The sequence below is a fragment of the Streptomyces sp. NPDC050287 genome (assembly GCF_044459385.1).
In the GTDB taxonomy this organism is placed as follows: domain Bacteria; phylum Actinomycetota; class Actinomycetes; order Streptomycetales; family Streptomycetaceae; genus Streptomyces.
Genome location: NZ_JBITIY010000006.1, coordinates 533,973 through 646,421, shown reverse-complemented (window position 1 = coordinate 646,421; position 112,449 = coordinate 533,973). Strand labels below are relative to the sequence as shown.

Below are 112,449 nucleotides of genomic sequence, written 5' to 3'. Positions count from 1 at the left end.
GCCGCGAGCAGGGTCGCGGGTACGGCGATCCGGGCCTGTCCGTACCGGTCGACGAGCCGCGCGGTCCACGGGGCGACCAGCGCGGTGGCCGCGAGCCCGGTCGCGGTGACGGCGCCGGCGAGGGCGTACGACCCCCGGGTACCGGCGATCATGACGACCGCGCTCACGCTGAACATGCCCATGGGGAGGCGGGCCAGCAGGTTCCCGGCGGTGAAGGCGCGGGTGCCGGGGGTGCTGAAGAGGCGGCGGTAGGGGCCGGGAGGGCGGTTTCCGGTGCGCGGGTTGAAGTCGACGGCCACCAGGGCGTCGGCGGTGACGGTGTACAACGTCGGATTTCGCGGGGTGGGTTGCGGCATGAGGTAACCGTGGCCCGTGCCCGATCAAGAGGTCCAACACCTCCGCGGGACCAATTGACGCACCTCTGTTGTAAGTTCCCCCGATGCCCACCACCGGTCATCACGTCGATCCCCGTCTCCTGCGTGCCTTCCTCGCCGTCGCCGAGGAGCTGCACTTCACCCGCGCCGCCGCCCGCCTCTACGTCGCCCAGCAGGCGCTCAGCCGGGACATACGGCGGCTGGAGCGGGAGTTGGGGGCCGAGCTGTTCGTGCGGACCACCCGGCAGGTGACGCTGACCGCCGACGGTGAGCGGCTGGTGCCGTACGCGCGTCGTGTGCTGGACGCCCAGGAGGCACTGCTCGCCGCGTTCGGGCAGGCCCGGCCCCTGCTGGTGGACCTGAACTCGCCGGGCCTGGCCACCGGCCGCCGGGTGCTGCTCCGGGCCCGGGAACTCGCACCCGACCACGAGCTGATGGCCCGCTACGAGAGCGGCCTGACCGGCGCGGCGAGCGAGGTGCTCGCGGGCCGCCTCGACGCGTCCTTCGGCCGGTTCGCCGGCCTTTCCCCGGCGCTGCGGGCAGGCCTCGACCACCAGCCCGTCCGTCTGGAGCCCATGGCGGTCGTGCTGCCCGAGGACCACCGGCTGGCAGCGCTGGACGCGGTGCCCCTGGACGAGCTGGCGGGTGAGGCCGTGTACGCGGGGGCCGGAAATCCCCGTACGCCGGAGTGGACCGACCTCGCGCGTCAGCTGTTCGAGGGGCGGGGGATCGAGGTCGCCTCGCCCGGGCCGCTGGCCGTCGGCGAGGAGGAGTTCCAGCGGGTCATGGCCAAGTGGCGGAACCCGATCCTGGTCGTGGTGGGCTTTCCCGGCATGCCGAACACGGTGCTGCGCCCGCTGGTCGACCCGGTCCCCCTGTCGCCCGTGTCACTGGTGTGGCGGAAGGGACTGGTGCACCCCGGAATCGACGCGCTGCGACGGGCGGCGGCCGAACTCTCGGCGGCGCGGGGATGGCTGCGCAGGCCCGCGAGGGCATGGGTTCCGGACTCGGACGTCGCGATGATGAATGCCCACGTTTGATGTGGGGGCGCCACATAACGCACGGAAGCATTGCATTCATGGTCTGAACCGCGACGACAAATGTCCGTGTTTGATATACGGACACCACCTGCCCCACGGACGCACTACGTTCGCGGCCCGAGCACAGTGTGGCAAGAGGGGGCGCTCGGACCGGGTGGGGGCCCGGTCCGGTCGACGATTGCTCGGAGTCGTGCGCGCACCCGGAACGTTCCCGTGGGGGGATATCGCGTGCGCGTGAAGAAGTGGCGAGAAGCCACCCAGCCGGAATGGCCCGAGGTCGCCTCGGGTCAGGGGCCTTCGGGTACGGAGGGCCGTACCCAGGCGTTTCCCGAGACCGGTGTAACCGAAATGCCCGTCGGAGGCTCAGGCCGAATCCCGAGCCAGAGCGCTCGCTCCGCCGCCGTGACGGGTGGGGCGGAGAGAGCCGGCGGGGGCCGGCGGGGTCTGCCGGACCCGGGCCGGACCGACCGGGCCGACCGGACCGGCATCCTCGCCTCGGGCGGCGGGTCCCGGCGGCGCACCGAGGCCGCCGCGCGGACCGCCGTCGTACGGGATCCGTGGGAGGAGTCCGCCGCGCCGGGATCCGGCCAGGACGCGTCGGGCCCGAGCGGGCCCTCAGAGGGTGATCCCGCCCATGATCCGCACGAGGTGACGGTCCAACTGGACGGCTTGGGCCGGCAGTTGGAGGAACCGCAGGCAGGGCGGTCGCCGGTGCGGCAGGCCGAGGGTGCGGCCGTACCGGACGGTGGCCAGGAGGGCTCCGACGGGCCGGTGTTCGTGGACGAGTCGGGCCGCCGCAGCCGCCGCTTCCGCCGGATGGGTATCGCGGTCGGGCTGGCCTGCGGGGTCTACGCCGTCGTCATCGTCGTCACCCTGCTGTCCGGCAACTCCAACGCGCCCTGGCTGCCGGTGCCGGGCCAGCAGCAGGACAAGCCCGCCGACAAGGTCGACAGCCCGCCGCTGCCCGCCGCCTCGGCGCTGCCGTCCGGCACCGGCGGTGTCCCGCTCGCCCCCGGCCGGACGGCCGGCCGGGGCAGCGCGACCGCCCCGACGCCCGGTGTCACCGCGCCGGGTGCCACCGCCGGTCCCGGCAAGAAGGGCAAAAAGGGTGAGCCGGTCGTCCCGGCCGGCCCGAAGCCGAGCCCGACCGGCACCGTCACGGAGCCGGGCACCGGTCCCACCGAGCCCGCTCCGACACCGACGCCGACGGTCCCTGACCCGGTGGTCACCCCGACGCCGACCGCCCCCGGCCCGTCGGCCGCTCCGCCGACCCAGACCACGGGCACCGGCGACAGTCCGGGCCCCGGCACCACCCCGGTGGCCGACGGCCCGAACGACCCGCCGCCCATCGCCACGGAGTCGCCCACCACCGACCCCGCGGCGTCGGCACCGGCACCGGACTCGGCCCCGTCGACGGCCCCCGTCACCTGATGACCCCACCGCCGCGGACGCCCCTGACCCAAGGGCGTCCCGCTTCCCTGCCGGCTTCCGGTGCCCCGAGCCGCGGTGTTCCGCGTCCTGGTGTCCGCCGTCCGCCGGCGCCCCGTCCGGGAAGCCCGCCGGGCCACGGAGTCCCGCGCCCCGGTGCCCGCCGGCCGACGGCCTCCCGTGCACGCCGTCCGCCCGAGGGCACCCCGCTCGCCCACGACCACCCCGTGCCACCCGTCGGCAGGGTGCCGCGGTCGTCCCGAACCCGGTGTTCATCGGCCGATGGCACCCCCGTACCCGGTGTCCGTCGTCCGATGGCATCCCCGTCCCCGGAGCACAACCACTGATGGCATCCCGCACCCGCCGTCCCGGGGCCGCGACCGGAGTCCCCGAGGGCTCTCCGCGGCGCCGCCTGCCCATGCGTCTGCTGTTGCCGCTGCTCGTCCTCGTCGCGCTGACGGCGATGCTGATGCTGCGCGGCTACGTCCACAGCGAGATCCTCGCCGACCACCGTGTCCGCTCCGAGGCCGCCGCCGACAAGGTGCCCGAGAAGATCCTCGACGGCGGCCCGGTCATCGACACCCGCAACGGCCGCGTCACCAGCCTCAGGGTGCCCGCCCACCGCATGGTCCTCACCTTCGACGACGGCCCCGACCCGACCTGGACCCCCAAGGTCCTGGACACGCTGAAGAAGCACCACGCGCACGCCGTCTTCTTCGTCACCGGCACCATGACCTCGCGCTACCCGGACCTGGTCAGGCGCATGGTCGACGAGGGCCACGAGGTCGGCCTGCACACCTTCAATCACCCCGACCTCTCCTACCAGTCGGACAAGCGGATCGACTGGGAACTGTCCCAGACCCAGCTCGCGATCACCGGCGCCGCCGGCATCCGCACCTCGCTCTTCCGGCCGCCGTACTCCTCGTCCGCCGACGCCATGGACAACAGGTCCTGGCCGGTCACCGAGCGCATCGGCACCCGTGGCTACATCACCGTCGTCAACGACACCGACAGCGAGGACTGGCGCAAGCCGGGCGTCGCGCGGATCATCCGCAACGCCACGCCCAAGGCCGGCAAGGGCGCCGTCGTCCTGATGCACGACTCCGGCGGCGACCGCCACCAGACGGTTCGGGCCCTCGACCGCTTCCTGCCCGAGATGCAGGCCAAGGGCTACACGTTCGACAACCTCACCGAGGCCCTCGACGCGCCCAGCGCCCACACCAGGGTCACCGGCGCCGACCTGTGGAAGGCCAGGGCCTGGGTCTTCCTCGTGCAGGCCGCGGACAACATCACCGCCGTCCTGGTGGTCGGCCTGGCGATCATCGGCTGCCTGGTCCTCGCCCGCTTCGGCCTGATGCTCCTGCTGTCCGGCATCCACGTCCGCCGGGTCCGCCGCCGCCGCTTCCGCTGGGGAGAGCCGGTCACCGAACCGGTGTCGGTGCTGGTCCCGGCGTACAACGAGGCCAAGTGCATCGAGAGCACCGTGCGTTCCCTGATGGCCAGTGACCATCCGATCGAGGTCATCGTCATCGACGACGGCTCCAGCGACGGAACCGCCCGGATCGTGGAGAACCTGGCCCTGCCGGGCGTCCGTGTGGTCCGTCAGCTCAACGCGGGCAAGCCCGCCGCCCTCAACCGGGGCGTGGCGAACGCCCGCCACGACCTGGTCGTGATGATGGACGGCGACACCGTCTTCGAGCCGTCCACGGTCCGCGAACTGGTCCAGCCGTTCGGCGACCCCCGCGTCGGCGCGGTCGCCGGCAACGCGAAGGTCGGCAACAAGGACACCCTCATCGGCGCCTGGCAGCACATCGAGTACGTGATGGGCTTCAACCTGGACCGCCGGATGTACGACGTCCTGCGGTGCATGCCCACCATCCCCGGCGCGGTCGGCGCGTTCCGGCGCCGCGCCCTGGAACGGGTCGGCGGCATGAGCGACGACACGCTCGCCGAGGACACCGACATCACCATGGCCATCCACCGCGACGGCTGGCGGGTCGTGTACGCCGAGAAGGCCCGCGCCTGGACCGAGGCCCCGGAGTCCGTTCAGCAGCTGTGGTCCCAGCGCTACCGGTGGTCGTACGGCACCATGCAGGCGATCTGGAAGCACCGCCGCGCCCTCTTCGACCGGGGCCCCTCGGGCCGCTTCGGCCGGGTCGGGCTGCCGCTGGTGTCCCTCTTCATGGTCCTGGCGCCGCTGCTGGCCCCGCTGATCGACGTGTTCCTCGTCTACGGGCTGGTGTTCGGCCCCACCGAGAAGACGATCGCGGCCTGGTTCGGCGTCCTGGCCGTCCAGGCGGCCTGCGCCACGTACGCCTTCATCCTCGACCGGGAGCCGCTCACCCCCCTCATCTCACTGCCCCTGCAACAGATCCTCTACCGCCAGCTGATGTACGTCGTGCTGCTCCAGTCCTGGATCACCGCCCTCACCGGCGGCCGGCTGCGCTGGCAGAAGCTGCGGCGCAAGGGCGGGGTGTCGGCACCGCCGACCACCCCCGCGCCTAACCGGCCGGTCGTGGACGAAAGGCCCGTCGCATGAGCACCACACCCGTCCAGCCGGTCACCCAGGACCAGCCCGAGCCGCCGCGGCAGCCCGGGGTGCCCGCGCAGAGCACCGGGACGAAGGCACCGTCCGGCCGTGACCGGTACTTCGACCTGCTGCGGGCCATCGCCCTGTTCCGGGTCGTCTTCTACCACCTGTTCGGCTGGGCCTGGCTGCCGGTGATCTTCCCGTCCATGGGCGTGATGTTCGCCCTCGCCGGCAACCTCATGGCCCGCTCCCTCGGCAGACGCCCCGCGGTGGAGGTCGTCCGCGGCCGGATGCGCCGGCTGCTGCCGCCGCTGTGGCTGCTGGGCGCCGTCGGGGTGACGGGCATGCTGCTCGGAGGCTGGAGCCCCGACTCCGAAGGGCATCCGGGCTGGTGGTGGATCCACCTCGGCTACTGGATCCTGCCGCTGAGCGACCCGCCCTACGGGGAGGCGGTGCACGGCATCCACGGGCTGATCGGCGACGAGTGGGCCGAGCAGCTGGCCGTGCCCCTCTGGTACGTCCGCGCCTACCTCTGGTTCGTCCTGCTGTCGCCGTTCCTGCTGAAGGCCCTGCGCGCGCTGCCCTGGCCGACGATCCTCGCGCCGATCGCCCTGTCCGCGGCCCTGGAGTCCGGCTGGATCACCGTGCCCAGCTGGCGGATCGACTCCAACCTCACCGACTTCGGCGCGTTCGGCGCCTGCTGGCTCCTCGGCATGGCCCACCAGGAAGGCATCCTGCAGCGCCTGCCCCGCTACGTCGTGCCCTCGCTCGCCCCCGCAGTCGCCTGCCTGGGCCTGTGGTACATGCTCACGCACGGCTTCGAACCCGACCACGACCTCGACGACATCCCCTTCGCCCAGTCCCTGTGGTCCTTCGCGACCGTGCTGCTGCTCCTGCACTTCAAGCCCTCGTGGTCGAAGTGGCCGCGCCCGCTGCGCCGCTGGGACCGGCTGGTGACCCTGTTCAACTCCCGCGCGGTGACCATCTACCTGTGGCACAACGTGTGCATCGTGGCCGCCCAGTCCCTGTGGGACCACCTGTGGGACGTACCGCTGCTGGAGGAGCACACCCCCTGGCTGCTGGAGAGCCCCTGGCCCCTGCTGGTCGTCGTCTGGGCCCTGACCGCCTGCTGCGTCCTGTGCTTCGGCTGGATGGAGGACGTGGCCGCCAAGCGCAGGCCGCAGCTGTGGCCGGACGGTTCGCGGGGCGCACGCGCCCGCTCCGGGCCGAGGTCCGCACCCGGGCCCAGGTCCGGGGCACACCGGGTGTGAGGGAGACCGGTCGCTCCAGCCGGCGTGGACCCCTCTTTTATAACGTCCGCCGTCGCAACCTCTCATCCGCCCTCCACGCCGGGTGAGAGCAACGTTCCCTTCCGGTCACTCACAGCCACAGGCCGGAAACGCGCCCTCCCTACCTTCGGGACTTATCACCGCTCAGCACCCCGCAAAGAACCACCGAGCCCCGTAGCCCCGTGGAGGCGTCATGACAGCCCCTAGCACAGCCCCCGCACCCCCGAGCAGGGGCGGCCGCTGGATCCAGCAGTGGGATCCGGAGGACGAGACCTTCTGGAAGGAGACCGGCGAGAAGATCGCCAAGCGGAACCTGCTCTTCTCCGTCCTCTCCGAGCACATCGGGTTCTCCGTCTGGACCCTGTGGTCCGTGCTCGTGCTCTTCATGGGCCCGGAGTACGGCCTCACCCCGGCCGACAAGTTCATGCTGACCTCCATGGTCACCCTGGTCGGAGCCGTCGTCCGGGTGCCCTACACCTTCGCCGTCGCGATCTTCGGCGGGCGGAACTGGACGATCATCTCGGCCAGCCTGCTCCTCGTCCCCACCGTCGCCGCGTTCACCGTGATGAAGCCGGGGACCTCGTTCAACACCTTCCTGCTGGTCGGCCTGCTCGCCGGTATCGGCGGCGGCAACTTCGCCTCCTCCATGACCAACATCAACGCGTTCTTCCCCCTCCGTAAGAAGGGGTGGGCCCTCGGGCTCAACGCCGGCGGCGGAAACATCGGCGTCCCGGTCATCCAGCTGGTCGCCCTCGCGATCATCGGCGCCAGCGGCGGACCCCGGGTGCTGCTCGGGATCTACATCCCGCTCGTCGTCGTCGCCGCCGTCCTCGCCGCGCTCTTCATGGACAACATCGAGAACGTGAAGAACGACACCGGCGCCGCCAAGGACGCCGCGAAGGACGCGCACACCTGGATCATGTCCTTCCTCTACATCGGCACGTTCGGCTCGTTCATCGGCTACAGCTTCGCCTTCGGGCAGGTGCTGACGAACCAGTTCGGCCGGACCCCGCTGGAGGCCGCGTACGTCACCTTCATCGGCCCGCTGCTCGGCTCGCTGATCCGTCCGGTGGGCGGCTGGATGGCCGACAAGTACGGCGGCGCGAAGATCACGCTGTGGAACTACGTCGGGATGGGCGCCGCGACCGCGGTCCTCATCGCCGCCAGCATGGAGAAGTCGCTCGCCCTGTTCACCGCCGCCTTCGTGGTGCTGTTCGTGCTCACCGGCATCGGCAACGGCTCGACGTTCAAGATGATCCCCGGCATCTTCCACACGAAGGCCCTCGCCAAGGGGCTTGCGGGTGAGGAGGCCGCCGCCTACGGGCGTCGCCTCTCCGGTGCCTCCATGGGCCTGATCGGCGCGGTCGGCGCGCTCGGCGGTGTCGGCATCAACCTCGCCTTCCGCCAGTCCTTCCTCTCCTACGGCTCCGGAACCGGCGCGTTCGTCGCCTTCCTCGCCTTCTACGCGGCCTGCTTCGCGGTCACTTGGGCCGTATACCTTCGCCGCTCGGCCGCCAAGGGCATGGCCACGGCAGCCACAGAGGCGAAGCCGCAGCTCAACTACGCCGAGGTGTGACGTAACACTGACGACATGAAGCCGAACCGAGCCTGTCACGCGCCGTTGACAGGCTCGTTCGGCATGCAGGTGCCATCACCTGGTGGGTAGGTGCAAACGACTCCGGGACGAGAAGTTATGTACGACGAACAGCAGCGACCGGACAACGGTCCCCTCGCGGGATTCACCGTGGGAGTGACCGCCGCGCGCCGGGCCGACGAGCTGGGGGCACTTCTCCAGCGGCGTGGAGCCGCCGTTGTGCACGCCCCCGCACTGCGCATCGTGCAGCTCGCCGACGACAGCGAATTGCTCGCGGCGACCAAGGAGGTCATCGACAAGGCGCCGGACGTCGTGGTCGCGACCACCGCGATCGGTTTCCGGGGCTGGGTCGAGGCCGCCGACGGCTGGGGCCTGGGCGAGGACCTGCTGGCCCGCCTGCGCGGGGTGGAGCTGCTCGCCCGTGGCCCCAAGGTCAAGGGCGCGGTGCGCGCGGCGGGCCTGACCGAGGAGTGGTCGCCGTCCTCCGAGTCCATGGCCGAGGTGCTCGACCGGCTGCTGGAGGAGGGCGTCGACGGCCGCCGGATCGCCGTGCAGCTGCACGGCGAGCCGCTGCCCGGGTTCGTGGAGGCACTGCGGGCCGGGGGAGCGGAGGTGCTCGGGGTGCCGGTGTACCGGTGGATGCCGCCGGAGGACATCGGGCCGGTGGACCGGCTGCTGGACGCGACCGTCTCGCGCGGCCTGGACGCGCTCACCTTCACCAGTGCGCCCGCGGCCGCCTCCCTGCTGTCCCGCGCCGAGGACCGCGGACTGCTGCCCGAGCTGCTCGCCGCCCTCCACCACGACGTGCTACCGGCGTGTGTCGGTCCGGTGACGGCGCTGCCGCTCCAGGCCCGGGGCGTCGACACGGTCTCGCCGGAGCGCTTCCGGCTCGGCCCCCTCGTCCAGTTGCTGTGCCAGGAGCTGCCGGGGCGGGCGCGGACCCTGCCGATCGCCGGGCACCGGGTGGAGATCCGGGGGCACGCGGTGCTGGTGGACGGGGAACTGAAGCCCGTACCCCCGGCCGGGATGTCCCTGCTGCGGACCCTGGCCCGGCGGCCCGGGTGGGTGGTGGCCCGCTCGGACCTGCTGCGGGCCCTGCCGGGAGCGGGCCGCGACGAGCACGCCGTGGAGACGGCGATGGCTCGGCTGCGTACGGCCCTCGGGGCGCCGAAGCTGATCCAGACGGTGGTGAAGCGGGGGTACCGGCTGGCGCTGGACCCGGCGGCGTCGGACGCGAAGTACTCCGACGAGTAGGCAGGCCTCCGGCACCGGCGCGGGCGGTCCGGGGGTCGCCGCCCAGGCGGGCGTCCAGGCCGGCTTCGTCCCGCCCCGGTACGAGGGGTTACGGCCGGAGGATCGGGCAGGCACTGTGTGAGGGGAACAGTTCCTCACCGGGGTGACCCAAGGCGGTGACAGGCACATGGCACTGGGTACGGCCACGGACACGTACGAGCTGCGGTTCGACGCCGGACGGATCTGTCTGGATCTCCTCGCGACCACCCACCCCGTCGAACGCCTCGACTCCGTCGCGGTGCTGCGCGCCTGGATCGCCGGTTCGGGACTGGTCCCGCCGGGCACCTCGCTGGCGCACGCCGACACCACCTGGCTCGTCGCGTTCCGCGAACTTCGCGGTCGGATCGGACAGTTGGTGCCCGGAGGGCTGGTCCCGGAGGGACGGCCGTACGATCTCGCGCTCGCCCGCGTCAACGAACTCGCCCGCGCCGCGCCCCCGGCCCCGCGTGCCGTACTCGGTCAGGACGGCGCACTGGTGCGGGAGCTGGACGGACCTCCGGCGTGCGCGGCGCTGGTCGGGGCGGTCGCGCGTGATGTCGTGGAGCTGCTCACCGATCCGGTCGCGTGGGCGGGCGTGCGGCAGTGTGAGGGGGACAGCTGTCCCATCGTCTACCTCGACACCTCGCGGGGGCGCAGGAGGCGCTGGTGCTCCAGCGAGGTCTGCGGGAACCGCGAAAGGGTGGCCCGGCATCGTCGTCGGGCGGCACTCACCCGCGCCTGAGGGGGCGTTAAGTCCCCTTTGCGGAGCGGGAGTCGACGTGATTTCGATTACACATCGTTTACCTTCTCAACCTTCCGGGCAGCTGGCTCGATCTTGTCGTTGTGGCGGAAATGTAAAGATCACGCGGTGGGAATGTGCGCCCATGTCCGGTCTCGTCACGACACCCACAAGAAAACTGTCGCCCCACTTTGAACACCCCGCTCCTCGCCCGCGTACCTGTGATCGAGCGACCGACTGGGGGAACCCCGGGACATCGGAGGTGGGCGTGCGCAAGGATTCCGTCGTGGCCAATGAACGTGGATCGAGGGCCCGACATCGCATGTCCCAGCCCTCGGAACCTGATGAGGAGCTGATGCGTGCCCTGTACAGGGAGCACGCCGGACCTCTCCTTGCGTACGTCCTCCGTCTTGTCGCCGGCGACCGGCAGAGAGCCGAGGACGTCGTGCAGGAGACACTCATCCGTGCCTGGAAGAACGCCGGTCAGCTCAATCGAGCGACCGGTTCGGTACGCCCCTGGCTGGTGACGGTCGCCCGGCGCATCGTCATCGACGGCCACCGCAGCCGGCAGGCCCGGCCGCAGGAGGTCGATCCGTCGCCGCTGGAGGTCATCCCCGCGGAGGACGAGATCGACAAGGCGCTGTGGCTGATGACGTTGTCCGACGCGCTCGACGACCTGACCCCGGCCCACCGGGAGGTGCTCGTCGAGACGTACTTCAAGGGACGTACGGTGAATGAGGCGGCCGAGACCCTGGGCATACCCAGCGGCACGGTCCGCTCGAGGGTTTTCTACGCCCTGCGGTCGATGAAGCTGGCACTGGAGGAGCGGGGGGTGACGGCATGATGGGTGGATACGGGGGATCACAGGGATTCGGTATGGGTGGTACGGGTATGTCTGGCCCCATGATGGGATCTCCGGGTCCGAACGAGCACGAGACCGTCGGCGCCTACGCCCTCGGCATCCTCGACGACGCCGAGGCGACCGCTTTCGAGGCCCATCTCGCCACCTGCGAATGGTGCGCCCAGCAGCTCGACGAGCTCGCCGGGATGGAACCGATGCTGGCCGCCCTCGCGGACCTGCCGGGCTCCGGCACCCCCGCGATCGGCGAGTCGTTGTCCGCGAAGCCCAGCCCGCGGCTGGCGAACAAGCTCGTCGACGAGGTCGCCGAGCGCCGGGCACAGAAGCGCCGTCGCAGCTTCTACATGGTGGCGGCAGCGGCCGCGCTGATCATCGGCGGCCCGTTCGTGGCCATGGCGGCGTCCGGCGGCGACTCCGGCGGCGGTGGCGGCACCACCGGCCAGGTCCTCTCGGCGAACCCGGCCAAGGACCTCTTCGACAAGACGCCCTCCAAGGACAAGGTCTCGGCGACCGACCCCACGACGAAAGTCAGTGCGACCGTCGCCCTGCAGGAGAAGCTCTGGGGCATCGGCTCGGTCGTCGAGCTCAAGGGCCTCAAGGGTCCGCTCAAGTGCTCCATGATCTTCGTCGGCAAGAACGGCGAGCGCGAAACGGCCGCCTCCTGGTCCGTCCCGCCCGCGGGCTACGGCATCCCGGACGCCACCACCGAGCAGGCGAGGAACCCGCTCTACATCAACGGCGGGGTGGCCATGGACAAGAGCGATCTCGATCACATCGAGGTCATGACGTTCGACGGAAAGAAGATCGTCAACATCGACGTGTGAATACCCCGAGAGCGGACACATAGCTTCCCGGGCCCCCCTTCGCGTACGGTTGACGGCTGCCCAGCACGTCAGAAGGGGGCCCGGTGGCCGCTCAGGCTCAGCAGGAGACCGCGGTTCACGACTCCGCACGGAATTCCGTCCAGGATTCCGTGCGGGAGCGCGAGATCAGCGTCGAACAGGAACACCTGAACCGGGTGTACCAGCGCCTTGAGGAGAAGATCCACGAGGCCGAGTTCCTCATGAACGACGCGGCCAAGCGGGGCCAGGTCGGCACGCCCGGCGCGCTCGCGGAGCGGGACGCCCAGGTCTTCCGGGCGGGTATCCACCTGAACAGGTTGAACAACGAGTTCGAGGACTTCCTCTTCGGCCGGATCGACCTGCTCCCGGGCAAGGACGGCAAGAAGGGACCCGACGGCGCCTACACCGCCGTGGAGCCCGCCGAGGGCGCGATCCGCGCGGACAACACCGCCGACATCGCCGAGACCCTGCACATCGGCCGCATCGGGGTCCTCGACTCCGACTACACACCGCTGGTCATCGACTGGCGTGCCCCCGCGGCCGCCCCGTTCTACCGCTCCACCCCGGTCGACCCGGGCCGCGTCGTACGCCGCCGCGTGATCCGCTCCAAGGGCCGCAAGGTCCTCGGCGTCGAGGACGACCTGATGCGTCCCGAGCTCAAGGCCCGCCTCGACGGCCACGACCTCCCGGTCATCGGCGACGGCGCCCTGATGGCCGCCCTCGGCCAGGCCCGCACCCACACCATGCGGGACATCGTCGCCTCCATCCAGGCCGAGCAGGACATGGTCATCCGCGCTCCCGCCGCCTCCGTGACGTACGTCGAGGGCGGCCCCGGCACCGGCAAGACGGCCGTCGCCCTGCACCGGGCCGCCTATCTGCTCTACCAGGACCGGCGCCGGTACGCGGGCGGCATCCTGATCGTGTCCCCGACCCCGCTGCTCGTGGCGTACACGGAAGGCGTGCTGCCCTCCCTCGGCGAGGAGGGCCAGGTCGCCGTCCGGGCCATCGGCTCCCTGGTCGACGGCGCCGAGGCCACGCTGTACGACTCCCCGGCCACCGCCCGGGCCAAGGGCTCGTACCGCATGCTGAGGGTGCTGCGGAAGGCGGCCCGCGGAGCCCTGGAGACGGGCACCGGCCCGCGCCCGGGTCCCTCCGGCCGGCCCGCCCCCGGCCGGACCTCGTCCGGCGGCCGGCTCGCCCTCGGTCAACTCGCCTTCGGCGACGACAGCGACGAGAGCCAAGAGAGCGGCGAGGTCAGCGTGCGGGGCGACGACGCCCGTACGGCGCCGCAGGCCCCCGCCGGCCCCCCGACGCGCCTCAGGGTCGTCGCCTTCGGGCGGCGGCTGGAGCTGGAGGCCGCCGAGCTGGACCGCATCCGGCACAGCGCCCTCGGCGGCACCGCCCCCGTGAACCTCCTGCGCCCGCGCGCCCGCAAGCTGCTCCTGGACGCCTTGTGGGCGCACTCCGGCGCGGCCGGCCGGCACACCGACCCGGAGCTGGCCGCCGAGCTGCGCTCCTCCTTCGACGAGGACGTCAGCTCCGAGGACAGCTTCATCGAGTTCCTCGACGCCTGGTGGCCGGAGCTGACCCCGAGGGCGGTCCTGGACGCCATGGCCGACGAGCGGCGCCTGGGCCGCTGGGCCCGGCGGATCCTCAACCCGGGCGAGGTCCGCAAGGTCGCCCGTTCGCTGCGCCGCGAGGGCCTGTCCGTGCACGACGTCGCGCTGCTCGACGAGCTCCAGGCGATCCTCGGCGCCCCGGCCCGTCCCCGCCGCAAGCGTGAGGCGGACCCGCTCGACCAGCTCACCGGCCTGGAGGAGCTGATGCCGGTGCGCGAGGAGACCCAGCGCGAGCGGGCCGAGCGGCTCGCCCAGGAGCGCACCGAGTACGCCCACGTCATCGTCGACGAGGCCCAGGACGTCACCCCGATGCAGTGGCGCATGATCGGCCGCCGGGGCCGGCACGCCACCTGGACGGTCGTCGGCGACCCGGCCCAGTCCTCCTGGTCCGACCCCGACGAGGCCGCCGAGGCCCGCGACGAGGCCCTCGGCACCCGCCCCCGCCGCCGCTTCCAGCTCACCGTCAACTACCGCAACCCGGCCGAGATCGCCGAGCTCGCGGCGAAGGTACTGGCGCTCGCCATGCCGGGCTCCCCGTCCCCGTCGGCGGTGCGCTCCACCGGCGTACAGCCGCGCTTTGTGGCAACGAACAGGGGACACGGCGCCGTCGTACGGGAACCCCTCGCCGAGACGGTCCGCGCCGAGGCCGCCCTCCTGCTCGACCGCGTCGACGGCACGGTCGGTGTCGTCGTCGCCATGAACCGCCGGGAGGAGGCCAGGCGCTGGCTGACCGGGCTCGGAGACCGGGTGGTGGCCCTCGGCAGCCTGGAGGCGAAGGGACTGGAGTACGACGCGACGGTGGTCGTCTCCCCCGCGGAGATCGCGGACGAGTCACCGGCCGGCCTGCGGGTGCTGTACGTGGCCCTCACCCGGGCGACGCAGCAGCTCACGGTGGTGTCGGGGGAGCGGGACGCACCGGACGCGAACGGGGTGCCGGACCTGCTGCGGGACTGATTCCCGCGAACTCCGCGGACGGGAATGGCCTTCGGGCATCCGTTTGTTAGCCTGGATGTGGCACCGGCCCGATCCAAGCCCCCGGGCCCAACCTTCGTCGCTACGAGCGACCACTTGCCGCGAGGCGAGCATGGCGGGTCGGTGTCACTGACGTTCGAGAGGCCCACGTCACCCCGTGACGTGGGCCTCTCTTCTTGTTGTGCTGCGAACAAAACGTTCGCAATCCCACCCGGCTAACGCCTACTCGGCGGTAGGTGCGACGATCGGACCGCATCCAGCGTCACCCGGTGAAAGCAGAGGAAGTCGGCCATGGCAACGGCGCCCAGCGTCTCCTACTCGATGACGGTCCGGCTGGAGGTGCCCGCGAGCGGAACCGCCGTCTCGCAGCTCACCACCGCCGTGGAGTCCTCCGGAGGCTCGGTGACCGGCCTCGACGTCACCGCCTCCGGACACGAGAAGCTCCGGATCGACGTCACCATCGCGGCCACCTCGACCGGCCACGCCGACGAGATCGTCGAGAAGCTGCGCGGCATCGAGGGCGTCACGCTCGGCAAGGTCTCCGACCGTACGTTCCTCATGCACCTCGGCGGCAAGATCGAGATGCAGTCCAAGCACCCCATCCGCAACCGTGACGATCTCTCGATGATCTACACGCCGGGTGTCGCCCGGGTCTGCATGGCCATCGCCGAGAACCCCGAGGACGCCCGCCGCCTCACCATCAAGCGCAACTCCGTTGCGGTCGTGACGGACGGCTCCGCCGTGCTGGGCCTCGGCAACATCGGCCCGAAGGCCGCGCTGCCGGTCATGGAGGGCAAGGCGGCCCTCTTCAAGCGGTTCGCCGGCATCGACGCCTGGCCGCTGTGCCTGGACACCCAGGACACCGACGCGATCGTCGAGATCGTCAAGGCGATCGCCCCCGGGTTCGCCGGCATCAACCTCGAGGACATCTCCGCCCCGCGCTGCTTCGAGATCGAGGCGCGGCTGCGGGAGGCCCTCGACATCCCCGTCTTCCACGACGACCAGCACGGCACGGCGATCGTCGTCCTGGCCGCGCTCACCAACGCACTTCGCGTGGCGGGCAAGGCGATTGAGAACATCCGGGTCGTCATGTCCGGCGCCGGCGCGGCCGGTACGGCCATCCTCAAGCTGCTGATCGCGGCGGGTGTGAAGAACGCCGTCGTCGCCGACATCCACGGCGTCGTGCACGCCGGCCGCGACGACCTCGTCGACGCCGCCCCCGGCTCGGCGCTGCGCTGGATCGCCGACAACACCAACCCCGAGAGCCTCACCGGCACCCTGAAGGAGGCCGTGCGCGGCGCGGACGTCTTCATCGGCGTCTCGGCCCCGAACGTGCTCGACGGCGACGACGTGGCCGCGATGGCCGACGACGCCATCGTCTTCGCGCTCGCGAATCCGGACCCCGAGGTGGACCCGGCAATCGCCCGCCAGACGGCGGCGGTTGTGGCCACCGGCCGCTCCGACTTCCCGAACCAGATCAACAACGTGCTGGTCTTCCCGGGCGTCTTCCGCGGTCTGCTGGACGCGCAGTCCCGCACGGTCAACACCGAGATGATGATCGCCGCCGCGAAGGCGCTGGCGGACGTGGTGACCGAGGACGAGCTGAACGCCAACTACATCGTCCCGAGCGTCTTCAACGAGAAGGTCGCGGGAGCGGTCGCCGGGGCCGTGCGGGAAGCCGCGAAAGCGGCAGGCGTAGCCTCGTAGGAGGCTGTGAGGATTACCACGGCGGGCTTTGAACCGGCGCGTCGTGGAACCCGGGGTCCTTGGCCGCCGTTTATCGTGGCGGCCAAGCTCGGGCCCTCTTTTCGTGTGACTCCCTCGGGTGTTCTCACGACTTCCACGGGTGCCGGATTGGCTTTCCCGCCGCAGGTAGGGGCAGGATGCGTCCCTGGGCGCGAGGGCATCGGCTTCACAGCGCCCAACATGCGGCTCCGCCGCGTGGCACGCCTCAATGGCAAGAAGAACACGGGAGTAACAACATGAACCGCAGTGAGCTGGTGGCCGCGCTGGCCGACCGCGCCGAGGTGACCCGCAAGGACGCCGACGCCGTTCTGGCCGCGTTCGCCGAGACCGTCGGCGAGATCGTCGCCAAGGGCGACGAGAAGGTCACCATCCCCGGCTTCCTGACCTTCGAGCGCACCCACCGTGCCGCTCGTACCGCGCGCAACCCGCAGACCGGTGACCCGATCCAGATCCCGGCCGGCTACAGCGTCAAGGTCTCCGCGGGCAGCAAGCTCAAGGAAGCCGCCAAGGGCAAGTAAGCCTTCACGTACGCGACGGGACCTGCGTACGAGGCTCAGCAACGCGAATGGGGCGGCCACCCGGTGAGGGTGGCCGCCCCATCGTCGTACGCGAAGAGCCTGTTACCGAAGGGCTGTGTCTGTCCGGGGGACGACCCCCGGGCCCCCAGCCGGGAGCGGCGTGTCCCGGGCCGGAGGGAGGTGGCTCTGTCAGCCGAGCGCTTTCCCGGGCAGCTCGACCTTCGCGCCCAGCTCGACCAGCTTCTCCATGAAGTTCTCGTAGCCGCGGTTGATCAGTTCGATGCCGTGGACGCGGGAGGTGCCCTGGGCCGCGAGGGCGGCGATCAGGTAGGAGAAGCCGCCGCGGAGGTCGGGGATGACCAGGTCGGCGCCCTGGAGCTTGGTGGGGCCCGACACGACCGCGGAGTGCAGGAAGTTGCGCTGGCCGAAGCGGCAGTCCGAGCCACCCAGGCACTCGCGGTAGAGCTGGATGTGGGCGCCCATCTGGTTGAGCGCGGAGGTGAAGCCGAGGCGGGACTCGTACACCGTCTCGTGGATGATGGACAGCCCTGTCGCCTGGGTGAGGGCGACGACGAGCGGCTGCTGCCAGTCCGTCTGGAAGCCGGGGTGCACGTCCGTTTCGAGGGCGATGGACTTCAACTGGCCGCCGGGGTGCCAGAAGCGGATGCCCTCGTCGTCGATGCGGAAGGCACCGCCCACCTTCCGGTAGGTGTTGAGGAACGTCATCATCGAGCGCTGCTGGGCGCCCTTGACGTAGATGTTGCCCTCGGTCGCCAGCGCGGCGGACGCCCAGGAGGCGGCCTCCAGGCGGTCCGGCAGGGCGCGGTGGTCGTAGCCGCCGAGATGGTCCACACCGGTGACGCGGATGGTGCGGTCGGTGTCCATCGCGATGATGGCGCCCATCTTCTGCAGGACGCAGATGAGGTCCTCGATCTCCGGTTCCACGGCCGCGTTCGAGAGTTCGGTGACGCCCTCGGCGAGGACGGCCGTCAGCAGTACCTGCTCGGTCGCGCCGACGGACGGGTACGGCAGCCGGATCTTCGTGCCCCGCAGTCGCTGCGGGGCCTCCAGGTACTGGCCGTCCGCCCGCTTCTCGATCCGCGCGCCGAACTGCCGCAGCACCTCGAAGTGGAAGTCGATCGGCCGGCCGCCGATGTCGCAGCCGCCGAGACCGGGGATGAACGCGTGCCCCAGGCGGTGCAGCAGCGGGCCGCAGAAGAGGATCGGGATGCGCGACGAGCCCGCGTGGGCATCGATGTCGGCGACGTTCGCGCTCTCCACGTGGGAGGGATCCATCACCAGCTCGCCCGGTTCCTCACCGGGGCGGACCGTCACGCCGTGCAGTTGCAGCAGACCGCGTACGACCCGCACGTCACGGATGTCCGGAACGTTGCGCAGTCGACTCGGCTCACTGCCGAGCAGGGCGGCGACCATGGCCTTCGGTACGAGGTTCTTCGCACCGCGGACACGGATCTCGCCCTCCAGCGGGGTTCCGCCGTGGACAAGCAGTACGTCGTCATTGCCGTTGACGGTCATGTATCTCGCGTTCCGATGAGTGGGGCAGGGGCACAGGAGGGAAAGGGTAATCGCCGCCCACCCCCCTTCTGTAAGCCCGAGGCCCCTCCATCTCCGTCATAGCTCTGTCACAACACGAACCGTTTCACGCCGGGCACACGGGGTCACCGGCGTGCTCCGTTCGCCCCTGACGCACCATCGCGCCCTGAGCTGCGGGCACTGCGGTACCTGAGCCGCAGACCCCGCGGTAGTGGCATTGGCTCCCCGCGCGCGGGGAAGATGCGGGATCATGTCTGGCATGACCGAGGTGTCCTCGCTCACAGGGCGGCTGCTCGTGGCAACGCCCGCCCTGGCGGACCCGAACTTCGACCGTGCGGTGGTGCTCCTTCTCGACCACGACGAGGAGGGCTCCCTCGGTGTCGTCCTCAACCGTCCCACCCCGGTGGACGTCGGCGACATCCTGGAGGGCTGGGCGGACCTCACCGGTGAACCCGGTGTCGTCTTCCAGGGCGGCCCGGTCTCCCTGGACTCGGCCCTCGGCGTCGCCGTCATCCCGGGCGGAGGCGTTGCCGACCGGACCCCGCTGGGCTGGCGCCGGGTGCACGGCGCGATCGGTCTGGTCGACCTGGAGGCCCCGCCGGAGCTCCTCGCCTCGGCCCTCGGCTCCCTGCGCATCTTCGCCGGCTACGCCGGCTGGGGCCCCGGCCAGCTGGAGGACGAGCTGGTGGAGGGGGCGTGGTACGTCGTCGAGTCGGAACCCGGTGACGTCTCCTCCCCGTCCCCCGAGAGACTCTGGCGCGAGGTCCTGCGCCGCCAGCGCAGCGAGCTGGCGATGGTGGCCACGTATCCGGACGACCCTTCGCTCAACTGATGGCTGTGAGCTTCAGTACGCTTGGTCCCATGAGCACTCTTGAGCCTGAGACCCAGCCGCAGCGAGGTACTGGGACGGGGACCCTCGTAGAGCCGACGCCGCAGGTGTCCCACGGCGACGGTGACCACGAGCGCTTCGCCCACTACGTCCAGAAGGACAAGATCATGGCGAGCGCCCTCGACGGCACTCCCGTCGTGGCGCTGTGCGGCAAGGTCTGGGTGCCGGGCCGTGACCCGAAGAAGTACCCGGTGTGTCCCATGTGCAAGGAGATCTACGAGTCCATGGGCTCGGGCGGCGACGACAAGGACAAGGGCGGCGACAAGTAGCCCTCCTGTCGAGCTGAGCCGCCGACTGGTTTCGGGCTGAGTTCCGGCTGAGGTTGCCAAGGCCTCCGGGTCGCGCTATGGCGCGTTCTCGGGGGCCTTTCGTGCGTCCTCCGTGTGTCGGCATCCGTCCTCACATGTCCTCTCACGTCCTCCCGGGCCCTCTTGACCGTCGCGGGTCACGAAGTGGTAGAGACCTCTTGCGGACATGTTCATGTAGTCCATAGCCTCCGTGGCGTTGTGCAGAGCGAAACCGTCATTGCATATGTTGCAACGCATGCCCGGAGGAACGCTCCCCATGAAGCTCGCTCCCCGACTGGCCGTCCTGCTCACGGCCGTCGTCGTCACCGCCTGCGCCCCCCAGACCTCCGACAACAGCTCCTCCGACAAGGACGACCAGAGCGGCACCCTCCGCGTCTGGCTCTTCCAGGAGGTCGGCAACAAGCCGAAGGAGAAGGTCGTCGACTCCGTCGTCGCCGCCTTCGAGAAGGCACACAAGGACACCAAGGTCGACGTCGAGTACATCCCGGTCGAGACGCGCGCCCAGCGCGTCAAGGCCGCCTTCAACGACCCGAAGTCCGCCCCCGACCTCATGGAGTTCGGCAACACCGACACGGCCGGCTATGTGAAGGACGGCGGACTCCTCGACGTCACCAAGGAGTTCGGCGACTGGAGCGAGTCCAAGGACACCGACCCCACCGCGAAGCAGTCCGTCACCGTGGACGGCAAGATCTACGGCACGCCCTTCTACGTCGGCGTCCGCGCCCTGTACTACCGAACCGACGTCTTCAAGGCCCTCGGCCTCCAAGTCCCGAAGAACATGGCCGAGTTGGCCGACACCGCCCGCGCGATCCGTGCCGCCAGACCCGACCTGTACGGCCTGGTCGTCGGCGGCGCCTACATGTACGGCGCGATGCCGTTCGTGTGGGCCAACGGCGGTGAACTCGCCACCGGCAAGGGAGGCTCGTACGCCTCCGCGATCGACAGCGCGGCCGCCCAGAAGGGCATCAAGGCGTACACGTCCCTCTTCGGCGACGACAACTGTCCCGCCGCCAAGTGCGCGAGCATGGGCGGAAACGACACGATCACCGCGTTCGCGGCCGGCAAGGCGGGCATGGCGATCGGCGGCGACTTCAGCCACACCGCCGTCGAGGCCGGGAAGGTGAAGGGCGAGTACGCGGTCGTCTCGCTGCCCGGTGTGAAATCCGGCTCGATCGCGCCCGCGTTCGCCGGCGGCAACAACATCGGCGTCCTCAAGAGCACCTCGCACCGCACGCTGGCGGTCGACCTCATGGAACAGCTCGCCTCGAAGAAGACCCAGGCCTCGTTGTTCGACGCGATGGGCTTCCTGCCGACCTTCGCGGACGTACGGCAGCAGGCGGCGGCGAAGGAGCCGTACGTGAAGCCCTTCGCGCAGACCCTCGCCGCCGGCACCAAGTTCGTCCCCGCCTCGCCCGCGTGGTCCCAGATCGACTCCTCGCTGGTCCTGCCGACCATGTTCCAGGAGATCATCAGCGGCAAGAAGGACGTGGCGGCGGCCTCCAAGGACGCGGCGAAGAAGATGGACCAGGCGTTCGGCTCCGCCGGATGACTGCGCCTGCCAGGTCGCAAGGCGCGGGACGTCCGGGGGTGCGGGCCGATCGTGGCTCGCGCCCACGCGGCGGCAGCCGCACGGGCAACACAGCCCCGCGCCCCCAGCGGTACCGCGGCAGCCGGCAGGGGAAGGCCCCCTGGCTCTATCTCGCCCCCGCTCTCGTCGTCCTCGGCGGGCTGCTGGTCTACCCCATCTACCAGCTCGGGCTGATCTCGTTCTTCCAGTACACCCAGGCCCAGGTCAGCGGTGGGGAACCGACCGCCTTCAAGGGGTTCGGGAACTACACCGAGCTGTTCTCCGACAGCCAGTTCTGGCAGGTGCTGCTGGCGACGGTGGTCTTCGCGGCGGCCTGTGTCGTCTCGACGCTCGCCGTCGGCTGTGCGCTCGCCGTGCTGCTCACCCGTATACGGGCCGTGCCCAGGCTCGCCCTGATGCTGGCCGCGCTCGGCGCCTGGGCGACCCCGGCCATCACCGGATCCACGGTCTGGCTGTTCCTCTTCGACCCGGACTTCGGCCCGGTCGACCGGGTGCTGGGCCTGGGTGACCACTCGTGGACGTACGGGCGCTACAGCGCCTTCTTCCTCGTCCTGCTCGAAGTGGTGTGGTGCTCCTTCCCGTTCGTGATGGTGACGGTGTACGCCGGCATCCGCGCCGTCCCGGGCGAGGTGCTGGAGGCCGCGGCCCTGGACGGCGCCTCCCAGTGGCGCATCTGGCGGTCGGTGCTGGCGCCGATGCTGCGGCCGATCCTGACCGTCGTCACCATCCAGTCGGTCATCTGGGACTTCAAGGTCTTCACCCAGATCTACGTCATGACCAACGGCGGCGGCATCGCCGGGCAGAACCTCGTGCTGAACGTGTACGCCTACCAGCAGGCCTTCGGCTCCTCGCAGTACGGCCTCGGCTCCGCGATCGGCGTGGTGATGCTGCTGATCCTGCTCGCGGTCACCCTCGTGTACCTGCGGCTGCTGCGCCGCCAGGGGGAGGAACTGTGAATCTTCTCCGAGTGCGACCGCGGCGTCCGTGGCGGCTGGCCGCCGAGGCCTCCGCGCTGCTGATCGCGGTGGTCGTCGCCTTTCCCCTGTACTGGATGGTGCTCAGCGCCTTCAAACCGGCCGGGGAAATCGAGTCGTCCGAACCGAGGCCCTGGACTCTGTCGCCCTCGCTGGATTCGTTCCGGCGCGTGTTCGAACAGCAGGAATTCGGCCGTTACTTCCTCAACAGCCTTGTCGTGGCGTGCAGTGTGGTGATCGTCTCGGCACTGATCGCGTTTCTCGCGGCGACCGCCGTGACCCGATTCCGCTTCCGCTTCCGGACCACCCTGCTGATCATGTTTCTGGTGGCCCAGATGGTGCCCGTGGAAGCCCTGACGATCCCCTTGTTCTTCCTCATGCGGGACTTCGGGCAGCTGAACACCCTGGGCTCGCTGATCCTGCCGCACATCGCCTTCTCGCTGCCCTTCGCGATCTGGATGCTGCGCGGTTTCGTGAAGGCCGTACCGGAGGCGCTGGAGGAGGCCGCGTACATCGACGGGGCGAGCCGGGCGCGGTTTCTGTGGCAGATCCTTTTCCCGCTGGTCTTCCCCGGTCTGGTGGCCACCAGCGTGTTTTCCTTCATCTCGGCCTGGAACGACTTCCTGTTCGCCAAGTCGTTCATCATCAGCGACACCTCCCAGTCGACGCTGCCGATGGCCCTGCTGGTCTTCTACAAGCCGGACGACCCGGACTGGGGCGGTGTGATGGCGGCCTCCACGGTGATGACGGTTCCGGTGCTGATCTTCTTCGTACTCGTGCAGCGACGGCTGGTCTCCGGGCTGGGCGGAGCGGTCAAGGACTGAGGTGACTTCGATGACGGGATTGATTCCGGCGCCCGCGACGTGGCGGGACGCCGACTCGGCAGGCGGTTTCGTGATCGACGAGACCACCGTGATCGACGCCGGTCCCGGGACCGAGGCGACCGCCCGCTGGCTGCGCGGCGCGCTCGGGGCCGCGACGGGGCTCGCGCTGCCGCCCGGCGCGGGAGGCGACGGCGAGACGGTCCGGCTGCGCGTCCGGGCCGAGGTGGCCGGCGACCTCGGCCCGGAGGGCTACAGGCTGTACGTCGACCCGGACGGCGTCACCATCCACGGCGGAGGGCCGGCCGGGGTGTTCTGGGGCGCGCAGACGCTCCGTCAACTGCTCGGTCCCGACGCCTTCCGGCGGGCTCCCGTCGCCCCCGGCCGGCAGTGGCTCGTACCCGGCGCCTTCGTCGAGGACACTCCCCGCTTCCGCTGGCGCGGCCTGATGCTCGACGTGGCACGGCACTTCATGCCGAAGGAAGGCGTGCTGCGCTACCTCGATCTGATGGCCGCGCACAAACTCAACGTCTTCCACTTCCACTTGACGGACGACCAGGGCTGGCGCGTAGAGATCAAGCGGTACCCGAAGCTGACCGAGATCGGCTCCTGGCGGGCGCGCACGAAATTCGGCCACCGGGCCTCGCCGCTGTGGGAGGAGAAGCCGCACGGTGGCTTCTACACCCAGGACGACATCCGCGAGATCGTCGCCTACGCCGCCGAGCGGCATATCACCGTCGTCCCCGAAATCGACGTACCGGGACACTCGCAGGCCGCCATCGCCGCGTACCCGGAACTCGGCAACACCGACGTCATCGACACGACCTCCCTCACGGTCTGGGACAGCTGGGGCATCTCCGAAAACGTACTCGCCCCCACTGACAACACCCTGCGCTTCTACGAGGGAGTGTTCGAGGAACTCCTGGAACTCTTCCCGGGAGAGTTCCTTCACGTCGGGGGTGACGAATGCCTCAAGGACCAGTGGAGGCGCTCGCCCACCGCGCAGGCCCGCATGAAGGAACTCTCTCTGGCGGACGAGGACGCGCTGCAGTCCTGGTTCATCCGGCACTTCGACACCTGGCTCTCCGCGCGCGGGCGCAGGCTCATCGGCTGGGACGAGATCCTGGAGGGCGGCCTCGCCGACGGGGCGGCCGTGTCCTCCTGGCGCGGCTACCAGGGCGGGATCGCGGCCGCGCGGGCCGGTCACGACGTCGTCATGTGCCCCGAGCAGCAGGTGTACCTGGACCACCGGCAGCACGACGGCGCCGACGAGCCGGTCCCCATCGGCTACGTCCGCACCCTGGAGGACGTCTACCGGTTCGAACCCGTTCCACCGGAGTTGACGCCGGTTCAGGCCCGGCACGTCCTCGGCGCGCAGGCCAACGTGTGGACCGAGGTGATGGAGAACCAGGCGCGCGTGGACTACCAGACCTTCCCGAGGCTCGCCGCGTTCGCCGAGGTGGCCTGGAGCGCGCTGCCCGCACCCGCGGAACGGGACTTCGCCGGCTTCCAGCGGCGGATGACCGCCCACTACCGTCTCCTCGACGCCCTGGGGGTCGGTTACCGGCCGCCGACGGGCCCGCTGCCGTGGCAGCGGCGGCCCGGTGTGCTCGGCCGGCCGATCGAGGGGGCACCACCGAACAGGTGACCGGGCCCACCGAACAGATAGCTGAAAACTGTCGCAAGCATCACCGAAGAGTGGCAATCAGTGCGCACCGGCAACGCCGTACGAAAACGGACCATCTCGCTGGTGAGGCGGGCGAATGCCTCCTAGCGGACCCCCGTCTTCGGCCCCTGCGAAGATGTGCCAGAGTTGCCACGTCCGCCCTGTCAGCACGTACCGTACGGCAGCAACAGGTGGGACCAGGTGGGGCAGCGGGAAGGGGCAGCCGGTTTGACCACGCACGCACCGCAGGCGGCGCAGGCCGTCACCCTGCCCACGACGCTGGACGAGGCAGTGGCGGCGCTCACCGCCATGCCCGCCGCCGTACCCGTCGCGGGCGGCACCGACCTGATGGCCGCGGTCAACTCCGGGCAGCTCAGGCCCGCCGCGCTGGTCGGCCTCGGCAAGATCAGCGAGATCCGCGGCTGGCAGTACCTGGACGGCCACGCCCTGCTGGGCGCGGGCCTCACCCACGCGCGGATGGGCCGACCCGACTTCGCCGCCCTGATCCCGGCGCTCGCGGCCTCCGCGCGCGCGGCCGGCCCGCCGCACATCCGCAACGCGGGCACCCTCGGCGGCAACATCGCCTCGGCCGCCCCCACGGGGGACGCGCTGCCGGTACTCGCCGCCCTGGAGGCGACACTGATCATCGCGGGCCCGGGCGGAGCCCGCCGGGAGATCCCGGTGTCGCACCTGCTGGCCGGCATGGAGATGCTGCGTGCCGGCGAACTCATCGGCTACGTGCGCGTGCCGCTGCTGCACGCGCCGCAGGTCTTCCTCAAGGCCACCGGCCGTACCGGCCCCGGCCGCTCGGTCGCCTCCGTCGCCCTCGTCCTCGACCCCGCCCGGCGCGGAGTCCGGTGCGCCGTCGGCGCCATAGCGCCGATGCCGCTCAGGCCCCTGGACGCCGAGCAGTGGGTCGCCCGGCTGATCGACTGGGACAACGGCCGCGCGATCGTCCCGGAGGCCCTCAGCGCCTTCGGCGAGTACGTCGCCGCGGCCTGCATCCCCGACCCGGCCCCGGCCGAGGACGGCTCCGTACAGCAGCTTCCGCCCGCCGTACTGCACCTGCGGCGCACCGTCGCCGCACTGGCCCGACGAGCACTGGGGAGGGCGCTGAAGTGACCGACGACCAGCACGGAGAGGGCACGTCCCGCAGCGCGGGCCGCTGGGACCCGCTGCCCCAGGGCGACTACGACGACGGCGCCACCGCCTTCGTCAAGCTCCCGGAAGGGGGTGTCGACGCCCTCCTGGCCTCCGCCGACAGTCCGCTCGCCGCGCCCGGTCACGGCTACGTGCCGCCGCAGATAACGGTCACCCCGGCCGGCGGCTCGGACCCGGCCGACCCGGCCGCCACGCCCGCTACGGGGTCCTGGGCGATGCCCTCCGCGCCCGCCGACGGAACGCAGTGGCCCGACCCGAACGCGGTACCGCACGGCGGCGGGGACGACCGGTTCACGTACAACCCCGGCGCCACCGGGCAGTGGCACTTCGAGGAGACCGGACAGGCGCAGGGCGCCCATTCCGCTCCGGCGCCGGGCCACGACGTCACCGGGCAGTGGTCGATCCCGGTCGCCGGCGGCGAGCTCCCGGACGAATCGGGCGAGTTCACCACGTCCTCCCTGGTCGAGCAGTGGGGCGGCACCCCGCCGGCCACCCTGCCCGGCGGCGCCCCCGCCCCCTGGGCGACGGAAGCGGCCGGGCAGCCCTGGGGACAGCCGTCCACACCGGCGGACCAGGACACGCGCTACGAGGACGGGCAGCCTTCGGGGCCCGGGCACGAGTACGGGCGGCCTACGGGGTCCGAGTACACGCACGGTCAGCCCGCGGGCCCCGGCTCCGCGTACGGCCGGCCGCCGACGGACGGCGGTCATGGGCAAGGCCACGAGCAGCCGGCGCAGTCCTGGTCCGGGCAGGAGCGGTCGGCTGCCGCCGGGGACGCCACGGCGTATGAGCAGTCCGAGGCGTACGGCGCGGGCGAAACGGACGCGCACGAACGGGAACACTTCGCGGCCGAAGCGCGGGCGGCCGAAGCACGGGCGGCCGAAGCGCGAGCAGCGGAGGCGTTCGAGGCGGAACGGCGCGCTTCGGAGGCCCACGCCGCCGAGCGGCACGCCTTTGAGGCACGCGCCCCCGAGCACCACGCCCCCGAGCACCAAGGGCCGCAGCACCACGCCCCGGACTCTTACGAGCCGAGGGCCTACGAGCAGCCGGATGCCTACGCCCAGGAGCAGCCCGCTCCAGAGGGCCACGCGCCGATGGAGCCGGGTCCGGCCGGGCGTGAGTCCGAGCAGCCCCGCGTCCCCGCGTCCGCGCGGCCCCAGCCGCTCCCGCCCGAGCAACGGCCCGGCGAGGCACACGCGGAGACGTCCGACGAAGCCGTCGTGGACGCCTCACAGCCCGCTCACGGGGCCGGTGAGGCCGACGAGGCGGCAGAGCGCGCCAAGGACGCCGCAGAGGCCGTAGAAGCCGCTGAGAGGGCCGCAGAGGCCGCCGCGGAGTCCACTGAGCCTGAGTCCGCGCACGCGTCTGGTGCCGCCGCGGACGCCGAGTCCGCGGCCGACCCGGCTCAGACGGGTGACGGAGCGCCGCGGCTCCCCGGTGAGGAACACCCCCTCGCCGACTACGTCCTGCGCGTCAACGGCGTCGAACGTCCCGTCACCGACGCGTGGATCGGTGAGTCGCTGCTCTACGTGCTGCGTGAGCGGCTCGGACTCGCGGGTGCCAAGGACGGCTGCTCGCAGGGCGAGTGCGGGGCCTGCAACGTCCAGGTCGACGGACGGCTCGTCGCGTCCTGCCTGGTCCCGGCGGTGACCGCGGCCGGCAGCGAGGTCCGTACCGTCGAGGGACTGGCCGTCGACGGGCAGCCGTCGGACGTCCAGCGGGCGCTCGCGAAGTGCGGCGCGGTGCAGTGCGGTTTCTGCGTGCCGGGCATGGCGATGACCGTGCACGACCTGCTGGAGGGCAACCCGGCGCCGAGCGAGATGGAGACCCGCCAGGCACTGTGCGGAAACCTCTGCCGCTGCTCCGGCTACCGGGGTGTCGTGGACGCGGTCAAGGAGGTCGTCGCGGAACGCGAGGCACACTCCGCGGCCGACGCTGAGACGGGCGCGGACGAGGCACGTATCCCGCATCAGGCGGGTCCGGGCGCCGGCCGGGTCAACCCGTCGGCGTTCGAACCGGCCTCGCACCACCAGGCGTACGGATCCGGACACGCACCCGGACAGGGACACGGACCCGGACACGCACCCGGACAGGGACAGGACGGAGGCCAGGCGTGAGCAACGAAGCCGCCACCGCGACCGCGACCACCGCCGCGGAGGCAGCACCCGCTCCCGAGCCGGTCCCGCACGGCCTCGGCGTGCCCCTGCCGGCCGCCGAGGCCCGGGCCAAGACAGAGGGCACCTTCCCGTACGCGGCCGACCTGTGGGCCGAGGGCCTGCTGTGGGCGGCCGTACTGCGCTCCCCGCACCCGCACGCGCGCATTGTGTCCATCGACACGTCCCACGCGCGCGAGATGCCCGGCGTCCGGGCCGTCGTCACGCACGAGGACGTGCCCGGCAGCGCGCTGCACGGACGCGGCAAGGCCGACCGTCCGGTGTTCGCCTCCGAGGTCGTACGCCATCACGGCGAGCCGATCGCGGCCGTCGCCGCCGACCACCCCGACACCGCGCGGATGGCTGCGGCCGCCGTCATCGTCGAGTACGAGGTACTCGACCCGGTCACCGACCCCGAACAGGCCTTCGAGGCCGAGCCGCTGCACCCCGACGGCAACCTGATCCGGCACATCCCGCTGCGCCACGGCGATCCGGACGCGGTCGGCGAGATCGTCGTCGAGGGCCAGTACCGCATCGGCCGCCAGGACCCGGCCCCCATCGGTGCCGAGGCCGGCCTGGCCGTGCCGCGCCCCGACGGCGGCGTCGAGCTGTACGTGGCCTCCACGGACCCGCACACCGACCGCGACACCGCCGCCGCCTGCTACGGCCTGGAGCCGGAGCGCGTGAAGGTCGTCGTCACCGGCGTCCCCGGCGCCACCGCGGACCGCGAGGACCACGGCTTCCAGCTCCCGCTCGGACTGCTGGCCCTGAAGACCGGCTGCCCGGTCAAGCTCACCGCGACGCGCGAAGAGTCCTTCCTCGGCCACACCCACCGGCACCCCACCCTGCTGAGATACCGCCATCACGCCGACGCCGAGGGCCGGTTGGTGAAGGTCGAGGCGCAGATCCTGCTCGACGCGGGCGCGTACGCGGACACCTCGTCGGAGGCGCTGGCCGCCGCGGTCTCCTTCGCCTGCGGCCCGTACGTCGTCCCGAACGCCTTCATCGAGGGCTGGGCCGTGCGCACCAACAACCCGCCCTCCGGGCATGTCCGCGGCGAGGGCGCGATGCAGGTGTGCGCCGCGTACGAGGCCCAGATGGACAAGCTGGCCAAGAAGCTGGGTGTCGACCCGGCGGAGCTGCGCCTGCGCAACGTGATGGCCACCGGGGACGTACTCCCGACGGGCCAGACGGTGACCTGCCCGGCGCCCGTCGCCGAACTCCTGCAGGCGGTACGGGACGTCCCGCTCCCCGCGCTCCCCAAGGACACGCCCGAGGACGAGTGGCTGCTGCCCGGCGGCCCCGAGGGCGCGGGCGAACCGGGCGCGGTGCGCCGGGGCGTCGGCTACGGCCTGGGCATGGTGCACATGCTCGGCGCGGAGGGCACGGACGAGGTCTCCACGGCGACCGTCCGGGTCCAGGACGGTGTGGCGACGGTGCTGTGCGCGGCGGTGGAGACCGGCCAGGGCTTCACCACGCTGGCCCGGCAGATCGTCCAGGACACCCTCGGCATCGACGAGGTCCATGTGGCGCCGGTCGACACCGACCAGCCACCGGCCGGCCCGAGCTGCCGCGGCCGCCACACCTGGGTGTCGGGCGGCGCGGTGGAACGCGCGGCCAAGATGGTCCGCACCCAGCTGCTGCAGCCCCTGGCGCACAAGTTCGGCATGTCCACCGAGCTGCTGCAGATCACCGACGGCAAGATCACCTCGTACGACGGCGTCCTGTCGACGACCGTCACCGAGGCCATGGACGGCAAGGAACTGTGGGCGACCGCCCAGTGCCGCCCCCACCCGACCGAGCCCCTGGACGAGACCGGCCAGGGCGACGCCTTCGTGGGCCTCGCTTTCTGCGCCATCCGCGCGGTGGTCGACGTCGACATCGAACTCGGCTCGGTACGCGTGGTCGAGCTGGCCCTCGCCCAGGACGTCGGCCGCGTCCTGAACCCGGCCCAGCTGGCGGCCCGAATCGAGGCGGGCGTCACCCAGGGCGTCGGCATCGCCCTCACCGAGAACCTGCGCAGCGCACGCGGCGTGATCCGCCACCCCGACCTCACCGGCTACGCCCTTCCGACGGCCCTGGACGCGCCCGACATCCGCATCGTGAAACTGGTCGAGGAACGCGACGTGGTCGCCCCCTTCGGCGCGAAGGCGGTCAGCGCGGTCCCGGTGGTGACCTCCCCCGCCGCCATCGCCTCCGCGGTCCGCGCCGCGACGGGCCGCCCGGTCAACCGCCTCCCGATCCGCCCCCAGGCGGCCGTGGTGACCACCCAGTGAGCACGACCCCGGAGCCCGAGGAGCAGCCTCGCTACGAACCGCCACCGGGTCTGGGGAAGCTGGCGCTGTGGATCGTGCTGTTCGTGGTGGCGGCGGTGGTCGTCGTGGTGGGTGGCGTGTACTTCGCGTGAGGCGTGCGTTTTGCGTGAGGCGCGCGTTTCGCGTGAGCGTGCAGTTCGCGTGAGGCATGCGTTTCGGGTGAGGCGGGGATGTCCGTGGCGCGGGGGGCTGTGATCCGCGGGGTGGTCGTCGTCACGGGGGTCATGGCGGCCGGGAAGTCGACGGTGGCGCAGGAGCCGGCCGCGCTTCTGCCGAGGTCGGCGCACATACGCGGCGATGTCTTCCGGCGGATGATCGTGTCCGGGCGCGAGGAGCTCGTGCCCGGAGCCGCACCCGGTGGTGAGGCCGAGGCCCAACTCCGGCTCCGCCACCGGCTCTCGGCGGTGACGGCGGACGCGTACGCGGAGGCCGGCTTCACCGCGGTCGTGCAGGACCTGCTGCTGGGCGAGGAGCTGTCGGCCTACGTCGACCTGGTCCGCACCCGCCCGCTGTACGTCGTCGTCCTGGCGCCGAGCCCCGAGACGGTCGCCGACCGGGAGGCCGGGCGGGCGAAGAACGGCTACGGTGCCTGGACGGTCGAGGCTCTGGACCGGGCGTTGCGGGCGTCGACCCCGCGGATCGGGCTGTGGCTGGACACCTCAGCGCTGACGGTCGCGGAGACCGTGGACGCGATCCTGGCGGGGCGGGGCGGGAACGGGCGAGGGTCGTCTGACGTCTCATGAGCCGGGGGGCGTTGTCAGTGGTGGCGCGTAGTGTTCTGAGCAGTGGGGACGGCCGCCGGACCTGAGCGGCTGTGCGTGCCCCGCACGGGGACTGTGAGTGAAGCACACGCGGGGGATCACATGAGCACGACGACCGACGCCGGCCCGGCGACGATCACACTGACCGAGGCCCAACTGGATCCGTACGTCACGCACGCGCCGACGCGCCGCTGGCTGACCGGCCACGGGCTGCCGGGTGACAGCTGCCTGTTCACCTTCGCGGGCCTGCACGGGGACGGCCTGCGGACGGTGGCCGACTCGACGGGCGACCCCGGCCGGCCGCTCGACCGGGCCCTGCGGGACCAGCTCGTGATAGGCGGGCTGGTGGGCCCCCGTGGACTGGCGACGGAGTCGGTCCTGCTGGACGGCTCGACCGGCGAGATCTCGACGACGTACGTCCTGCACGACCGCCACGACCTGATGCACCGCCGCCCGCTCGCTCCCTCGCTGGCGACACTGGCGCGGTTCGCCGCGGCGACGGACGAACTGGCCTGCCTGCGCGGTCAGTTCGCCTCCTACGCGGGCCGCTTCGGGCCGAAGGCGGTGGCGGAGGCGTCCCGGCAACTGCTCGCGGTCTTCGAGGAGGGCACGGGCGGCGAGCCGGCGCCGTTCTGGAAGATGGCCGCCCTGATCCGCCCCCTGTCCCTGGTGGCGGGACCGGGCACGGGCTCGGGACTGGCGCTGGACCTGCCGGCCCGCCTGCTGGACCAGGAGTTCGGCCACGGCAGGATGGCGCGCTTCGAGGACGTCGACTTCCCCATGAGCCTCACCCACGAGCCGACCCGCCGCTTCCTGAGAGAGGTCGGTCTGCCGGAGGACGGTGTGCTCCTCAGCCTGGACACGGACGTACCGCTGCCGACCCTGGCCGAGCACTGTGCCGACGCGGACGGCCCGGTCGAACTCCCCGCCGGGGCGGGCCGTCTGCTGCGGATCGCCGGTCTCGCCGGCCGCGACCACAGCCTGGTCCTCGACGGCGAGACGGGCGCGGTCCTCGACTGGCACGAGCCCGAGGCCGCCCTCTACCCCCTGAACACCGACGTCTCCACGCTGGCCTTCACCCTCTGGCTACTCCACCGCGAGAGAGCGATCGACAAGGACCTGGCCCACGAGCTGACGACCCACGCCTACGACCAGCTGGCGACGACGATGATCCAGGTCCTGGCGAGCGTCGACCCCACGGGAGCGACACCCGCCGCCGGCGCCGACTGGCACTACTGGACGGCCCTGTTCCAGGACGAGACGGAAGGAATCCTGTAACCGGCACGCCGAGCGGCAACCTCCTCGTCCGCCCGGCCGGCCCCGTAGAACCGACCGTCGTGACCGGCCCGCCGAGACCTGGAACACTCCCACGCGCTGACTGACCTGTCATTCGTGAGGTGGGCTTCGCCGGGCAGAGTTCGCGAGCCGTTCGGCGAGAGCTTCGACGAGGCCGCGGAGCTCGTCGGGGCGCTCGATGACGAAGGGCCGATCCAGCGAGGCGAGTGCAGCAGGCAGCCAGTCGAGCCGGTCCACACGCATTTCGACGCGGGACCAGCGCTCGGTCTCCGGGTCTGCGCTGCTCGAGGCAGGGAGTTCCGCCACGATCGCGACGCCGGCGGGGAGTCGGGTGTGAATCTGCTCGGCCGTCCCCTTCACCAGCAGGGTTACCTCGTGCTGGTACGGGGCTGTGGCGAGCCCCGTCAGAACGCGGTTCGCCGGGTCGAGTCCGGCTGGGGGTTCGAACGAGCCGGGCAGGGTCTTCACGCCCTCGACGCGGTCCAGCCGGAACGTCCGGTCCTCGCCGGCCGTGAGATCCGCAGCCGTGACGTACCACCTGCCCGAGTGGGCGACGACCCCGTACGGGTGCAGAGTGCGTTCACTGCTCCGGCCGTCGGCCGCGGTGTAGCGGATCCAGATCGGCCGGTGATGGCTCACCGCGTCGGTGATCGAGAGCAGGACCGTGGAGTCCGGAGCGACCGCCTCGCCGGGCGGGGCCGTGACGGCAGCGGTGAACGAAAGGGAGCCGAGCACGGCGTCGAGTCTGCGGCCCAGCCGCTCGGGCAGCACCCGCCGGATCTTGGCCGCCGCTGTCTCTACCGCCGTGCCGGTTGCCGTCGTCAAGCCGGTTCGCCGCCCCGCGACCAGGCCGAGCAGCACAGCGAGCGCTTCCTCGTCGTTCAGCATGAGCGGAGGCATGCGGTAACCGGGAGTGAGCCGGTAGCCGCCGTAGCGGCCGCGGACCGACTCGACCGGCACGTCGAGGTCGTGGAGGTGGCCTACGTAGCGCCGGACGGTGCGCTCGTCGACGTCGAGCCGACCGGCGAGTTCGGTCACGGTGCGGATGCCGCCCGACTGCAGGAGTTCCAGCAGGGTGAGCACACGGGCGACGGGGCGGGGCATGTGCAGAAGTCTCCCGCATATACCGGGCAGGTTCTGCCCGGTATTCGTCGTAGCGTGCGGTCAGAAGCTCAGAGCACCGAACGACCAGGAGAAACACCGATGGACTTTGTCTCTGTCCGCATCATCACGGGCGACGTGGCTCGCCTCGTCGACTTCTACGAGCGCGCCACCGGAATCTCTGCCACCTGGTCCAACGAGGACTTCGCTGAGCTCAGGACCACCTCGGCCGTCCTCGCGATCGGCAGCACCCGCACGGTCCCTCTGTTCGCGCCCGGCTCCGCCCGGCCGGCCGACAACCACAGCGTCATCCTCGAATTCCTCGTCGACGACGTGGACAGCGTGCACAAGAAGCTGACCGGCTTCGTAGAGGACTTCGTCAACGAACCCACCACGATGCCCTGGGGCAACCGGGCGCTCCTGTTCCGCGACCCCGACGGCAACCTCGTCAACTTTTTCACCCCCCTCACGCCGGCCGCCATCGACAAGTTCGCCCGCTGAGTCAGGGATCCACGTCGTGACCACATACATGTCGTGACCACATACATGGGGCGGTCTCACGCATCAACCGAGACGGCAACCGAGACGGACAACCAAATGGGCAGCACCCTTTCGAGGTGCCACCCATTTGTTCCGCCTGTTCAGGCGACAGAGGCCGTGGCGGGAATCGAACCCGCGTAACTCGCTTTGCAGGCGAGTCCCTCAACCACTCGGGCACACGGCCGTGTGCTGGTGAGACGACCGTAGGGCGGGGCGGGGAGCGGCTCAAGGGAATCGGTGGGGCTGCAATGGGACTGCCACACGCCGTTCATGAAGGGACTTCGCGCGGTCCTGGCCGTACGGCACCCGGCCCTGCTCTCCGCGCCCCACTCTCCGCGCCCTGGTCGTACGACCAAGGTCTCAGAGGTCGGCCTTCCTTTGACAGGGGTCAAGCCTGGGCTTGGGCCTTACGCTGGCGGTCATGAGTGCCCTGGAACCCCGTGACACCGGCCTGACGGTCGAAACGGACAAATCCGAGTCGTCCTTTCGAGTCGAGGGCGACGAGAGCGTGTTGGGGCGGGCGTATCGGGCGCTCAGTGTCGGGATCGTCTCCGTCGTACTGCTGATCGCGTTCGAGGCGACGGCCGTGGGGACGGCGATGCCCGTCGCGGCGCAGGAGTTGGACGGGGTGGCGTTGTACGCCTTCGCGTTCTCGGGGTACTTCACGACCAGTCTGTTCGGGATGGTGCTCGCCGGTCAGTGGTCTGACCGGCGCGGGCCGCTCGGGGCGCTGACCACGGGGATCGGTTGCTTTGCGGCCGGGTTGGCGCTCTCCGGGACGGCCGGTGCGATGTGGTTGTTCATCGTCGGCCGGGCCGTGCAGGGGCTCGGCGGGGGACTGGTGATCGTCGCGTTGTACGTCGTCGTGGGGCGGGCGTATCCGGAGCGGTTGCGGCCGGCCATCATGGCGGCGTTCGCCGCGAGCTGGGTCGTGCCGTCGATCGTCGGGCCGCTCGCCTCAGGCGCGGTGACCGAGCATCTCGGGTGGCGGTGGGTGTTCCTCGGGATTCCGCCGCTGGTCGTGTTCCCGCTGGCGCTCGCGCTGCCGCAGATACGACGGCGGGCGGCCGGCCCCGTGAGCGCAGGAGGGGCAGAGGGAGCGGAGGGTCCGCCGGCGGCGTCCTTCGACCGGCGTCGGATCCGGCTCGCCCTCGGCATATCGCTCGGCGCCGGACTGCTCCAGTACGCCGCCCAGGACCTGCGGTGGGTCTCGCTCCTCCCCGGGGTCGTGGGAGCCGTTCTGCTCGTGCCGGCGGCGCTGGGGCTGCTGCCCCGCGGCACGTACCGGGCGGCGCGCGGGCTGCCCTCCGTGGTGCTGCTGCGCGGGGTCGCCGCGGGGTCCTTCATCGCGGCCGAGTCCTTCGTGCCGCTGATGCTGGTCACCCAGCGCGGGCTGTCCCCGACGCTGGCCGGGTTCTCGCTCGCGGCGGGCGGCGGGACGTGGGCGCTCGGGTCGTGGGTGCAGTCGCGACCGCGTGTGGAGCCGTACCGGTACCGGTTGATGACGGTGGGGATGGCGCTGGTCGCCGCCGCGATCGCCACCGCGCCCAGTGTGCTGATCCAGTCGGTGCCGGCCTGGACCGTCGCCGTCGCCTGGGGGTACGGGTGCTTCGGGATGGGGCTGGTGTTCTCCTCCACCAGCGTGCTCCTGCTCCAGCTCTCCGCCCCGGAGGAGGCCGGCAGCAATTCCGCCGCGCTCCAGATCTCCGACGGCCTGTCCAACGTGGTCCTGCTGTCCGTGGGCGGCGCGGCCTTCGCGGCGCTGGGCGGCGGCGCGGTGAGCCATGCGGCGACGGATGCGTCCGGGGCGCATCCGGGCGCCTTCGTGGCGGTGTTCCTGCCGATGGCGGGGGTGGCGTTGGCGGGGGCTTGGGTGACGACGCGTATACGGCCCGCCTAGGGTTGCGAGGTACCAGACTGACCCCACTTTTGGTACCGTCATGGTATGGCTATGAATCTTCGTCTGCGCGACGACCAGCAGGAGGCGCTCAAGCTGCGTGCCGAGGAGGAGGGGCGCAGCATGCACGCCATAGTGCTTCAGGCGATCGATCGGTATCTGGAGCAGGAGGCGGACCGGACCACGGTGCGTCGCCTCGGGGCGAAGTACGCGGCGGCACATGCCGACCTGTTGCGGCGGCTGGGGGAGTAGATGAAGTACCTCACGGTCCAGGAGGTCCTGGACCTGGCCGAGTTGGCCTGCGGGGGGCAGGCGGTCGCCGTGCGCGATCTCGGCCTGCTCAGCTCGGCCGTGCATCGCCCCCAGTCCCAGATGTTCGGCGTCGAGGCCTACACGAACTTGTTCGAGAAGGCCGCCGCACTGCTCCAGTCGCTCGCCGTCAACTACCCTCTGGTGGACGGCAACAAGCGCATGGCGTGGATGTCCACGGTCGTGTTCCTCGACTTCAACGGCACCGACATGGTCGGCGTCGACCAGGACGAGGCGTACAAGCTCGTCATCGACGTGGCGTCAGGCGGCTTGGACGATCTGGGACTGATCGCCCGGCGACTGAGAGCTCTTCACGAGTCCATGTGACCTGAGTCCCACCCAGGACCGACCCGCCTCGTCCGCGCGTCGGCACCACCGGGCCGCCGGTAGGGTGGCCCGGTTGTCATACCCAGCCGAGCTGCCCGCCCGTCACCCACCACCGCCCCATCTGACGCGCTGCGCGCGGCCCCTCCCATTCGACCCCCAACGGAGACCGTGACTACCACCGCCGCCTCCACGTCCCACCACCTCTCTCCCGCGTTCCCCGGCCGCGCCCCCTGGGGTACCGCCAGCAAGCTGCGTGCCTGGCAGCAAGGGGCGATGGAGAAGTACATCCAGGAGCAGCCGCGTGACTTCCTCGCCGTCGCGACGCCCGGCGCCGGAAAGACCACGTTCGCGCTGACGCTGGCGTCCTGGATGCTGCACCACCATGTCGTGCAGCAGGTCACCGTGGTCGCGCCGACCGAGCACCTGAAGAAGCAGTGGGCGGAGGCGGCGGCGCGGGTGGGGATCAAGCTGGACCCGGAGTACAGCGCGGGGCCGCTAGGCAAGGACTACCAGGGCGTCGCGGTCACGTACGCCGGTGTCGGCGTACGGCCCATGCTGCACCGCAACCGCGTCGAGCAGCGCAAGACCCTCGTCATCCTCGACGAGATCCACCACGCCGGGGACTCGAAGTCCTGGGGCGAGGCGTGCCTGGAGGCCTTCGAGCCGGCCACGCGGCGGCTCGCGCTCACCGGTACGCCCTTCCGGTCCGACACCAACCCCATCCCCTTCGTGACGTACGAGGAGGGGAACGACGGGATCCGGCGGTCCGCCGCCGACTACACCTACGGGTACGGGTCCGCGCTGTCCGACGGGGTCGTCCGCCCCGTCATATTCCTTTCCTACAGCGGCCAGATGCGGTGGCGGACCAAGGCGGGCGACGAGATCGCCGCCCGGCTCGGCGAGCCGATGACCAAGGACGCGATCAGCCAGGCGTGGCGTACGGCGCTGGATCCGCGCGGTGAGTGGATGCCCAGCGTGCTGCGCGCCGCCGACCAGCGGCTGACCGAGGTCAGGAAGGCCATCCCGGACGCGGGGGCGCTGGTCATCGCCTCCGATCAGGACTCCGCCCGCGCGTACGCCAAGCTCATCCGCGAGATCACCGGCAACAAGGCGACCCTCGTACTGTCCGACGACGCCGGCGCGTCCGCCAGGATCGACGAGTTCAGCGGCAGCAACGACAGGTGGATGGTCGCGGTCCGGATGGTGTCCGAGGGCGTCGACGTGCCGCGGCTCGCCGTCGGGGTGTACGCCACCACCATCTCCACCCCCCTCTTCTTCGCGCAGGCCGTCGGCCGTTTCGTACGGTCCCGGCGGCGCGGCGAGACCGCCTCCGTCTTCCTGCCGACCGTGCCCGACCTGCTCACCTTCGCCAACGAGATGGAGGTGGAACGGGACCACGCCCTCGACAAGCCGAAGAAGGAGGGCGAGGAGGACCCGTACGCCGAGTCCGAGAAGGAGATGGAGGAGGCGAACAAGGAGCAGGACGAGGACACCGGCGAGCAGGAGCAGTTCGCCTTCGAGGCGCTGGAGTCCGAGGCCGTCTTCGACCGCGTGCTCTACGACGGTGCCGAGTTCGGCATGCAGGCCCACCCGGGAAGCGAGGAGGAGCAGGACTACCTCGGGATCCCGGGGCTCCTCGAACCCGACCAGGTTCAGCTGCTGCTGCAGAAGCGGCAGGCCCGGCAGATCGCGCACAGCCGCAAGAAGCCGGACGAGGAGGCCGACCTGCTGGAGCTGCCCGCCGAGCGGCGGCCCGTCGTCTCGCACAAGGAGATGATGGAGCTGCGCAAGCAGCTCAACACGATGGTCGGCGCGTACGTCCATCAGAGCGGCAAGCCGCACGGCGTCATCCACACCGAGCTGCGTCGGGTGTGCGGCGGCCCGCCGAGCGCCGAGGCCACGGCCGGGCAGCTGCGACAGCGGATCGCCAAGGTGCAGGAGTGGGCCACCCGGATGCGGTGACGCCCGCCTGTGAACTGGGGTGTGTGCACTCTGTGCGGGTGAGATGTACGCCCCGTGCGCACGCGGCGCATATCCGGGCAAACAGGGGTACTCCGTCTCGGCCGCTGCCCGGATTCTGGACGGAGCCTTCCGCTCAGCGAACCCGCTTCGCTACTGTCCCGCTACGCATACGCCCCGTGGCAGCGCCGCCGCGGAGCGCAGCCGTGAAGCGACGCGGCCCGGACAGGCCGGGCCGCCGGCCGATCGGCGGCCCCTGAAGCGCGTCGCTGACGGGACTCGGCGACGCATCCGCCGCGAGGGGGCTGCCGACCTCACCACTTAAGGAGTGGGCGTCGTGACCGCGGAGACTTCTCAGACGCTCGATCGGGGCCTCAAGGTCCTCAAGCTGCTGGCCGACACGGACCACGGGCTGACCGTCACCGAGCTTTCCCACAAACTGGGCGTGAACCGGACCGTCGTATACCGGTTGCTCGCCACGCTGGAGCAGCACGCGCTCATACGCCGTGACCTGGGCGGCCGAGCCCGGGTCGGGCTCGGCGTGCTGCGGCTGGGACGCCAGGTGCATCCCCTGGTACGGGAGGCCGCGCTGCCGGCGTTGCGGTCACTGGCCGAGGACATCGGAGCGACGGCCCACCTGACCCTGGTCGACGGGGCGGAGGCGCTGGCCGTGGCGGTCGTCGAGCCCACCTGGACGGAGTATCACGTCGCCTACCGGGCCGGCTTCCGGCACCCGTTGGACCGGGGTGCCGCGGGGCGGGCGATCCTCGCCGCGCGCCAGCAGATGTTGGCGGAGCCGGGATACACCTTGACGCACGGGGAGTTGGAGGCCGGGGCGTGCGGGGCGGCGGCTCCGCTGGTCGGCGTCACGGGGGTCGAGGGCAGCGTGGGAGTCGTGATGCTGGCGGACGCGGTGCCGGAGCGGGTGGGGCCGCGGGTGCTGGACGCGGCGCGGGAGGTCGCGGAGGCGCTGCGCTGACGTGCGGGGACACAGACCCCTCGCCGCAGCCGCCCACGCCGTCATCCCCGTGCGACCTGCCCCTGGCCGGAACCCGCCCCCGCGTTAGATTGATCTCGTGCTCTCTCGTCTCTCGCGCCCCTGGGCCGTCGCCGTCTGTGCTCTGCCCGTCGTGGCGTTGATCGCCACGGCGGTCTTCGCGCCGCTGCCGTTCTCGCTCACGCAGCCCGGTCTGACGGCGAACGTGCTCGGCGAGAACAAGGGCACACCGGTGATCACGATCTCCGGCGTGCCGACCCGTGACACCCGGGGGCAGCTGCGGATGACGACCATCGAGGCGACCAACCCGGACACCCGCGTCTCGCTGGGCGACATGATCGACAGCTGGTTCCGCACCGACCGGGCGGTCATGCCCCGCGACGCGGTCTACCCGAGCGGGCAGAGCGTCAAGGAGATCGAGCAGCACAACACCGAGGCGATGACGCAGTCCCAGGACGCCGCGACCCGGGCCGCGCTGAAGTACCTGGACCTCAGCGACAAGAAGGTCAAGGTCACGCTGAAGCTCGCCGACGTGGGCGGCCCCAGCGCCGGCCTCCTCTTCACCCTCGGCATCATCGACAAGCTGAACGGCGACGGCAGCGGTGGCGACCTCACGGGGGGTCGCACCATCGCCGGTACGGGGACCATCGACGCCGACGGCGACGTCGGCGCGGTCGGGGGAGTGGCCCTGAAGACCCAGGCGGCCCATCGGGACGGAGCGGCCGTCTTTCTGGTACCGAAGGCCGAGTGCTCCGACGCGAAGGCCGAGCTGCCGAAGGGACTGCGGCTGATTCCGGTGACCACCCTGAAGGGCGCGGTGAACTCGCTGACGGCACTGGCGAGCGGCAAGGGGTCCGTCCCCGGCTGCTAGGTCTGGGGGTGAGCGCCGGCTCAGCTTCGCAAGTCCCGGCCGTCCATCTCCAACCCCCGAGGCCGCAGCAGTAGTTCGGCGAGTGAGGCCAGCCAGTCCAGCAGTAGGGCGAGGGAGACGGTGAGGACCGAGCCGAGCACCAGTACGGGCATGCGCTGACCGGTGATGCCGTTGGCGATGAGGACACCGAGGCCGCCGCCTCCGCCGAAGGCGGCCAGGGTCGCCGTACCGACGTTGAGGACCAGGGCCGTCCGGACACCGGCGAGGATCAGGGGGACCGCCAGGGGCAGTTCGACTCGCCTGAGCACGCCCCACGGCGACATGCCGATGCCGCGCGCCGCCTCCAGCAAGGTCGGGTCGTTCGCCTTCAGGCCCGCGATCGTGTTCGACAGGACCGGGAGGACGGCGTAGAGGGTGATGCCGATCAGGGGCGCCGTCATGCCGGTGCCGAGCCAGATCACCAGCAGCGCCAGCAGGCCGATAGCGGGGATCGCCCGGCCCACGTGGGTGAACACCGTCATCACCGGGGTCGCCTTCCGGAAGGCCCGGCGGGTCAGCAGGATCCCCAGCGGGATCGCGATGACGAGGACGAAGAACGTCGAGATCGCCGTGAGCTCGATCTGCTGCCACAGCGCCTTCGACACCCGGCCGTTCGACAGCGCGTCCTCGGTGAGCGGGTCGAGGTCGGCCTGCCGGAACCACAGCCAGGTCGTCAGCAGCACGGCGACGAGGACGGCGGGCAGGACGGTCAGCTTCTGCCAGGTGACGCGGGGCCTCGGACGGCTCGGGGGCGGCGGGACTTCGTCGACCCCCTCCTGCCTCTCCTGCCCCTCCGGGTCGTCAGTCTCGGTGACGCTCACGTCTTCCGCTCCCCTCCGACGCCCTCCTGCTCGGCGTGTGTCTGCGCGGCCCGCAGCTCCTCCAGGTCATGGCGGTGGGCCCGCGCCTCCAGCCGGTCGGCCTCCAGCAGCTCGTGCACGGAGTTCACCAGCGTCTCCACGTCGACCACGCCCGTGTACTCGCCGCGCCGCCCGGTCACCGCCACCCGCCCCGCGCTGTCCGTGAGCACCGCCTCCAGCGCGTCCCGCACGGTCGCGTCCCCGGTCAGCGTGTCGGTCACCAGCGTCCCGGCGCGCGCCAGCGAACCCTTGGCACGCATCAGGTCCCCGCGCCGGAGCCACTTGTAGGGCCGGCCGCGCTTGTCGAGCAACAGGATCTCGTTCGTAAGGCTGGAGCGGAGCTTGCCGAAGATGTCCTGGAGGGGGTCGTCGATGGTGACCGCCGGATAGTCGGTGATCTCGACGTCCCGTACGCGGGTGAGGTTGAGCCGCTTGAGTGCGGCGCCCGCGCCCACGAACCCGGACACGAAGTCGTCCGCCGGGTGGGTGAGGATCGCCTCGGGGGTGTCGAACTGTGCGATGTGCGACCGCTCCCGCAGGACCGCGATCCGGTCGCCCAGCTTGATCGCCTCGTCGAAGTCGTGGGTGACGAAGACGATCGTCTTGTGCAGTTCGTGCTGGATCCGGATCAGCTCGTCCTGGAGGTGGTCCCGGGTGATCGGGTCGACCGAGCCGAACGGCTCGTCCATGAGCAGCACCGGGGGATCGGCGGCCAGTGCCCGGGCCACGCCCACCCGTTGCCGCTGGCCGCCGGAGAGCCGGCGGGGGTAGCGGCCGTGGAACTGGCCCGGGTCGAGTCCGACGAGGTCGAGCATCTCCTCGACCCGGTCCCGGATCCGCGCCCTCGGCCAGCCGATCATCCTCGGTACGAGGGCGATGTTCTGGGCGACGGTCATGTGCGGGAAGAGACCGGCTGCCCGGATCGCGTACCCGACCTTGCGGCGCAGCTCGACCGGATCCATGCGGGTGACGTCCTCGCCGTTGATCCGGATGCGACCACCGGACGGCTCGATCAACCTGTTGATCATCTTGAGCGTCGTCGACTTGCCGCATCCCGACGGGCCGACGAGGACGACGACCTCGCCCGCCTTGATCTCCATGGTGACGTTGTCGACGGCCGGAGCGGAGCTCCCCGGAAACCGCTTGGTGAGGTTCTCCAACTCGATGGAGGCACCTGACGCCGAGGCACCAGAGGTCGAGGCACCTGCCGTCGAGACTCCTGACGTCGAGGCGCCGGCCCCCGACGCCTCGCTCCCCGACGCCCCAGCCCCCGACGCCCCAGCCCCCGACGCCCCCGACGCCGCTGTCTCAGCCACGGATCCCCCTGGGAATGGTCAGCCGCCCGATCAGGATGTACGCGGTGTCGAACAGCAGGGCCAGAAGGATGATCCCGAGCGTGCCCGCGAGCACCTCGTTGAGCGCGTTCCCGCTGCCCGGGGAGGCGAGACCGCGGAAGATCACCTTGCCGAGGCCGGGCCCGGAGGCGTACGCCGCGATCGCGGCGATGCCCATCAGCATCCGCGTCGAGACCCGGATCCCGGTCAGGATCGGCGGCCAGGCCAGCGGCAGTTCGACTCGCACCAGCCGCATCGGGCGGGACATCCCGATGCCCTTGGCCGCGTCCACCAGTGAGGGGTCCACCCCGCGCAGGCCGGTGATCGTGTTGCGCACGACCGGCAGCAGCCCGAACAGCGTCAACGCGATCACGGTGGGCGGGACGCCCAGGCCCACGACCGGTACGAGCAGACCGATCACGGCGAGCGAGGGAACGGCCAGGACGGTCGAGGCGGCCGTGGTGGCGAGGGTGCCGGCCCGCTCGCCGCGGTAGGTGATCACGCCGATCAGCACGCCGGCCGACGTGGCCGCGACCATGCACAGGAAGACGACGCCGGCGTGCTGGTAGGCGTCCGTCAGCAACTGCTGGTGGCGGTTGCCGAGGTACTCCCAGAAGCTCACTCCGCTCACCCCCAGGTGGGTCAGGTTCCCTCCGTGTCCTGGGCCGCCTGCTCCACCAGCGGGATGATCCGCAGCGGAACGGGGTTCTCCATGACGATCGCGGTGGCGGCCCGGACAATGCCATCAAAGCCGACAACCCGGTCGATGACCCGCTGGAGATCGGCGTTGGAGCGGGCCACCAGCCGGCACATCATGTCGCCGGTGCCGGTGGTGGTGTGCAGCTCCAGCACCTCCGGCACGGTCGCCAAGTGGGCCCGTACGTCCGCCCCTTGCCCCTGCCGGATCTGCAGCGTGGCGAACGCGGTGACCGGATATCCGAGCGCCGCCGGATCCACCTCGGGACCGAACCCGCGGATGACTCCGTTCGACTGAAGCCGGTCCAGCCGCGCCTGCACGGTCCCGCGGGCCACCCCCAGCCGCCGGGACATCTCCAGCACCCCGATCCGCGGCTCCCGCGCCAGCAGCACGATGATCCGCCCGTCCAGCTGATCGATCCCCACGACGGCCCTCCCGGCACCGGAAGCCACTGGTCATCCTGTACAGAAAGCCCGCAGATGCGGGCCTGTCACTGGTCAGGTTGCCCAGCGAAAACGCGAACTGTTGCGCACCTTGCAGCCACAGGTGACGCTTCCACTATGACGCAGACCACACACCACACTCCCGACACCGCCCGGCAGGCCGACCCCTTCCCGGTCAAGGGAATGGACGCGGTCGTCTTCGCCGTGGGCAACGCCAAGCAGGCGGCGCACTACTACTCCACCGCCTTCGGCATGCGGCTGGTCGCTTACTCCGGACCGGAGAACGGCAGCCGCGAGACCGCCTCGTACGTGCTCGAGAACGGCTCCGCCCGCTTCGTGTTCACCTCCGTCATCAAGCCCGCCACCCCCTGGGGCCACTTCCTCGCCCAGCACGTGGCCGAGCACGGCGACGGCGTCATCGACCTCGCCATCGAGGTCCCGGACGCGCGCGCCGCGTATGCCTACGCGATCGAGCACGGCGCCCGCTCCGTCGCCGAGCCGTACGACGTCAAGGACGAGCACGGCACGGTCGTCCTCGCCGCGATCGCCACGTACGGCGAGACCCGCCACACCCTCGTCGAGCGCACCGGCTACGACGGCCCCTACCTCCCCGGTTTCGCGGCCGCGAGCCCGATCGTCGAGCCCCCCGCCCACCGCACCTTCCAGGCCATCGACCACTGCGTCGGCAACGTCGAACTCGGCCGGATGAACGAGTGGGTCGGCTTCTACAACAAGGTCCTCGGCTTCACGAACATGAAGGAGTTCGTGGGCGACGACATCGCCACCGAGTACAGCGCGCTGATGTCGAAGGTCGTCGCCGACGGCACGCTCAAGGTCAAGTTCCCGATCAACGAGCCCGCCCTCGCCAAGAAGAAGTCCCAGATCGACGAGTACCTGGAGTTCTACGGCGGCGCCGGCGTCCAGCACATCGCGCTGAACACCAACGACATCGTGCGGACGGTACGGACCATGAGGGCGGCCGGGGTCCAGTTCCTCGACACCCCGGACTCGTACTACGACACCCTCGGCGAGTGGGTCGGCGACACCCGCGTCCCCGTGGAGACCCTGCGCGAGCTGAAGATCCTCGCCGACCGCGACGAGGACGGCTACCTCCTGCAGATCTTCACCAAGCCGGTCCAGGACCGGCCGACCGTGTTCTTCGAGATCATCGAACGCCATGGCTCGATGGGCTTCGGAAAGGGCAACTTCAAGGCCCTGTTCGAGGCGATCGAGCGGGAGCAGGCCAAGAGGGGCAACCTGTAGTCACTCCTTCGCATCCATCGCCGGCACGTCCGCCACGGACGGCTCGCCCAGCTCCGACAGCGCGGCCCGGGCCGTCCGCGCGTCCAACGGGGAGAAGTACGGGTTGATCCGCAGCGCCTCCTGCAGATGTCTGCGGGCCGGCCCGTACCGCCCCAGCCCCCGCTCGATCATGCCCCGGTGGTAGGCGTACGGAGCACTCCGTACGCCGCCCCCCTTCGACTTGTCCGTCGCCACCGTCGCGAACCGCAGCGCCTCCTCGTCCCGCCCCGCCCGGTGCAGAGCCCACCCCAGCGCGTCGGCCACGGCGATCCCCGGCTGCCGGTCCCACTCGGCCCGCAACCGCCGTACGGCGGCCCGCGCGTCCCCGCGGTCCGCCTCGAACCGCCCGAGCACCAACTCCTCGTCCGCCCCGCCCGCGGCGGCCTCGCGCACCCGCGCCCGCAGCAGGTCGTACTGCGCCCGGGCGGCCTGCCCGAGCCCCAGCGACTCGTACAACTCGCCCAGTTCCAACGCGTACTGCGGACAAGGCTGCTCGGCCGGCGCCGCCCGGTAGGCCTTCAGCGCCTCCGTCGTCCGGCCCAGCGCCGCCAGCACCCGCCCCTGCCCGGCCCGCGCGGCCCGCTGGTCGGGATCGAGCCGTACCGCCTCCTGGAAGTACCGCAGGGCTTCCGCCCGCTCGCCGCGTTCCCAGGCCAGCTGCCCGGACCGCTCCAGATAGGCCGCCCGCTCGGCCGGCGCCCGGGCTCCCGCCGCCGCGTCGGACAAGGAGGCCGCAGCGTCCTCCCGCCGGCCCTGGTCCCAGTAGACGGCCGCGGCCCGCGCCAGCACGTCCGGCCCGGAGCGCAGCTTCATCAGCCTGTCCAGCGCGCCGCGGGCCGCCTGCTGGTCGCCGAGGCCGGTGTAGGCGTCGATCAGCAGCGGATACGTCGTCCAGCGCCGGGGCCGCGCCGCCCGGGCCGCCTCCGCCCAGGCCTTCGCCGCCCGGAAGTCCCGGCGCGCGTTCGCCAGGGCCGCCAGCCCGTCGAGCGCCTCCGCGTTGCCCTTGCCGCGCACCTTCAACGACGTACGCAGCGCCGCCTCGGCCCTCGGGTAGGACGCCGGGTCCGCGGTCCGCCGCCCCCGCTCCACATAGGCCGTCCCCAGCACCGCCCACGACTGTGCGTCCTCGGGGTGCGCCCGCACCCTGGCCTCGCGCTCACCGATCAGCGCCGCCAGATCGGGCAGCGCGGCCGGCACCCCCGCGGCGACCGCCGCGTGCGCCCGCGCACCCGGCGCCGGTGCGGGCGCCCGGTTCTGTGTCCCCTCCGAGGGCAGCAGCATCAGCACCCCGCCGAGTACGGCACAACCGGCGACCGAGGCGATCAGCAGCCCGCCGGCGCGGCGGACCGGCGCGGGAGCCTCCTCGTCGTTCTCCATGGCGCTCACTGTGCGGGAGCACGACGACCCCGCCCCGGCTTACGACAGCTGCCGTACACGGGGTTCACACCGATGGCCCCCGGTGCGAACCTGTGATCATGAGCCGTATCGAAGCGCCGCGCGACGAAGACACAGCAGCGACCGGCACCCTCGTCGACCGCCTGCGGGACGGTCTGCCGGCCGACGCCGTCCTCACCGACCCGGACGTCACGGCCTCCTACGCCAACGACATGGCCAGCTTCTGCCCGGCCGGCACCCCGGCGGTGGTCGTGCTGCCGCGCACCGTCGAACAGGTCCAGCACGTCATGCGCACCGCCACCGAACTGCGCGTCCCGGTCGTCCCGCAGGGCGCCCGCACGGGCCTGTCGGGCGGGGCCAACGCCTCCGACGGCTGCATCGTGCTGTCGCTGGTCAAGATGGACCGGATCCTGGAGATCAACCCGGTCGACCGCATCGCCGTCGTCGAGCCCGGTGTCGTCAACGCGACGCTGTCCCGCGCGGTCGGCGAACACGGCCTGTCCTACCCGCCGGACCCCTCCAGCTGGGAGATGTGCACGATCGGCGGCAACATCGGCACCGCGTCCGGCGGCCTGTGCTGCGTGAAGTACGGGGTGACGGCCGAGTACGTCCTCGGTCTGGACGTCGTCCTGGCCGACGGCCGGCTGATGTCCACCGGCCGCCGTACGGCGAAGGGCGTCGCCGGGTACGACCTCACCCGCCTCTTCGTCGGCTCCGAGGGCTCGCTCGGCATCGTCGTACGGGCGACCCTGGCCCTCAGGCCCCAGCCGCCCGAGCAACTGGTGCTGGCGGCCGAGTTCCCGTCCGCGGCCGCCGCCTGCGACGCCGTGTGCCGGATCATGGCGGGCGGGCACGTGCCGTCCCTCCTCGAACTGATGGACCGTACGACGGTGAAAGCCGTCAACGACCTTGCGCACATGGGACTCCCGCAGAGCACGGAAGCCCTGCTGCTGGCCGCCTTCGACACCGCCGACCCGGCCGCCGACCTCGCCGCCCTCGGCGCGCTGTGCGAGGCCGCGGGCGCCACCCAGGTCGTCCCGGCCGACGACGCGGCCGAGTCCGAACTGCTCCTCCAGGCACGGCGGCTGTCGCTCAGCGCGCTCGAAGCGGTCAAGGGCACGACGATGATCGACGACGTGTGCGTGCCCCGCTCGAAGCTCGCCGAGATGATCGAGGGAACCGAGCGGATCGCCGAGAAGTACCAGCTCACCATCGGTGTCGTCGCCCATGCCGGCGACGGCAACACCCATCCGACCGTGTGCTTCGACGCGTCGGACCCCGACGAGTCCCGGCGCGCCCGCGAGTCCTTCGACGAGATCATGGCGCTCGGCCTGGAACTCGGCGGCACGATCACCGGCGAGCACGGCGTGGGCGTCCTGAAGAAGGAGTGGCTGGCACGCGAGATCGGGCCGGTCGGAGTGGAGATGCAGCAGCAGATCAAACAGGTCTTCGACCCACTGGGCATCCTCAATCCCGGCAAGCTGTTCTAGATCCCGGTTCCGAACCGGCCCTCCGGCAGGGTCAGCGGGCGAGCAGTTGATCGAGCGCGTCGTCGATCCCTGTCTGAGCACGGCGTGGGCGTCCAAGAGGGGGAAAGGCGCGAGCATTACGCGGGTTCGGCGAAACTTTTTCCGGCAGCGGGTCGGTGGGCCCTTCTCAAAAGTGTGGGTCCAGCGGGACTGGCGGTGGGGGCTGCGCCGGTCTGATAGATGTGGAGGCCCCCATTTGACCCCCGAGCAGATTCCGGACGACGGACATGAGCGCCCCAACCCCGGCCCCCGGTGACGACAGGCCCCGCGAAGGGTTTTACCCGGACCCGTCCATTCCTGGATATGTCCGGTACTGGAACGGTGTGGCCTGGGTACCGGGCACCAGCCGTCCGGCCCCGACGGACGGCGAACCGCTAGCCCCACCGTCCGGCGACGGCCCGGCAGGCGGAACCGCCCCCGCCGCCTCGGCTGCCCCGGTGGAGGAGACGGGCCCGCACTTCTTCGACGAGGACCCGGTCGGCGACCCCAATCCGTCCGACGGGTCCGACGGGTCCGACGGGTCCGACGGGGCCGCTCCGTCCTCACCCGCGGCCGCCCAGCAAGGCGGCCGCCCCGCCCCCGCGGCCGCCTGGGGCGCCGACCGCTCCCATCAGTCGGGATTCGGAGGGGACCAGGACCGCCGGGTGTCGTGGGGTGCCCAGCCGGGAGGCCCGCAAGGTGGGCGGGACGCCGCTGATCCGCGGGTGCCGCGTGCGGCGGGGGCCGGCGACGGGCCGTCCCAGCCCGACGGTCGTTCCGCCCGTACGGACGGCACCGCGATGATCCCGCCCGCCGAGCCGGACGACGCCGACGCGGGCAACACGTTCATCTTCCGCAGGCCCACGGCGGGACGTGGGGGAGCGGCGGCCGGCACCGGAACTCCCGGTGTTCCGGGCCCCGGTGAGCCCCCTGCCGACGAGGGCACCGTGACCTTCCGCGCGCTCTCCCCGCGCACGGCCCAGCAGAACCGGGCAGCCGGGGCGCACCCGGGCACCCCGGGTCCCGGATCCGCCCGGTCCGCGTCCGGCGCGGCACCCGGAGCGTTCGGCGCCCAGTTCTCCGGGGGCGGCGGCACGGGTTCGGGAGGTCCGGGAGGGGGAGCCGGGGGAGCCGGTGGGCCCGGAGTGTCCGGCGCCTCCGACCCGCGGGCGCCCCACGGCACCGGCCACCCCGGTATCGGCTCCCACGCCGCACCCCCGGGCGGGTCCGTGTCCTCCGGTACTCCCGCATCCCCCGGGGCCCAGGAAGCCCCCGGCTTCGGTGCCGGAAAGGCGGCAGCCGCCCGTGCCGCCGCAGCGCAGCCCCGGGGGGGCGTCGGAGCCGCCGGTGCCGGGGCAGCCGCCCAGGCCCCGTCCGTGCCCCCCGCCGCCCTCTCCGGCCCGCAGGCGACCCCCGCGGCCACCCCGGGCGTGCCCCACCAGTCCGGCGGCCCTCAGCCGACCGGCCCCCAGTCCAGCCCCGGCACACCCGCCTCCGCCCCCCTGACCTCGGCCCCCCTGACCGCCGGCCCCGGTGGCGGGCAGCCCTCCTGGGCGCAGCAGGTGCACCGGCTGGCAGGGGCGGACGACGGGGAGCAGCCGGTCACGCCCTGGAAGCCGCCCGTCGACGACATCTTCCAGGCGGCCGCCCGGCGTCAGGCGTCGGCCCGCCCGGCGGGGCTCGGCAAGCGGCTGGCCGCCCGGCTCGTGGACACGGTGGTGCTCGCCGGTGTCACCGCCGTGGCCGCCGTACCGCTCGGTACCAAGGCGGTCGACCACGTCAACGAGAAGATCGACGCGGCGAAGCTGTCCGGCGAGACCGTGACGGTGTGGCTGCTCGACGGCACGACATCGACGTATCTCGGCATCGTGCTGGCCGTCCTGCTCGTGTTCGGCGCTCTCTACGAGGCGCTGCCCACCGCCAAATGGGGCCGCACCCTCGGCAAGAAGCTGTTCGGGCTGGACGTACGGGACATCGAGGGCCACGAGCCCCCGTCCTTCGGTGCGGCCCTGCGCCGCTGGCTGGTCTACAGCGTGCCCGGACTGCTCGCCGTGGGTGTCGTGGGCGTCCTGTGGTGTCTGATCGACCGGCCGTGGCACCAGTGCTGGCACGACAAGGCCGCACATACGTTCGTGGCGGGCTGACCGGACAGGGTACGAGTACCGGAGGATCCGCTACTCCGGACGGCCGCTCGCCGGATGCGGAGCCGGAGGGTTCGCGGTCGACTCGGGCCATGAGCACCGAACCCCCCGGCTCCGGTCAGCCGCCGGAAGACGACCCGTTCAGGAAGCAGCCCCCGCCTGCGGAGGGCGCCGGTTCGCCGTACGACGCTCAGCCCCCGTACGGCAGCGAGCCCCCGCCTCCCCCGGGCGGCGGCCCCTACGGCTCCGGTGGCTCGCAGGGCGGTGATCCCTATGGCTCCGGCGGCCCGCAGGGCGGTGGCCCCTACGACGGCGGCCCGCAGGGCGGTGGCCACTACCCCGGCGATCCGCTGGCCGGTATGCCGCCGCTCGCCGCGAGCGGCAAGCGCACCCTCGCCCGTATCATCGACATGATCATGGTCGGCATCGTGGTCTGGCTGCTCACCCTGGCCTTCAACGTGCACGAGTACAACATCGACAACAACAACATCGAGTTCGGCAAGTCGTTCGGGCAGTCGGTGATCGCCGCCGTGCTCTACATCGCGTACGACACCGTCATGATCAGCAGGACGGGGCAGACGCTCGGCAAGAAGTGGCTGGGGATGCGGGTCGCCGCCCTCGACAACGGCGCCACGCCCTCCGTGCAGACCACGCTGATCCGCTCGGCGGTGCTGTGGATCCCGTTCGCGTTCTGCTGCGCCTGCATCTGGACCGCGATCTCGGGCGGCTGGAGCTACTTCGACAAGCCCTACAAGCAGGGCCTGCACGACAAGGCGGCCAAGACGGTGGTGGTCAGCACCGACTGACCAGCCTCAGTCAGCCGTCAGCCGTCAGCCGTCAGCCGTCAGAACCGTCAGCCGCACTCCGCAGCCGTCAGTCAGGAAGCAGCGCGCTCGTGCACCGGCCGCTCGGAGGCCAGCGCGGAGATCGAGGCCGTCGCCGGCACCGGCGCCTGCGGCGTTGCCGTCTGTGCCGTTGTCGGCGTCTCCTCGGTCTGCGTGGCGGGCCGGTTCAACGCGACCACGCGGGACCTGGGCATCGGGACCGTCATGGCGACAAGCAGACCCAGGGCGAGCGCCGCGAGGGCGATGATCGCGATCCCCACGCCCGAACTCGTCTGTGACAGCAGCAGCATGGCGAGCGTCGAGCAGATCACGGTGCACGAACCGTAGGCGAGCTGTGCGGCCGTCGGGCGAGGCGTGACAGTCGGACGAGGCATGGCAATCGTGTCCTCGGAAGTGGGGGTCCACGGGGGCGTCGGCCTGGCTTTCCGCCGATTTCAGGGCGTTCCGCCAATCGACTCTAATCGCCTGCATGCCCGAGCGGAACGACAGGTAAGCGTGACCTGACCAACAGGGCCGGAGCACGGGGGGCGCACGGGTTCATGGCGTCCAGCAAGTGGACACAACCGCGCGCCCGTTCGAGGGGGCGCTCTCGTCCTCCGTGAGCACGCGTGCCGCGGCCCGCCGTTCGTAAAGCGGACCCCAACTTCGCATAGTGCAATTGACCTGCTCAAGTCAAGGGCTGTCTTTTCTCGTCAACCTCTAGTCAAATGTCGTCACTTGACTACACGCGTTGAACAGCGCGCGCGGACCCACCAGGCCCAGGACCCCCCTCCTTCCGCGCGCCCGGACGCGGGGGAGGAACTCAAGTGACCAGCAGATCCTGGCAGTTCAGAACGGCGGCGACAGTCGTCGCGTTCGCCGCGGCCACGGCCACTTTCTCGGCCTTCACGGTGGCCCAGGCCGACTCGACCGCCGTACCCACGGCCGTGGACGGGCACGACCCGCAGCCGGCCGAGATGAAGGCGCACGACCTGGACGGTCCGCTGTCCAAGACCCAGGAGGCCCAGCGCGAAGAGGCGCTCAACCAGGTCATATCCGGCTCCGCCAAGGTCAAGGAGCGCAACGGCTCCCAGGTCGTCAAGCTCAAGGGCGACGACAAGTACGTCGAACTCGGCCGAGAGAAGACCGACAAGATCTTCACGATCCTGGTCGAGTTCGGCGACCAGGTCGACAGCCGCTACGGCGGCACCCCCGGCCCGCTGCACAACCAGATAGCCCAGCCGGACGCCGCGCAGAACAACAGCACGGCCTGGCAGGCGGACTACAACCAGAAGCACTTCCAGGACCTCTACTTCGGCACCGGCAAGAACACCGAGTCGCTGAAGAAGTACTACGAGAAGCAGTCCTCGGGCCGCTACTCGGTCGACGGCGAGGTCACCGACTGGGTCAAGGTCCCCTACAACGAGGCCCGTTACGGCTCCAACCAGGCGTCCACCGGTGCCTGGTACGCCGTGCAGGACGGCGTCAACGCCTGGGTCGCCGAGCGCGAGGCCGCCGGTGACACCGCCGCCGAGATCAAGGCGGAGCTGGCCGAGTTCGACCAGTGGGACCGCTACGACTTCGACGGCGACGGCGACTTCAACGAGCCCGACGGCTACATCGACCACTTCCAGATCGTGCACGCCGGCGAGGACGAGTCCGCGGGCGGCGGCGCACAGGGCGAGGACGCCATCTGGGCCCACCGCTGGTATGCCTTCGGCACCGACGCCGGCGCCACCGGCCCGGACACCAACAAGCTCGGCGGCACACAGATCGGCGACACCGGCGTCTGGGTCGGCGACTACACCATCCAGCCGGAGAACGGCGGCCTGGGCGTCTTCGCCCACGAGTACGGCCACGACCTGGGCCTGCCCGACGAGTACGACACCGCCGGCGGCGAGAACTCCACCGGCTTCTGGACGCTGATGTCCTCCGGTTCCTGGCTCGGCACCGGCAAGGACGCCATCGGCGACCTGCCCGGCGGCATGAACGCCTGGGACAAGCTGCAACTGGGCTGGCTCGACTACGACATCGCCCAGGCGGGCGTGAAGTCGAACCACACCCTCGGTGTCGCGGAGTACAACACCAAGAACCCGCAGGCCCTCGTGGTCCAGCTGCCCGACAAGACGGTCACCACCGAGGTCGTCGCCCCGGCGCAGGGCAGCAAGCAGTGGTGGAGCGGCAGCGGCAACGACCTGCGCAACTCCCTCGCCCGCACGGTCGACCTGACCGGCAAGTCGTCCGCGAGCCTCACCCTCGACGGCTGGTGGGACATCGAGGCGGACTACGACTACCTCTACACCGAGGTCTCCACGGACGGCGGCACCAACTGGACGCCCGTCGACGGCAAGCTGGCCGACGGCAGCGCCGTCCCGCGTGACGGCAGCGGCAAGCCCGCGCTCACCGGCACGGTGGACGCGTACCAGAAGCTGACGTTCCCGCTGGACGCCTACGCCGGCCAGAAGATCGGCCTGCGCTTCCGCTACCAGACCGACGGCGGGGTGGCTCAGAAGGGCTTCACGGCCGACGAGATCACCGTGACCGCCGACGGCGCCGCCCTGTTCTCCGACAACGCCGAGTCCCAGGACGCGGCCTGGACTGCGAGCGGCTTCTCCCGCATCGGCGCGTCCATCACGGACGACTACCCGCAGTACTACATCGCCGAGAACCGCCAGTACGTGTCGTACGACAAGGTCCTCAAGGTCGGCCCGTACAACTACGGCTTCTCGACGACCCGTCCGGACTGGGTGGAGCACTACCCGTACCAGAACGGCCTGCTGATCTGGAAGTGGGACACCTCCCAGGCCGACGACAACACCAGTGAGCACGCCGGCACGGGTCTGATCCTGCCGATCGACTCCCACCCGACGCCGCTGAAGTGGTCCGACGGCACGCTGATGCGCAACCGCATCCAGGCCTTCGACTCGACCTTCACCCGGCAGCAGACGGACGCGATCACGCTGCACAAGGCGGACGTCCCCACCAAGATCAAGTCGCGGGTCGGCGTCCCGGTCTTCGACGACGGCACGTCGAGCTACTACGACGCCTCGAACCCGTTCGCGGGCGTCAAGGTCACTGACACCGACACCCGGATCAAGATCACCAAGGAGCCGGTGGACGGCTCGACGATCTCGGTCCAGGTCGGACCGTCCGCGAAGTAGACAGCATCCCCGCAGGTCACAAGCGTATCGGCGGCAACCCCCTGGCGGGTTGCCGCCGATCGTGTTTAGGTGCGTCCTGTGGCTCCCTTATTGACACCGACTTGGACGCCGGCTTTGACGCCGGCGTCGGCACCGGCTTCGACGACGACTCGCACGGGGGTGTGACCGCATGGCCGCAGGAGGTTTCTGCAAGCTGCCGACCGGCAGCGTGGTGGTGGCGTTGAACCTGCCCAGCCCCACCGCCGACGGCACGGGCTGTGTCCGTTTCCTCGTCCACGCCCAGAACCGTGCGCGCGCCCTGACCAGGCTGCGCAACTTGGGCATGCGCGCGGTCTACCTGCGGGGCAACGCGGCCCCGCCGACCCCGGACGAGATCACCGCGGTCCTGCACCATCCGGACGGCCTGATATGGCGTACGGCCCCTGACAACGGTGTCGGGGGCCCGGAACGTGTCCAGGAGCTGTGGCACCCGGTCCGGGCACTGCTCAGACGCCCGGCGGCACCCACGGCGCCGACCGTGACGTAGCGCCGCGGAGATCCGTCAGAAGGCCGCCTAGGGCCTGTTGCGAAAGTGGCCTCGTTGCCCGGAGGGCGGCCGCGCGGCGTCCGGTGCGTGCTCTCGGCGTGCCGCCCGGAAGCCCTCGTACTGGGCGTACTCGGGCTTTCGGGCGGTGCGGCGAGAGTGCGTGCCGGGCGTCGCGCGGCAGAGGCCACTTTCGCAACAGGCCCTAGGCGACCACGGGCTTCCCGGACAGCTCCACGCCCGCCTGCCGCAGCTCCTCCAGCGCCCGCTCGGTCGTGGCCTCGGCCACGCCGGCGGTCAGGTCCAGCAGCACCTGGGTACGGAAGCCCTCCCGGGCGGCGTCCAGGGCGGTGGCGCGGACGCAGTGGTCGGTCGCGATACCGACCACGTCCACCTCGTCGACCTTCCGGGCGCGCAGCCAGTCGGCCAGTGTCACGCCGTTCTCGTCGGCGCCCTCGAAGCCGCTGTAGGCCGCCGCGTACGCGCCCTTGTCGAAGACGGCGTCGACCGCGCCGGAGGCCACCGCGGGGGCGAAGTTCGGGTGGAAGCCCACGCCCTCGGTACCGGCGATGCAGTGCGCGGGCCAGGAGTGGACGTAGTCGGGGTTGTCGGCGAAGTGGCCGCCGGGGGCGATGTGGTGGTCGCGGGTGGCCACCACGTGCTGGTACCCGGAGCCGGCCGCCTGGCCGATCAGCTCGGTGACGGCGGCGGCCACATCGGCACCGCCGGCCACCGCGAGACTGCCCCCTTCGCAGAAGTCGTTCTGCACGTCGACGACGATCAAGGCGCGGCGCATGGTCGGTGTCCTTCGGTTATGGACGGCTGGGTCATGGAAGGGATGCGGACCCGGCCGGGTGAACTTCCGAGCCTATTGACTCCGAGGGTCGCGCGGGAAGGGGCGTTCCAGGGCGTATCGCGGCACACCCGACTTAGCTACCCGGCCGCCCGTGCGCGTACTCCGTCGGAATGACCGGTTCCCCGCGCGACAGCTGGGCCGCCGACAGCGGCAGGTTGCCGCGGGCGGCCGCGTGCCGGTCGCGGACGACGTCCAGGGGCTCGCGCGCGACGACCTCGCCGCTCTTGACGAGCTCGACCAGCAGTTGCCGGTCGGCCAGCTCGGCCGGCACCGGCCCGGTGCCGACGACCTCGGCCTCCGCGATCCCGTGCTCGTCCAGGCGACGCGCGGCCCACTTGCGGCCGCCGACGGAGGTCTTGCCGCCGGTGGACTTCTTGGCCACCGGCACCAGCGGGGCCTTCGGGTCGGCGGTCTCGGCGCGGGCGACCAGCTTGTACACCATCGAGGCCGTCGGGTGTCCCGAGCCGGTCACCAGCTGGGTGCCGACGCCGTACGCGTCCACGGGCGCCGCCGCCAGCGAGGCGATGGCGTACTCGTCCAGGTCCGAGGTCACGATGATCTTCGTGTTCGTGGCCCCCAGCTCGTCCAGCTGCTGCCGTACACGATGCGCGACCAGCAGCAGGTCCCCGGAGTCGATCCGCACCGCCCCCAGCTCGGGCCCGGCGACCTCGACGGCCGTCCGGACTGCCTCGGTGACGTCGTACGTGTCCACGAGCAGGGTCGTGCCCCGGCCCAGCGAGTTCACCTGGGCCTGGAAGGCGTCCCGCTCCTGGTCGTGCAGGAGGGTGAAGGCGTGGGCGGAGGTGCCCACGGTGGGGATGCCGTAGCGGAAGCCGGCCGCGAGGTCGGAGGTGGTGGTGAAGCCGCCGACGTACGCGGCGCGCGAGGCGGCGACCGCGGCCAGTTCGTGGGTGCGGCGGGCACCCATCTCGATCAGCGGCCGCCCGCCGGCCGCGGAGGCCATCCGGGAGGCGGCCGCCGCGATCGCCGAGTCGTGGTTGAGGATGGACAGGATCACGGTCTCCAGGAGCACGCACTCGGCGAAGGACCCCTCGACCCGCATGATCGGCGAGCCCGGGAAGTACACCTCGCCCTCGGGATAACCCCAGACGTCACCCGAGAAGCGGTACGAGGCGAGCCAGTCCAGGGTCTCCTCGTCGACGATCGACCGCTCCCGCAGGAAGCCGAGGACGTCCGCGTCGAAGCGGAAGTTCTCGACGGCGTCCAGGACACGCCCGGTGCCCGCCACCACGCCGTACCTGCGCCCTTCCGGCAACCGCCGGGTGAAGACTTCGAACACGCTGCGCCGTTCGGCGGTACCCGCCTTCAGCGCCGCCTGCAGCATGGTCAGCTCGTACTGGTCCGTGAAGAGCGCCGTAGAGGGAACGTCCACCGGCAGCCCAAGGTCCGCTGTGTTCATGGCAAGGCATCGTACCCCCATTTCGTCAGTGTGACGATTTACGGAGGGCGTGGCAGCATGGGCCTTGTGACGTCACCCGCTCCCCTTGAGACCGAACGCACCGAGTCGGCGGAAGAGGTCTTCGCCGTCCCGGAACCCGACGTCCCCTGGGTCACCATCGTTCACAACGACCCGGTCAACCTCATGAGCTACGTGACGTACGTCTTCCAGACGTACTTCGGCTACTCGAAGGACAAGGCCACCAAGCTCATGCTCGATGTCCACCACAAGGGCCGGGCGGTCGTCTCCAGCGGAAGCCGCGAGGAGATGGAACGCGACGTGCAGGCCATGCACGGCTACGGTCTGTGGGCCACCCTCCAGCAGGACCGGAAGTAGCGAACTCCCTTCATGCCAGGACACTTCGAACCGCTCCCCGGCGGCGGCGCGGCCGTCGCCCTCGACGACGTCGAGATCTCCATCATCCGGTCGCTGGCCGTCCAGCTCCTGGAGCTCATCGGCCCCGGCCCCGCCGAGGACACCCCCGACGACCCGCTCGCCGAGCTGTTCGCGGAGGGCCCCAGCGAGCCCCCCGCCGACCCGGTCCTCCGACGGCTCTTCCCCGACGCCTACAGCGACCCTGAGGGCGCCCCCGGGCCGAAGCAGGCCGAGGAGGAGCGGGCGTACTCCGCCGAGTTCCGCCGCTACACCGAGAACGACCTCCGGGCCGGCAAGCGGGAGAACGCCCTCGCGGTGATCCGTTCCCTGGACGCGCTCAGCTCCGCCGGCAAGGGCGGGGCGGTGCTCAAGCTGTCGCCCGGCGAGTCGCAGCAGTGGCTGAGCGCCCTCAACGACCTGCGGCTGGCGATCGGCTCCCGGCTGGAGATCACCGACGAGGACGACAGCGACCTCCTCTACCACCTCCCGGACGAGGACCCGCGCAAGCCGATGGTGATGGCGTACCTGTGGCTCGGCGGGCTCCAAGAGACGCTCGTCAGCACGCTGATGCCCTGACTTGTGCGCATTTGTGCAGATCCTGTGTTCGCTCAGCGGACGCTCAAATCCGGATAACGATCACATCACCGTGACGGCCCCCTATGCCCGCGGGGGGTCCCTTTTGTCCGCCTCTCCCTGTGGGCTGCGCCACACCTGACCCGGGTGATCAATGTGGCGGCCGTGATAAATCTTCACGACCGCCCGGCGAACACCACCCATGTCTTCGCCCGGGTGCGCCAACCAGTCGGCAGACCGTCGGCCAGGCATGAGCGGGCTCCGGGAAGACAGAGCCCGCTCACACTCCATCATCCGGGGGGATCGAGACCCGGTCCGTGGCCGACGAAGGCCCGGGTCGGCATGGAGAAAGGCGCACCACACATGACCTCAGCGCAGGTCGACACGGACAAGACCCCTGAGGGAGAGGGGTACGAACGCGGGCTCGGCAGCCGCCAGGTCCAGATGATCGCGATCGGCGGCGCCATCGGCGTCGGCCTCTTCCTGGGAGCCGGGGCGAACATCGCCAAGGCCGGACCCAGCCTGATCTTCATGTACGCCCTCGCGGGCGTGATCATCTTCTTCATCATGCGGGCGCTCGGCGAGCTCCTGCTCTACCGCCCCGTCTCGGGCTCCTTCGCGGAGTACTCCCGCGAGTTCCTCGGCCCCTTCTTCGGCTACTTCACCGGCTGGACGTACTGGCTGATGTGGGTGGTCACCGGCATGGCCGAGCTGACCGCCGCCGCGATCTACGTCAACTACTGGTTCCCGGACATCCCGCAGTGGGTGACGGCCCTGGTCTTCCTGGTGATCCTCTTCGGAGTGAACCTGATCTCCGTGAAGCTCTTCGGTGAGCTGGAGTTCTGGTTCTCGATGGTCAAGGTCACCGCCCTGATCGGCATGATCGTGATCGGCCTGGGCGTGCTCACCTTCGGCTTCAGCTCGGCCGGCGACACCGCCGCCGTCTCCAATCTGTGGGCCTTCGACGGCTTCTTCCCCAAGGGCATCGGTTCGTCCCTGATGACTCTGCAGGGCGTCATGTTCGCCTACCTGGCCGTCGAGCTGGTCGGCGTCACCGCCGGCGAGTCCGAGGATCCGGAGAAGACCCTCCCCAAGGCGATCAACACCCTGCCCTGGCGGATCGCGCTGTTCTACGTCGGCGCCCTCACCGTCATCCTGTGCGTGGTCAAGTGGACCGAGTTCAGCGACGGAGTGAGCCCCTTCGTGGAGGCCTTCGCGAAGATCGGCATCCCGGCGGGTGCGGGCATCGTGAACTTCGTGGTCCTCACCGCCGCCCTGTCCTCCTGCAACTCCGGCATGTACTCCACCGGCCGCATGCTGCGGAACCTGGCCGACAGCGGCGAGGCCCCCGCGGTCTTCAAGAAGCTGTCCTCGACCAAGACGCCGGCCTTCGGCATCACCGTCTCGGTGCTCTTCATGGGCATCGGCGTGATCCTCAACTACATCGTCCCGGAGAAGGCGTTCGGCTACGTCACCTCGGTGGCCACCGCGGCCGGCATCTGGACCTGGCTGATGATCCTGATCAGCCACGTCCTCTACCGCCGCGCCGTCGATGCGGGCCGCCTGCCCGCCTCCTCCTTCCCGGCCCCCGGCGGCGCGAAGTGCAGTTACCTCGCCATCGCCTTCCTGCTCTTCGTCACCGGCCTCATCGCGTACGACGCCGATGCCCGCGTCTGCCTCTACGTGATGGCCGTCTGGGCCGCCGCCCTGGCCATCGGCTGGGCGATCCTCAAGAGCCGCAACCCGCAGATCGCCGCACGCGGCGACTCGGAGCTCGAGAAGGTCGGCTGACCTCTCCGCTCACGATGTGGGCCGCCCCGTACCAACCCTCGGTACAGGGCGGCCCCTCTGTCTATCCTGACCAACATGCTGACCATCACCCAGGCCCTGTTCGACCAGATCGTCGCGCACGCGCGCAAGGACCACCCCGACGAGGCGTGCGGCGTCATCGCGGGCCCGGCGGGCTCGGACCGGCCCGAGCGGTTCATCCCCATGCTGAACGCGGCCATGTCGCCCACCTTCTACGAGTTCGACTCCGGCGACCTGCTCAAGCTCTACCGGGAGATGGACGACCGCGACGAGGAACCGGTGGTCATCTACCACTCCCACACGGCGACCGAGGCCTACCCCTCCCGCACCGACATCTCCTACGCCAACGAGCCCGGCGCCCACTACGTCCTCGTCTCCACCGCCGACACCGACGCCGCCGGACCGTTCCAGTTCCGCTCCTTCCGGATCGTCGAGGGCGAGGTGACGGAGGAGGAGGTGAAGGTCGTGGAGGCGTACTGAGCGCATACTGAGCGTCGTACGCCGCCGGACAACTCGCCGTAACGGAGAAGGTGTTGACGCAGCCGACGCACACACGGCGCCCCACGCTGGAGGACGTCGCCCGCCGGTCGGGAGTCTCGAAGTCCACCGTGTCACGGGTGATCAACGGCGAGCCCCGGGTCCGCGCCGAGGTCGTCGACCGCGTCCGCGAGGTGATCGCCGAACTCGGCTACGTCCCCAACCAGGCCGCCCGGCAACTGGTCACCCACCGCACCGGAGCCGTCGCGGTCGTCGCGGCCCAGCCGGAGAACCGGCTCTTCCTCGACCCCTTCTTCGACCGCCACCTGCGCGGCATCCGCCGCGAACTCGCCCGGCACGGCGCGCAGGCCGTCCTGCTGTTCCTGGACGAGCCCGACGACTACGCGCGCGTGGCCGACTATCTCGGCGGCGGCCATGTCGACGGCGCCCTGCTGTTCTCCCTGCGCCCCGGCGACCGGCTGCCCGAGATGATCGACCGCCTCGGCCTGCCCGCCGTCTTCGGCGGCCGCCCGCTCCTCGGCGACGGCGACCCGGTCCGCGGCCAGGCCTACGTCGACGGCGACAACCGCGGCGGCGCCCGCCAGGCCGTGCGGCACCTGGTCGCGCTCGGCCGGACCCGGATCGCGACCGTCACCGGGCCCTACGACCAGGAGAACTCCGCCGCCGACCGGCTCGCCGGCTACCGGGACGTCGTACCGGACGCCTCCGCCCAGCTGATCGAGCGGGCCGACTACACCCAGCGGGGCGGCGCCGACGCGATGGCCGCGCTGCTCGACCGGTGCCCCGGCCTCGACGCCGTCTTCGTCGCCTCCGACCTCATGGCGTCCGGCGCCCTGCAGACGCTGCGGGAGCGCGGGCGGCGGGTGCCGCAGGACGTGGCGGTGGTCGGGTTCGACGACCTGAGGGAGATCGCCGAGTCCACCGAGCCGCCGCTGACCACGGTCCACCAGGACGTCGAGGAGATGGGCCGCCTGATGGCCCGGCTGCTGTTCGACCGCACCCAGCACCCCGACGCCCCGGCCCTCTCCTCCGCCGTCGTCCCCACCCACCTGGTGGTCAGGCAGTCCGCCTGAGCACGCCCAGGACCTCGCCGAACCCCGTACCGAACTGTGCGGTCTCACTCCCCGGCCGCAATCCGTCCGGAATGTGGGACCGTATTCCGGGACCCGGACCGGGAATCGATACGATGACCCCATGGTTCTTGACGACGTGAGCGAGAAGACGCCGGGCACGCTGCTCGTGGCGCGGCTGCACGTCGACCTGTGCAGGCTCGCCAGCGCCATCTGTTGACGCCGGTCCTGCCGCCGTACGGCCGTGAGCCGCGGCGCCCGACACGCACCACCCGCTGTTGAACTGCGCTGCCGCGCGCCCACCGACCAGACTTCTTCCGACAGGAGCCCGCAACCATGGCCATCGAGGTCCGCATCCCGACCATCCTCCGCCAGTACACCGACGGCCAGAAGGCTGTGGAGGGCAAGGGAGACACCCTCGCCGAGCTCTTCACCGACCTCGAGACCCGGCACTCGGGCATCCGTGCCCGCATCGTGGACGATGGCCAGCTTCGCCGCTTCGTCAACGTCTACCTCAACGACGAGGACGTCCGCTTCCTGGACGGCATCAACACCAAGCTCGCCGACGGCGACAACGTCACGATCCTGCCGGCCGTGGCCGGCGGCATGGTCTAAGGCCCGCTGACCGCTCATGCGTTACGACTCCCCGCTGGCCGCGGTGGGCAACACCCCTCTGGTGCGCCTGCCGCGGCTGTCGCCGTCCGCCGACGTCCGCATCTGGGCGAAGCTGGAGGACCGCAACCCCACCGGCTCGGTCAAGGACCGCCCCGCCCTGCACATGATCGAGCAGGCGGAGAAGGACGGCCGCCTGACCCCCGGCTGCACGATCCTGGAGCCCACCTCCGGCAACACCGGCATCTCCCTCGCGATGGCCGCCAAACTCAAGGGCTACCGCATGGTGTGCGTGATGCCGGAGAACACCTCACAGGAGCGGCGCGAACTGCTCGGCATGTGGGGCGCCGAGATCATCCCCTCGCCCGCCGCGGGCGGCTCCAACACCGCCGTACGCGTCGCCAAGGAGCTCTCCGCCGAGCACCCCGACTGGGTGATGCTCTACCAGTACGGCAACCCCGACAACGCGGGCGCCCACTACGCGACGACCGGCCCGGAGATCCTCGCAGACCTCCCCTCGGTCACCCACTTCGTCGCGGGCCTGGGCACCACCGGCACCCTGATGGGCGTCGGCCGCTTCCTGCGCGAGCACAAGCCGGACGTGAAGATCGTCGCCGCCGAACCGCGCTACGACGACCTGGTCTACGGCCTGCGCAACCTCGACGAGGGCTTCGTACCGGAGCTGTACGACGCCTCCGTCCTCACCACCCGCTTCTCCGTCGGCTCCGCCGACGCGGTCACCCGCACCCGGGAACTCCTCCAGCAGGAGGGCATCTTCGCGGGAGTCTCCACCGGCGCCGCCCTGCACGCGGCGATCGGCGTCGGGAACAAGGCGCTGAAGGCGGGCGAGAGCGCGGACATCGTGTTCGTCGTCGCCGACGGCGGCTGGAAGTACCTCTCGACCGGCGTCTACACGGCGGCCACGACGGAGGAAGCGATCGAGACCCTCCAGGGCCAGCTCTGGGCCTGAGCCCCGCTGGGCAGCCGCCCGTTACGTAGCCAGGTGACGGACCCGGTCCCACAGGACCGGGTCCACCACCCCGGCCCGCCGGCGGAAGTCCTCCACGTGCACCTCGCGCAGCTCGTCCGTCTCCAGGAAGCTCGCGCGCCCGCGCGCGTCGCCCACCGAGCCGGGCGGCAGCGGGATCACCCCGGCCCGTTCGTCGCGGCGCCTGCTGGTGATCTTCGCGACCATCGCCCGGTCCCCGTGCACCACCAGCACCAGACAGGGCCGGTCCTTACCGCCCGGCCCGTCCTCGTACGGCACGTTCGCCCACCAGATCTCCGCGGGCCGCGGACGGACCCCGCGCCTGCCCGGACGGCCGGGCGGCCGGGTCCGGCGAGCGGCGGGCCGATGCCCCCGCCCCCAGCCGTCGACGAGCACGGCGACCAGCGCCAGCAGTACCACCGCGGCGAGCGCGAGCCACCAGGACGTGTCCATACCAATGACGTTACCGGCGCGCGATCTCGCCCGCGCGCCCTCTCCCAAGTCTCTTGCGCCCCGAGGCCAGCCGAACCGGTGACAGCACAGGTGAGTTCGCCCACAACAGCCCTTGGCGGAGGAGCGACCGGGGGTTTTGCGCCTTACGCTCGATCCACCGCACGACCCCCGACGCCACCACTCTCTTCGTTCCCGCCAGCGGAGGTTTCTGCTTTATGAAGCTCACCGTCGTCGGCTGCTCGGGGTCGTTCCCGTCCGCGGAATCGGCCTGCTCGAGCTACCTCGTCGAGGCCGACGGCTTCCGGCTGCTTCTCGACATGGGCAACGGTGCCCTGGGCGAGCTGCAGCGCCACTGCGGTCTCTACGACCTCGACGCGATCTTCCTCAGCCATCTGCACGCCGACCACTGCATCGACATGTGCGCGTACTTCGTCGCGCGCTACTACCGCCACGACGGCGGCCGCTGCGACCCGATCCCCGTCTACGGACCCGAGGGCACGGAACACCGCCTCACCACGGCCTACGCGGACACCCCCACCGCCTCCTCCATGAGCGAGGTCTTCGACTTCCACACGGTCAAGCCGTCCACCTTCGACATCGGCCCGTTCACCGTCCACACGGAACGCGTGGCGCACCCGGTCGAGGCGTACGGCATCCGCGTCGAGCACGGCGGCAGGTCCCTGACGTACTCCGGCGACACGGGCGTCACCCCGGCGCTGGACGAACTCGCCCGGGACACCGACCTGTTCCTGTGCGAGGCCGCGTTCACGCACGGCAAGGAGAACATCCCCGACCTGCACCTCAACGGCCGCGAGGCGGGTGAGACGGCGGCCCGGGCAGGCGCCCGCCGCCTGGTCCTCACCCACATCCCCCCGTGGACCGACCCGCGGGCCAACCTCGCCGACGCGCGCGCCGTGTTCGACGGCCCGGTGGAACTGGCGACGCCGAGGCTGTCGTACGAGATCTGACCCCCACGCGTACGAGGGCCCCGGAACCTTCCCGGTTCCGGGGCCCTCGTCATGCCGTACGGCCGAGGATCACGCCTTGGTGAGGTCCTCGACCTCCTCCTCGGGCTCGCGGCCCGGGGTGGGGAGGTTCCACTTGACGATGGCGAAGCGGAAGACGGTGTAGTAGATCGCCGCGAAGACCAGGCCGATCGGGATGATCAGCCAGGGTTTGGTGGCGAGGTTCCAGTTCAGGGCGTAGTCGATGAAGCCCGCGGAGAAGGTGAAGCCCGCGTGGACGCCGAGCGCCCAGGTGACCGCCATCGAGACGGCCGTGAGGACCGCGTGGATCGCGTACAGCACCGGAGCGATGAACATGAACGAGAACTCGATCGGCTCGGTCACACCGGTCACGAAGGACGTCAGCGCCAGCGAGATCATCATGCCCATCACGGCCTTGCGGCGCTCGGGACGGGCCGAGTGGGCGATGGCGATCGCGGCGGCCGGCAGACCGAACATCATGATCGGGAAGAAGCCGGTCATGAACTGACCGGCCGTCGGGTCACCGGCGAAGAAGCGGTTCAGGTCACCGTGGACGACCGCGCCCGTGGCGTCCTTGAAGTCACCGAGCTGGAACCACGAGACGGTGTTCACGAACTGGTGCATGCCGATGGGGATCAGCGCGCGGTTGATGAGGCCGAACAGCGCCGCACCGAAGGCGCCCAGACCCGTCATCCACTCGCCGAAGTCGGAGATGACCTCGCCGATCGGCTCCCAGACCAGACCGAAGAAGACACCCATGACCGTGCCGACGAACGCCATGATGATCGGCACCAGACGGCGGCCGTTGAAGAAGCCGAGCCAGTCCACCAGCCTGGTGCGGTGGAAGCGCTGCCACAGCACCGCGGACAGCAGACCCATGATGATGCCGCCGAGGACACCGGGGTTGTTGTAGGTCGCGGCTATGTCCGCGCCCGCCTGGACCTTCGCCTCGGTGACCGGGAACGCCTTCAGGACGTTGCTGTACACCAGGAAGCCGACCAGGGCGGCCAGCGCGGTCGAACCGTCAGACTTCTTCGCGAAGCCGATCGCGACACCGATGCAGAACAGCATCGGCAGGTTGTCGAAGATCGCGCCGCCGGCCGTGGCGAACACGGCCGTGACCTTGTCCGGCAGATTCAGTTTGTCGTGGACGTCCTGCTGGCCGAAGCGGAGCAGGAGACCCGCCGCCGGCAGCACGGCGATCGGGAGCTGAAGGCTGCGGCCGACCTTCTGCAGGCCCTGGAACAGGCCGGATCCCCGCTTCTTCGCGGGGGCCGCCGGTGTCGCGGTGGCGGAGCTCATACTTCCTCCATCGGGTGGTGGTCTACACCACTCAGTGGTGTAGACCATGTTGTAGCACGATGAAGGTGAGATAAGGAACCCACGCATTTCATCACGGGTTGGCGACCGCCCTCCGGGTGGTGTAGACCAGCTACGCACGATGTCGGTATCACGATGTCGGTGCCACGACGTCGGTTCGCACCAGGGAGAAGGAACATGGCCACCAAGGCTGAGAAAATCGTCGCCGGGCTCGGCGGCATCGACAACATCGAAGAGGTCGAGGGCTGCATCACCCGCCTGCGGACCGAGGTCGTCGACGCCGGCAAGGTCGACGACGCCGCCCTCAAGGCCGCCGGCGCCCACGGCGTCGTCAAGATGGGCACCGCCATCCAGGTCGTCATCGGCACCGACGCCGACCCGATCGCGGCGGAGATCGAAGACATGATTTGAATCCTCCCCTCCCTTAGGGGAAGGGGATTCCTGGCTCAGGCCGCCTCCTGGAGCAGCGCTCCAGGAGGTCTTCCGCCATCAGCACCAGCCGGGTTGAGACCAGCCCGGACGAGCATCACACGTGCGGAGTTCTTGTCCCGTGGGGACACCGTTCCGCACGCGGTGCAGGTGTAGGTGCGCTCACCCAGCGGCAGGCGATGCTTGGCTCTCGCATCGCAGTGCGCGCAGTCCATCGTGGTGTGCGCGGGGTGGACCAGGCGGACGTCCCGCCCGTGCTTGCGGCCCATCTCGATCAGAGCGGCCTTGGTGGCGCCGATGGCGGCGTCACGGGCCTTGCGGGCCATGGTGGTCCTGGCCAGGAACTTCGGGCGGAAGTCCTCGACCGCGATGGCGTCGTGGTCGCGGACCACCTTCTTGGCCCACTTACGGCCGGTGTCCTCCCGCTGCCTCGCGACTTTCTTGTACGCCTTCGCCCGCAGTCTCTTCGCCTCGCGGTAGCCCTTCGATGCCGGTTGTCCCTTCTTCGGCTTGCGGCGGGCCATCATCCGGTCGTACCGGGTCAGCTTCGCCCGGGCCTTCTTGCCGTGCCCGGCGTGCGGCAGGTCGTGGGTGTCGGAGGTGGTGGTCGCGGTCTCCTTCACCCCCCAATCGACACCGAGTGCGCGGCCGATCTGCGGCAGGGGCTGTACCTGGGCGGGGACGACGAACGAGGCGTACCAGTGCCCGAGGCTGTCCTGGTACAGGCGCACCGAGGACGGCTCGGACGGCAGTTCCCGCGACCACACCACCGCCACCACGATGCCGCCCGCCAGGTGCAGCCGGCCGTCCTTCAACCGGAGCCGGTAGGTGTACCGGGCATGCCCGGCCTCCGCAACCGCCGTCACCTGCGCCACCTCGCCCCCCTCACGGTCTCGGCCGGAACACTGTGCCGCCCCGAACCCTCCGAAGGACCGTACGTACGACAGCCGCACAAACGCGCCCCGATCCCACAACCGCCATCCCGACCGGCGATCACCGGCACACGCGTTCGCATCACCTCAGCGACACCGACAGCAGTACGGGCGCTCCGCGCCCTGAAACCGGGAGGCGCGGCCTGTCTTGAAGGGGCCCTCAGCACCGCGAGAGGGGCCACCTGCGCAGGTACGGCTAGGCTCAGCGGCATGTCTCGAATCGACGGCCGCACCCCCGAACAACTCCGCCCGGTCACCATCGAACGCGGCTGGAGCAAGCACGCCGAGGGCTCCGTCCTCGTCTCCTTCGGCGACACCAAGGTCTTCTGCACCGCCTCCGTCACCGAAGGCGTCCCCCGCTGGCGCAAAGGCAGCGGCGAGGGCTGGGTCACCGCCGAGTACTCCATGCTGCCCCGCGCCACCAACACCCGCGGCGACCGCGAATCCGTCCGCGGCAGGATCGGCGGCCGCACCCACGAGATCAGCCGGCTCATCGGCCGTTCCCTGCGCGCGGTCATCGACTACAAAGCCCTCGGCGAGAACACCATCGTCCTCGACTGCGACGTCCTCCAAGCCGACGGCGGCACCCGCACCGCCGCCATCACCGGCGCGTACGTGGCACTCGCCGACGCCGTCGCCTGGGCCCAGGGCAAGAAACTGATCAAGGCCGGCCGCCAGCCGCTGACGGGAACCGTCAGCGCCGTATCGGTCGGCATCGTGGGAGGGGTGCCGTTGCTGGACCTCTGCTACGAGGAGGACGTCCGCGCCGAGACCGACATGAACGTCGTCTGCACCGGCGACGGCCGCTTCGTCGAGGTCCAGGGCACCGCCGAGGCCGAACCCTTCGCCCGCGACGAACTCAACTCCCTCCTCGACCTCGCCGTCGCCGGCTGCACCGACCTCGCGGCCCTGCAGCGCAAGGCGCTGGACACGGTCCTCGAAAAGTAAAGGACGCGCCAAGAAGGACGGCTCCGCCGGGCAACCGAGCCGACCGTCCTCGCGTCACTACGGGTACGGGCGCACGGCCCACCACCGTGCGCCCGGCCACACGGGGGCCCGCCGGGGGCCTGACCAACGGGAGGACCAGACCCATGGGCGCGAGCCGACGCCGCCGTAGCCGCCGTACCGTCATCGCCGCCGCCGTCGCGGCCGTCGGTCTGACGGTCGGCCTCACCACCGGCTGCGACGCCGTCAACAAGGCCCTGGACTGCGTCCAGACCGCCGACGCCATCGCCGACAGCGTCACCGACCTCCAACAGGCCGTGGAGAACGCGTCGAACGACCCCACGCGGCTGGAGGAGTCCCTCGACTCCATAGACAAGAACCTCGACAACATCGGCGACAAGACCGACAACGCCGACGTCAACAAGGCCGTCGACAGCCTGGGCGACGCCGTCGGCAACGTCCGCACGGCCGTCAAGAACGGCGACGAGACCCCCGACCTCAGCCCCGTCACGGACGCGGCGGGCGAACTGACCAAGGTGTGCACGCCGTAGTCCCGCCGGTGCGACCGGGATACTGGTGGACATGACCCGCCTGATCCTCGCCACCCGCAACGCCGGAAAGATCACCGAACTCAGGGCGATCCTCGCCGACGCAGGCCTGCCGCACGAACTCGTCGGCGCCGACACCTACCCCGACGTCCCCGACGTCAAGGAAACAGGCGTCACGTTCGCCGAGAACGCCTTGCTGAAAGCCCACGCCCTCGCCCAGGCCACGGGCCTGCCCGCCGTGGCCGACGACTCCGGCCTCTGCGTCGACGTCCTGGGCGGCGCCCCCGGCATCTTCTCGGCCCGCTGGGCAGGACGACACGGGGATGACCGCGCGAACCTCGAACTGCTGCTGGCCCAGCTGTCCGACATCGCCGACGAGCACCGGGGCGCCCACTTCGCCTGCGCGGCGGCCCTCGCCCTGCCGGACGGCACTGAGCGCGTGGTCGAGGGCCGGCTGAGGGGAGTGCTGCGGCACGCCCCCGTCGGCACGAACGGCTTCGGCTACGACCCGATTCTCCAGCCCGAGGGCGACACACGGACCTGCGCACAGCTGACGGCGGAGGAGAAGAACGCGATCAGCCATCGGGGGGAGGCGTTCCGGGCGTTGGTGCCGGTGGTTGGGGAGTTGTTGGGCTGAGACACAGGAGGGGCCGCCCAGACGGGCGGCCCCTCTATGCGTGCGGCCGATGGGAGTCGAACCCACATGGGCAAATGCCCCGAGGCACCTAAAACCTCTGCTTATACCATTCAGCAACGGCCGCGTGCAGGCCCATGCTACCGGGGATGAGCGCGGCGTCGGTTCCCGCCTCGACACCAGGTGTTTGTGATCGCGTGGCAGTTAGGGCACAGCAACCGCAGGTTCTCCCGCCGGTCGTCGCTCCAGTCCCCGTTGGTGTGATCGACCTCCAGGGTCATGGGTCTGCCGAGCCACTCAGGCCCCACCCCGCAGCCGGCGCATTGCTCGAGTACTCCGACTTCCCGGAGAGCGCGACGTAGCAGCGCGGTGTCTGTCCGGCGCTTGCCCTGGTGATGCAGCAGGATTTCCTCGGCGCCTTTGGCGTTGTGGCTCCGCTTGCCGCGCCGGTGTCCCTGGCCGAGGAAGTGAGCGGTCGAGATGCCCTCTTCGGTGATCCATTGACGCAGCAGAGTACGTTGCCAGTGGTTGTGGGGGCGACCCAAGCGGCGCAGTACTTCTGTGAGGGAGGCGGACTCGGCCACCACCTCATGCAGTTCGTCACGAGTGGGGCGCAGGCGTCTGCTGGAGCTACTCAGGTGCGAGACGTCAATGCCGAAGGCGGCGAATCGCCTCACGAGGTATCGCGGGAGGGAAGCGTATGGCCGGGTGCCGAGGAATGCGATGACCTCGTCGATGTCGGTGCATCGGGCGGCGGCTTCAGTCAGCCGCTCGCGGGTGTACTGCACACCGCTGCTCATCGCCCACCCCTGCTGCGCCCTCGATAAGTGTCCGTTGTGGAATGGCAGTTGGGGCATAGGAAACGCAGATTCTCGATCCGGTTATCGCGCCAGTTGCCGTCGATGTGGTCGACTTCCAGTGGGAGCGATTGCCCCTGCCAAACGGCGTCGATGCCGCACAGGGCGCAACGCTCTTCCACGCCTTGCGCGAGCATCGCCCGCCTGAGGCGATCGCTCGGGACGCGCCGGGCGTTACCGCCTCTCAGCTCGATGAGCAACGCTCCCGGCGACCGACGACGCACAGTGTCGGCACCTCGCGACGGCACCTGAAAGTGCGAGGTGTCGATGCCGTACGCCTTGATTCGGCGGCTGATGTGCGTGTGGTGACCGCCGACGACCTCCAACCCGAGATAGCGCAGCACCTCGCACATGTTCGTCGATGTCGAGACCGCCGCCTGAAGGATTTCCCTGGTCCATCGGACTCCCTCGCGATCGAAGTGTGAGACATCCACCCCCAGTCTCTTCATCCGCTCGAAGATGTACCGCCGCGTTGAACTCCGCGGATCCACTCCCAATCTCTCCAACGCCTCCGACAACGTCCGAGCCCCCCGAGCCGCCTCCTCCAGCCGCTCTCTCGGATACGCACTGGCCCCCATCGTTCCCCTCCGATCCCGGCCACACGTTCGTGACCTCGTACGGAGTAACGAACCGTTTATCGGACGGTCACGCGCGAAATGTAAAGGCAGTTGATATGCTCACCAGTGAGGCCTTCCGCCTGCGGACGCTTGTCCGTTCGGGAGGCTTTTTTCATGACCTCAGAACTGATCGTCCGACCGGCCCGCTCCGCCGATCGCCCCGCCGTCGAACGCCTCTGGCTCCTCTTCCGGCATGACCTGTCCGAGTTCGGTGGTCAACTGCCCAACCCGGACGGGACGTTCCGTAGTGAGTGGCTGGAGGCTGCCTTCTCCGGGGATCCGGACCGGGCGCCGTATCTGTTCGGCGTCGGGGAGCATCCCGTCGGGTTCGCGTTCGTGCGGGGGCTCGGTGGGGCTGCTCGGGTGGTCAACAGCTTCTTTGTCGTGCGGGGGGTGCGGAGGGGCGGGGTGGGGCTCCGGGGCGTACGGGAGGTGGTCGCCCGGCATCCGGGGGACTGGGAGATTCCGTTTCAGGACGAGAACACCGGTGCCGCCCGCTTCTGGCGGCGGGTCGCGACCGAGCTGGTCGGGGACGCGTGGACCGAGGAAGCCAGGTCGGTGCCCGAGCGGCCCGACCTGGCTCCCGACGTGTGGATCTCGTTCCGGTACCCGAGTGTCAGATACCCAGGTCCTTGATGATCTTCGCTACGTGGCCCGTGGCCCGGACGTTGTACAGGGCCCGTTCGACCTTGCCCTGTTCGTCGACGATGATCGTGGAGCGGATGACGCCCAGGTAGGTCTTGCCGTAGTTCTTCTTCTCGCCGTAGGCGGCGTAGGCCTCGGTGGTGGTCTTCTCGGGGTCTGCCAGGAGGGTGACCTTGAGGTTTTCCTTCTCGCGGAACTTCGCCAGCTTCTCGGGCTTGTCCGGGGAGATGCCGATGACGTCGTAGCCGGCGGCGGCCAGGACGTCGAGGTTGTCCGTGAAGTCGCAGGCCTGCTTCGTGCAGCCGGGGGTCAGGGCGGCCGGGTAGAAGTAGACGATGACCTTGCGGCCCTGGTAGTCCGACAGGGAGACGTTTTTGCCGTCGGCGTCGGGGAGGGTGAAGGCGGGGGCTACGTCCCCGGGCTGGAGTCGCTCGCTCATCGGGCCAGCGTAACCGGGGGTGTGACCGTGCGACCGGACGCGGAGCTGACAGACTGTCCAGACAAGCGGCAGCAACAGGTATCAGCTGACTTCGGAGGCCCCACGGTGGCGGACACGTCGGACATCAGAACCCCGGCGCAGATCGAGGCGGACATCAAGCGCCGCCGCGATGTGCTGGCCGAGACGCTCGACGAGATCGGGGTGCGGGTGCACCCGAAGACGATCGTCGGCGATGCGAAGGCCAAGGTCGTCTCCCATGTCGATCACACGGTGGGCCGCGCCTACGTCGGGGTCAACCGCGTGGTGAGCGACGTCAAGGCGCAGTTCGTCGACGAGGAGGGCGCGCCCCGGCTGGAGCGGGTCGTGCCGGTCGCGCTCGTGCTGGTCGGGGTAGTGGGGCTGCTGGCCCTGGGGACCCGGCGGCGCCGGGGCTGAGCGGGGCGACCCACCGGCTTACGGTCGCGGCAAAGGCAGGTAGGTTCAGTGGTGTGAGCGCCAACAGAAACGAGCAGAGCACCCAGCACGACAAGCTGCCCATCCGGATGCTGCACGACCGTGTGCTCGTGCGGCAGGACGCCGGCGAGGGGGAGCGGCGTTCCGGTGGCGGGATTCTGATTCCGGCCACCGCGGCCGTCGGGCGCCGGCTGGCGTGGGCGGAGGTGGTGGCCGTGGGGCAGAACGTACGAACCGTCGAGCCGGGTGACCGGGTTCTGTTCGACCCGGAGGACCGGGCCGAGGTGGAGGTGCGGGGTATCGCGTACGCGCTCATGCGCGAGCGGGATCTGCACGCCGTGGCCGCGGACCGGTTCGAGGGGTCGGAGGACTCGACGGGTCTGTACCTCTGAGGCAGTACCTCTGATACACGTTCGGAAGGGCTGGTGGCCGTCGTCACCAGCCCTTTCGGTCTTTCTTTGTCTTTCGTTCCTTTGTTATTGGCGGCGGGTGATGTTGTTCAGGCCCGGCCCCTCTGTCGTGCCTGTGTTGCCGCCCCCCGGTGTTCCTCCGGGGTCGCCGTCGGTTCCGTCCGTGGTGCCGCCGTCGGCCGTGTTCCCGGTGGTGGTGTCGCCGGTGGCGCCGCCGTCGGCGGTGGGGGTGCCACCGGTCGTGGTCGGGGTACCGCCGCCTGTCGGGGTGCCGACTGTGGTGCCGCCGTCGGTGGTGGGGGTGCCTCCGGTGGTGGTCGGGGTGCCGCCGCCTGTCGGGGTGGAGCCGGTTGTTCCGTTCGTGGTTCCGCCGTTGTCCTGGGCGCCGGTGGTCGGGTCGGTGGGGGCCTCGGTGCTCGGGGCCTGGGATTCGTCGGAGCCCGGCTGGAGGTCGAGGTCGAAGTCGGTGGCCGGCTTGCCCTTGAGGGCGTTCTTGGTGAACTGCGCCCAGATCTCGGTGGGGGCGCCGCCGCCGTTGATCCGTTCCAGGCCCATCGCGCCGTAGAGCGGCTCGTGGCCGGCGGTCACCGGGTCCTGGCCCATGACGGAGACGACGGTGGCGAGGTCGGGGGTGTAGCCGGCGAACCAGGCGGCGGTGTCCTTCTCGGCGGTGCCGGTCTTGCCGGCGGCGGGGCGGCCGGCGGCCTGGGCGGCGGTGGCGGTGCCGTTCTCGACGACGGACTGCAGGACGGCCGTCGTGGTGTCGGCTGCTTCGCGGCTGACGGCCTGGCTGGTCTTCTCGCGGGGCAGTTCGACCTCGTCGTTGCCGTCCTTGGTGATCTTCTCGATCATCGTGTACGTGCCGTGCCGGCCGTGGTTGGCGAGGGTGGCGTACGCCTGGGCCATGTCGAGGACGCTGGCGGTGGAGGTGCCGAGGGCGATGGAGGGGGACGCGGTCAGGTCGGGGGTGTTTGCGGGGATGCCGAGGTCGATGGCGGTCTGCTTGACCTTGTCGGAGCCGACGTCCACGGCCATCTGCGCGTACACCGCGTTGACGGACTGGTCGGTGGCGTCGCGCACGGTGATGTCGCCGTAGGAGCGCTGGTCCTCGTTCTCGGGGGCGTAGGTGCCGCCGTCCCAGCCGACGACGGGGCGTTCGTTGGTGCCGTCGTAGACGGTGTTCGGGGTGATGACGCGGCCGTCCTGGGTCTCGGAGTCGTTCTGGACGGCGGAGGTGAACACGAAGGGCTTGAAGGTGGAGCCGACCTGGAAGTCGCCGCGGGTGGCGTTGTTGGTGTACTGCTTCACGTAGTCGATGCCGCCGTACATGGCGATCACCTTGCCGCTCTTCGGGTCGACGGCGGCGCCGCCCGCGCGGACGTACCTGTCGACCTTGCGGTTCTTCTTGTCGAGCTTGGCCATCAGCTGGTCGTTGACGGCGTCCACGAAGGCGTCCTGCTTGCTCTTCTGCAGGGTGGTGGTGATGCGGTAGCCGCCGGCGTCGAGCTGGTCCGCGGTGAGGATCTTGTTCTCGGTGAGGTAGTCCTTGACCGCGTCGCGAATGTAGCCGCGCTGTCCGGACATGCTGGTGGAGACGGTGGTCTCCTTCGGCGTCGGGAACTTCATGCCGGCGCGCTCGGACGCGCTGAGCCAGCCCTTGGTGACCATGCCGTTCAGGACGTAGTTCCAGCGGGCCTCGGCGGCTGCCTTGTTCTCCGGGTGGGCGACGACGTCGTACTCGCTGGGCGCGTTCAGCAGTGCGGCGAGGTAGGCGCCCTTGGCGGGGTCCAGGTCGATGGCGTCGACGCCGTAGTAGGCCTGGGCGGCGGACTGCATGCCGTAGGCGTTGCGGCCGAAGTAGCTGGTGTTGAGGTAGCCCTGGAGGATCTCGTCCTTGGACTCGGTGCGGTCCAGCTTGATCGAGATGAAGAACTCCTTCACCTTGCGGGTGACGGTCTGTTCCTGGGCCAGGTAGTAGTTCTTCACGTACTGCTGAGTGATCGTGGAGCCGGACTGTTTGCCCTTGCCGGTGGCGGTGTTCCAGGCGGCGCGGACCATGGCCTTGGGGTCGATCGCGGACTCGCTGTAGAAGTCGCGGTCCTCGGCGGCCAGGACGGCGTGCTGGGCGTCCTTGGAGATCCTGCCGAGGGAGACGCTCTCCCGGTTGACCTGGCCGTCACGGGCGAGCTGGCTGCCGTCGGCGTACAGGTAGACGTTGCTCTGTTTCATGGCGGCGGCGTTGGCCGACGGGATCTTGACCATGGAGTAGCCGAGGAAGAACAGGCCGGTCAGCAGCAGGATGCCGATGATGAACGTGCCGAGCACCATGCGCCAGGTGGGGATGATCCGCCGCCAGCCGGTCCGCCTGGGCCGCTTCGGCTTCCTTCCCGCCTGACCGCCGGACCCGGGTTGTTGGGCCGCTCCCGGCTGTGTCGGTGCCCAGCCCTGGTTCGGCTGCTGCGGCTGCGGCTCGTCGCTCATGTCGTGCACGGACTCCTGTTTCGCGTCGTACGTTCCCGTACGCCCATACGTCTCGTATGCCTCGTACGCCTTCTGCGTCCCCTGTTGAAGACTCTCGCATCGGGCGTTCCGTTCCCGGCGATCGGCACGCGTCGCACCCGGAAAATGCCTGGCACACCGTGTCACCGGCGCACTAGGCTCCTGCGCTTCGGTGTCTCGCGGCGAGGAGGGCGACTGCGGTGGGTGCGGCGCGGTTGTACGTCGCCGTCGCGGCGGGCGGATTCCGACGGTACGCGACGTATCGGGCGGCGACGGCCGCGGGGGTGTTCACGAACACCGTTTTCGGGGTGATCCTCGTCTACACGTATCTGGCGCTGTGGGACGAGCGGCCGCATCTCGGGGGGTACGACCAGGGGCAGGCGGTCACGTATGTGTGGCTGGGGCAGGCGTTGCTGGCGGGGCTGGCCATCCAGGGCGGAGGCTTCGAGAACGAGCTCATGGAGCGTATCCGCACGGGTGATGTGGCGATCGACCTCTATCGGCCCGCCGATCTTCAACTGTGGTGGCTGGCGAGCGATCTGGGGCGGTCGCTGTTCCAGTTGCTGGGCCGGGGCGTGGTCCCGTTCGTGTTCGGGGCGCTGTTCTTCCCGGTGGCTCTGCCGGACGATCCGCTGATCTGGCTGGCGTTCGGTGTCGCGGTCGTGCTCGGGGCGGTGGTCAGCTTCGGGATCCGCTACCTGGTGGCGTTGAGTGCCTTCTGGCTGCTGGACGGCAAGGGCATGTTGCAACTCCTGATGATCACCGGGGTGTTCTGTTCGGGGATGACACTGCCGCTGAACGTCTTCCCGGGGGTGCTCGGCGACATCGTACGGGCCCTGCCGTGGTCGGCGTTGCTGCAGTTGCCCGCGGACGTCCTGATGGGGAAGGCCGATCCGTTGGGTGCCTATGTCTTCGCGGCGGCCTGGGCGGTGGTGCTGCTGGCGGGCGGTCGGGTGCTGCAGTCGGCGGCGACACGGCGGGTGGTGGTCCAGGGTGGGTGAGTCGAGCGGTCCGGTGGGGTGGAGCGGTCCGGTGGAGTCGAGCTGTCCGGTGGGGTCGAGCGGTCCGGTGGGGTCGAGCGGTCTGGTGGGGGCGAGCCGTCCGGTGGGCGGGCTGCGTGCCTACGGGCTGATCGCCGGGATGTGGATCCGCTCCAGCCTGGCCTACCGCGCCTCCTTCGCCATGACCGTGCTCGGCAATCTGCTGCTGTCCGGGCTGGACTTCGTCGCGATCTTGTTGATGTTCTCGCGGGTCGACGCGCTCGGCGGCTATCCCCTGCCTGAGGTCGCGCTCCTGTACGGCCTGTCCGTCACGTCCTTCGGTCTCACGGACCTGATGTGCAACTCGCTGGGCCAGCTGGGGCAGCGGGTGCGTGACGGCACCCTCGACACGCTGCTGGTGCGGCCGGCGCCGGTGCTGGCGCAGGCCGCGGCGGACCGGTTCGCGCTGCGCCGTGTCGCCCGCCTCACGCAGGGGATGCTGGTGCTGGGCTACGCGCTCGTCGCGGTCGACATCGACTGGACGCCGCTGAAGGTGTTGCTGGTGCCGGTCACGCTGGTCAGCGGGGCGGCGATCTTCGGTGCGGTGTTCGTCGCGGGCGCGTCCTTCCAGATTGTGGTGCAGGACGCGGCCGAGGTGCAGAGCGCGTTCACGTACGGCGGCACGACGTTGCTGCAGTATCCGCCCACCGTGTTCGGGAAGGAGCTGGTGCGCGGGGTGACCTTCGTGCTGCCGCTGGCCTTCGTCAACTGGGTGCCGGCCGCCTATGTGCTGGGGCGGCCGTATCCGCTGGGCCTGCCTCAGTGGGCGGCGTTCGCGCCGCCGCTGGTGGCGGTGGGGTGCTGTGCGCTGGCCGGGTCGGCGTGGCGGGTGGGGCTGCGGTCGTATCGGAGTACGGGAAGCTGAGGGCTGATGGATACGGTGTTCATCGAACTGGACGGCGTCGAGAAGGTCTTCGACGTGCGGAGGAAGACCGGGTTCCTGAAGCGGGAGCGGCGACAGGTGCGGGCGGTGGACTCCCTCTCCTTCACTGTGCCGCGCGGTGAGATGGTCGGCTACATCGGGCCGAACGGTGCCGGGAAGTCGACGACGATCAAGATGCTCACCGGCATCCTGACGCCGAGCGGCGGCCGGTTGCGGGTGGCCGGCCTCGACCCGTCCCGGGAGCGGACGCGGCTGGCGCACCGTATCGGGGTGGTTTTCGGGCAGCGTACGACGCTGTGGTGGGACCTGCCGCTGATCGACTCCTACCGGCTGATGCACCGTATGTACCGCATCCCGGACGGCCGTTACCGCGAGAACCTCGACCGTCTCGTCGAACTCCTCGAACTCGGTGACCTGTTGGACATGCCGGTACGGCAGCTCTCGCTCGGCCAGCGGATGCGCGGCGACATCGTGGCTGCTCTGCTGCATGATCCGGAGGTGCTGTACCTCGACGAGCCGACGATCGGGCTGGACGTCGTGTCGAAGGCCAAGGTGCGGGAGTTCCTGCGGGAGTTGAACGCCGAGAACGGCACGACGGTGCTGTTGACCACGCACGATCTGCAGGACATCGAGCAGTTGTGCTCGCGGGTGATGGTCATCGACCACGGGCGTCTGATGTACGACGGTCCGCTCACCGGTCTGCACGAGGCGGGGGAGAGCGAGCGGGTCCTGGTGGTCGACCTGGAGCGCGAACTGCCGCCGATCGAGGCGCCGCCGCCCGCGCGGGTGGTGAAGGTGGACGGGCCACGGCAGTGGCTGGCGTTCCCGGCGTCGGCGTCGGCGGCGCCGCTGGTGGCGCGGATCGCGGCGGAGTATCCGCTGGTGGACCTGTCCGTGCGGGAGCCGGACATCGAGGCGGTGATCGCGCAGATGTACGCGGGGGTGCCCGGGAAGGCGCAGAGGGTGGTCCCGTAGGGGCTGTGCGGCGGTCGTGGGGCGGTCGTGGCGTGGTGTCGCGAGGCGGTCGTAAGGCGTGCGCGGGGTGGTCGTAGCGTGGTCCCGGGGCGGTCCCGGGGCGGTCCCGGGGCGGTCGCGGGGCGGTAGTTCGTCCGCTCTCGCATCGGCTTGCGGCGTCTCGTAGCCGAGGGCCGGGTGAACTCGTACGCTGCTTTGCATGACCGACGACGCAGTCCCGGAGCTTCGCGCATCCGACGCCGATCGTGAACGAGTCGCCGACATCCTGCGGGACGCACTCGCGGAGGGCCGTCTCGACATGGAGGAGTTCGGGGAACGGCTGGACGCGACGTACAAGGCGCGCACGTACGGCGAGCTCGCGCCGATCACCCGGGACCTGCCGGCCGCCGCGCGCACCGACTCCGCTCCTCGGGTGTCGATGGCCAAGGAGTCGGCGCCGAGCGGGAGTTGGGCGGCGCGGGTCACCGGCGGCGAGGGGTCGTCGGACTGGGCGGTCGCGGTGATGTCGGGCTTCCAGCGCAAGGGCCGCTGGACGGTGCCCAGGCGGTTCAACGCCTTCGCCTTCTGGGGCGGCGGCGAGATCGATCTGCGCGACGCGGACTTCGCGGCCGGCGAGGTCGAGATCAACTGCGTCGCGATCATGGGCGGGATGCAGGTGATCGTGCCGCCCGGGGTCGAGGTCGTCGTCCGCGGGATCGGCATCATGGGCGGCTTCGACCACCGCGAGGAGGGCGTGCCGGGCGACCCGGGCGCCCCGCGGGTGATCGTGACGGGCTTCGCCTTCTGGGGCGGCGTCGGCGTCGAACGCAAGCTCCCCCGTGCCGAGCGGGAGCGCCTGAAGGAGGAGCGCCGCCAGGAGAAGCTGGAGCGCAAGCGGTCCCGGCGGGAGCTGGGCGAGTCGTTCCGCGACGATGTGCGGGGGGCCCACGGGGCCCACCTCGGCATGCTCGACGACCACCATGAGCTGATGCGCGAGCGCAGGCGGGAGCGCCGGGAGGACCGGGAGGGACGCAGGGAGGAGCGGCACCAGCGCCGCGAGGAGCGGGAGAGGCGACGGGACCGGGAGTACTGAACCCGGGGGGTGGGGGTCGCTCCGCGTACGGCCCCCCACCCGCGTACGCCCCCCATCCGCGTACCCTCCCGCCCCGCACGCCTACAACCGTGTAGGCGCCGACCCCTTCAGGCTGTCAAGGTCGAACGCCTGGGCCATCCGTTCGTACCCCAGGTCGCTGGGGTGGAGGTGGTCGCCGGAGTCGTAGTCGGGGCGGAACCTGCGTGGGTCGTAGGGGTCACGGACGGCCTTGTCGAAGTCGACGACGGCGTCGTAGACGCGGCCCTCGCGGATCTCGGCGTTGATGGCCCGGCGGACGTTCTCGCGGGCCTCGGAGTAGCCGCGGTGGCCGCCGAAGGGCATCAGGGTCGCGCCGATGACCTTGATGCCGCGGGCGTGGGCCTGGCGGACCAGGGTGCGCAGGCCGGCGAGGACCTGGTCCGGGTCGGCCAGCCGGGGGTTGCGCAGGATGTCGTTGATGCCGAGGTCGACGACGACGACCTTGACGTTGGTCCGGCCGAGCACGTCCCGGGCGAAGCGGCTCACGCCGGCCTGGTTCTCGGCGGGCCGGCCGAGGCCGTCGGCGAGGACCTGGTTGCCGCCGATGCCCTGGTTGACGACGCTGTAGCGGGGCACGTCCTGGCCCGAGTGGAGCGCCGCGCGCAGCCGGTCGGACAGGAGGTCGGGCCAGCGGCGGTTGGTGTTCTCGGTGGAGCCGACGCCGTCGGTGAGCGAGTCGCCGAAGGCGACGACGGTGCCCGCGGCCTCGTCGCTCAGCACGTCCAGCGCCGTCAGATAGCGCCAGTACTCGGTCCGTTCGGTGTACGCGGTGCCGGTCGGGTCCTCGGTACGGTCGCCCTGGGCGGCGTACGAGATCTGGCGGGCGCGCGGGTGGTAGGTGACCGGGCCGGACGGGGTGGGGGAGTAGGTGGTGACCAGGATGTCGCTGTCCGCGGGGACGCGGAGGGCGACGGTGTCGCTGAGCACCTGCTGTCCGGCCGGGATGACGGCGACCGTGTTGCCGCCGAAGGTGAGGCGCCGCATGGTCTCCACGACCGCCTCGGCGGTGCCGGTGCCGGCGGCGACGGCGATCGAGGCGTGGGTGATGGTCAGCGGCGCCTGGCCGTAGAGATTGGACAGCGTGATACGGGCACTCGTACCGCCGATGGCCGTGTGGACGACGTTGCGCAGCGAGCGGCCGGCCAGGCCGTCGGTCTCGGTGCCGGGTTCGCCGCCGACGGGGGAGGCGGACCAGCTGCCGACCCAGACTCCGGTGGAGGCCGGGGCGGCGGAGTTGTGCGGGGCGCGGGCCCCGGAAAGGCTGTTCTTGCTGCTCTCGTCGCTGCCGTTGTCGGAGGTGACCCCGAGGTATATGGCGGCGGACAGTACGACGATCAGGGCGACGATCGCGCTGAGCAAGGCATAACCGTGACGCCTGGTCATGCGGTTGCGTGTCTCCTTGGAGATGGGAGCCCGGGGCTCCGGTGTGATCACCTCATGATGCGTCATGAAGTCCGGGGTAGTGGAACAGGACCCCCCATGGGGCCGCCGGAGTTCTCCATGAGTTCCCCCCACCGACAGACGCCGGGAACTCTTGTTTCGTTCCGGGAGTCGGTCAGGAAGGGACAATGTGTGCAGGGGATCACGAACGGGTGGAGTGGATGGAACGTACGGAACCGGACCAAAAGGTACCAAGCAGGTCATCTGACGTGGGCCGGGATACGCGGCCGGCCGTGACTGCCGAGCGTGCAGCCGCCGCCGTCCCCGCTTCCGCCTCGGCCGCACGCGGGGTGCCCGCGGCGGCAGCGCGCGCCATGAACACGTTCAGCGAGGCGGACAAGGAGAAGCAGCGCGGAGTCCGCCGTATGAAGATCACCGCGACCAGCCTGCTGCTGTTCGTCGCGGTGGTGTACATCCTGGCGAAGTGGGCCTCGAACGAAGGCGCCGGCGCCTGGGCGGATTATGTCGCCGCGGCCTCCGAGGCCGGCATGGTCGGCGCGCTCGCCGACTGGTTCGCGGTCACCGCCCTCTTCCGCCACCCGCTGGGCCTGCCCATCCCGCACACCGCGATCATCCCCACCAAGAAGGACCAGCTCGGCGTCTCGCTGGGCGAGTTCGTCGGTGAGAACTTCCTCTCCGAGGACGTCGTACGGCAGCGGTTGCGCGCGGTCGGCATAGGAAGCCGGCTCGGCGTCTGGCTCGCGGACCCCGAGCACGCGGACCGGGTGACGGCGGAACTGTCGGCCGCCATGCGCGGGGCCCTGACCGTCCTGCGCGACTCCGACGTGCAGGCGGTGGTCGGCGAGGCGATCACGCGGCGGGCCGACGCCCAGGAGATCGCGCCCGGGATCGGCAAGTTGCTGGAGAGGATCGTCGCGGACGGCGGCCACCGGCGGGCCGTCGACCTGGTCGTCGCCCGCGCGCACGACTGGCTGGTGCTGCACAGCGACTCCGTGATGGACGCCGTCCAGGGCGGGGCACCCGGCTGGACCCCCCGGTTCGTCGACAAGAAGGTCGGCGAGCGGGTCTACAAGGAGCTCCTGCGCTTCTGCGCCGAGATGCGGGACATGCCGTCCCATCCGGCCCGCGGCGCCCTCGACCGCTTCCTCACCGACTTCGCCGCCGACCTGCAGTCCGACACGGACACCCGCGCGCGGGTCGAGCGGCTCAAGGGCGAGGTGCTGGGGCGCGGCGAGGTGCAGGACCTCATCGCCTCCGCGTGGACCGCCGTCCGCTCCATGATCGTCTCGGCCGCCGAGGACGAGCGCAGCGAGCTGCGGCTGCGCGTCCGCGCCTCCCTGCTGTCGCTGGGCTCCCGCATGGCCGTCGACGAGAAGGTGCAGGGCAAGGTGGACGGCTGGGTCGAGGGCGCGGCGGTCTACGTCGTCACCACCTACCGCCGCGAGATCACCTCCCTCATCACGGACACGGTCGCGGGCTGGGACGCGGAACACACGACCCGGAAGATCGAGGCACACATCGGCCGCGACCTGCAGTTCATCCGGATCAACGGCACGGTGGTGGGGTCGTTGGCGGGGTTGTTGATCTACACGGTGTCGCAGGCGCTGGGGGCGTAGCCGGGCAGGCAGCATGATCGGGCTGCTCGGCCACGTCGACGGCCGGAGAGGGGCCGGTCGAGCCCCAGCGAGGCCCGCACCAGGACCGGCCGGCAACCAGTGGAGCGTAAGGCGGCAGCGTAAGGCGACAGCGTAAGGCGGCAGCGTCAGGGCACCCGATGGAGGTTCCGCTCGAGGAGGAGGGAGCCCATGACCACCGCGCAGGCCGCGACCGGCCGCACCGTCACCACCAACATCCCCGCCCGCCTGGACCGCCTTCCCTGGTCCCGCTGGCACTGGACGATCGTCTTCGGTCTCGGCACCGTATGGATCCTCGACGGCCTCGAAGTGACCGTCGTGGGCAACATCGCCAGCCGACTCTCGGAGCCCGGCAGCGGCCTGCCGATCAGCTCCGGCCAGGTCACCGGTATCGCCGCCGCGCTCTACGTCGCCGGCGCCTGTGCGGGTGCCCTGTTCTGGGGCCGCCTGACCGACAAGTGGGGCCGCAAGAAGCTCTTCATGATCACCCTCGCGGTGTATCTCGCGGCCACCGCCCTCACCTCGGTCTCCTTCGACACCTGGTGGTTCTTCGCCTTCCGCTTCCTCACCGGCTTCGGCATCGGCGGCGAGTACGCGGCCATCAACTCCGCGATCGACGAGCTGATCCCGGCCCAGTACCGCGGCCGCGTGGACCTCATGATCAACGGCAGCTTCTGGCTGGGCGCGGTCGGCGGTTCGCTGCTGTCGATCGTCGCGCTGAACACCGACATCTTCCCGGCGAACGTCGGCTGGCGGCTGACCTTCGCGCTGGGCGCGGTGCTCGCCCTGGTGATCCTTCTCGTACGGCGTCATGTCCCGGAGAGCCCGCGGTGGCTGCTGATCCACGGCAGGGACGAGGAGGCGGAACGGATCGTCACCTCGATCGAGAAGCGGGTCGAGTCCGAGCAGAGCGAGCGACTGGTCCGGCCCGAGGGCGAGATCACCATCCACCAGCGCCGCAGCGTCACGTTCATGGAGATCGCCCGTACCGTCTTCGCCGACTACCGTCGGCGCGCGATCCTCGGCTTCGCCCTCTTCATCGGCCAGGCGTTCCTCTACAACGCGATCACCTTCGGCTTCGGCGCGATCCTGACGACGTTCTACGACGTCCCGACCGGCGACACCGGCTACTACTTCGCCGTCATCGCCATCGGCAACTTCTGCGGCCCGCTGCTGCTCGGCAAGCTGTTCGACACAGTCGGCCGCAAGGTGATGATCTCGGGGACGTACCTGCTCTCCGGCCTGCTCCTGTTCGGCACGGCCTGGCTGTTCGACCGCGGTTCGCTGAGCGCGACCACGCTGACGGCCTGCTGGTGCGCGGTCCTGTTCTTCGCATCCGCCGGCGCCTCCAGCGCGTACCTCACGGTCTCCGAGATCTTCCCGATGGAGACCCGCGCGATGTCCATCGCCTTCTTCTACGCCCTGGGCACCGCCGCTGGCGGCATCAGCGGACCCCTGCTCTTCGCCGACCTCACCGGCACGGGCAAGGTCGGCGACACGGTCCTCGCCTTCCAGATCGGCGCGGCTCTCATGTGCCTGGCCGGCCTGGTGGCCGCGGTCCTCGCCGTACGAGCGGAACGCCGCTCCCTGGAAGACATCGCCACGCCCCTGACGGCGGCGGACTCAACAGCGTCAGACCCGGCGAAGGACCCCAGCCCCTCGGCCCCGAGCTCCCGAACGGCAACGGCGTAGCCCCGCATCCGAGCCGGCGGGCAGCCACCTTCGCCAAGCTGCGGGCAGCCACCGCGGTCCGGCCGCGGGCAGCCACCGCGGTCCGGCCGCGGACAGCCACCGCGGTCCGGCTGCGGACAGCCACGGCGGTCCGGCCGCGGGTGGCTGCCCCGGTCCGGCCGCGGGTGGCTGCCCCGGCGTGGCTGTCTACTTACCGGCCTCGCGCCGCCCCTGGTCCCGCCTGCGCAGGAACAGCAGCCCGCCGGCAACCGCCGTGATCCCCGCCGCGGCCGTCCAGCCGACGACGTCGTCGGACCCGGTCGCGGCGAGGTCGCCCCCGGCCCGCGGGGACGCGGACGCGGCGGCGGAAGCCGCCGTCTGAGGCCGGGCGCCCGAGCCGGTCCCGGTCCCGGTCCCGGTCCCGGCGTCCCCGCCGGAGCCCGTCCCACCGGACCCGGCAGACCTACTGGACCCACCGACCGTCCCGGCCCGCCGATCCCGCGTGAACGCCAGCGTCCCGAACCCCAGCTGGTCGTACCCGCCGCTGTTGGGCCCGTAGTCCCCGCCACCCCCCTCGGGCGCGGCCTGCGCCGCGGCCCGGGTGAGGTACGTGGCCGACAGCCCCCGCCGTTTGGTGTAGTGGTTGGCGATCATCGCCCAGATCGGCCGCTGCATCCCCGGGATCACGCTCGCCACGTCGGCGGCGGTCTCGCGGCCGGACCACCCGTTGATCGCCCCCTTGGCCCGGGTGTTGGCGGTGTAGGACACCTCCCCGCCCAGACTCCACTTGGCCACGTACTGGGCGCCCTTGAGGAAACGGCTGTCGTCATAGCCGTACAGGTCGATCCCCTGGTTCCAGGCCATCTCGCACACCGTGCCCATCAGGCCCACGCCGAGCAGCGCGTGCCCCTGGTCGCGGCCGGCCTCCAGCCATTCGCCGAGCCCGTCGCCGTACACGACGGGGATGGCGTGCTTGACGGAACCGAGCCCCGCCCCGTTCTTGAAGTAGTCGACGGCCCGGCCGACTTGGGCCTTGTCGTCGCAGAAGATGCCGGTGGCCAGCACGCAGGCCATCGCGGTGAGGTCCCAGTTGGTCCAGTAGTTCGTGATGACGGCGCCGTTGTGATGGACCAGGAAGTCGTCGCTGAGCCGCGCGAAGACGGAGCTCAGCATGGACTGGAACCGCCCGAGGTCGAAGTCGGGGTGGTCACGGACGAGTTCGGCGGCGTTGGCGAACTGGTAGCCGTAGAGCCCGGCCGCGAGGAACCGGTCGGCGCTGCCTTCAAGGCTGGTCAGCTTGGCCGACCAGGCGTTCAGGATCGCGACCGCGGTGTCGAGGTGCGCGCTGTCGCCGCTGACGTGGCCGCGCAGGGCGTTCTGGTAGGCGGCGTGGATGTCGTTGTAGAGGATCTGGTAGTTCTGCGGGCTGCCCGCGCCCCGGTACACGGTCGCCTGCGGGTTCGCCGTCCAGCCGCTCTGCGCATGCCGGTTGGCGGTCAGCTTGGCGAAACCGGCGGTGTAGGGCGCGGCGCCCGCCTTCACCTTGGCCGCCATACGGTCCAGGTCGGCACGGGTGTGCAGCAGACCGGGGTGTACGAGGGTCGGGCCGGCCGCGTGAGCGGGGCCCGGCGTGAGCCCCGTACCGATGGCGAGGGCTCCGGCGGCCGTACCCGTGGCCTTCAGCATGCTCCGGCGGCTGAACTGTCGTATCACGTGGTCACACCTCAACGTCTCGACGTCTGTGCGTCTTGGGTCGCGTCCCTGGCGGGGACGGTGAGGAGACGTGCGGGAACGGCGGCGATAACGAAAACTGGGTGTGAGCCGATCGTGAGGAGCCGTGCCGGGGACCATGACCTCCCCGACCGTTCCGGTCCGCTCAACCGTTCCGGTCGGCCACCGCCCACGATGCCAGGGCCACCGCCCCCGCCACCCCGAACACGGCCGGCCAGGCGCCGACCTTCTTGGCGAGGGGGTGGGACCCGGCGAAGGCGGCGACGTACGCCGCCGTCAGCGCGCCCGCGGCCTTCCCGCCCGCCCGCTGCCGCCACTGTTGCGCGGCCGTGGCCCCGGCGACGACCAGCACTGCCCCGCCCAGCTGCCGCTTCTTCGTCCACCGGGCCACGCCGTACCCGCCGACGATCCCGCCCGCCGCGACCACCGCGCTGGGAACCTTCGCCATGCCTGCCTCCTGCTCACCTGGGTCTTCGGCCGATACCTCTTGGCTTGAGGCTAACGCTCACGTGGACCGCCGCCTCGAAACTGAGCCGGTGCTTGTCAAGTTTCCTCCTTCGAGCTATATAAGAAGGCGTAGGGCATCGCACAGAAGCGCCTGAAGAAAGGAGTGAACTGTGATGCTCATGCGCACGGATCCCTTCCGCGAATTCGACCGGCTCGCGCAGCAGGTCCTCGGCTCCACGACCCGCCCGTCGGCGATGGCCATGGACGCCTACCGGTCCGGTGACGACTTCGTCGTCCACTTCGACCTCCCCGGCGTCGACCCCGAGTCGATCGAGCTGGATGTCGAACGCAACGTCCTGAACGTCCGCGCCGAGCGCCCTTCCCCCGCCCCCGAGGACGCGGAACTGCTCGTCGCCGAGCGCCCCACGGGCACCTTCACCCGCCAGCTCTTCCTCGGCGAGACCCTCGACACGGAACGTATCGACGCCTCGTACGACGCCGGTGTCCTGACCCTGCGCATCCCGGTGGCCGAACAGGCCAAGCCGCGCCGCATCCAGATCACGGGCGGCGACAGCAACCGTAAGCAGCTCAACAGCTGACCGGCGACAGCCGCAGACACCGCAGACAACGTGGACACCGGAAGAGAACCGAAGGGAAACGAAGAGAACCGAAGACAGGTACACGCAGCCAGAGGCGCCCCGCGGGCATCCCCCACCCGCGGGCCGCGCCGCGCGCCCCCTCCCGGAGCGATCCCGCAATCCAGGAATCCCGCAATACCGCGATCCGCAATCCAGCAATCCCGCGATCCCGCGATCCAGAGAAGGAGCCTCGACGTGACCGTGCTGAGCGTGCAGCCCACGCCCCGGCAGAACGACACCGCGCAGGACCGGCCCAGTTGGACCGACCTGGTGGACGCGGTACGTGAGGCCGGCCAGTACCCGACCGCGGCGGAGGCGGAACGCGTCATCCGCATCGTCATGTCGGCCCTGGGCGGTCATGTGATCGGCGACGAACGGGTCGACCTGGCCCACGCCCTGCCCGAAGAGGCGGCCCGGGTGGTCGCGTCCCAGATCCCGGCGACCCGCCCCCTGACCGCGGCGGAGTTCGTCGACAGCATCGCGGACCGTATCCAGGGCGCCACCCCGGCCACGGCCCGCTGGGACGTCAGCTCGGTCCTGAGCGTCCTTCCGCCCCTGCTCGGTGACGACCTGGTGGACCGCATCCTCGCCCAACTCCCGCCGGGCTACGCCCTGTTGTTCGGCCGTCCCCAACTGATGCCCACGGCCTGACCCCACACGGCGCAACCCCCGCCGCGTATCCCCGACAAGGCTTCGCCCCGGCACCGGCCGGGGCGAAGCGCAGCAGGTCGGCGCAGCAGGTCGGCGTCGACGTACCGGGGCCGCCGATCGCGCCGTGGATCAACCGCGGGCCGTGTATGGGGCGATCGGGTCATTCCCGAAGACACTCGCCTGAATCGTTTCGCGTGAGACAACCTTTGCCAGAGCCTGAACGTCCAAAGAACAACAGGAGACACATCGTCTCTGTTGGGGGGAGCGTTCATGCTCAAGGTCAGCATCGTGGTGCCCGTCTACAACGCGGGCCGCTACATCGACATCTGCGCGCCGTCACTCTTACACCAGACACTGGGGGCGGACGCGTACGAAATCATCTACGTCGACGACGGCTCGACCGACGACTCCGCGCAGCGCCTCGACGCGTTGGCGGCCCAGCACGCACACGTGCGCGTGATCCACCAGGAGAACTCCGGCTGGCCCGGCAAACCCCGCAACGTCGGCGTCCGGGAGGCCCGCGGCGAGTACGTCCAATTCGTCGACCAGGACGACGAGTTGACCCCCGCAGCCCTCGAACACCTGCATCGCCTGGCCGGCCGCAACGGCTCCGACATCGTGCTGGGCAAGGTCGTCGGCACCATGCAGGGCCCCAGCAACGTCTTCAAACGCACCGTGGAGCGGTGCACGGTCGAGGACGCGCCCCTCATCGAGAGCCTCACCCCGCACAAGATGTTCCGCCGCGACTTCCTGCTCGCCCACGACCTCAGGTTCCCCGAGGGCCCGGTGCGGCTGGAGGACCAACTCTTCATGGTCCAGGCCTACTTGCGGGCCAAGACGGTCTCGATCCTCGGCGACCACCCCTGCTACGTATGGAAACGCCGGGACGACGGCGGCAACACCAGCAGCCGCGGCACCGCGCCGGAGGACTATTACGGCTACCTCCGCACGGTCGTCGAAGCCATCAAGCAGGACACCCGACCCGGACCCCTGCAGGACCACTTGCTCCGCCGCTCCTACCGCGTCGAACTCCTCCGCCCGGTGGGCGAACCCCGCGTCCTCAAGCGCACCGGCAAGAACCTCGAGCGCCACTTCGACGTCGTACGCCGCATGGCCCTCGAGGCCTACCCGCCCGGCGTACGCGACGGCCTCCCCGCCCTCACCCGACTCCGGGCGCACCTGCTGGAGGAGGGCCACCTGGACTCCCTCGTCGAACTCGCCCGCCGCACCCAGGGCATCAAGCCCGAGGTCACCGTCGACGACATCCGCTGGCGTGACGGAAAACTGCACGTCACCACCACGATCGGCATGCGCCGCGCCGACGGTGGACCTCTCGCCCTCGTCGAACGCTACGGCCGTATGCTCCTCGACCCCGACCTGTTGGCCGGCATCAAGGGCGCCGAGGGCTGGGAGGCCCCGCACCCCCTCGGCCACGCCCACGGCGAACTCCTCGTCCACGACACCGCCCAGGACCTGTGGTGGTACCCGGACGCCGACCTGACCCCGCGCACGCAACCGCTCGGCGGCGGCCGCCACCGCGTCGTGCTCACCGGCGAAACCGCCATCGACCCCCTCACCCTGGCCGGCGGCCGGCCGATGGAACCCGGCACGCATGTGGTGTGGGCCAGCGCCCAACTCCTCGGCGTGGGCCGCAGGGCGAGGGTGACGCGCAGCGAGGACGGGACGCGCGGTGCCGCCCCAGGCCTCGGGACCGGTCCTCGTCCCGGCTCCGGCCCCCGCGGCCTCGGCCTCGGTCTCGGCGCTGGCCTCGGTATCGGCGGCGGTCCCGGCTTCGGCGGCGGTCTCGGTTTCGGCTCGGTGAGGGTCGGCACTCCACCCCGCCTGGTGATCCCGGCCTGGGGCGGCCCGGCCGGCCAACTCCGTCTCTCCGTACGTTCACCAGGCCAGGACACGCTCCCGCACCGCATCCTCCTGCGCACCACCTCGGCCCCGCACATCCGCCGAGCCGCCCGCACGGTCCTCCACCGCCTCCCCCCGGACGTACGCCGCCGGGCGAAGAAGCTGGCGCGCAGGGCGGACCCCTGGAGCGGCGCCTGAGGAGAGGGAGAAGGGGACTCAGAGCTCGCGCAGATAGGCGGCTCCCCACACCGCCTATCTGCGCGAGCTCTTATGCGGTCGACCTGTCACGGTATGGGGCCAGGAATGCGGTCAGTGCCGACAGCATCGCCTCTGGGGTTTCCTCGGCGGGGTAGTGGCCACTCTCGGGGAGGACAAGGCTCTCCACGTGGTCGGCGGCAAGCTTCATCGTTGCGCCGACCGATGCGCCCAAGTTCTCCGCTCCCCCGATCGCCAGGACGGGGAGGGACAGCGGTCGAGTCTTGCGCTTCTGGTTCTGTTCGATGGTCGTATCGAGTGCGCGGTAGAACTCGAAGCTGGCTCGCAGGGCTTCCGGGTCGGCGGCGAGGGTGTCGATGTAGTGCTGGACGGCGTAGTCGGGCAGTGCCTTCGCGGATTTCGTGGCGAACTGGTGGCCGAAGTAGAGGTGTTCTCGTCCGCTGACCAATTGCTCGTTGACGTCGGTGAGGCGGTTGAAGGCGAAGTGCCAGAGGCGGTCGTTGGCGTCCCGGCTGCCGAAGAGAGGCGGTGTTGGGGAAAGCCCGGGGATCGCGGCCTCGGCGACGACCAGGCGGTCGAGCCGGTCAGGGTGATCCGCGGCCAGGGCGTAGCCGGTCCACATCCCAACGTCGTGACCGACCATGGCGAACCGCTGATGTCCGAGCGAGGCCATCAGCGCCACCATGTCGCGGGCAAGGGTGCCGGTGTCGTACCCGTCCTGGGGTTTGTCGGAGAGCCCGACACCGCGCGGATCGACCGCGACGACGTGGAAGTCCTGGGCCAGCGCGGGCATCAGGAGGCGCCAGGCGTACCAGGTCTGAGGCCAGCCGGCCAGCAGCAGCAGCGCGGGCCCTTCGCCGCCGGTGACGGCGTGCAGGCGCAGGTCGCCGGTGTCGACGTAGCGGCTGGTGAAGGTGTCGGTGAATCGGGCCGGGAGGTTCGGCGCCTGGGGGACGGAACCGCGTCCTTCGGGTGCGGGGAGGCTGGTTGATGACGGATTCATGATCATTCCTTCGGTGCGAGAGAGCGGCACGATGGTGGCCGATCAGGGGGTGGCGCCAGTGGGGCGGCTCAGTGCGCTGGTGAGGGTTGTCGCCATGACGGTGACGGCGAGGATCAGGGTTGCGACGTCCTGGTCGATGGTCTGGTCGAGGAGCCCGAGGGCCAGCGTGGGCACGATCGTGCCGGTGTAGGCGAACAGGAAGTACGTGGAAAGGAGATCCGCCCTGCGCCGCGGGTCGGCGAGCCGCTGGGTGACCCCGATGCCGCGGCGGAAGGCCAGGCCGATGCCGGCACCCGCCAGAAGGGTTCCGGCGGCGAACGTGGGCAGTGACCGTGTCCACAGGCCGGTCTCGAACACTGCGACGCCCGCTATGAGGAACGCCGGTACCGGCCAGCGCCCGGAGATCCACCGCTCCGGGGCGGCTACCTGAGCAATCAGGGCGACGATGAACAACAGCCCGACCTGTGCGCCGACAGCCGCGACGTTGTGGACGTGCAACTGTTCACGGAGGAAGGAAGGCACCAACGACGAGAACAGTCCCGCGACCGCGAACGCGGCGAGCACGGCTGTGGCCGCCTGCAGGAACTCGGTCCGCGCTGTCCGCTGGTCGGGAATGGTCGGCCGGCGCACCGACAGCGTGAGGCGCTGGCGGGCCGTGACGGTTTCGGGGGTGACGATGACGGCCAGCAGCGCCGGGCCCAGGGTGGCCAGGTAGGCCCAGAACACCAGGTGGGTGGGATCCGCCCCGTACTGCGCGAACAGCCCGGCGACAACGGTGCCCAGCCCCAGCCCGCCCATGTTCGCCACCGTGGAGACGGTCGACGCCCGCCGGGCGTGTTCGGCTCCGGCAAGCTCACCCAGCGCGGCCGTCGCCGTGGCGGTGAAGACACCGGTGCTCAAGCCGCACAGAAACCGTGCCCCCAACAGGGCTCCGACGTTGTGGGCGACGAGGAACAGCGCTGTGCTCGCCGCCGCGGCCAGGAGAGCAGCAGCCAGCACGGGACGGCGGCCCACGCGGTCGGAAAGCGACGCGAACACCATCAACGCGAGCACGGTCCCCATGGCATAGACGGCGAAGACCAGCGTCGTGGTGAAGGGCCCGAAGCCCATCTGCGGCGCCCAGAACGCATACAGCGGGATCGGCAGCGTGCCGCCCAGCATGACCAGCAGGTGCACCGCGGCTACGAGCCAGAACCCGGCGCGGGGCCCGCGTCCGTCAACGGGCGAAACCGCCTGTGTGCGGACGTCTGACGCGACCTTGTCGATCATCGTGTGGCCTTTCGAGTGCGGGAACGCTGGTCATCACACTACGCATCTTGGATCGATCGGTCAAAGATGATTTGACCGATCGATCCAAGATGTGGGTAGGCTCACAGCAGGCAAGGGAAACGGGAGGTGCACGCCATGTCCGGCCGGAAGCAGTTCGATGTCAGTGCGGCCCTGGACCAGGCCATGCGAGTGTTCTGGCAGCGCGGGTACGCCGAGGCCTCGCTCGATGCCCTCGGTTCCGCCACCGGTCTCGGCCGCGGCTCCCTCTACGGCACCTTCGGTACCAAGGACGCCCTGTTCCGCCAGAGCCTCGACCGCTACGCGTCGATCTACGGCGCGCAGTACGAGCAGGCACTCGCGGCGCACCCTGGTGATCCGGTGCGCGCGGTCGAGGCATTCTTCGACGTCATCCTGAGCCGCATCGCCGACCCGTCGGTCCCCGTGGGATGCCTCATCGCACAGTCCGCCGCACAGTCACTGACGCTGAAGGAGGAGAACAGTATTCAGGTGCGTGGCCTGCTCGACCTGCAGCGCCAACGGGTACGCGCGGCACTGGCGGACTCCTCGGCCGACACCCAAACGCTCGACGAACTCGCCACATTTGTCGTCGCCGTCAACCAGTCACTGGCCGTACTGAGCCGTGCCGGCGCTTCAGACGCCGAGCTGCGCTCCGTGGCCCGGCTCGCCTGCACAACAGTGGCGGACACCCTCACCCGGCCGGCATCCGAGAACCTCACCCAAGGCTGACGGGCACCGGCTCCGGTCGTAGGACTCCAGCGCGATCTGCTTGAGCCGGGCGAAGACACCGGGCCGGATCCACTCGTTGCGGCGGTTGCGGATGGTGGTCGCCGAACAGGTCGTGTCGGAGATCGCCTGGTAGGAGCAGCCGAACCGCAGGAGTTGTAGCAGCTTGTCGAACACGATCCGGTCGCTGATACGGCTGCGGTGGCAACCCAGCGGGTGAGTTGGGGCGACCGTAGGGCGCTTGGGCAGCAGTGCCGCGAATTGGTCCCAGAGCGGGTCGATCAGCCAAGTTGGAAGGACGGACACAGGTCTCCCAGTGGTCACAGAGCGTTGCAACTCCATGATCATCGGTACCTGTGCCTACCTTGTCCCCGGGGCTCCCCACACCTCCTATCTGCGCAAGTTCTCAGGAGGGAGGAGAAGAGCTTTCGCCCGCGCGGGCTACGGCGTCAGCACGATCCTCCCGAACACCTCACCGGCGTCCATCTTCCGGTGTGCCGACACGGCTTGCTCCAACGGCAGCACCTCGTGCACCACCGTCCGCAGTTCGCCGCCGCGGCTGGCGGCGGTGAACTGCTCGGACCGCAAGGCATGTCGATCGGGTCCGCTCACGGTGTCGGCGCTGAAGGTGGCGAACGACATCGACTTCCGGAACCCTGCGAGCATGCTCCTGCCGAAGTCGGCCGGCGGCTGCCCTGCGACGATCCCGACGACCACCATGCGACCGTTGGGATTGAGCCTGTCGAAGAACGACGGCATGTCCGCCCCGGCGACGATGTCGATGATGACGTCGTAGCCCGCTGGAGCGTCCTCGCCTCCCGCACCGGAGCGGTCCAGCACATGGGTCGCGCCGAGCTCGCGCAGACGGTCGCCACGCTCGGCCGACGACGTGGTGACCGCCACTGCCCCGGCACCACCACGAGCCGCGAGCTGGACCGTCATGATCCCGATACTGCCGGCCGCACCACGCACCAGCACTGACTCGCCGGCGGCGAAGTTGCCATGGGCGAGGCCGAAGTGGGCCACCACTCCGGAGCTCCCGAGCGTCACCGCGTCGGCAGCGGACAGGTTCGCGGGGAGGGGGAGGATCTCCTCCACCGGGGCGATCGCCTGTTCCACGTAGCCGCCGCCCATGCCCGTGAACGCCCACACGCGCCGGCCGATCCATGACGTGTCGACCCCGTCGCCGACCGCTGCCACAGTGCCGGCCACCTCGCTGCCGGGGACATGGCCTTCCTTGAAACCGTAGGCGGCAGCGAGAGCACCACCACGCCGGATCACGGCGTCGACACCGCCGACACCGATCGCCTCTGTGTCGATCAACACCTGTCCACCGGCGGGAGTCGGGGCCGGGAGGTCGATGACCGCCAGACCCTCGGGGCTGCCGAACGCCTGGATCGCGACTGCCTTCAATGTCGTCTCCTGGTTCTGGAACGGATCGGAAACCGTTGGGAGCGGCCGCCGTTCGAGCACCGCCCCTTCAGCTCAGGAAGCACAAAGCCTCCGTACCTGCCCACGGACGCTAATGGACGCCACCGTCCGTTTAACTAAAGTGAGAGTGGTGACCGACCATTTGCCTCACGCCCTGCGTTCCGACGCTCTGGACAACCGTGAACGCATCCTCGACGCGGCCCGCACGCTGTTCGCCACCGAGGGGCTGAACGTGCCGATGCGCGAGATCGCCCGGCACGCCGGGGTGGGCCCCGCCACCCTGTACCGCCGCTTCCCGACCAAGCAGACGCTGGTCACCGAGGTTTTCGAGGACCAGATGCGGACCTGCCACACCATCGTCGACGAGGGGCTCGCCGACCCGGATCCGTGGCGCGGCTTCCGCCGCGTGGTCGAGCGAACCTGCGAACTGCACGCAGAGAACAGGGGCTTCACCGAAGCCTTCATGTCGGCCTTCCCCGACGCGGTGGATTTCGCCGCGGACCGTGCGTACGCGATGAACGCGATCGCCGAACTCGCCCGTCGCGCCAAGGACACCGGCCGCCTGCGCCCCGACTTCGTCCTGGACGACCTGATCCTCATGCTCATGGCCCACAGGGGCATCCACGTACCGTCGACGGCCGCCCGGGTCGCGGCTTCCCGCCGCTTCGCCGCGCTGGTGATCCAGGCGTTCCAGGTCTCCCCGACGCACGAGCCGCTGCCGCCGGTGCCACGTCTGGCTCCCGCAGCCCCGTGAAGATCCAGCACTCGGCGACGAACCGAGCCCCACACCACCGGCCTTCGTCGGTTTCCGGCCGTCGGTTATGTTCCCAGTCGGGCGGAAGCAGGGCATGAGGGATCCCAGTCGGGCGGACAGCAGGACATGAGGGTTCCCAGTCGGGCAGAAGCAGGACACAGGGGAGGGGCTATGACGCAGTACTTAGGGCCGCTGGAGCTGATCGGGGAGCGGTGGGTGATCGGGGACCCGACGCGCAAGGAGGGCGTGTCCATCGTGCTCACGCCCGAGGGCCTGGAGCACCGCCGGCGAGAGGAGACGGCACCCCTGTTCACCATCGAGTGGTCCCGGTTCATGGAGCTGCAGGTGCGAGCCGCTTACCGGAGGTGGCACACCACCTTCGGCCTGGGCTTCGGCGCGCCGCCCGGTGCCGACATGGGCCGGGACGGCTGCTCTTTGCACGGCATGGTGCGCCATCCGTATGACCTGTGGTCGGTGCGGTACACGCATCACGAGCGCCGTTACACGGCCGCTCACGTCCACGTGCTGAAGGGGCTGTTCGGCGGGCTCACCGAGGCAAAGGCGCTGAACCGGCTCGGTGATGCCGAGTGGCTGGGCGCGGCGGTCGCCAAGCTGTCGTCGCACAACTCGCCGTACGCGCCCAAGCTCAACCGTCTGGTGAAGGAAACCCTCCAGAGTCTCGGCACCTGAGCGGTCACCCAGGGCACACGATCAGCGGGTGTCGTCAACCCGCTGTCGTGTCTTCAGCGCCCTGCGTCGTCGAGGGCGGCGACCTCGCGCACAGCCTCGGCGATGGCCGGGAAGTCCTTCTTGAGGATCGCCCCGTGGTTGCCGGCGACCTTCGCGCCGATCCGGATGTTCGGGTTGCGGGCGGTCACCGCGTCGAGGCTGGTGCGTATCCGTTCCTGCTCGTCACCGCGGCTTCCGAAGGACGCCCCCGAAGCGACCACGTACCGCACCGGGACGGTGATCTCGTCCAGTACGGGGCCCAGCTCGCGTTCGCGGGAAAGCCTGCCGAGCTCGATGTTGCTGTTCGCCTGCTGGTCGGCGGTCATCCGCGGGGCCAGGCCGGTCGGGCGCAGCAGCGGCAGGAACCAGCTCATCCGCTTGAACAGCTTCCGGATCCGCTGCTCCATGGCCTCGTCGAGCCAGTCGTACGGGAACGCGCCGTCGACCAGGACCGCGCCCAGGGCACGCTCCGGGTTCCGGCCGGCCCAGTGCGCCCCGACGACCGCCCCGTAGGACCAGCCCACCACCAGCGCCCGGTCCACGCCCCTGGCCGCGAGAACGGCATCGACGTCCCGGACGGCTGCCTCGAAGGAATAGTCCGCCGAACGCTTCGACTTCTTGCCGCGGGCCCGCTCGTCGTAGGTGATGTGCCGCCACCCCGCCCCCAGTTCGGCGACGACTCGCCGCCAGTACCCCTGAGTGGCGAACTGGCCGTTGAGGTAGACCACCGGGATACCGGGACCGCCGGTGTCAGTGACGGCCAGCGCCGTATCGTCCACCGGCACCATGCCGGTCCACTTCGCGCCGGTCGCCGAACCGGCCCTGGCCCCGTTCTTCGCGCCGGTCTCCGAACCGGCCGAGGAAGTGCTGTTCTTCGTCATGTGTTCCCCCTGGTCGTGTGCGAGCGTCTGGTTGGACTTCTCCAGGCCCTGCTCTGGATCGCAGGGATCCTGGTGTTGTGCCACCTCAGAGGCTGCGGGCGGTGATGTCGCCGTGCGAGGTGGTGGCGCGGATCTCGAGTTCGGCGGTGCCGTCGTTCTTGAGAGCGTTGCTGACTCGGCCGTAGCCGGTGTCGGCGTCCAAGGTGGCCGAGACGCCAGCGGCGGCGACCACCGAGATGTCGCCGGACTGGGTGCGGAGCACGACCGTGCCTCGCACGGCCTCGGCGATCCGGATGTCACCCTTCTCGGTGCTGATCTCCGCGGGGCCGCCCAGCCGGCCGACCTCGACATCGCCGTCGCTCGCGGTGAGACGGACGCTCGCGGCCTCGTCGATCTTGATCTGGCGGTACGCGCCTTCGAAGACGACGTCGCCGAGGCGTCCCACGCCACGGAGCTCGGCGCTGGCGGCCTTGGCCTCGATACGGGAGCCGGCGGGCAGCCGGACGGTGACCTCCAGGGCACCGGAGGGGCCGAAGAGCCGGCTGTCGGTACCCGAGGCCGTGATCCGCAGCACGCCGTCGGCGTAGGCGACTTCCGTCTGCTCGGCGGTCTTGGTGTCGCGGCTCTTGGAGGGGTTGGCGGGCAGGACCTCGACGGTGGTGTCGGCGCGGTCCGCGGCGATGAACTGGACGCGTCCCGCGGGGAGGTCCAGGACGGCGGAGATCGGGGCGGGGGTGTCGAACTTCTGCATCGTGCTCTCCCTTGCTCGCGCTGTTTCTGACACCGGAAACGCTACGTTGCTTTCCAGATTCAGGCAATGAGGTAATTGCAATAGAGCTACATATGCGCAGGTCAGACTATGAGAACTGTTGCAACGACTGTGAGTGCAATGCAACGACCATCGCTCTGCTCATTGCAATGAGTGAGACGTGAACGCTATGGTGTTGGTGGATCAGGGACAGCCGCGAAGGATCACCAAGGAGATCGCGATGCCGGGAGGCAGGCTCACCCAGCAGGAACGCCGGCAGATCGCGCTGGGGCTGGCCGACAGCCTCCCCTACGCCGAGATCGCCCGCCGCCTCGACCGTCCGACCTCGACGATCACGCGTGAGGTGATGCGCAACGGCGGCCCCACCGCCTACCGCGCCGACCTGGCCCACCGCGCCACCGAACGCCGCGCCCACCGGCGCGGGCCCGCCTCCTCCCGTGGACCGGAGTCAGTCCCCCAGCCGCACGGACGCGACGCCGAGGCCGTGGCCGAGTACGAGGAGACGCTCACCACCGCCCTCATGGCCTCGGGCCTGACCAAGATGACAGCCAGGGTGCTGACCTGCCTGTTCACCACCGACGCGGGCAGCCTCACCGCGTCCCAACTCGCCCAGCGCCTCCAGGTCAGCCCGGCGTCCGTCTCCAAAGCGATCACGTTCCTGGAGAGCCAGAGCCTCGTCCGCCGAGAACGCGACGAACGCCGTCGCGACCGCTACGTCGTCGACGACGAACTCTTCTACCAGGCGACGATCGCCAGCGCCCGGTCCAACGACCAGCTCGTCGAAACCGCCCGCCAAGGCGTCGCCGTCCTCGGCCCTCACACTCCCGCCGCCGCCCGCCTGGAGAACATCGCCCGCTTCCTCGACTTCATCAGCGAAAGCATCACCCGCGCCGCCGAACAGGCCCGCGAAGTCCTCCACACCGGGCCCGGAACAACGTCGAACGACCCCGCCCGTCCAAGCCCCGACCACGCGTGGACAGCCGCGTCGACCGCCCCGACCAGGGGCCGGTGAACGGGGATCCTGGCAAGATGGCGGCATGGAACGTGTGCTCGGAATCGGTGGATACTTCATGCGCGCCGCCGACCCGGCGGCCCTGGTCGCGTGGTACCGCGACTGCCTCGGCCTGGACGCCGACGAGAACGGCCTGTGGCGTCAGGGAGCCGGGCCGACGGTGTTCGCGACGTTCGAGTCCGAGAGCGACTACTTCGGGTCCCGCGCCCAGCAGACCATGCTCAACTTCCGGGTCCGCGACCTGGAAGCGATGCTCGCGCAATTGCGCGCCAAGGGAGCTGACGTGGCTGAAGAGACGCAGGACATGGAGGGTGTCGGCCGATTCGGCTGGGTCACCGACCCTGAGGGCAATCGGATCGAGCTGTGGCAGCCGGCCTGACCGCGTCCTCCCGCATGCGGTGACGTGCCGGCCAGGGCGTCTGTCAGCAGTTGCGCGAGGTGCTCTCCAGTCACCGTGCGGGCGCGCCTCCGCACGTGCGGCCCGGGCCGCACTCCGGTCAGACGCCCCGGGATCGTCACCTGAGTTGGCGTATGGCTTCCAGGGCCAGGTTCTTGATCTGTTCGTCGCCGAGCTCCGCAGCCGCGATGTAGGACTGCAGTGCGGCCGTCGTCTCCCCGCGCATCTCCTGGATCTCACCCATCGAATAGTGGGCGCCGGCGGTGAAGTCGTTCAGCTCGGCGTCCAGGATCCGCTGGTGGCACTCCTGCCCGCCGTCGAGATCTCCACGACCCACGAGTGCCCGTCCGAGATGGAATGTGGCCCGGTGTGCTTCGTCCGGGTGGCCGGTGGCGAGGGCATCACGGAAGGCGCTCTCGGCGGCCTCGAGCCGGCTGTTTTCCAGAGCGAGCGTGCCCAGCTCGACCATGGCCCTGGGAGCGTGGTCGGCATGTCCGGTCTCTATCGCCGCCTGTAGGCACTGCTCGGCGCCCTGTATATCACCGCGTCGCTTGAGCAACAGGCCCAGATTGACCCCACACATCGCCGCGACTTTCGGATGCCCGGACTCCAGGCCACGCCGGTAGGCGTCCTCGGCCCCGGTCAGCTCCCCCCGCCTTTCGAGCAGAATCCCGAGATTGAAGGCCCCGATCGGCCCGGCGGCGGTGTCGCCCGACTCCATGACCTGACGGAAATTGTCCTCGGCCGACGCGACTTGGCCCGCGTCGACCTGTCCGGCTGCGAGCCAGAGCATCGCATCCCAGGGCCCCATCTCGACGTCGTAGCGGGGGACCTTGGGCAACTGCTCCTTCTGGCGGTTACTTCGTCTCTTCCACAGTGCCATTGGTCCTCCTTTGACCGGAGCCCAACCCTCTCTGACCGGGTAAACACCCGTCAACGCCACACCTCCAGGAACCTCAGCGCCGGCCTGACGTCGACTGGAGCATGTCTCGCCGCTGGGCCGCTGTGTCAGTCCCGCCCTCTACGGTTTGCCCATGACTCCTGAGCTGTGGAACCGGTTAAGTCCCTTCCGCGACGAGGCGATCGCGCGAGGCATACCCGCCGACGACATAGAGCGATGGCTGGCCACCGCCCGCCCTTGCGCGACGCTGACGCGGGGCGGGGACGGGCCGGTCGTGGGCCGGTTCGGCGGTCCGCTCCTGCTTCCGGCCGACACCCCGGACCCCGAGCACCCGTACGTCGCCTCCATCGACCTCGCGGCCCTGCCCGCCGACGCGACGGACCTGCCCCTGCCTCCCGACGGCCACCTGCTGCTCTTCGCCTTCCCCGAGACCGCCGACTACCACGAGACCATGGGCAGCGTGGTGTACGTCCCCGCCGGTACGGCCGTCACGGAACGGGACAGGCACGCCTGGAACCCCTCCGACATCGACGACTACGAGGCGATGTTCAAGGAGTTTCCCGAGGGTCCGCTGTGGGCGACGCCCGACGTGTCGCTGCCCTACCACCACGCGGTCGAACTCTCCGAGGAGCCGTGGAGCGAGCCGCTTCCGGGGCATCCCCGCGCCGAAGAACTCGTCGCCGTCTGGGAGAGCACCCATGACGACATCGCCGCCAAGGGGCCGCTGCAGATCGGGGGATACGCCGATGAGGAGGCCATCTACAGCGATCCGGTCGCCGATGCCGTGTTCAATGCCGTGAAAGCGGCGGAACTGGGCCGGTGGGACGGACCGGCTTCGGCCGACGTCTCGGACTGGGTGCTCCTGGCCGACTGGCAAGCCGGAATGGACGTCCAGGGCTGGGAAAGCGCCTCCGTCCACTGGGTGATCCAGCGCGAGGACCTGGCCGCGCGACGCTTCGACCGCGCGTTCACCGGCGTCTTCTGGAACCCGTGATCGGTGGCCTGGGCCGTTTCTTCCGGGGGCCGGACGATGCTCGACGGAGCCGTGCTCAGATCCTGTGACCGGCTCCGTAGGGCCTACGCATCCACTGTTCCACCAGTCGAGGACTGTCTCGATCACAGCCCGGTGGCCAGCCAGATGGTCACGGCCGCGGTGGCGATGAGCCCGATGTTGAGTGCGATCCGGCGGTCTTCGCCGGTCAGGTGGACAGCGACCGCACCGGTCTGCAGGAGTACGAAGCCGATGGCTGAGGCCGGCGCCAGCGAGGGAGCGATGCCTGCCATTGGCGGCAGGATCAGGCCGGCCGCGCCGAGTATTTCGACCGCCCCCAGCGCCCTGAGGGCGGGCAAGGGTATGCGGTCGACCCAGGCCATCATCGGTCGGAGTTGATCGCGGCTGCGGATCACCTTCAGCGTGCCTGCGTAGAAGTAGAAGACGGCGAGCAGTCCAGCGACGACCCAATAGGCGATGTTCATGGTCCCGTTCATGGTTTCCGTTGATGGGCCACCGGTTCGCGGGGACCCGTCGGTTGCGTCGATTCCGTCGATTGCCGGGGAAGCCCCTGGAGAAGGCCCGGTCCGTCGTCCGAGGGGACGGACTCGGGCGGGAGCGCCACGGCCCCGCCGGTCGAAAGGAGATCGGCGGGGCCGTTCCCTCCCGTCGGCTCAGGCGAGGCCGGTGGCGGGCTCGGTCCCGTAGCGGCTCATGGCGTCGGCATTGGCCCGCGGCGTCAGCGGCCGGCCGTCGGCGAGCACCTCTTGGAGGTCTCGGAAGTACTGCACGTACAGGTCGGGGGTGAACGTGCTGAGCATGACGGCGGGTTGGTCGGTCAGGTTGGCGAAAGTGTGAGGGGTACCGGGCGGAACCATCACGAGCGTGCCCCTGGTGGCGTCGTAGTCCTCGGCCCCGACGGTGAATCGCACGGTGCCGGAGAGGATGTAGAAGCCCTCGTCGTGTTGGCCGTGGCGGTGCTGCGGCGGTCCCTGGGTGTGCGGGGCGAGGACGGACTCGGCGATCGCGAGGCGGTGCCCGGTGTGGCTGCCGTCCTCCAGAACGCGCATGTGCGTGGTGCCCAGAACGATCGTCTCGCCGCCGCCCGGACCCACCACCGATACGGCGGGGTCGGTCCGCGGCTCGCTGGTCCTTGCTTCTTCGGTCATGCTCACGAGTGCACCGCCGGGACCCTGCCAGTGTCCAAGACCCATTCCGCAGCGCCGATACCCCATGGGTATCGTGGCAGCGTGGAGCTACGGACCTTGCGTTACTTCGTGGCGGTCGCCGAGGAACTCCACTTCGGCCGGGCCGCCACCCGACTGCACATGAGTCAGCCGCCGCTGAGCCGGGCGATCAAGCGGCTGGAGGCCGATGTCGGGGCCCTGCTGTTCGTCCGCTCGCCCACCGGCGTCACGCTCACGCCGGTGGGCGAGGTGCTGCTCGACGAGGCGCGGGCCCTGCTCGACCATGCCGACCGCGTCGGTGTACGCGTGAGGGCGGCGGCCGGCGTCGCGATCATCACCGTCGGCATCCTGGGCGACGGTACCGACCCCGGAGTGTCCAGGCTGGCCGCCGCCTACCGCCGAAGCCACCCCGGCATCGACATCCGCATCCGCGACACTGATCTGACCGACCCCACGTGCGGGCTGCGCACCGGACTGGTCGACGTCGCCCTGACTCGGGCGCCGTTCGACGAGACCGCCCTGACGGTGCGTGTGCTGCGGACCGATCCGGTCGGGGTGGTCCTGCGCGCCGACGATCCGCTGGCCCGCCGCGACCGGCTGCGGCTGGCCGATCTGAGTGGACGCCGCTGGTTCCAGTTCCCACCGGGCACCGACCCCGTCTGGCAGTCGTACTGGAACGGCGGCAGGCCGCGCGAGGGCCCAGTGGTCCGCGCCGTCCAGGAATGCCTGCAGGCCGTGCTGTGGAACGGCACGGTCGGCCTGGCCCCGCTCGGGCACGACCTGCCCGCGGAGTTGGCCGTGGTGCCGCTGATCGACATGGCGCCGAGCCGAGTGGTGGCGGTGTGGAACGAAGGCAACACCAACCCGTTGCTCCGATCCTTCATCGAGATCGCGACAGCCGCGTACCGCCACTGAGCACCAGCGACGGTGCCGCGGCTCGTGAGCCATTCGAACGCGGCGGCGTCCGCAACGGGACGCGCCCCTACCGGCCCGTGATGCCCGCGGGCGAAACGGCCCCGGACACCTCTCGCCGCCCGCGCAGCGATGGCTGTCCGCGGGTCTGACCTCCCTGTCGTCGTGTCGGCGCAGGATTTCTCAGGCCAGGCCCCGGAGGAAGTCCGAGAGTGCGGTGTGCAGGGTTTCCGGCTGTTCCAGGTGCAGGTCGTGGCTGGTGCCGGGGACGCTCATGGACACGGTGGCGGGTCGCAGCCGGAGCATCTCGTCGGCTTCCCGCGCGGGGATGAAGCCGGCCTGGGCCAGGACGACCAGGGTGGGGCACGCGACCTGCTCCCACTCGTGCCGGAAGGAACGCCGGGCGTTCTCCGCCAGCGACCGGACCATCACGTCCCGGTCGAAGCGAGGCCACCATCCGCCCTCGCGCTCCTCCAGCCCGGCCGCCCAGCCCGCGCCGACCGGCCCGCCGCCGAGGAACGCGGCCGCCTCTTCACGTGAGGGGAACGGTGTCGGCCACGAATCGAGCCATCGGCCGATTTCCTCAGGAGCGTTCGGGTTCGGACCGCCGGGGCCGGCCTCGACGAGCACGAGCGCGCGGACCAGCGCGGGATGCGCGGCGGCGGTGAGCATGGCCGTGTGCCCGCCCAGCGACTGGCCGACCAACACAGGCCGCCGCAGCGCCAGTTGATCGGCAACGGCGACGACGTCGGCGACGTGGGCGGCGCGGGAGACGTCCCGCGGGTGGCGCTCACTGGCGCCATGCCCGCGCTGGTCGACCGCGACGACCCGATACCGGGAGCTCAAGTGCCGTGCCAGAGCGTCCCATTCACCTGCGTGACCGGCCAGTCCGTGCAGCAGCACGATGGGCTGTCCCGGCCCGCCCCAGTCCCGGCAGACAAGCCGGACACCGTCCCGCACCACCACGCGTTCGGACCATCCCACGGCGGACCTCCGGCGAATCGGCTGCTCTCCATCATGATCGGGACAAGTTGTCCCGAGGATGTCCGCAAGCATCCGGCCACCCCGCGCCGGCCGGTCGCCGCGGGTCAGCCGCGCACCGCGGCCAGGCATGCGTCGTACAGGTCGATGATGTCGCCCCTGCCGCCGTTGTCGACCCACGTCATCGACGCGGCATCCAGGCACGCCAACGCCGTCGCGATCACCGCGCGGGCCCGCGGGTCCGCGCCGCCGACAGCAGCGTCCATGCGCGCCTCGACAAGCGGCAGCAAGTCTTCCTGGAACCGCAGCCGTTTTTCGAGCCAACCGGCACGCAGCGAGGGCGTGTTGTGCAGGAGACGGAACCGCTCCAGGGCCTGCTCCCGGCTGTCGTGCAGGGCCAGTACGGCGGCAATGCCTGAGCGCAGGGCCTCCCAGACACCGACGTCGGCCGGCAGTTCGCTGATCGTGTCCGCCAGGACCTGCCCGAACCGGTCCTGGTCGCCACCGAGAAGGTCTTCCTTGGTGCCGAAGTAGCGGAAGAGGGTGCGCTGGGAGACCCCGGCCTCTCGGGCGATCTGGGCGATGGTCGTCTCGTCGTAACCCTGCTCGGTGAACAGGCGCAGAGCCGTGTCCAGGATCTCCTGGGAGGCCAGCCGCCGTGACCGGTCCCACAGCGTGGTCGGTGCGTCCGTCGCCGTCCCGGCTTCCTGCTTCATGCCCACCAGATTAGCCCAGCACTGCCAGAGTGGCACTCACTACCTACTTGGCAGTCGCTGCCATATAGGCATACGCTGCCGAAAGGTGACCGTCGCGGTACAGCCCTCCCCAACGGGCCGTAGCCGCTCACCGAGCACCCCTACCTCCCAGCAGCAAGCAAAGGAACGCATCATGTCCGCACCCGCAGCTTTGATCACCGGTGGAACCAGCGGCATCGGCAAGGCGACCGCGGAACTGCTCCACTCCCGCGGCTACCGCGTCATGGTCACCGGGGTGAGCAATACCGCCGACGCCGGACTCCCCGAAGACGTCACGGTCGTCCGGGCCGACGCACGGTCCCTGCCGGACATCGACCACGCGATGGAGCAGGCCCGCCGGCAATTCGGCTCCCTCGACCTGCTCTTCCTCAACGCGGGCATCTCCCGTCCCGGCCCGATCGAGTCAACCGACGAAGCCGCCTTCGACGCCCTGTTCGACATCAACGTCAAGGGCACCTTCTTCACCCTGCAGAAGGCCCTCCCGCTCCTCAACGAGGGCGCCTCGGTCGTGTTCACCGTGGGCGCCGGCGAAGGGCTCGGTGCCGCCATGACCGCCGCCAAGGGCGCTCTGGTGCCCCTCATGCGGTCTCTCGCGCTCGAACTCGCCCCCCGCCGCATCCGCGTCAACGCCGTCAGCCCGGGACTGATCAACACCCCTGCCTACAGCAAGATGGGTGTCTCCCAGGAAATGATCGACGCCTGGGCCGAGGGCGTCCCACTCGGCCGGGCCGGCGCTCCCGCCGACATCGCCGAAGCCGTGGCCTTCCTCGCCTCGGACGCCGCCGGCTACATCACCGGCGACAACCTCATCGTCTCCGGGGGCATGGGTGTGCACGCTCGCGCGTGACGGGCAGTTCCGGACTCGACTCCACCGGCACGGTGTTCCCGTCGACAGAGGCATAGCCGCGTGGCCCGCAGGGTGTTCCACCTGCTGGGCTTCCCTTCGCCGTCGTCGATGGAAAAGCGCAGCTCGCAGGGATGGGGGGTCTCCAGCGGCCGGCGGCCGTCCGCCTCGCGTTCGGCCCCGACCAGGTCGATCGCCTCGGCCACCCGGTCGTCGGGAATGACGCCGGCCGCGCGCAGGCAGCCGAGACCGCGCAGCACGTCGGCCCTTACCGCCCCGGCATCAGAGCCGCACTCCACCCGGCATCGTCGACCGCTCATCGCCGCCCCGACCGACCTAGTGTGGAAAACGGAGGCAACAGCATGGGCACATCGGAGTATGCCGGGCTGACGGCAGTAGTGACCGGTGGCGCATCAGGTATCGGACCGGCCACGGCGCGGCTGAGCACCGCCTGCGGGGCCGGGCCCGTGTCGCCTGCCTCGGCCTCAAGCCCGACGACGTGCCCGCCCCGCTGTGTGTCGACCCCTACACCGCCGACACGCCGTGGACCGGCCGTCTGCTGGACCGCGCCGCCGCCCCCGAGGCCGACGCGCAGCACCCGGCGCCCGCCGGCCGATGGGCCGACTTGTCACCACAGACGACGTCGCCGGCGCCATCGCGTACCTCGCGAGCCCGCTCTCCGGTTCCTCCACAGGTACTGGTCTCGCCGTCGACGGCGGCATGCACGGACCATGGATCCGGCTCCGCGTCTGACCTCCCGCACGAAACAGTCCGCAAGGAGACCCGTCCGTGAAGACTCGATGCCTCCGCTATGGCCTCGGCGCCGTCACTGCCCTCGCCGTCACGGTGCTCAGCGCCTGCGGCAGCTCCGGAGCGGACGCGGACCGCGGCCCGGTGGTGGGCGTCGACTACGCCCGCTCCGACACCGACTTCTGGAAGGCGTACGCCCAGTACACCCCGCGGTTCGCCAAGGAGCTCGGCCTGGAGCTGAAGACCACCCACTCGCAGAACGACGTCGCCAATCTCGCCGCCAACGCACAGACGTTCATCATCGACAGGGTGAAGGGCGTCGCGATGGCCCCGCAGGACACCGCCGTGATCGCGCCCACCCTCCAGCAGCTGGCCGCGCAGAAGATCCCCGTGGTCACCCTGGACACCCGCCCCGACACCGGCGAGGTCTACATGGTGGTGCGCGCCGACAACCGCGCGTACGGAGAGAAAGCCTGCAGGTTCCTCGGCACCAAGCTCGGCGGCGAGGGCAAGGTCGTCATGCTCGAGGGCGACCTTGCCTCGATCAATGCCCGGGACCGCACCGAGGGGTTCAACGAGTGCATGAAGGACAACTATCCCAAGATCAAGGTCTTCGGGGAGAGGACCAACTGGGACGGGGCGGTCGCGGCGCAGAGACTGCAGACGGATCTCACCACCCACCCTGATATCAAGGGCGTCTACACGCAGGCCAGCTTGGCGCTCTCCGGCACCCTGCATGTGCTCAAGCAGCAGGGTCTGCTGGTCGGCCCGAAGGACAAGAAGCATGTGTTCGTGGTCTCCAACGACGGCGTCCCCAGGGAGCTCAAGGACATCGCCGAGGGCAAGATCGACGCCACGGTCTCCCAGCCCGCCAACCTCTACGCCAAGTACGCCCTCTACTACCTGAAGGCGGCGATGCAGGGCAAGACCTTCAAGCCCGGCAGGACCGACCACGACAGCACGATCGTCCGAGTCCGCGACGGTGTGCTGGAGGACCAGCTGTCCGCACCGCTGGTGACCGCGGACGGCGGGACCTACGGCGGGGTTCCCAGTCTCAAGAGCGACAACCCGTCCCTCTGGGGCAACAACCTCGGCTGACCTCGCACGGGGTGCGCTCGGCGAACGCCTCCTGTGACGCCGCGCCCAACTGCTGCCCGCCGCCGTGCCGCGGGTCCCGGTATCGGCCCGCCAGGCCGCGTTGTGCCGGTACACCGGATCGACCGGCCCCAGCGGCAGGCGCGCCACCGGCACGACCGCACAGCCCGCTGGTGTGGGAGGCCCGTGAGCCGGCTGAGGATCGCGTCGATGGCGGTTCGGCCGTCGTCGACCGCGGCGTGTTCGTCCTCGGCCAGCGGGACGGAGCATCAAATCCCTGGCGGTGACCCCCGGTGCAACGGTTCGCGCATCATCACGGCGAACACCGGTGAATCGGCGAATGGCTGCTGTTCGCCGATCTTCCCGTACCCCCAACGCTCATACACAGCCTGGACTTTGCCGTCTCCCGCCTTCGGGTTGACGAGAAGCGTCACCCGCTCCTCGTCCCTGTTCGCCAGGAGCTCTTCGTGAACGCGGTGCGCGAGGCCCGTGCCGCGCCACGGGCGTCGGACCACGATCTCGTTCAGCGCGAGCGTGCGCTTGCCGGTCTCGGCCGTGTACCCGTCGGGCAGCGGGTTGGTCATGGCGGACCACCAGCGCGTGCTCGGGCCGAGCGGAGTGGCGTACGCGAAACCGGCCGGCTCGGTCCCGTCGTAGGCGATGACCGCTTCCCAGCCGGGCGACGAACGGTGACTCATCAGACGCTCGTTGAAGCGTTCGGCGGAGTAGAAGGGCGCGGTGAGGCCGAGGTCTCGCTGACGCACCTCTACGTGGATGTCCACGATCGTCTGTCGCACCAGATCGATATCGGTGTCGTGCCGCAGCTCAAGGCTCACAGGAGCTCCTTTTCGAACCAGTCGCGGATGGGGGGCATCGGGGGCGGCGCCGTGCATCTTTCCCGCGGCTCGCGGGGCGGCAGTGCCAGCCACCGGATCACCCAGTCAATACCCGGTTCCACGACTGCCCTTGGCCTCGCCCGACTGGTTCGGGAGTGGTACCGGTTCTGGAGCCGGATGGACCGTTTCTTGGTTCGCGCTTTAGGGCGCCCGTCTTCCGCTCACCAACGCTGCTATGAACACCCGCCATGCCTGACGTCGAACCACCACAACAGGCCCTACGTCGCTCTTGGAGTCGCGTACGAGGGCACCCTCCCCTGTACGCGCGCACTCGACGCACTCCGTCCCACTGCCCCCGCTGTAAGACGACTTGAACCACAACGGCGCGGATGGTGACGTCATCAACACTCCTTGTGTATCCGGGAGATGAGTGTTACTGAAGACTCAAGATCAAGCGCCTGTGCGCTCAGATACTGGAACGCCAACCTATAGCGATCCAGTTCCTGGGGCTTCTCCATGAAGAGTCCGCCGCCGAGTAGGTCTACGTAGACCACGTCCAGCTCGGGCTTCGGTCCGCGCAGGATGGCGAAGCTGCCAACTGCCGCAGCATGAGCACCCGTTGCGAAGGACAGCACCTGGATTGTGATGTTCGGAAGCTCACCCATGGTGAGCAGATGCTGCAGCTGCTCACGCATGACCTCGCGTCCGCCGACTCTGCGTCGGATGGCCGCCTCGTCGATCACGCACCAGATGTGCGGAGGCTCGTCTCGAGCTAGGAGTTCCTGCCGCTTCATGCGAATGTCGACCATGTGTTGCACTTCCCGCTCCGCACACTCGACCTCCGAAGCCCGGTGAACGGCCTCGGCGTACTTGCGGGTCTGGAGGAGGCCAGGAATGTACATACAGGCGTAGTGGTCCTCGCGTACGACCTCGTCCTCAAGCGTGAGCATGAGGTTCATGGAGTCGGGGATGGGGTCAGCGAGTGACCTCCACCAGCCCTGGATCTTGGCACCCTTCGCAAGTTCTACGAGAGCCCGGCGTTCTTCGTCAGTGGCTCCGTATTCGCGGCAAAGGGCGTCCACAGCCGGCCACTTGACCGTCCCTTCCTTCGTTTCGTAGCGACTCAGAGTCGCCTTCGAGATACCGACGCGCGCGCCTGCCTCCTCAAGGGTGAGGCCCTTGAGCTCGCGGATGCGGCGCAGGTCCGCGCCTAGTTGGCGCCTTCGCGTGGTGGGACCAATCGGCATACATGCAGCCCTTCGTGTCGATGCAACAGATCGTGCTGGTTGCCTGGACGAGTCGGCAAGGTGGTGTGCGCCGGGGGCGTGAGCCCTATGGGTGCGCTCCCGGCTCAGTCTTGTGAGAGTTCCATTTTGAGAGTTCCAATGCAACTCTAGGTGTGCGGCCGAGTGCACTGTGCAACTCGGTGGGCTGAGAAGGAGTTGAGCGTGGACTGCGCCACCTGCATGCCAAGGAAGGCCTGGGACCTTCACTTTCTGGCGGAGCCCGAGGAAGTAGCGGCCCTACGGCGTGTGCTCCGGGTCCATCTTGGACTCTGGGGCTTGGACGAGCTCATCGACGCAGCCCAACTCTGCGTCAGCGAGCTGGTCTCCAACGTCATCAGGCACGTCGGTCCCGGCACCCCCACCACCCTTGCCGTATCAATGAAGGGCACCCGCCTGCGAATCGAGGTCTATGACCCCGACATTCGCGCTCTGCCCACGCTCCTCAACCAAGGCGTCAACGCTGAATCTGGGCGAGGGATGGAGCTCATCACCTTCACCGCTGATCGCTGGGGCGTCCAACTCCTCGCCGACCGCAAGGTGACGTGGTGTGAGCTCCCCACCACGCTGACCTCGCCCAACGGCCATCACGGAGGTCCTCACCTAGCACGAGCGGAGGAGGTGCTCGGCCTCTACAGTGGGGCGAAGTTGCTGCCCACAGTCGACTCAGGTCGGCTGAGCGCGGCCATGGCAGAGGAAGCAGCCATCGGCGCCATCTCTGACCTTCTCCACTGGCTCCGGGCGCATGGCCGCGATGCAGATGACGCCTTGGACCGAGCCCAGATGCACTTCGAAGGGGAGTTGGGTGTGGTGAGCGGCTAGACGGGAGGCCCTACCCGGCTTTGATCGTCGAGTATGTCCAGACGTCCGCCGGAATCTCGTGCTTCAGCTTCCACGTGATCGCCATCGGTTTGCTACCAGTGTGCGTCTCGTACTCCGCCGGGCCGAGCAGTATCCACGGCTGAGCGCCGCCTATGTCGTTGCTCTTGTAACGGCGCACGAAGAGCAGGACGTGGCTTCCCTCAGCGGCATGATGCTGATAGCGCAGGCCAGTGGGGGAGGCCTCGGAAGTTTGGTTCTGGGACTCCCAATGGAAGAGAGTTTCGCTCTGTGCGTAGTCGTGGTACCGGGTCTGCGGCGAGAAGTCCTTCTCGTCCTTCTCCAGCGTGATGAGGAGCGCGTCCGTCTTGATCGAGTCGCACCACTTCACGCCCTCGCGGAAATCGGCCGGCATGAAGCCGCCGATGTACGACTGCCCCAGCGCAGGCAGGATCTCTTCGCGGCTGTACGAAGCGTGCACGGTGAGAGGGACGCCGCCCGGACCGCCCAAGCCCAAGAGAGGGATCGGTACGTGCTCGGTGTGGGCGAGGTTGTACTCCAGCACCTGCCGCAACTCACTGCGGACGGCGTGCTGCTTGCGCAGCGCCGCGAATCCGGCGTCGTAGTTGGCGTACCCCTTGCGGACGATGCCGCCGAGTGGCCACAACTGGAAGAAGAGCATGCGGGCGTAGGCCTGTCCCTGCTCGTCAAGGGCGGTGTAGGCAGGGGCATCGTCTTCCAACATCCGCGTGTAAGCAGCGACCCGTTGTGGGTCGTCTACGTGGAGGAATGCGGAGATGCGTTTGAGGAGCGCGGCCTCGCCTTGCGGAGCCTCACCCTTTAGGAGGCCGGAGCGGCGGAGTAGACCCGTCCAAGAGTTTCCGTTGCCCCGGTAGAGCTCCTTGAGCTCGCGTCCACTCTCGTCCAGGTAGCGGCTGAGTTTCAGCTCGGCGTAGTCCGCTACCTCGCGGGTCAGGGCGGTGACGTTGACGCCGATCTGTTCCTTGATGTTGGCGATGATGGTCTTCTTCGCCTTCTCCTCAAGGATGATCTCGCAGCCAGATGGGAGCTGCGGGAAGTCATGCTCGATGTTGTCCAAGAGCCGCTTGCGGGTCAGATTCGTCAGCGCACGGAACTGGTTTTCGAAGCGAAACTCCTTGCGGTGCTGGCCGATGAAATCCATCACGGTCAGCACCGCTTTGTTCTCGGTACGTCGGAGCCCTCGGCCAAGTTGCTGCAAGAACACCGTCGCACTGGAGGTGGGGCGCAGCAGGAGCAGAGTGTCTACGTCAGGGATGTCGAGGCCCTCGTTGAAGAGGTCGACCGAGAAGATCACCTGTACCGCACCAGAGGCGAGGTCAATCAAGGCCTGCTTGCGCTCGACAGCAGGAGTGCCGGCAGACAGGGCCACGGCATTGAGGCCGGCTTCGCGGAAGGACTCCGCCATGACATGCGCGTGCTTGACAGAGACACAGAAGCCCAACGCGCGCATGGCACTTGGATCGGCGACCTTCTCCTCAACGGCTTTCAAGACCAGCAGGGCCCGCGGACGGTTGGCGGACAGCGCTTCGCTCAGTGCGCTTGCCTCGTACGCCCCGCGATGCCACTTCACCGCGCTCAGGTCGGTGTTGTCGCTGATACCGAGGTAGTGGAAGGGGCTGAGTAGTTCGTTCTCCAAGGCCTCCCACAGCCGCATCTCGGCAGCGATCCGACCATCGAAGAACTCGTCCTGGATGTTCTTGCCGTCCATGCGCTCGGGAGTCGCTGTCAGTCCGAGCAGCTCCAGCGGCTCGAAGTGATCGAGTATCTTCCGATACGTCGGCGACGTTCCGTGGTGGAATTCGTCGATCACGATCACGTCGAAGTGATCAGCAGAGAGCCGGCCCAGTGTTCGCGCGTTCAGCGACTGGACGCTGGCGAAGACATGAGTCCAGCGCTCCGGGATCTCTCCGCTATGCAGGGACTCGCCGAAGTTTGCGTCTACCAAGACGTCTTGGTAGGTCCGCAGGGACTGCTGGAGGATCTCCTTGCGATGAGCGACGAACAGTAGGCGCAGGTCACGGCCGTGTTTCTTGCGTAGATGCTTGTAGTCCAGTGCCGCCATAACCGTCTTGCCCGTGCCTGTCGCGGCAACCAGCAAATTCTGGTGCCGGTCATGTACCTCACGCTCGACTTCGAGGCGCTCCAACATGTCGCGTTGGTGGGCATAGGGGCGGACTTCGAGACCGGACAGAGTGATTCTGCGATCCGCGGCTGAGGTATTCGAGGTGCCCCCGGCGATCGCCAACGCTTCCTGGAGTCGAGCGCCGTCGGTGTCCGGGTCGTACAGCTCGAAGGACGGGTCGCTCCAGTAGGCCTCGAAGGTCGCGTCGAACTTGCGCAGTACGTCGGGTGTGGCGATGGACGAAAGCCGGACGTTCCACTCCAGCCCATCGAGCAGCGCGGCCTTGGAGAGGTTGGAGCTGCCGACGTATGCCGTGTCGTAACCGCTCTTACGCCGGAACAACCATGCCTTGGCGTGGAGTCGCGTCGACCTCGTCTCATAGTTGACCTTGACCTCGGCGTTGAACTCCTGAACCAGCCGGTCCAGCGCGCGCCGCTCGGTCGCCCCGATGTAGGTCGTCGTGATGACGCGTATCGGCACGTCCCGCTCGTGGGCAGCTTGCAGAGACTGCTCGATGATCCGCAGACCGTGCCACTTCACGAAGGCACAGAGCAGGTCTACGCGGTCAGCGGTGGCCAACTCGGCACGCAACTCGAAGCCGAGGCTGGGGTCTTCCGGCGAGTTGGTGATGAGCGCGGTGTCGGAGAGTGGGATGCCCGGGCGTACAGCGAAGACACCAGGGGCCTCCTGCTTCGCCAGTGCCAGGAGTTGGCGGGGCCCGTCGGCGACTAGATCAACCCA

Annotated in this window: 106 protein-coding genes, 2 tRNA genes and 3 pseudogenes (2 of these 111 running past the window's edge); 73 read left to right on the top strand and 38 right to left on the bottom strand. The window is 70.0% G+C overall.

Annotated features, from left to right (window positions below):
- Positions 1-356, bottom strand: the beginning of a protein-coding gene (locus ACIBK3_RS24885; protein ID WP_399368809.1) for an MFS transporter. 946 nt of this gene lie to the left of the window's left edge; 356 of the gene's 1,302 nt are visible here — the first part of the coding sequence; its start codon is at positions 354-356; its stop codon lies beyond the left edge, outside the window.
- 83 nt (positions 357-439) lie between these two features.
- Here ACIBK3_RS24885 and ACIBK3_RS24880 point away from each other — a divergent pair, with 83 nt between their 5' ends.
- The 12 genes from ACIBK3_RS24880 to ACIBK3_RS24825 all read left to right on the top strand — a co-directional run bounded on the left by ACIBK3_RS24880 (position 440) and on the right by ACIBK3_RS24825 (position 16,822).
- On the top strand, positions 440-1,414 hold the full coding sequence (locus ACIBK3_RS24880; protein WP_399368807.1) for a LysR family transcriptional regulator: 975 nt from the start codon (positions 440-442) through the stop codon (positions 1,412-1,414).
- A gap of 402 nt (positions 1,415-1,816) precedes the next feature.
- Entirely contained in the window at positions 1,817-2,845 is a 1,029-nt protein-coding gene (locus ACIBK3_RS24875) for a hypothetical protein (RefSeq protein ID WP_399368805.1), read from the top strand.
- A gap of 343 nt (positions 2,846-3,188) precedes the next feature.
- Positions 3,189-5,381: a glycosyltransferase gene (locus ACIBK3_RS24870; protein ID WP_399368803.1), complete on the top strand. Its 2,193-nt coding sequence runs from the start codon at positions 3,189-3,191 to the stop codon at positions 5,379-5,381.
- Positions 5,378-6,643, top strand: coding sequence for an acyltransferase (locus ACIBK3_RS24865; protein WP_399368801.1), 1,266 nt, complete (start codon positions 5,378-5,380; stop codon positions 6,641-6,643). The genes ACIBK3_RS24870 and ACIBK3_RS24865 overlap by 4 nt, the downstream gene beginning before the upstream one ends.
- Positions 6,644-6,854: 211 nt before the next feature.
- Entirely contained in the window at positions 6,855-8,237 is a 1,383-nt protein-coding gene (locus tag ACIBK3_RS24860) for a nitrate/nitrite transporter (protein WP_399368799.1), read from the top strand.
- A 117-nt stretch (positions 8,238-8,354) separates the two neighbouring features.
- Entirely contained in the window at positions 8,355-9,509 is a 1,155-nt protein-coding gene (locus ACIBK3_RS24855) for a uroporphyrinogen-III synthase (protein WP_399368797.1), read from the top strand.
- A gap of 166 nt (positions 9,510-9,675) precedes the next feature.
- Positions 9,676-10,269 carry a CGNR zinc finger domain-containing protein gene (locus ACIBK3_RS24850; protein WP_399368795.1) on the top strand — a complete coding sequence of 198 codons (594 nt, stop codon included), beginning with the start codon at positions 9,676-9,678 and terminating at the stop codon, positions 10,267-10,269.
- Positions 10,270-10,588: 319 nt separating this feature from the next.
- Positions 10,589-11,110 (top strand): sigma-70 family RNA polymerase sigma factor, encoded by a 522-nt coding sequence (locus ACIBK3_RS24845; RefSeq protein ID WP_010039908.1) that lies wholly within the window; start codon positions 10,589-10,591, stop codon positions 11,108-11,110.
- Positions 11,110-11,949 carry an anti-sigma factor family protein gene (locus tag ACIBK3_RS24840; RefSeq protein ID WP_399368950.1) on the top strand — a complete coding sequence of 280 codons (840 nt, stop codon included), beginning with the start codon at positions 11,110-11,112 and terminating at the stop codon, positions 11,947-11,949. The genes ACIBK3_RS24845 and ACIBK3_RS24840 overlap by 1 nt, the downstream gene beginning before the upstream one ends.
- Before the next feature lie 83 nt (positions 11,950-12,032).
- Positions 12,033-14,540 (top strand): HelD family protein, encoded by a 2,508-nt coding sequence (locus ACIBK3_RS24835; protein WP_399368793.1) that lies wholly within the window; start codon positions 12,033-12,035, stop codon positions 14,538-14,540.
- A gap of 309 nt (positions 14,541-14,849) precedes the next feature.
- Entirely contained in the window at positions 14,850-16,265 is a 1,416-nt protein-coding gene (locus ACIBK3_RS24830; RefSeq protein WP_399368791.1) for an NAD-dependent malic enzyme, read from the top strand.
- A 275-nt stretch (positions 16,266-16,540) separates the two neighbouring features.
- Entirely contained in the window at positions 16,541-16,822 is a 282-nt protein-coding gene (locus ACIBK3_RS24825) for an HU family DNA-binding protein (RefSeq protein ID WP_007382399.1), read from the top strand.
- A gap of 189 nt (positions 16,823-17,011) precedes the next feature.
- Here the strand turns inward: ACIBK3_RS24825 and murA are convergent, their stop codons facing one another.
- Positions 17,012-18,358, bottom strand: coding sequence for a UDP-N-acetylglucosamine 1-carboxyvinyltransferase (gene murA / locus ACIBK3_RS24820; RefSeq protein ID WP_399368789.1), 1,347 nt, complete (start codon positions 18,356-18,358; stop codon positions 17,012-17,014).
- A 277-nt stretch (positions 18,359-18,635) separates the two neighbouring features.
- On the opposite strand from murA, the gene ACIBK3_RS24815 reads away from it, so the two are divergent.
- The 12 genes from ACIBK3_RS24815 (at position 18,636) to ACIBK3_RS24760 (ending at position 32,290) form a co-directional block, all read left to right on the top strand.
- Positions 18,636-19,208, top strand: a complete 573-nt coding sequence (locus tag ACIBK3_RS24815; protein WP_399368787.1) for a YqgE/AlgH family protein — start codon at positions 18,636-18,638, stop codon at positions 19,206-19,208.
- A gap of 29 nt (positions 19,209-19,237) precedes the next feature.
- The gene (locus ACIBK3_RS24810; protein ID WP_030666896.1) at positions 19,238-19,534 is read left to right on the top strand and encodes a DUF3039 domain-containing protein; all 297 of its coding nucleotides are present in this window, start codon (positions 19,238-19,240) and stop codon (positions 19,532-19,534) included.
- A 295-nt stretch (positions 19,535-19,829) separates the two neighbouring features.
- Entirely contained in the window at positions 19,830-21,122 is a 1,293-nt protein-coding gene (locus ACIBK3_RS24805) for an extracellular solute-binding protein (protein WP_399368785.1), read from the top strand.
- On the top strand, positions 21,119-22,117 hold the full coding sequence (locus ACIBK3_RS24800) for a carbohydrate ABC transporter permease (RefSeq protein WP_399368783.1): 999 nt from the start codon (positions 21,119-21,121) through the stop codon (positions 22,115-22,117). The genes ACIBK3_RS24805 and ACIBK3_RS24800 overlap by 4 nt, the downstream gene beginning before the upstream one ends.
- Positions 22,114-22,959, top strand: a complete 846-nt coding sequence (locus ACIBK3_RS24795; protein ID WP_399368781.1) for a carbohydrate ABC transporter permease — start codon at positions 22,114-22,116, stop codon at positions 22,957-22,959. The genes ACIBK3_RS24800 and ACIBK3_RS24795 overlap by 4 nt, the downstream gene beginning before the upstream one ends.
- Positions 22,960-22,969: 10 nt before the next feature.
- Positions 22,970-24,604 carry a beta-N-acetylhexosaminidase gene (locus ACIBK3_RS24790; protein WP_399368779.1) on the top strand — a complete coding sequence of 545 codons (1,635 nt, stop codon included), beginning with the start codon at positions 22,970-22,972 and terminating at the stop codon, positions 24,602-24,604.
- A gap of 246 nt (positions 24,605-24,850) precedes the next feature.
- Positions 24,851-25,744 (top strand): FAD binding domain-containing protein, encoded by an 894-nt coding sequence (locus ACIBK3_RS24785; RefSeq protein ID WP_030666905.1) that lies wholly within the window; start codon positions 24,851-24,853, stop codon positions 25,742-25,744.
- Positions 25,741-27,900: a 2Fe-2S iron-sulfur cluster-binding protein gene (locus ACIBK3_RS24780; RefSeq protein WP_399368777.1), complete on the top strand. Its 2,160-nt coding sequence runs from the start codon at positions 25,741-25,743 to the stop codon at positions 27,898-27,900. Before ACIBK3_RS24785 ends, ACIBK3_RS24780 begins: the two co-directional genes overlap by 4 nt.
- Positions 27,897-30,212, top strand: coding sequence for a xanthine dehydrogenase family protein molybdopterin-binding subunit (locus ACIBK3_RS24775; RefSeq protein WP_399368775.1), 2,316 nt, complete (start codon positions 27,897-27,899; stop codon positions 30,210-30,212). Before ACIBK3_RS24780 ends, ACIBK3_RS24775 begins: the two co-directional genes overlap by 4 nt.
- Positions 30,209-30,343 (top strand): hypothetical protein, encoded by a 135-nt coding sequence (locus ACIBK3_RS24770; protein WP_267883784.1) that lies wholly within the window; start codon positions 30,209-30,211, stop codon positions 30,341-30,343. The genes ACIBK3_RS24775 and ACIBK3_RS24770 overlap by 4 nt, the downstream gene beginning before the upstream one ends.
- Positions 30,344-30,421: 78 nt before the next feature.
- Entirely contained in the window at positions 30,422-30,994 is a 573-nt protein-coding gene (locus ACIBK3_RS24765) for an AAA family ATPase (protein ID WP_399368773.1), read from the top strand.
- A 120-nt stretch (positions 30,995-31,114) separates the two neighbouring features.
- The gene (locus ACIBK3_RS24760) at positions 31,115-32,290 is read left to right on the top strand and encodes an SUKH-4 family immunity protein (RefSeq protein WP_399368771.1); all 1,176 of its coding nucleotides are present in this window, start codon (positions 31,115-31,117) and stop codon (positions 32,288-32,290) included.
- 108 nt (positions 32,291-32,398) lie between these two features.
- On the opposite strand, the gene ACIBK3_RS24755 is transcribed toward ACIBK3_RS24760, so the two are convergent.
- The gene (locus tag ACIBK3_RS24755; RefSeq protein ID WP_399368769.1) at positions 32,399-33,412 is read right to left on the bottom strand and encodes a helix-turn-helix transcriptional regulator; all 1,014 of its coding nucleotides are present in this window, start codon (positions 33,410-33,412) and stop codon (positions 32,399-32,401) included.
- Positions 33,413-33,511: 99 nt separating this feature from the next.
- Between ACIBK3_RS24755 and ACIBK3_RS24750 the strand changes: the two genes are divergently transcribed.
- A complete protein-coding gene (locus ACIBK3_RS24750; RefSeq protein WP_399368767.1) occupies positions 33,512-33,910 on the top strand; it encodes a VOC family protein in 399 nt (132 codons plus the stop codon).
- A gap of 151 nt (positions 33,911-34,061) precedes the next feature.
- Here the strand turns inward: ACIBK3_RS24750 and ACIBK3_RS24745 are convergent.
- A tRNA-Cys gene (locus tag ACIBK3_RS24745) sits at positions 34,062-34,133 on the bottom strand.
- 237 nt (positions 34,134-34,370) lie between these two features.
- On the opposite strand from ACIBK3_RS24745, the gene ACIBK3_RS24740 reads away from it, so the two are divergent.
- The 6 genes from ACIBK3_RS24740 to ACIBK3_RS24715 all read left to right on the top strand — a co-directional run bounded on the left by ACIBK3_RS24740 (position 34,371) and on the right by ACIBK3_RS24715 (position 40,309).
- Complete coding sequence (locus ACIBK3_RS24740) at positions 34,371-35,849, top strand: MFS transporter (RefSeq protein WP_399368765.1); 1,479 nt, start codon at positions 34,371-34,373, stop codon at positions 35,847-35,849.
- Positions 35,850-35,900: 51 nt separating this feature from the next.
- Positions 35,901-36,098 carry an Arc family DNA-binding protein gene (locus ACIBK3_RS24735; RefSeq protein ID WP_399368948.1) on the top strand — a complete coding sequence of 66 codons (198 nt, stop codon included), beginning with the start codon at positions 35,901-35,903 and terminating at the stop codon, positions 36,096-36,098.
- On the top strand, positions 36,099-36,482 hold the full coding sequence (locus ACIBK3_RS24730) for a type II toxin-antitoxin system death-on-curing family toxin (RefSeq protein ID WP_399368763.1): 384 nt from the start codon (positions 36,099-36,101) through the stop codon (positions 36,480-36,482).
- A gap of 168 nt (positions 36,483-36,650) precedes the next feature.
- Positions 36,651-38,444: a DEAD/DEAH box helicase gene (locus ACIBK3_RS24725; protein WP_399368761.1), complete on the top strand. Its 1,794-nt coding sequence runs from the start codon at positions 36,651-36,653 to the stop codon at positions 38,442-38,444.
- 334 nt (positions 38,445-38,778) lie between these two features.
- Entirely contained in the window at positions 38,779-39,420 is a 642-nt protein-coding gene (locus ACIBK3_RS24720) for an IclR family transcriptional regulator (RefSeq protein WP_399368759.1), read from the top strand.
- 97 nt (positions 39,421-39,517) lie between these two features.
- The gene (locus tag ACIBK3_RS24715; RefSeq protein WP_399368757.1) at positions 39,518-40,309 is read left to right on the top strand and encodes a PDZ domain-containing protein; all 792 of its coding nucleotides are present in this window, start codon (positions 39,518-39,520) and stop codon (positions 40,307-40,309) included.
- Positions 40,310-40,329: 20 nt separating this feature from the next.
- Here the strand turns inward: ACIBK3_RS24715 and ACIBK3_RS24710 are convergent, their stop codons facing one another.
- From ACIBK3_RS24710 to ACIBK3_RS24695, 4 genes are all read right to left on the bottom strand, one after another.
- Complete coding sequence (locus ACIBK3_RS24710; RefSeq protein WP_399368755.1) at positions 40,330-41,169, bottom strand: ABC transporter permease; 840 nt, start codon at positions 41,167-41,169, stop codon at positions 40,330-40,332.
- Entirely contained in the window at positions 41,166-42,374 is a 1,209-nt protein-coding gene (locus ACIBK3_RS24705) for an ATP-binding cassette domain-containing protein (protein ID WP_399368946.1), read from the bottom strand. The genes ACIBK3_RS24710 and ACIBK3_RS24705 overlap by 4 nt, the downstream gene beginning before the upstream one ends.
- Positions 42,375-42,516: 142 nt before the next feature.
- Complete coding sequence (locus ACIBK3_RS24700) at positions 42,517-43,164, bottom strand: ABC transporter permease (RefSeq protein ID WP_399368944.1); 648 nt, start codon at positions 43,162-43,164, stop codon at positions 42,517-42,519.
- Between the two features lie 20 nt (positions 43,165-43,184).
- The gene (locus ACIBK3_RS24695; protein ID WP_399368753.1) at positions 43,185-43,664 is read right to left on the bottom strand and encodes an Lrp/AsnC family transcriptional regulator; all 480 of its coding nucleotides are present in this window, start codon (positions 43,662-43,664) and stop codon (positions 43,185-43,187) included.
- Positions 43,665-43,799: 135 nt separating this feature from the next.
- On the opposite strand from ACIBK3_RS24695, the gene hppD reads away from it, so the two are divergent.
- Positions 43,800-44,945 carry a 4-hydroxyphenylpyruvate dioxygenase gene (gene hppD, locus ACIBK3_RS24690; protein WP_399368751.1) on the top strand — a complete coding sequence of 382 codons (1,146 nt, stop codon included), beginning with the start codon at positions 43,800-43,802 and terminating at the stop codon, positions 44,943-44,945.
- On the opposite strand, the gene ACIBK3_RS24685 is transcribed toward hppD, so the two are convergent.
- Positions 44,946-46,361 (bottom strand): tetratricopeptide repeat protein, encoded by a 1,416-nt coding sequence (locus tag ACIBK3_RS24685; protein ID WP_399368749.1) that lies wholly within the window; start codon positions 46,359-46,361, stop codon positions 44,946-44,948.
- A gap of 92 nt (positions 46,362-46,453) precedes the next feature.
- Here ACIBK3_RS24685 and ACIBK3_RS24680 point away from each other — a divergent pair, with 92 nt between their 5' ends.
- From ACIBK3_RS24680 to ACIBK3_RS24670, 3 genes are all read left to right on the top strand, one after another.
- Positions 46,454-47,869 (top strand): FAD-binding oxidoreductase, encoded by a 1,416-nt coding sequence (locus ACIBK3_RS24680; RefSeq protein ID WP_399368747.1) that lies wholly within the window; start codon positions 46,454-46,456, stop codon positions 47,867-47,869.
- 266 nt (positions 47,870-48,135) lie between these two features.
- Positions 48,136-50,031, top strand: coding sequence for an RDD family protein (locus tag ACIBK3_RS24675; protein ID WP_399368745.1), 1,896 nt, complete (start codon positions 48,136-48,138; stop codon positions 50,029-50,031).
- An 89-nt stretch (positions 50,032-50,120) separates the two neighbouring features.
- Entirely contained in the window at positions 50,121-50,834 is a 714-nt protein-coding gene (locus tag ACIBK3_RS24670) for an RDD family protein (protein WP_399368743.1), read from the top strand.
- A gap of 71 nt (positions 50,835-50,905) precedes the next feature.
- On the opposite strand, the gene ACIBK3_RS24665 is transcribed toward ACIBK3_RS24670, so the two are convergent.
- A complete protein-coding gene (locus ACIBK3_RS24665; protein ID WP_399368741.1) occupies positions 50,906-51,247 on the bottom strand; it encodes a hypothetical protein in 342 nt (113 codons plus the stop codon).
- A 432-nt stretch (positions 51,248-51,679) separates the two neighbouring features.
- On the opposite strand from ACIBK3_RS24665, the gene ACIBK3_RS24660 reads away from it, so the two are divergent.
- Together ACIBK3_RS24660 and ACIBK3_RS24655 are read left to right on the top strand one after the other, a co-directional pair.
- Positions 51,680-54,013 carry an immune inhibitor A domain-containing protein gene (locus ACIBK3_RS24660; protein ID WP_399368739.1) on the top strand — a complete coding sequence of 778 codons (2,334 nt, stop codon included), beginning with the start codon at positions 51,680-51,682 and terminating at the stop codon, positions 54,011-54,013.
- A gap of 169 nt (positions 54,014-54,182) precedes the next feature.
- Positions 54,183-54,539 (top strand): hypothetical protein, encoded by a 357-nt coding sequence (locus tag ACIBK3_RS24655; RefSeq protein WP_399368737.1) that lies wholly within the window; start codon positions 54,183-54,185, stop codon positions 54,537-54,539.
- A gap of 202 nt (positions 54,540-54,741) precedes the next feature.
- Here the strand turns inward: ACIBK3_RS24655 and ACIBK3_RS24650 are convergent, their stop codons facing one another.
- Together ACIBK3_RS24650 and ACIBK3_RS24645 are read right to left on the bottom strand one after the other, a co-directional pair.
- A complete protein-coding gene (locus ACIBK3_RS24650; RefSeq protein WP_399368735.1) occupies positions 54,742-55,332 on the bottom strand; it encodes an isochorismatase family protein in 591 nt (196 codons plus the stop codon).
- A 133-nt stretch (positions 55,333-55,465) separates the two neighbouring features.
- Positions 55,466-56,812: a nicotinate phosphoribosyltransferase gene (locus ACIBK3_RS24645; protein WP_399368733.1), complete on the bottom strand. Its 1,347-nt coding sequence runs from the start codon at positions 56,810-56,812 to the stop codon at positions 55,466-55,468.
- Positions 56,813-56,869: 57 nt separating this feature from the next.
- Between ACIBK3_RS24645 and clpS the strand changes: the two genes are divergently transcribed.
- From clpS to ACIBK3_RS24605, 8 genes are all read left to right on the top strand, one after another.
- Complete coding sequence (gene clpS / locus ACIBK3_RS24640) at positions 56,870-57,187, top strand: ATP-dependent Clp protease adapter ClpS (RefSeq protein ID WP_030666955.1); 318 nt, start codon at positions 56,870-56,872, stop codon at positions 57,185-57,187.
- A 12-nt stretch (positions 57,188-57,199) separates the two neighbouring features.
- Complete coding sequence (locus tag ACIBK3_RS24635) at positions 57,200-57,802, top strand: DUF2017 domain-containing protein (protein WP_399368731.1); 603 nt, start codon at positions 57,200-57,202, stop codon at positions 57,800-57,802.
- 360 nt (positions 57,803-58,162) lie between these two features.
- The gene (locus ACIBK3_RS24630; protein WP_399368729.1) at positions 58,163-59,590 is read left to right on the top strand and encodes an amino acid permease; all 1,428 of its coding nucleotides are present in this window, start codon (positions 58,163-58,165) and stop codon (positions 59,588-59,590) included.
- A 75-nt stretch (positions 59,591-59,665) separates the two neighbouring features.
- A complete protein-coding gene (locus tag ACIBK3_RS24625; RefSeq protein ID WP_030666961.1) occupies positions 59,666-60,088 on the top strand; it encodes a M67 family metallopeptidase in 423 nt (140 codons plus the stop codon).
- Between the two features lie 53 nt (positions 60,089-60,141).
- Positions 60,142-61,179, top strand: coding sequence for a LacI family DNA-binding transcriptional regulator (locus ACIBK3_RS24620; RefSeq protein ID WP_399368727.1), 1,038 nt, complete (start codon positions 60,142-60,144; stop codon positions 61,177-61,179).
- Positions 61,180-61,300: 121 nt separating this feature from the next.
- Positions 61,301-61,396 (top strand): putative leader peptide, encoded by a 96-nt coding sequence (locus ACIBK3_RS24615; protein ID WP_324606347.1) that lies wholly within the window; start codon positions 61,301-61,303, stop codon positions 61,394-61,396.
- 116 nt (positions 61,397-61,512) lie between these two features.
- Positions 61,513-61,791, top strand: a complete 279-nt coding sequence (locus tag ACIBK3_RS24610; RefSeq protein ID WP_399368725.1) for a MoaD/ThiS family protein — start codon at positions 61,513-61,515, stop codon at positions 61,789-61,791.
- 16 nt (positions 61,792-61,807) lie between these two features.
- On the top strand, positions 61,808-62,758 hold the full coding sequence (locus ACIBK3_RS24605; protein ID WP_030937846.1) for a cysteine synthase: 951 nt from the start codon (positions 61,808-61,810) through the stop codon (positions 62,756-62,758).
- A 21-nt stretch (positions 62,759-62,779) separates the two neighbouring features.
- Here ACIBK3_RS24605 and ACIBK3_RS24600 read toward each other — a convergent pair whose 3' ends face one another.
- Complete coding sequence (locus tag ACIBK3_RS24600) at positions 62,780-63,229, bottom strand: type II toxin-antitoxin system PemK/MazF family toxin (RefSeq protein WP_399368722.1); 450 nt, start codon at positions 63,227-63,229, stop codon at positions 62,780-62,782.
- A 215-nt stretch (positions 63,230-63,444) separates the two neighbouring features.
- Between ACIBK3_RS24600 and ACIBK3_RS24595 the strand changes: the two genes are divergently transcribed.
- A complete protein-coding gene (locus tag ACIBK3_RS24595; protein WP_399368720.1) occupies positions 63,445-64,197 on the top strand; it encodes an MBL fold metallo-hydrolase in 753 nt (250 codons plus the stop codon).
- 69 nt (positions 64,198-64,266) lie between these two features.
- Here the strand turns inward: ACIBK3_RS24595 and ACIBK3_RS24590 are convergent, their stop codons facing one another.
- A complete protein-coding gene (locus ACIBK3_RS24590) occupies positions 64,267-65,517 on the bottom strand; it encodes a PTS transporter subunit EIIC (protein ID WP_399368718.1) in 1,251 nt (416 codons plus the stop codon).
- Between the two features lie 195 nt (positions 65,518-65,712).
- Between ACIBK3_RS24590 and ACIBK3_RS24585 the strand changes: the two genes are divergently transcribed.
- Positions 65,713-65,946 (top strand): glucose PTS transporter subunit EIIB, encoded by a 234-nt coding sequence (locus ACIBK3_RS24585; protein WP_399368716.1) that lies wholly within the window; start codon positions 65,713-65,715, stop codon positions 65,944-65,946.
- A gap of 35 nt (positions 65,947-65,981) precedes the next feature.
- Here the strand turns inward: ACIBK3_RS24585 and ACIBK3_RS24580 are convergent.
- Positions 65,982-66,797 (bottom strand): annotated as a pseudogene (locus ACIBK3_RS24580) (RNA-guided endonuclease InsQ/TnpB family protein); the annotation flags it as partial.
- A gap of 309 nt (positions 66,798-67,106) precedes the next feature.
- Between ACIBK3_RS24580 and rph the strand changes: the two are divergent.
- The 3 genes from rph (at position 67,107) to rdgB (ending at position 69,026) form a co-directional block, all read left to right on the top strand.
- A complete protein-coding gene (gene rph / locus ACIBK3_RS24575; protein ID WP_399368715.1) occupies positions 67,107-67,844 on the top strand; it encodes a ribonuclease PH in 738 nt (245 codons plus the stop codon).
- 143 nt (positions 67,845-67,987) lie between these two features.
- Complete coding sequence (locus ACIBK3_RS24570; RefSeq protein ID WP_399368713.1) at positions 67,988-68,392, top strand: hypothetical protein; 405 nt, start codon at positions 67,988-67,990, stop codon at positions 68,390-68,392.
- Positions 68,393-68,423: 31 nt separating this feature from the next.
- Entirely contained in the window at positions 68,424-69,026 is a 603-nt protein-coding gene (rdgB, locus tag ACIBK3_RS24565) for an RdgB/HAM1 family non-canonical purine NTP pyrophosphatase (RefSeq protein ID WP_399368711.1), read from the top strand.
- Between the two features lie 41 nt (positions 69,027-69,067).
- On the opposite strand, the gene ACIBK3_RS24560 is transcribed toward rdgB, so the two are convergent.
- From ACIBK3_RS24560 to ACIBK3_RS24550, 3 genes are all read right to left on the bottom strand, one after another.
- Positions 69,068-69,150 (bottom strand) — tRNA-Leu (locus tag ACIBK3_RS24560).
- Positions 69,151-69,163: 13 nt separating this feature from the next.
- On the bottom strand, positions 69,164-69,823 hold the full coding sequence (locus ACIBK3_RS24555) for an HNH endonuclease (protein WP_399368709.1): 660 nt from the start codon (positions 69,821-69,823) through the stop codon (positions 69,164-69,166).
- A complete protein-coding gene (locus ACIBK3_RS24550) occupies positions 69,820-70,458 on the bottom strand; it encodes an HNH endonuclease signature motif containing protein (protein ID WP_399368707.1) in 639 nt (212 codons plus the stop codon). Before ACIBK3_RS24550 ends, ACIBK3_RS24555 begins: the two co-directional genes overlap by 4 nt.
- Before the next feature lie 153 nt (positions 70,459-70,611).
- Between ACIBK3_RS24550 and ACIBK3_RS24545 the strand changes: the two genes are divergently transcribed.
- Positions 70,612-71,133, top strand: a complete 522-nt coding sequence (locus ACIBK3_RS24545; RefSeq protein WP_399368705.1) for a GNAT family N-acetyltransferase — start codon at positions 70,612-70,614, stop codon at positions 71,131-71,133.
- Here ACIBK3_RS24545 and bcp read toward each other — a convergent pair.
- Complete coding sequence (gene bcp / locus ACIBK3_RS24540) at positions 71,114-71,581, bottom strand: thioredoxin-dependent thiol peroxidase (protein ID WP_399368703.1); 468 nt, start codon at positions 71,579-71,581, stop codon at positions 71,114-71,116. The two genes, ACIBK3_RS24545 and bcp, sit on opposite strands and share 20 nt — an antisense overlap.
- A 105-nt stretch (positions 71,582-71,686) precedes the next feature.
- Here bcp and ACIBK3_RS24535 point away from each other — a divergent pair, with 105 nt between their 5' ends.
- Together ACIBK3_RS24535 and ACIBK3_RS24530 are read left to right on the top strand one after the other, a co-directional pair.
- Positions 71,687-72,016: a DUF3618 domain-containing protein gene (locus ACIBK3_RS24535; protein ID WP_399368701.1), complete on the top strand. Its 330-nt coding sequence runs from the start codon at positions 71,687-71,689 to the stop codon at positions 72,014-72,016.
- 107 nt (positions 72,017-72,123) lie between these two features.
- The gene (locus ACIBK3_RS24530; protein ID WP_399368942.1) at positions 72,124-72,426 is read left to right on the top strand and encodes a GroES family chaperonin; all 303 of its coding nucleotides are present in this window, start codon (positions 72,124-72,126) and stop codon (positions 72,424-72,426) included.
- Positions 72,427-72,510: 84 nt separating this feature from the next.
- On the opposite strand, the gene ACIBK3_RS24525 is transcribed toward ACIBK3_RS24530, so the two are convergent.
- On the bottom strand, positions 72,511-74,925 hold the full coding sequence (locus tag ACIBK3_RS24525) for a transglycosylase domain-containing protein (RefSeq protein WP_399368700.1): 2,415 nt from the start codon (positions 74,923-74,925) through the stop codon (positions 72,511-72,513).
- Between the two features lie 218 nt (positions 74,926-75,143).
- Here ACIBK3_RS24525 and ACIBK3_RS24520 point away from each other — a divergent pair, with 218 nt between their 5' ends.
- From ACIBK3_RS24520 to ACIBK3_RS24505, 4 genes are all read left to right on the top strand, one after another.
- The gene (locus ACIBK3_RS24520) at positions 75,144-75,944 is read left to right on the top strand and encodes an ABC transporter permease (protein ID WP_399368698.1); all 801 of its coding nucleotides are present in this window, start codon (positions 75,144-75,146) and stop codon (positions 75,942-75,944) included.
- Positions 75,945-76,083: 139 nt separating this feature from the next.
- On the top strand, positions 76,084-76,848 hold the full coding sequence (locus ACIBK3_RS24515; protein WP_399368940.1) for an ABC transporter permease: 765 nt from the start codon (positions 76,084-76,086) through the stop codon (positions 76,846-76,848).
- A gap of 6 nt (positions 76,849-76,854) precedes the next feature.
- The gene (locus ACIBK3_RS24510; RefSeq protein WP_399368696.1) at positions 76,855-77,841 is read left to right on the top strand and encodes an ATP-binding cassette domain-containing protein; all 987 of its coding nucleotides are present in this window, start codon (positions 76,855-76,857) and stop codon (positions 77,839-77,841) included.
- Between the two features lie 199 nt (positions 77,842-78,040).
- Positions 78,041-78,913: a DUF1707 domain-containing protein gene (locus ACIBK3_RS24505; RefSeq protein ID WP_399368694.1), complete on the top strand. Its 873-nt coding sequence runs from the start codon at positions 78,041-78,043 to the stop codon at positions 78,911-78,913.
- 81 nt (positions 78,914-78,994) lie between these two features.
- Here the strand turns inward: ACIBK3_RS24505 and ACIBK3_RS24500 are convergent, their stop codons facing one another.
- Positions 78,995-80,335, bottom strand: coding sequence for an SGNH/GDSL hydrolase family protein (locus ACIBK3_RS24500; protein WP_399368692.1), 1,341 nt, complete (start codon positions 80,333-80,335; stop codon positions 78,995-78,997).
- 371 nt (positions 80,336-80,706) lie between these two features.
- Here ACIBK3_RS24500 and ACIBK3_RS24495 point away from each other — a divergent pair, with 371 nt between their 5' ends.
- A complete protein-coding gene (locus ACIBK3_RS24495; RefSeq protein ID WP_399368938.1) occupies positions 80,707-81,969 on the top strand; it encodes a DUF445 domain-containing protein in 1,263 nt (420 codons plus the stop codon).
- A gap of 189 nt (positions 81,970-82,158) precedes the next feature.
- Positions 82,159-83,679: an MFS transporter gene (locus ACIBK3_RS24490; protein ID WP_399368689.1), complete on the top strand. Its 1,521-nt coding sequence runs from the start codon at positions 82,159-82,161 to the stop codon at positions 83,677-83,679.
- Positions 83,680-83,865: 186 nt separating this feature from the next.
- Here ACIBK3_RS24490 and ACIBK3_RS24485 read toward each other — a convergent pair whose 3' ends face one another.
- Together ACIBK3_RS24485 and ACIBK3_RS24480 are read right to left on the bottom strand one after the other, a co-directional pair.
- On the bottom strand, positions 83,866-85,344 hold the full coding sequence (locus ACIBK3_RS24485; protein WP_399368687.1) for an alginate lyase family protein: 1,479 nt from the start codon (positions 85,342-85,344) through the stop codon (positions 83,866-83,868).
- Positions 85,345-85,534: 190 nt separating this feature from the next.
- The gene (locus tag ACIBK3_RS24480; RefSeq protein ID WP_030667012.1) at positions 85,535-85,837 is read right to left on the bottom strand and encodes a hypothetical protein; all 303 of its coding nucleotides are present in this window, start codon (positions 85,835-85,837) and stop codon (positions 85,535-85,537) included.
- Positions 85,838-86,009: 172 nt separating this feature from the next.
- On the opposite strand from ACIBK3_RS24480, the gene ACIBK3_RS24475 reads away from it, so the two are divergent.
- The 3 genes from ACIBK3_RS24475 (at position 86,010) to ACIBK3_RS24465 (ending at position 89,183) form a co-directional block, all read left to right on the top strand.
- Positions 86,010-86,435: an Hsp20/alpha crystallin family protein gene (locus ACIBK3_RS24475; protein ID WP_399368685.1), complete on the top strand. Its 426-nt coding sequence runs from the start codon at positions 86,010-86,012 to the stop codon at positions 86,433-86,435.
- 243 nt (positions 86,436-86,678) lie between these two features.
- Complete coding sequence (locus tag ACIBK3_RS24470) at positions 86,679-87,125, top strand: DUF2267 domain-containing protein (protein WP_399368936.1); 447 nt, start codon at positions 86,679-86,681, stop codon at positions 87,123-87,125.
- 270 nt (positions 87,126-87,395) lie between these two features.
- Positions 87,396-89,183 (top strand): glycosyltransferase, encoded by a 1,788-nt coding sequence (locus ACIBK3_RS24465; protein ID WP_399368683.1) that lies wholly within the window; start codon positions 87,396-87,398, stop codon positions 89,181-89,183.
- Positions 89,184-89,253: 70 nt separating this feature from the next.
- Here ACIBK3_RS24465 and ACIBK3_RS24460 read toward each other — a convergent pair whose 3' ends face one another.
- Positions 89,254-90,204 carry an alpha/beta fold hydrolase gene (locus tag ACIBK3_RS24460; protein ID WP_399368681.1) on the bottom strand — a complete coding sequence of 317 codons (951 nt, stop codon included), beginning with the start codon at positions 90,202-90,204 and terminating at the stop codon, positions 89,254-89,256.
- 42 nt (positions 90,205-90,246) lie between these two features.
- Positions 90,247-91,473 (bottom strand): MFS transporter, encoded by a 1,227-nt coding sequence (locus tag ACIBK3_RS24455; RefSeq protein ID WP_399368679.1) that lies wholly within the window; start codon positions 91,471-91,473, stop codon positions 90,247-90,249.
- 135 nt (positions 91,474-91,608) lie between these two features.
- Between ACIBK3_RS24455 and ACIBK3_RS24450 the strand changes: the two genes are divergently transcribed.
- On the top strand, positions 91,609-92,220 hold the full coding sequence (locus ACIBK3_RS24450; protein ID WP_399368677.1) for a TetR/AcrR family transcriptional regulator: 612 nt from the start codon (positions 91,609-91,611) through the stop codon (positions 92,218-92,220).
- Between the two features lie 12 nt (positions 92,221-92,232).
- Here ACIBK3_RS24450 and ACIBK3_RS24445 read toward each other — a convergent pair.
- Positions 92,233-92,523, bottom strand: a pseudogene (locus tag ACIBK3_RS24445) (transposase); the annotation flags it as partial.
- 135 nt (positions 92,524-92,658) lie between these two features.
- The gene (locus tag ACIBK3_RS24440) at positions 92,659-93,630 is read right to left on the bottom strand and encodes a zinc-dependent alcohol dehydrogenase family protein (protein ID WP_399368675.1); all 972 of its coding nucleotides are present in this window, start codon (positions 93,628-93,630) and stop codon (positions 92,659-92,661) included.
- 148 nt (positions 93,631-93,778) lie between these two features.
- On the opposite strand from ACIBK3_RS24440, the gene ACIBK3_RS24435 reads away from it, so the two are divergent.
- Positions 93,779-94,402, top strand: a complete 624-nt coding sequence (locus tag ACIBK3_RS24435) for a TetR/AcrR family transcriptional regulator (protein WP_399368673.1) — start codon at positions 93,779-93,781, stop codon at positions 94,400-94,402.
- A gap of 171 nt (positions 94,403-94,573) precedes the next feature.
- Positions 94,574-95,092 (top strand): hypothetical protein, encoded by a 519-nt coding sequence (locus ACIBK3_RS24430; RefSeq protein ID WP_399368671.1) that lies wholly within the window; start codon positions 94,574-94,576, stop codon positions 95,090-95,092.
- Positions 95,093-95,145: 53 nt separating this feature from the next.
- On the opposite strand, the gene ACIBK3_RS24425 is transcribed toward ACIBK3_RS24430, so the two are convergent.
- Complete coding sequence (locus tag ACIBK3_RS24425) at positions 95,146-96,012, bottom strand: alpha/beta fold hydrolase (RefSeq protein ID WP_399368669.1); 867 nt, start codon at positions 96,010-96,012, stop codon at positions 95,146-95,148.
- Between the two features lie 85 nt (positions 96,013-96,097).
- Positions 96,098-96,763, bottom strand: a complete 666-nt coding sequence (locus ACIBK3_RS24420; RefSeq protein ID WP_399368667.1) for a DUF4097 family beta strand repeat-containing protein — start codon at positions 96,761-96,763, stop codon at positions 96,098-96,100.
- 238 nt (positions 96,764-97,001) lie between these two features.
- Between ACIBK3_RS24420 and ACIBK3_RS24415 the strand changes: the two genes are divergently transcribed.
- Together ACIBK3_RS24415 and ACIBK3_RS24410 are read left to right on the top strand one after the other, a co-directional pair.
- Positions 97,002-97,793: a helix-turn-helix domain-containing protein gene (locus ACIBK3_RS24415; protein WP_399368934.1), complete on the top strand. Its 792-nt coding sequence runs from the start codon at positions 97,002-97,004 to the stop codon at positions 97,791-97,793.
- A gap of 25 nt (positions 97,794-97,818) precedes the next feature.
- Positions 97,819-98,172, top strand: a complete 354-nt coding sequence (locus tag ACIBK3_RS24410; RefSeq protein WP_399368665.1) for a VOC family protein — start codon at positions 97,819-97,821, stop codon at positions 98,170-98,172.
- 136 nt (positions 98,173-98,308) lie between these two features.
- Here the strand turns inward: ACIBK3_RS24410 and ACIBK3_RS24405 are convergent, their stop codons facing one another.
- Positions 98,309-99,073: a tetratricopeptide repeat protein gene (locus ACIBK3_RS24405; RefSeq protein ID WP_399368663.1), complete on the bottom strand. Its 765-nt coding sequence runs from the start codon at positions 99,071-99,073 to the stop codon at positions 98,309-98,311.
- Positions 99,074-99,224: 151 nt separating this feature from the next.
- On the opposite strand from ACIBK3_RS24405, the gene ACIBK3_RS24400 reads away from it, so the two are divergent.
- Positions 99,225-100,085 carry a DUF1963 domain-containing protein gene (locus ACIBK3_RS24400; protein ID WP_399368661.1) on the top strand — a complete coding sequence of 287 codons (861 nt, stop codon included), beginning with the start codon at positions 99,225-99,227 and terminating at the stop codon, positions 100,083-100,085.
- Between the two features lie 122 nt (positions 100,086-100,207).
- Here ACIBK3_RS24400 and ACIBK3_RS24395 read toward each other — a convergent pair whose 3' ends face one another.
- The gene (locus ACIBK3_RS24395) at positions 100,208-100,567 is read right to left on the bottom strand and encodes a DoxX family protein (protein WP_399368932.1); all 360 of its coding nucleotides are present in this window, start codon (positions 100,565-100,567) and stop codon (positions 100,208-100,210) included.
- Between the two features lie 189 nt (positions 100,568-100,756).
- Positions 100,757-101,251 (bottom strand): cupin domain-containing protein, encoded by a 495-nt coding sequence (locus tag ACIBK3_RS24390; RefSeq protein WP_399368659.1) that lies wholly within the window; start codon positions 101,249-101,251, stop codon positions 100,757-100,759.
- A gap of 81 nt (positions 101,252-101,332) precedes the next feature.
- Here ACIBK3_RS24390 and ACIBK3_RS24385 point away from each other — a divergent pair, with 81 nt between their 5' ends.
- Positions 101,333-102,184 carry a LysR family transcriptional regulator gene (locus tag ACIBK3_RS24385; protein WP_399368657.1) on the top strand — a complete coding sequence of 284 codons (852 nt, stop codon included), beginning with the start codon at positions 101,333-101,335 and terminating at the stop codon, positions 102,182-102,184.
- A 180-nt stretch (positions 102,185-102,364) separates the two neighbouring features.
- Here the strand turns inward: ACIBK3_RS24385 and ACIBK3_RS24380 are convergent, their stop codons facing one another.
- Together ACIBK3_RS24380 and ACIBK3_RS24375 are read right to left on the bottom strand one after the other, a co-directional pair.
- On the bottom strand, positions 102,365-103,165 hold the full coding sequence (locus ACIBK3_RS24380) for an alpha/beta fold hydrolase (RefSeq protein ID WP_399368656.1): 801 nt from the start codon (positions 103,163-103,165) through the stop codon (positions 102,365-102,367).
- A gap of 104 nt (positions 103,166-103,269) precedes the next feature.
- Complete coding sequence (locus tag ACIBK3_RS24375) at positions 103,270-103,878, bottom strand: TetR/AcrR family transcriptional regulator (protein WP_399368654.1); 609 nt, start codon at positions 103,876-103,878, stop codon at positions 103,270-103,272.
- A 172-nt stretch (positions 103,879-104,050) separates the two neighbouring features.
- Between ACIBK3_RS24375 and ACIBK3_RS24370 the strand changes: the two genes are divergently transcribed.
- From ACIBK3_RS24370 to ACIBK3_RS24360, 3 genes and pseudogenes are all read left to right on the top strand, one after another.
- Positions 104,051-104,764 carry an SDR family oxidoreductase gene (locus ACIBK3_RS24370; RefSeq protein WP_399368652.1) on the top strand — a complete coding sequence of 238 codons (714 nt, stop codon included), beginning with the start codon at positions 104,051-104,053 and terminating at the stop codon, positions 104,762-104,764.
- 511 nt (positions 104,765-105,275) lie between these two features.
- A pseudogene (locus ACIBK3_RS24365) lies at positions 105,276-105,514 on the top strand (SDR family oxidoreductase); the annotation flags it as partial.
- Between the two features lie 36 nt (positions 105,515-105,550).
- On the top strand, positions 105,551-106,609 hold the full coding sequence (locus ACIBK3_RS24360) for a sugar ABC transporter substrate-binding protein (protein ID WP_399368650.1): 1,059 nt from the start codon (positions 105,551-105,553) through the stop codon (positions 106,607-106,609).
- 266 nt (positions 106,610-106,875) lie between these two features.
- Here ACIBK3_RS24360 and ACIBK3_RS24355 read toward each other — a convergent pair whose 3' ends face one another.
- The 3 genes from ACIBK3_RS24355 to ACIBK3_RS24345 form a co-directional block, all read right to left on the bottom strand.
- Positions 106,876-107,442, bottom strand: coding sequence for a GNAT family N-acetyltransferase (locus tag ACIBK3_RS24355; RefSeq protein WP_399368648.1), 567 nt, complete (start codon positions 107,440-107,442; stop codon positions 106,876-106,878).
- Between the two features lie 201 nt (positions 107,443-107,643).
- Positions 107,644-107,844: a DUF397 domain-containing protein gene (locus ACIBK3_RS24350; protein ID WP_399368647.1), complete on the bottom strand. Its 201-nt coding sequence runs from the start codon at positions 107,842-107,844 to the stop codon at positions 107,644-107,646.
- On the bottom strand, positions 107,844-108,689 hold the full coding sequence (locus ACIBK3_RS24345) for a helix-turn-helix domain-containing protein (RefSeq protein ID WP_399368645.1): 846 nt from the start codon (positions 108,687-108,689) through the stop codon (positions 107,844-107,846). The genes ACIBK3_RS24350 and ACIBK3_RS24345 overlap by 1 nt, the downstream gene beginning before the upstream one ends.
- A gap of 219 nt (positions 108,690-108,908) precedes the next feature.
- On the opposite strand from ACIBK3_RS24345, the gene ACIBK3_RS24340 reads away from it, so the two are divergent.
- On the top strand, positions 108,909-109,547 hold the full coding sequence (locus ACIBK3_RS24340; protein ID WP_399368930.1) for an ATP-binding protein: 639 nt from the start codon (positions 108,909-108,911) through the stop codon (positions 109,545-109,547).
- A 10-nt stretch (positions 109,548-109,557) separates the two neighbouring features.
- Here the strand turns inward: ACIBK3_RS24340 and ACIBK3_RS24335 are convergent, their stop codons facing one another.
- Positions 109,558-112,449: the 3' portion of a DUF3427 domain-containing protein gene (locus ACIBK3_RS24335; protein ID WP_399368643.1), read on the bottom strand. The gene runs 273 nt beyond the window's last position; only the last 2,892 of its 3,165 coding nucleotides appear in the window; its start codon lies off the right edge, out of view; the stop codon is at positions 109,558-109,560.

Excerpts from the sequence above, each read along its gene's own strand:
- ACIBK3_RS24880 (WP_399368807.1), top strand. The coding sequence starts at position 440 with ATGCCCACCACCGGTCATCACGTCGATCCCCGTCTCCTGCGTGCCTTC.
- ACIBK3_RS24870 (WP_399368803.1), top strand. The coding sequence starts at position 3,189 with ATGGCATCCCGCACCCGCCGTCCCGGGGCCGCGACCGGAGTCCCCGAG.
- ACIBK3_RS24865 (WP_399368801.1), top strand. The coding sequence starts at position 5,378 with ATGAGCACCACACCCGTCCAGCCGGTCACCCAGGACCAGCCCGAGCCG.
- ACIBK3_RS24860 (WP_399368799.1), top strand. The coding sequence starts at position 6,855 with ATGACAGCCCCTAGCACAGCCCCCGCACCCCCGAGCAGGGGCGGCCGC.
- ACIBK3_RS24855 (WP_399368797.1), top strand. The coding sequence starts at position 8,355 with ATGTACGACGAACAGCAGCGACCGGACAACGGTCCCCTCGCGGGATTC.
- ACIBK3_RS24850 (WP_399368795.1), top strand. The coding sequence starts at position 9,676 with ATGGCACTGGGTACGGCCACGGACACGTACGAGCTGCGGTTCGACGCC.
- ACIBK3_RS24845 (WP_010039908.1), top strand. The coding sequence starts at position 10,589 with ATGTCCCAGCCCTCGGAACCTGATGAGGAGCTGATGCGTGCCCTGTAC.
- ACIBK3_RS24840 (WP_399368950.1), top strand. The coding sequence starts at position 11,110 with ATGGGTGGATACGGGGGATCACAGGGATTCGGTATGGGTGGTACGGGT.
- ACIBK3_RS24830 (WP_399368791.1), top strand. The coding sequence starts at position 14,850 with ATGGCAACGGCGCCCAGCGTCTCCTACTCGATGACGGTCCGGCTGGAG.
- ACIBK3_RS24825 (WP_007382399.1), top strand. The coding sequence starts at position 16,541 with ATGAACCGCAGTGAGCTGGTGGCCGCGCTGGCCGACCGCGCCGAGGTG.
- murA (WP_399368789.1), bottom strand. The coding sequence starts at position 18,358 with ATGACCGTCAACGGCAATGACGACGTACTGCTTGTCCACGGCGGAACC.
- ACIBK3_RS24815 (WP_399368787.1), top strand. The coding sequence starts at position 18,636 with ATGACCGAGGTGTCCTCGCTCACAGGGCGGCTGCTCGTGGCAACGCCC.
- ACIBK3_RS24810 (WP_030666896.1), top strand. The coding sequence starts at position 19,238 with ATGAGCACTCTTGAGCCTGAGACCCAGCCGCAGCGAGGTACTGGGACG.
- ACIBK3_RS24805 (WP_399368785.1), top strand. The coding sequence starts at position 19,830 with ATGAAGCTCGCTCCCCGACTGGCCGTCCTGCTCACGGCCGTCGTCGTC.
- ACIBK3_RS24800 (WP_399368783.1), top strand. The coding sequence starts at position 21,119 with ATGACTGCGCCTGCCAGGTCGCAAGGCGCGGGACGTCCGGGGGTGCGG.
- ACIBK3_RS24790 (WP_399368779.1), top strand. The coding sequence starts at position 22,970 with ATGACGGGATTGATTCCGGCGCCCGCGACGTGGCGGGACGCCGACTCG.
- ACIBK3_RS24765 (WP_399368773.1), top strand. The coding sequence starts at position 30,422 with ATGTCCGTGGCGCGGGGGGCTGTGATCCGCGGGGTGGTCGTCGTCACG.
- ACIBK3_RS24760 (WP_399368771.1), top strand. The coding sequence starts at position 31,115 with ATGAGCACGACGACCGACGCCGGCCCGGCGACGATCACACTGACCGAG.
- ACIBK3_RS24755 (WP_399368769.1), bottom strand. The coding sequence starts at position 33,412 with ATGCCCCGCCCCGTCGCCCGTGTGCTCACCCTGCTGGAACTCCTGCAG.
- ACIBK3_RS24750 (WP_399368767.1), top strand. The coding sequence starts at position 33,512 with ATGGACTTTGTCTCTGTCCGCATCATCACGGGCGACGTGGCTCGCCTC.
- ACIBK3_RS24740 (WP_399368765.1), top strand. The coding sequence starts at position 34,371 with ATGAGTGCCCTGGAACCCCGTGACACCGGCCTGACGGTCGAAACGGAC.
- ACIBK3_RS24735 (WP_399368948.1), top strand. The coding sequence starts at position 35,901 with ATGAATCTTCGTCTGCGCGACGACCAGCAGGAGGCGCTCAAGCTGCGT.
- ACIBK3_RS24730 (WP_399368763.1), top strand. The coding sequence starts at position 36,099 with ATGAAGTACCTCACGGTCCAGGAGGTCCTGGACCTGGCCGAGTTGGCC.
- hppD (WP_399368751.1), top strand. The coding sequence starts at position 43,800 with ATGACGCAGACCACACACCACACTCCCGACACCGCCCGGCAGGCCGAC.
- ACIBK3_RS24685 (WP_399368749.1), bottom strand. The coding sequence starts at position 46,361 with ATGGAGAACGACGAGGAGGCTCCCGCGCCGGTCCGCCGCGCCGGCGGG.
- ACIBK3_RS24675 (WP_399368745.1), top strand. The coding sequence starts at position 48,136 with ATGAGCGCCCCAACCCCGGCCCCCGGTGACGACAGGCCCCGCGAAGGG.
- ACIBK3_RS24670 (WP_399368743.1), top strand. The coding sequence starts at position 50,121 with ATGAGCACCGAACCCCCCGGCTCCGGTCAGCCGCCGGAAGACGACCCG.
- ACIBK3_RS24665 (WP_399368741.1), bottom strand. The coding sequence starts at position 51,247 with ATGCCTCGTCCGACTGTCACGCCTCGCCCGACGGCCGCACAGCTCGCC.
- ACIBK3_RS24655 (WP_399368737.1), top strand. The coding sequence starts at position 54,183 with ATGGCCGCAGGAGGTTTCTGCAAGCTGCCGACCGGCAGCGTGGTGGTG.
- ACIBK3_RS24650 (WP_399368735.1), bottom strand. The coding sequence starts at position 55,332 with ATGCGCCGCGCCTTGATCGTCGTCGACGTGCAGAACGACTTCTGCGAA.
- ACIBK3_RS24645 (WP_399368733.1), bottom strand. The coding sequence starts at position 56,812 with ATGAACACAGCGGACCTTGGGCTGCCGGTGGACGTTCCCTCTACGGCG.
- clpS (WP_030666955.1), top strand. The coding sequence starts at position 56,870 with ATGGGCCTTGTGACGTCACCCGCTCCCCTTGAGACCGAACGCACCGAG.
- ACIBK3_RS24635 (WP_399368731.1), top strand. The coding sequence starts at position 57,200 with ATGCCAGGACACTTCGAACCGCTCCCCGGCGGCGGCGCGGCCGTCGCC.
- ACIBK3_RS24630 (WP_399368729.1), top strand. The coding sequence starts at position 58,163 with ATGACCTCAGCGCAGGTCGACACGGACAAGACCCCTGAGGGAGAGGGG.
- ACIBK3_RS24625 (WP_030666961.1), top strand. The coding sequence starts at position 59,666 with ATGCTGACCATCACCCAGGCCCTGTTCGACCAGATCGTCGCGCACGCG.
- ACIBK3_RS24615 (WP_324606347.1), top strand. The coding sequence starts at position 61,301 with ATGGTTCTTGACGACGTGAGCGAGAAGACGCCGGGCACGCTGCTCGTG.
- ACIBK3_RS24610 (WP_399368725.1), top strand. The coding sequence starts at position 61,513 with ATGGCCATCGAGGTCCGCATCCCGACCATCCTCCGCCAGTACACCGAC.
- ACIBK3_RS24605 (WP_030937846.1), top strand. The coding sequence starts at position 61,808 with ATGCGTTACGACTCCCCGCTGGCCGCGGTGGGCAACACCCCTCTGGTG.
- ACIBK3_RS24600 (WP_399368722.1), bottom strand. The coding sequence starts at position 63,229 with ATGGACACGTCCTGGTGGCTCGCGCTCGCCGCGGTGGTACTGCTGGCG.
- ACIBK3_RS24595 (WP_399368720.1), top strand. The coding sequence starts at position 63,445 with ATGAAGCTCACCGTCGTCGGCTGCTCGGGGTCGTTCCCGTCCGCGGAA.
- ACIBK3_RS24590 (WP_399368718.1), bottom strand. The coding sequence starts at position 65,517 with ATGAGCTCCGCCACCGCGACACCGGCGGCCCCCGCGAAGAAGCGGGGA.
- ACIBK3_RS24585 (WP_399368716.1), top strand. The coding sequence starts at position 65,713 with ATGGCCACCAAGGCTGAGAAAATCGTCGCCGGGCTCGGCGGCATCGAC.
- rph (WP_399368715.1), top strand. The coding sequence starts at position 67,107 with ATGTCTCGAATCGACGGCCGCACCCCCGAACAACTCCGCCCGGTCACC.
- ACIBK3_RS24570 (WP_399368713.1), top strand. The coding sequence starts at position 67,988 with ATGGGCGCGAGCCGACGCCGCCGTAGCCGCCGTACCGTCATCGCCGCC.
- rdgB (WP_399368711.1), top strand. The coding sequence starts at position 68,424 with ATGACCCGCCTGATCCTCGCCACCCGCAACGCCGGAAAGATCACCGAA.
- ACIBK3_RS24555 (WP_399368709.1), bottom strand. The coding sequence starts at position 69,823 with ATGAGCAGCGGTGTGCAGTACACCCGCGAGCGGCTGACTGAAGCCGCC.
- ACIBK3_RS24550 (WP_399368707.1), bottom strand. The coding sequence starts at position 70,458 with ATGGGGGCCAGTGCGTATCCGAGAGAGCGGCTGGAGGAGGCGGCTCGG.
- ACIBK3_RS24545 (WP_399368705.1), top strand. The coding sequence starts at position 70,612 with ATGACCTCAGAACTGATCGTCCGACCGGCCCGCTCCGCCGATCGCCCC.
- bcp (WP_399368703.1), bottom strand. The coding sequence starts at position 71,581 with ATGAGCGAGCGACTCCAGCCCGGGGACGTAGCCCCCGCCTTCACCCTC.
- ACIBK3_RS24530 (WP_399368942.1), top strand. The coding sequence starts at position 72,124 with ATGCTGCACGACCGTGTGCTCGTGCGGCAGGACGCCGGCGAGGGGGAG.
- ACIBK3_RS24525 (WP_399368700.1), bottom strand. The coding sequence starts at position 74,925 with ATGAGCGACGAGCCGCAGCCGCAGCAGCCGAACCAGGGCTGGGCACCG.
- ACIBK3_RS24515 (WP_399368940.1), top strand. The coding sequence starts at position 76,084 with ATGTGGATCCGCTCCAGCCTGGCCTACCGCGCCTCCTTCGCCATGACC.
- ACIBK3_RS24510 (WP_399368696.1), top strand. The coding sequence starts at position 76,855 with ATGGATACGGTGTTCATCGAACTGGACGGCGTCGAGAAGGTCTTCGAC.
- ACIBK3_RS24505 (WP_399368694.1), top strand. The coding sequence starts at position 78,041 with ATGACCGACGACGCAGTCCCGGAGCTTCGCGCATCCGACGCCGATCGT.
- ACIBK3_RS24500 (WP_399368692.1), bottom strand. The coding sequence starts at position 80,335 with ATGACCAGGCGTCACGGTTATGCCTTGCTCAGCGCGATCGTCGCCCTG.
- ACIBK3_RS24495 (WP_399368938.1), top strand. The coding sequence starts at position 80,707 with ATGAACACGTTCAGCGAGGCGGACAAGGAGAAGCAGCGCGGAGTCCGC.
- ACIBK3_RS24490 (WP_399368689.1), top strand. The coding sequence starts at position 82,159 with ATGACCACCGCGCAGGCCGCGACCGGCCGCACCGTCACCACCAACATC.
- ACIBK3_RS24485 (WP_399368687.1), bottom strand. The coding sequence starts at position 85,344 with ATGCTGAAGGCCACGGGTACGGCCGCCGGAGCCCTCGCCATCGGTACG.
- ACIBK3_RS24480 (WP_030667012.1), bottom strand. The coding sequence starts at position 85,837 with ATGGCGAAGGTTCCCAGCGCGGTGGTCGCGGCGGGCGGGATCGTCGGC.
- ACIBK3_RS24475 (WP_399368685.1), top strand. The coding sequence starts at position 86,010 with ATGCTCATGCGCACGGATCCCTTCCGCGAATTCGACCGGCTCGCGCAG.
- ACIBK3_RS24465 (WP_399368683.1), top strand. The coding sequence starts at position 87,396 with ATGCTCAAGGTCAGCATCGTGGTGCCCGTCTACAACGCGGGCCGCTAC.
- ACIBK3_RS24460 (WP_399368681.1), bottom strand. The coding sequence starts at position 90,204 with ATGAATCCGTCATCAACCAGCCTCCCCGCACCCGAAGGACGCGGTTCC.
- ACIBK3_RS24455 (WP_399368679.1), bottom strand. The coding sequence starts at position 91,473 with ATGATCGACAAGGTCGCGTCAGACGTCCGCACACAGGCGGTTTCGCCC.
- ACIBK3_RS24450 (WP_399368677.1), top strand. The coding sequence starts at position 91,609 with ATGTCCGGCCGGAAGCAGTTCGATGTCAGTGCGGCCCTGGACCAGGCC.
- ACIBK3_RS24430 (WP_399368671.1), top strand. The coding sequence starts at position 94,574 with ATGACGCAGTACTTAGGGCCGCTGGAGCTGATCGGGGAGCGGTGGGTG.
- ACIBK3_RS24425 (WP_399368669.1), bottom strand. The coding sequence starts at position 96,012 with ATGACGAAGAACAGCACTTCCTCGGCCGGTTCGGAGACCGGCGCGAAG.
- ACIBK3_RS24420 (WP_399368667.1), bottom strand. The coding sequence starts at position 96,763 with ATGCAGAAGTTCGACACCCCCGCCCCGATCTCCGCCGTCCTGGACCTC.
- ACIBK3_RS24415 (WP_399368934.1), top strand. The coding sequence starts at position 97,002 with ATGCCGGGAGGCAGGCTCACCCAGCAGGAACGCCGGCAGATCGCGCTG.
- ACIBK3_RS24410 (WP_399368665.1), top strand. The coding sequence starts at position 97,819 with ATGGAACGTGTGCTCGGAATCGGTGGATACTTCATGCGCGCCGCCGAC.
- ACIBK3_RS24405 (WP_399368663.1), bottom strand. The coding sequence starts at position 99,073 with ATGGCACTGTGGAAGAGACGAAGTAACCGCCAGAAGGAGCAGTTGCCC.
- ACIBK3_RS24400 (WP_399368661.1), top strand. The coding sequence starts at position 99,225 with ATGACTCCTGAGCTGTGGAACCGGTTAAGTCCCTTCCGCGACGAGGCG.
- ACIBK3_RS24395 (WP_399368932.1), bottom strand. The coding sequence starts at position 100,567 with ATGAACATCGCCTATTGGGTCGTCGCTGGACTGCTCGCCGTCTTCTAC.
- ACIBK3_RS24390 (WP_399368659.1), bottom strand. The coding sequence starts at position 101,251 with ATGACCGAAGAAGCAAGGACCAGCGAGCCGCGGACCGACCCCGCCGTA.
- ACIBK3_RS24375 (WP_399368654.1), bottom strand. The coding sequence starts at position 103,878 with ATGAAGCAGGAAGCCGGGACGGCGACGGACGCACCGACCACGCTGTGG.
- ACIBK3_RS24370 (WP_399368652.1), top strand. The coding sequence starts at position 104,051 with ATGTCCGCACCCGCAGCTTTGATCACCGGTGGAACCAGCGGCATCGGC.
- ACIBK3_RS24350 (WP_399368647.1), bottom strand. The coding sequence starts at position 107,844 with ATGACGTCACCATCCGCGCCGTTGTGGTTCAAGTCGTCTTACAGCGGG.
- ACIBK3_RS24345 (WP_399368645.1), bottom strand. The coding sequence starts at position 108,689 with ATGCCGATTGGTCCCACCACGCGAAGGCGCCAACTAGGCGCGGACCTG.
- ACIBK3_RS24340 (WP_399368930.1), top strand. The coding sequence starts at position 108,909 with ATGCCAAGGAAGGCCTGGGACCTTCACTTTCTGGCGGAGCCCGAGGAA.